The organism is Hylemonella sp. P2_B10 (assembly GCF_056404875.1).
Map to the genome: position 1 here is coordinate 55,972 of NZ_JBFUDE010000007.1, position 115,343 is coordinate 171,314.

The 115,343-nt window shown below is 66.1% G+C and carries 90 protein-coding genes, 5 tRNA genes and 2 pseudogenes (2 of these 97 only partly in view); 28 read left to right on the top strand and 69 right to left on the bottom strand.

The window, feature by feature from the left end:
* The 3 genes from AC1DX2_RS24735 to AC1DX2_RS24745 form a co-directional block, all read right to left on the bottom strand.
* A protein-coding gene (locus AC1DX2_RS24735; protein ID WP_477199103.1) for a serine hydrolase domain-containing protein crosses the window boundary here: on the bottom strand, window positions 1–663 show its beginning. 720 nt of this gene lie to the left of the window's left edge; 663 of the gene's 1,383 nt are visible here — the first part of the coding sequence; its start codon is at window positions 661–663; its stop codon lies off the left edge, out of view.
* Window positions 663–2,012: a hypothetical protein gene (locus tag AC1DX2_RS24740; RefSeq protein ID WP_477199104.1), complete on the bottom strand. Its 1,350-nt coding sequence runs from the start codon at window positions 2,010–2,012 to the stop codon at window positions 663–665. Before AC1DX2_RS24740 ends, AC1DX2_RS24735 begins: the two co-directional genes overlap by 1 nt.
* A gap of 146 nt (window positions 2,013–2,158) precedes the next feature.
* On the bottom strand, window positions 2,159–3,457 hold the full coding sequence (locus tag AC1DX2_RS24745) for an MFS transporter (protein WP_477199105.1): 1,299 nt from the start codon (window positions 3,455–3,457) through the stop codon (window positions 2,159–2,161).
* Window positions 3,458–3,636: 179 nt separating this feature from the next.
* Here AC1DX2_RS24745 and AC1DX2_RS24750 point away from each other — a divergent pair, with 179 nt between their 5' ends.
* The 5 genes from AC1DX2_RS24750 to AC1DX2_RS24770 all read left to right on the top strand — a co-directional run bounded on the left by AC1DX2_RS24750 (window position 3,637) and on the right by AC1DX2_RS24770 (window position 12,117).
* On the top strand, window positions 3,637–4,515 hold the full coding sequence (locus tag AC1DX2_RS24750; RefSeq protein WP_477199106.1) for an N-acetylmuramic acid 6-phosphate etherase: 879 nt from the start codon (window positions 3,637–3,639) through the stop codon (window positions 4,513–4,515).
* Between the two features lie 62 nt (window positions 4,516–4,577).
* On the top strand, window positions 4,578–5,741 hold the full coding sequence (locus tag AC1DX2_RS24755) for an acyltransferase family protein (RefSeq protein ID WP_477199107.1): 1,164 nt from the start codon (window positions 4,578–4,580) through the stop codon (window positions 5,739–5,741).
* Complete coding sequence (locus tag AC1DX2_RS24760) at window positions 5,738–7,399, top strand: glycoside hydrolase family 10-like protein (protein ID WP_477199108.1); 1,662 nt, start codon at window positions 5,738–5,740, stop codon at window positions 7,397–7,399. The genes AC1DX2_RS24755 and AC1DX2_RS24760 overlap by 4 nt, the downstream gene beginning before the upstream one ends.
* Window positions 7,400–7,904: 505 nt before the next feature.
* Window positions 7,905–10,757 (top strand): TonB-dependent receptor domain-containing protein, encoded by a 2,853-nt coding sequence (locus AC1DX2_RS24765; RefSeq protein ID WP_477199109.1) that lies wholly within the window; start codon window positions 7,905–7,907, stop codon window positions 10,755–10,757.
* Between the two features lie 160 nt (window positions 10,758–10,917).
* Window positions 10,918–12,117, top strand: a complete 1,200-nt coding sequence (locus AC1DX2_RS24770; protein ID WP_477199110.1) for a glycosyltransferase family 9 protein — start codon at window positions 10,918–10,920, stop codon at window positions 12,115–12,117.
* Here the strand turns inward: AC1DX2_RS24770 and AC1DX2_RS24775 are convergent.
* The 5 genes from AC1DX2_RS24775 to AC1DX2_RS24795 are packed head-to-tail and all read right to left on the bottom strand — an operon-like array spanning window position 12,099 to window position 17,793.
* A complete protein-coding gene (locus AC1DX2_RS24775; RefSeq protein ID WP_477199111.1) occupies window positions 12,099–12,701 on the bottom strand; it encodes a M15 family metallopeptidase in 603 nt (200 codons plus the stop codon). The two genes, AC1DX2_RS24770 and AC1DX2_RS24775, sit on opposite strands and share 19 nt — an antisense overlap.
* 46 nt (window positions 12,702–12,747) lie before the next feature.
* Window positions 12,748–13,644 carry a LysR family transcriptional regulator gene (locus tag AC1DX2_RS24780; RefSeq protein WP_477199112.1) on the bottom strand — a complete coding sequence of 299 codons (897 nt, stop codon included), beginning with the start codon at window positions 13,642–13,644 and terminating at the stop codon, window positions 12,748–12,750.
* 37 nt (window positions 13,645–13,681) lie between these two features.
* Window positions 13,682–15,286, bottom strand: a complete 1,605-nt coding sequence (locus AC1DX2_RS24785; RefSeq protein WP_477199113.1) for an ABC transporter substrate-binding protein — start codon at window positions 15,284–15,286, stop codon at window positions 13,682–13,684.
* A gap of 30 nt (window positions 15,287–15,316) precedes the next feature.
* A complete protein-coding gene (locus AC1DX2_RS24790; protein WP_477199114.1) occupies window positions 15,317–16,561 on the bottom strand; it encodes a serine hydrolase in 1,245 nt (414 codons plus the stop codon).
* Complete coding sequence (locus tag AC1DX2_RS24795; protein WP_477199115.1) at window positions 16,549–17,793, bottom strand: D-amino acid dehydrogenase; 1,245 nt, start codon at window positions 17,791–17,793, stop codon at window positions 16,549–16,551. Before AC1DX2_RS24795 ends, AC1DX2_RS24790 begins: the two co-directional genes overlap by 13 nt.
* A 233-nt stretch (window positions 17,794–18,026) precedes the next feature.
* On the opposite strand from AC1DX2_RS24795, the gene dacB reads away from it, so the two are divergent.
* Window positions 18,027–19,511 (top strand): D-alanyl-D-alanine carboxypeptidase/D-alanyl-D-alanine endopeptidase, encoded by a 1,485-nt coding sequence (dacB, locus tag AC1DX2_RS24800; RefSeq protein WP_477199116.1) that lies wholly within the window; start codon window positions 18,027–18,029, stop codon window positions 19,509–19,511.
* Window positions 19,512–19,518: 7 nt separating this feature from the next.
* On the opposite strand, the gene AC1DX2_RS24805 is transcribed toward dacB, so the two are convergent.
* From AC1DX2_RS24805 to AC1DX2_RS24870, 14 genes are all read right to left on the bottom strand, one after another.
* On the bottom strand, window positions 19,519–20,517 hold the full coding sequence (locus AC1DX2_RS24805) for a glycoside hydrolase family 18 protein (RefSeq protein WP_477199117.1): 999 nt from the start codon (window positions 20,515–20,517) through the stop codon (window positions 19,519–19,521).
* Window positions 20,518–20,845: 328 nt separating this feature from the next.
* Window positions 20,846–21,841: a cupin-like domain-containing protein gene (locus tag AC1DX2_RS24810; protein WP_477199118.1), complete on the bottom strand. Its 996-nt coding sequence runs from the start codon at window positions 21,839–21,841 to the stop codon at window positions 20,846–20,848.
* Between the two features lie 145 nt (window positions 21,842–21,986).
* Entirely contained in the window at window positions 21,987–24,572 is a 2,586-nt protein-coding gene (locus AC1DX2_RS24815; RefSeq protein WP_477199119.1) for a TonB-dependent receptor, read from the bottom strand.
* A 480-nt stretch (window positions 24,573–25,052) separates the two neighbouring features.
* Window positions 25,053–25,970, bottom strand: coding sequence for a glycoside hydrolase family 16 protein (locus AC1DX2_RS24820; protein WP_477199120.1), 918 nt, complete (start codon window positions 25,968–25,970; stop codon window positions 25,053–25,055).
* 27 nt (window positions 25,971–25,997) lie between these two features.
* Window positions 25,998–27,317, bottom strand: coding sequence for an MFS transporter (locus AC1DX2_RS24825; RefSeq protein ID WP_477199121.1), 1,320 nt, complete (start codon window positions 27,315–27,317; stop codon window positions 25,998–26,000).
* Between the two features lie 70 nt (window positions 27,318–27,387).
* Complete coding sequence (nagZ, locus tag AC1DX2_RS24830; protein WP_477199122.1) at window positions 27,388–28,893, bottom strand: beta-N-acetylhexosaminidase; 1,506 nt, start codon at window positions 28,891–28,893, stop codon at window positions 27,388–27,390.
* 47 nt (window positions 28,894–28,940) lie between these two features.
* A complete protein-coding gene (locus tag AC1DX2_RS24835) occupies window positions 28,941–29,951 on the bottom strand; it encodes an SIS domain-containing protein (RefSeq protein WP_477199123.1) in 1,011 nt (336 codons plus the stop codon).
* Window positions 29,941–31,074: an N-acetylglucosamine-6-phosphate deacetylase gene (nagA, locus tag AC1DX2_RS24840; protein WP_477199124.1), complete on the bottom strand. Its 1,134-nt coding sequence runs from the start codon at window positions 31,072–31,074 to the stop codon at window positions 29,941–29,943. Before nagA ends, AC1DX2_RS24835 begins: the two co-directional genes overlap by 11 nt.
* Window positions 31,071–31,799 carry a GntR family transcriptional regulator gene (locus AC1DX2_RS24845; protein WP_477199125.1) on the bottom strand — a complete coding sequence of 243 codons (729 nt, stop codon included), beginning with the start codon at window positions 31,797–31,799 and terminating at the stop codon, window positions 31,071–31,073. The genes nagA and AC1DX2_RS24845 overlap by 4 nt, the downstream gene beginning before the upstream one ends.
* A gap of 11 nt (window positions 31,800–31,810) precedes the next feature.
* Window positions 31,811–32,731, bottom strand: a complete 921-nt coding sequence (locus AC1DX2_RS24850) for a glucosamine kinase nucleotide-binding domain-containing protein (RefSeq protein ID WP_477199126.1) — start codon at window positions 32,729–32,731, stop codon at window positions 31,811–31,813.
* 131 nt (window positions 32,732–32,862) lie between these two features.
* Window positions 32,863–33,864 (bottom strand): dipeptide ABC transporter ATP-binding protein, encoded by a 1,002-nt coding sequence (locus tag AC1DX2_RS24855; protein WP_477199127.1) that lies wholly within the window; start codon window positions 33,862–33,864, stop codon window positions 32,863–32,865.
* Window positions 33,861–34,826, bottom strand: coding sequence for an ABC transporter ATP-binding protein (locus AC1DX2_RS24860; RefSeq protein WP_477199128.1), 966 nt, complete (start codon window positions 34,824–34,826; stop codon window positions 33,861–33,863). Before AC1DX2_RS24860 ends, AC1DX2_RS24855 begins: the two co-directional genes overlap by 4 nt.
* A gap of 7 nt (window positions 34,827–34,833) precedes the next feature.
* Window positions 34,834–35,754 (bottom strand): ABC transporter permease subunit, encoded by a 921-nt coding sequence (locus AC1DX2_RS24865; RefSeq protein ID WP_477199129.1) that lies wholly within the window; start codon window positions 35,752–35,754, stop codon window positions 34,834–34,836.
* Window positions 35,755–35,770: 16 nt separating this feature from the next.
* Window positions 35,771–36,781 carry an ABC transporter permease subunit gene (locus AC1DX2_RS24870; RefSeq protein WP_477199130.1) on the bottom strand — a complete coding sequence of 337 codons (1,011 nt, stop codon included), beginning with the start codon at window positions 36,779–36,781 and terminating at the stop codon, window positions 35,771–35,773.
* Between the two features lie 255 nt (window positions 36,782–37,036).
* Between AC1DX2_RS24870 and AC1DX2_RS24875 the strand changes: the two are divergent.
* Both AC1DX2_RS24875 and AC1DX2_RS24880 read left to right on the top strand, forming a co-directional pair.
* Window positions 37,037–38,782, top strand: a pseudogene (locus tag AC1DX2_RS24875) (tannase/feruloyl esterase family alpha/beta hydrolase); the annotation flags it as partial.
* Between the two features lie 33 nt (window positions 38,783–38,815).
* A pseudogene (locus AC1DX2_RS24880) lies at window positions 38,816–40,447 on the top strand (carboxylesterase/lipase family protein); the annotation flags it as partial.
* Window positions 40,448–40,522: 75 nt separating this feature from the next.
* Here the strand turns inward: AC1DX2_RS24880 and AC1DX2_RS24885 are convergent.
* Window positions 40,523–42,475 carry a helix-turn-helix domain-containing protein gene (locus tag AC1DX2_RS24885; protein WP_477199131.1) on the bottom strand — a complete coding sequence of 651 codons (1,953 nt, stop codon included), beginning with the start codon at window positions 42,473–42,475 and terminating at the stop codon, window positions 40,523–40,525.
* A gap of 242 nt (window positions 42,476–42,717) precedes the next feature.
* Between AC1DX2_RS24885 and AC1DX2_RS24890 the strand changes: the two genes are divergently transcribed.
* Together AC1DX2_RS24890 and kce are read left to right on the top strand one after the other, a co-directional pair.
* Window positions 42,718–43,509: an SDR family oxidoreductase gene (locus AC1DX2_RS24890; RefSeq protein ID WP_477199132.1), complete on the top strand. Its 792-nt coding sequence runs from the start codon at window positions 42,718–42,720 to the stop codon at window positions 43,507–43,509.
* Between the two features lie 4 nt (window positions 43,510–43,513).
* Window positions 43,514–44,455 carry a 3,5-dioxohexanoate:acetyl-CoA acetone transferase gene (kce, locus tag AC1DX2_RS24895; protein ID WP_477199133.1) on the top strand — a complete coding sequence of 314 codons (942 nt, stop codon included), beginning with the start codon at window positions 43,514–43,516 and terminating at the stop codon, window positions 44,453–44,455.
* A gap of 22 nt (window positions 44,456–44,477) precedes the next feature.
* Here kce and AC1DX2_RS24900 read toward each other — a convergent pair whose 3' ends face one another.
* Complete coding sequence (locus AC1DX2_RS24900) at window positions 44,478–45,263, bottom strand: class I SAM-dependent methyltransferase (protein ID WP_477199134.1); 786 nt, start codon at window positions 45,261–45,263, stop codon at window positions 44,478–44,480.
* 219 nt (window positions 45,264–45,482) lie between these two features.
* On the opposite strand from AC1DX2_RS24900, the gene AC1DX2_RS24905 reads away from it, so the two are divergent.
* Window positions 45,483–46,679, top strand: a complete 1,197-nt coding sequence (locus AC1DX2_RS24905) for a beta propeller repeat protein (RefSeq protein WP_477199135.1) — start codon at window positions 45,483–45,485, stop codon at window positions 46,677–46,679.
* A 37-nt stretch (window positions 46,680–46,716) separates the two neighbouring features.
* Here AC1DX2_RS24905 and AC1DX2_RS24910 read toward each other — a convergent pair whose 3' ends face one another.
* Genes AC1DX2_RS24910 through AC1DX2_RS24920 form a run of 3 tightly spaced genes read right to left on the bottom strand, consistent with a single transcriptional unit; the run spans window position 46,717 to window position 49,912 of the window.
* Window positions 46,717–47,058 carry a 2Fe-2S iron-sulfur cluster-binding protein gene (locus AC1DX2_RS24910; protein WP_477199136.1) on the bottom strand — a complete coding sequence of 114 codons (342 nt, stop codon included), beginning with the start codon at window positions 47,056–47,058 and terminating at the stop codon, window positions 46,717–46,719.
* Entirely contained in the window at window positions 47,055–48,533 is a 1,479-nt protein-coding gene (locus AC1DX2_RS24915) for a glutamine synthetase family protein (protein ID WP_477199137.1), read from the bottom strand. The genes AC1DX2_RS24910 and AC1DX2_RS24915 overlap by 4 nt, the downstream gene beginning before the upstream one ends.
* A complete protein-coding gene (locus AC1DX2_RS24920) occupies window positions 48,530–49,912 on the bottom strand; it encodes a Rieske 2Fe-2S domain-containing protein (protein ID WP_477199138.1) in 1,383 nt (460 codons plus the stop codon). Before AC1DX2_RS24920 ends, AC1DX2_RS24915 begins: the two co-directional genes overlap by 4 nt.
* A gap of 54 nt (window positions 49,913–49,966) precedes the next feature.
* Between AC1DX2_RS24920 and AC1DX2_RS24925 the strand changes: the two genes are divergently transcribed.
* From AC1DX2_RS24925 to AC1DX2_RS24950, 6 genes are read left to right on the top strand one after another with little or no spacing between them, the layout of a single operon-like run.
* Window positions 49,967–50,689: a GntR family transcriptional regulator gene (locus AC1DX2_RS24925; RefSeq protein WP_477199139.1), complete on the top strand. Its 723-nt coding sequence runs from the start codon at window positions 49,967–49,969 to the stop codon at window positions 50,687–50,689.
* 13 nt (window positions 50,690–50,702) lie between these two features.
* Window positions 50,703–51,509, top strand: a complete 807-nt coding sequence (locus tag AC1DX2_RS24930; protein ID WP_477199140.1) for an ABC transporter ATP-binding protein — start codon at window positions 50,703–50,705, stop codon at window positions 51,507–51,509.
* Complete coding sequence (locus AC1DX2_RS24935; RefSeq protein WP_477199141.1) at window positions 51,506–52,288, top strand: ABC transporter permease; 783 nt, start codon at window positions 51,506–51,508, stop codon at window positions 52,286–52,288. Before AC1DX2_RS24930 ends, AC1DX2_RS24935 begins: the two co-directional genes overlap by 4 nt.
* Before the next feature lie 46 nt (window positions 52,289–52,334).
* Window positions 52,335–53,312 (top strand): ABC transporter substrate-binding protein, encoded by a 978-nt coding sequence (locus AC1DX2_RS24940; protein WP_477199142.1) that lies wholly within the window; start codon window positions 52,335–52,337, stop codon window positions 53,310–53,312.
* 7 nt (window positions 53,313–53,319) lie between these two features.
* Complete coding sequence (locus AC1DX2_RS24945) at window positions 53,320–54,936, top strand: amidohydrolase (RefSeq protein WP_477199143.1); 1,617 nt, start codon at window positions 53,320–53,322, stop codon at window positions 54,934–54,936.
* Between the two features lie 3 nt (window positions 54,937–54,939).
* Window positions 54,940–55,701 carry an ABC transporter permease gene (locus tag AC1DX2_RS24950; RefSeq protein WP_477199144.1) on the top strand — a complete coding sequence of 254 codons (762 nt, stop codon included), beginning with the start codon at window positions 54,940–54,942 and terminating at the stop codon, window positions 55,699–55,701.
* 108 nt (window positions 55,702–55,809) lie between these two features.
* Here the strand turns inward: AC1DX2_RS24950 and AC1DX2_RS24955 are convergent.
* The 25 genes from AC1DX2_RS24955 to AC1DX2_RS25075 form a co-directional block, all read right to left on the bottom strand.
* Window positions 55,810–55,885: transfer RNA gene (locus AC1DX2_RS24955), tRNA-Phe, on the bottom strand.
* A gap of 76 nt (window positions 55,886–55,961) precedes the next feature.
* Window positions 55,962–56,636: a response regulator gene (locus tag AC1DX2_RS24960; protein ID WP_477199145.1), complete on the bottom strand. Its 675-nt coding sequence runs from the start codon at window positions 56,634–56,636 to the stop codon at window positions 55,962–55,964.
* Between the two features lie 61 nt (window positions 56,637–56,697).
* The gene (locus AC1DX2_RS24965; protein ID WP_477199146.1) at window positions 56,698–58,986 is read right to left on the bottom strand and encodes a sensor histidine kinase; all 2,289 of its coding nucleotides are present in this window, start codon (window positions 58,984–58,986) and stop codon (window positions 56,698–56,700) included.
* Window positions 58,983–59,609, bottom strand: coding sequence for a DUF4390 domain-containing protein (locus tag AC1DX2_RS24970; protein ID WP_477199147.1), 627 nt, complete (start codon window positions 59,607–59,609; stop codon window positions 58,983–58,985). Before AC1DX2_RS24970 ends, AC1DX2_RS24965 begins: the two co-directional genes overlap by 4 nt.
* Window positions 59,566–60,912, bottom strand: a complete 1,347-nt coding sequence (rsmB, locus tag AC1DX2_RS24975; RefSeq protein WP_477199148.1) for a 16S rRNA (cytosine(967)-C(5))-methyltransferase RsmB — start codon at window positions 60,910–60,912, stop codon at window positions 59,566–59,568. Before rsmB ends, AC1DX2_RS24970 begins: the two co-directional genes overlap by 44 nt.
* 5 nt (window positions 60,913–60,917) lie before the next feature.
* Complete coding sequence (locus AC1DX2_RS24980; RefSeq protein WP_477199149.1) at window positions 60,918–61,469, bottom strand: LemA family protein; 552 nt, start codon at window positions 61,467–61,469, stop codon at window positions 60,918–60,920.
* 88 nt (window positions 61,470–61,557) lie between these two features.
* Entirely contained in the window at window positions 61,558–65,778 is a 4,221-nt protein-coding gene (rpoC, locus tag AC1DX2_RS24985; RefSeq protein ID WP_477199150.1) for a DNA-directed RNA polymerase subunit beta', read from the bottom strand.
* A 32-nt stretch (window positions 65,779–65,810) separates the two neighbouring features.
* On the bottom strand, window positions 65,811–69,923 hold the full coding sequence (rpoB, locus tag AC1DX2_RS24990) for a DNA-directed RNA polymerase subunit beta (RefSeq protein ID WP_477199151.1): 4,113 nt from the start codon (window positions 69,921–69,923) through the stop codon (window positions 65,811–65,813).
* 264 nt (window positions 69,924–70,187) lie between these two features.
* Window positions 70,188–70,562: a 50S ribosomal protein L7/L12 gene (rplL, locus tag AC1DX2_RS24995; RefSeq protein WP_477199152.1), complete on the bottom strand. Its 375-nt coding sequence runs from the start codon at window positions 70,560–70,562 to the stop codon at window positions 70,188–70,190.
* Between the two features lie 90 nt (window positions 70,563–70,652).
* Complete coding sequence (gene rplJ, locus AC1DX2_RS25000; RefSeq protein ID WP_477199153.1) at window positions 70,653–71,174, bottom strand: 50S ribosomal protein L10; 522 nt, start codon at window positions 71,172–71,174, stop codon at window positions 70,653–70,655.
* A 270-nt stretch (window positions 71,175–71,444) separates the two neighbouring features.
* Entirely contained in the window at window positions 71,445–72,140 is a 696-nt protein-coding gene (rplA, locus tag AC1DX2_RS25005; RefSeq protein WP_477199154.1) for a 50S ribosomal protein L1, read from the bottom strand.
* Window position 72,141: 1 nt separating this feature from the next.
* Entirely contained in the window at window positions 72,142–72,573 is a 432-nt protein-coding gene (gene rplK / locus AC1DX2_RS25010; protein WP_340280453.1) for a 50S ribosomal protein L11, read from the bottom strand.
* Window positions 72,574–72,716: 143 nt separating this feature from the next.
* Window positions 72,717–73,310 (bottom strand): transcription termination/antitermination protein NusG, encoded by a 594-nt coding sequence (gene nusG / locus AC1DX2_RS25015; protein ID WP_477199155.1) that lies wholly within the window; start codon window positions 73,308–73,310, stop codon window positions 72,717–72,719.
* A complete protein-coding gene (gene secE / locus AC1DX2_RS25020; protein ID WP_477199156.1) occupies window positions 73,310–73,693 on the bottom strand; it encodes a preprotein translocase subunit SecE in 384 nt (127 codons plus the stop codon). The genes nusG and secE overlap by 1 nt, the downstream gene beginning before the upstream one ends.
* 107 nt (window positions 73,694–73,800) lie before the next feature.
* Window positions 73,801–73,876: transfer RNA gene (locus tag AC1DX2_RS25025), tRNA-Trp, on the bottom strand.
* A 45-nt stretch (window positions 73,877–73,921) separates the two neighbouring features.
* On the bottom strand, window positions 73,922–75,112 hold the full coding sequence (gene tuf / locus AC1DX2_RS25030; protein ID WP_477199157.1) for an elongation factor Tu: 1,191 nt from the start codon (window positions 75,110–75,112) through the stop codon (window positions 73,922–73,924).
* Between the two features lie 88 nt (window positions 75,113–75,200).
* A tRNA-Thr gene (locus tag AC1DX2_RS25035) sits at window positions 75,201–75,275 on the bottom strand.
* Between the two features lie 44 nt (window positions 75,276–75,319).
* A tRNA-Gly gene (locus AC1DX2_RS25040) sits at window positions 75,320–75,393 on the bottom strand.
* 34 nt (window positions 75,394–75,427) lie between these two features.
* Window positions 75,428–75,513, bottom strand: a tRNA-Tyr gene (locus AC1DX2_RS25045).
* 64 nt (window positions 75,514–75,577) lie between these two features.
* Window positions 75,578–76,354: a uracil-DNA glycosylase gene (locus tag AC1DX2_RS25050; RefSeq protein WP_477199248.1), complete on the bottom strand. Its 777-nt coding sequence runs from the start codon at window positions 76,352–76,354 to the stop codon at window positions 75,578–75,580.
* A gap of 137 nt (window positions 76,355–76,491) precedes the next feature.
* Window positions 76,492–77,280 (bottom strand): indole-3-glycerol phosphate synthase TrpC, encoded by a 789-nt coding sequence (gene trpC / locus AC1DX2_RS25055; protein WP_477199158.1) that lies wholly within the window; start codon window positions 77,278–77,280, stop codon window positions 76,492–76,494.
* A 28-nt stretch (window positions 77,281–77,308) separates the two neighbouring features.
* Window positions 77,309–78,355 (bottom strand): anthranilate phosphoribosyltransferase, encoded by a 1,047-nt coding sequence (trpD, locus tag AC1DX2_RS25060; protein WP_477199159.1) that lies wholly within the window; start codon window positions 78,353–78,355, stop codon window positions 77,309–77,311.
* Window positions 78,356–78,378: 23 nt separating this feature from the next.
* Entirely contained in the window at window positions 78,379–79,431 is a 1,053-nt protein-coding gene (ltaE, locus tag AC1DX2_RS25065) for a low-specificity L-threonine aldolase (RefSeq protein WP_477199160.1), read from the bottom strand.
* A gap of 13 nt (window positions 79,432–79,444) precedes the next feature.
* On the bottom strand, window positions 79,445–80,032 hold the full coding sequence (locus AC1DX2_RS25070; protein WP_477199249.1) for an aminodeoxychorismate/anthranilate synthase component II: 588 nt from the start codon (window positions 80,030–80,032) through the stop codon (window positions 79,445–79,447).
* Window positions 80,033–80,052: 20 nt separating this feature from the next.
* Entirely contained in the window at window positions 80,053–81,591 is a 1,539-nt protein-coding gene (locus tag AC1DX2_RS25075; protein ID WP_477199161.1) for an anthranilate synthase component I family protein, read from the bottom strand.
* Between the two features lie 448 nt (window positions 81,592–82,039).
* Here AC1DX2_RS25075 and AC1DX2_RS25080 point away from each other — a divergent pair, with 448 nt between their 5' ends.
* Entirely contained in the window at window positions 82,040–82,642 is a 603-nt protein-coding gene (locus AC1DX2_RS25080; RefSeq protein ID WP_477199162.1) for a chalcone isomerase family protein, read from the top strand.
* Between the two features lie 200 nt (window positions 82,643–82,842).
* Window positions 82,843–84,423, top strand: a complete 1,581-nt coding sequence (locus AC1DX2_RS25085) for a methyl-accepting chemotaxis protein (protein WP_477199163.1) — start codon at window positions 82,843–82,845, stop codon at window positions 84,421–84,423.
* Between the two features lie 4 nt (window positions 84,424–84,427).
* Here AC1DX2_RS25085 and AC1DX2_RS25090 read toward each other — a convergent pair whose 3' ends face one another.
* The 6 genes from AC1DX2_RS25090 to AC1DX2_RS25115 form a co-directional block, all read right to left on the bottom strand.
* Window positions 84,428–85,114, bottom strand: coding sequence for a phosphoglycolate phosphatase (locus AC1DX2_RS25090; protein ID WP_477199164.1), 687 nt, complete (start codon window positions 85,112–85,114; stop codon window positions 84,428–84,430).
* Window positions 85,115–85,170: 56 nt separating this feature from the next.
* Window positions 85,171–86,739, bottom strand: a complete 1,569-nt coding sequence (locus AC1DX2_RS25095) for a poly(ethylene terephthalate) hydrolase family protein (protein WP_477199165.1) — start codon at window positions 86,737–86,739, stop codon at window positions 85,171–85,173.
* A gap of 183 nt (window positions 86,740–86,922) precedes the next feature.
* Complete coding sequence (locus tag AC1DX2_RS25100; protein ID WP_477199166.1) at window positions 86,923–88,398, bottom strand: efflux transporter outer membrane subunit; 1,476 nt, start codon at window positions 88,396–88,398, stop codon at window positions 86,923–86,925.
* A 5-nt stretch (window positions 88,399–88,403) separates the two neighbouring features.
* The gene (locus AC1DX2_RS25105) at window positions 88,404–91,526 is read right to left on the bottom strand and encodes a multidrug efflux RND transporter permease subunit (RefSeq protein WP_477199167.1); all 3,123 of its coding nucleotides are present in this window, start codon (window positions 91,524–91,526) and stop codon (window positions 88,404–88,406) included.
* On the bottom strand, window positions 91,523–94,696 hold the full coding sequence (locus AC1DX2_RS25110) for an MdtB/MuxB family multidrug efflux RND transporter permease subunit (RefSeq protein WP_477199168.1): 3,174 nt from the start codon (window positions 94,694–94,696) through the stop codon (window positions 91,523–91,525). Before AC1DX2_RS25110 ends, AC1DX2_RS25105 begins: the two co-directional genes overlap by 4 nt.
* 102 nt (window positions 94,697–94,798) lie before the next feature.
* Entirely contained in the window at window positions 94,799–96,496 is a 1,698-nt protein-coding gene (locus AC1DX2_RS25115) for an MdtA/MuxA family multidrug efflux RND transporter periplasmic adaptor subunit (protein ID WP_477199169.1), read from the bottom strand.
* A 312-nt stretch (window positions 96,497–96,808) separates the two neighbouring features.
* Here AC1DX2_RS25115 and AC1DX2_RS25120 point away from each other — a divergent pair, with 312 nt between their 5' ends.
* Window positions 96,809–97,282, top strand: coding sequence for an FKBP-type peptidyl-prolyl cis-trans isomerase (locus tag AC1DX2_RS25120; RefSeq protein WP_477199170.1), 474 nt, complete (start codon window positions 96,809–96,811; stop codon window positions 97,280–97,282).
* Window positions 97,283–97,369: 87 nt separating this feature from the next.
* On the opposite strand, the gene AC1DX2_RS25125 is transcribed toward AC1DX2_RS25120, so the two are convergent.
* Both AC1DX2_RS25125 and rpe read right to left on the bottom strand, forming a co-directional pair.
* Window positions 97,370–100,195: a putative bifunctional diguanylate cyclase/phosphodiesterase gene (locus tag AC1DX2_RS25125; RefSeq protein ID WP_477199171.1), complete on the bottom strand. Its 2,826-nt coding sequence runs from the start codon at window positions 100,193–100,195 to the stop codon at window positions 97,370–97,372.
* Between the two features lie 9 nt (window positions 100,196–100,204).
* On the bottom strand, window positions 100,205–100,882 hold the full coding sequence (gene rpe, locus AC1DX2_RS25130; protein WP_477199172.1) for a ribulose-phosphate 3-epimerase: 678 nt from the start codon (window positions 100,880–100,882) through the stop codon (window positions 100,205–100,207).
* A 61-nt stretch (window positions 100,883–100,943) separates the two neighbouring features.
* Between rpe and apaG the strand changes: the two genes are divergently transcribed.
* Window positions 100,944–101,333 carry a Co2+/Mg2+ efflux protein ApaG gene (apaG, locus tag AC1DX2_RS25135; RefSeq protein WP_477199173.1) on the top strand — a complete coding sequence of 130 codons (390 nt, stop codon included), beginning with the start codon at window positions 100,944–100,946 and terminating at the stop codon, window positions 101,331–101,333.
* Window positions 101,334–101,342: 9 nt separating this feature from the next.
* Window positions 101,343–102,329, top strand: coding sequence for a thiamine-phosphate kinase (gene thiL / locus AC1DX2_RS25140; protein ID WP_477199174.1), 987 nt, complete (start codon window positions 101,343–101,345; stop codon window positions 102,327–102,329).
* On the opposite strand, the gene AC1DX2_RS25145 is transcribed toward thiL, so the two are convergent.
* The gene (locus AC1DX2_RS25145) at window positions 102,317–102,739 is read right to left on the bottom strand and encodes a tautomerase family protein (RefSeq protein WP_477199175.1); all 423 of its coding nucleotides are present in this window, start codon (window positions 102,737–102,739) and stop codon (window positions 102,317–102,319) included. The two genes, thiL and AC1DX2_RS25145, sit on opposite strands and share 13 nt — an antisense overlap.
* Before the next feature lie 118 nt (window positions 102,740–102,857).
* Between AC1DX2_RS25145 and AC1DX2_RS25150 the strand changes: the two genes are divergently transcribed.
* The 4 genes from AC1DX2_RS25150 (at window position 102,858) to AC1DX2_RS25165 (ending at window position 105,411) form a co-directional block, all read left to right on the top strand.
* A complete protein-coding gene (locus AC1DX2_RS25150; RefSeq protein WP_477199176.1) occupies window positions 102,858–103,760 on the top strand; it encodes a LysR family transcriptional regulator in 903 nt (300 codons plus the stop codon).
* A gap of 41 nt (window positions 103,761–103,801) precedes the next feature.
* Window positions 103,802–104,353 (top strand): phosphatidylglycerophosphatase A family protein, encoded by a 552-nt coding sequence (locus tag AC1DX2_RS25155; RefSeq protein ID WP_477199250.1) that lies wholly within the window; start codon window positions 103,802–103,804, stop codon window positions 104,351–104,353.
* The gene (locus AC1DX2_RS25160) at window positions 104,350–104,856 is read left to right on the top strand and encodes a CinA family protein (protein ID WP_477199177.1); all 507 of its coding nucleotides are present in this window, start codon (window positions 104,350–104,352) and stop codon (window positions 104,854–104,856) included. Before AC1DX2_RS25155 ends, AC1DX2_RS25160 begins: the two co-directional genes overlap by 4 nt.
* Before the next feature lie 66 nt (window positions 104,857–104,922).
* A complete protein-coding gene (locus AC1DX2_RS25165) occupies window positions 104,923–105,411 on the top strand; it encodes a nuclear transport factor 2 family protein (protein ID WP_477199178.1) in 489 nt (162 codons plus the stop codon).
* Window positions 105,412–105,510: 99 nt separating this feature from the next.
* Here AC1DX2_RS25165 and AC1DX2_RS25170 read toward each other — a convergent pair whose 3' ends face one another.
* Window positions 105,511–106,311: a UPF0149 family protein gene (locus AC1DX2_RS25170; RefSeq protein WP_477199179.1), complete on the bottom strand. Its 801-nt coding sequence runs from the start codon at window positions 106,309–106,311 to the stop codon at window positions 105,511–105,513.
* Between the two features lie 200 nt (window positions 106,312–106,511).
* On the opposite strand from AC1DX2_RS25170, the gene AC1DX2_RS25175 reads away from it, so the two are divergent.
* Window positions 106,512–108,137, top strand: coding sequence for an FMN-binding glutamate synthase family protein (locus AC1DX2_RS25175; protein ID WP_477199180.1), 1,626 nt, complete (start codon window positions 106,512–106,514; stop codon window positions 108,135–108,137).
* Window positions 108,138–108,242: 105 nt separating this feature from the next.
* Here AC1DX2_RS25175 and AC1DX2_RS25180 read toward each other — a convergent pair whose 3' ends face one another.
* Complete coding sequence (locus AC1DX2_RS25180; protein WP_477199181.1) at window positions 108,243–108,638, bottom strand: putative toxin-antitoxin system toxin component, PIN family; 396 nt, start codon at window positions 108,636–108,638, stop codon at window positions 108,243–108,245.
* A gap of 25 nt (window positions 108,639–108,663) precedes the next feature.
* Here AC1DX2_RS25180 and AC1DX2_RS25185 point away from each other — a divergent pair, with 25 nt between their 5' ends.
* Window positions 108,664–109,299: a DUF1345 domain-containing protein gene (locus tag AC1DX2_RS25185; RefSeq protein WP_477199182.1), complete on the top strand. Its 636-nt coding sequence runs from the start codon at window positions 108,664–108,666 to the stop codon at window positions 109,297–109,299.
* A 121-nt stretch (window positions 109,300–109,420) separates the two neighbouring features.
* Here AC1DX2_RS25185 and AC1DX2_RS25190 read toward each other — a convergent pair whose 3' ends face one another.
* The 6 genes from AC1DX2_RS25190 to AC1DX2_RS25215 all read right to left on the bottom strand — a co-directional run.
* Entirely contained in the window at window positions 109,421–110,659 is a 1,239-nt protein-coding gene (locus tag AC1DX2_RS25190; RefSeq protein WP_477199183.1) for a THUMP domain-containing class I SAM-dependent RNA methyltransferase, read from the bottom strand.
* A gap of 21 nt (window positions 110,660–110,680) precedes the next feature.
* Window positions 110,681–112,273 carry an RNA polymerase factor sigma-54 gene (locus AC1DX2_RS25195; RefSeq protein ID WP_477199184.1) on the bottom strand — a complete coding sequence of 531 codons (1,593 nt, stop codon included), beginning with the start codon at window positions 112,271–112,273 and terminating at the stop codon, window positions 110,681–110,683.
* Complete coding sequence (lptB, locus tag AC1DX2_RS25200; protein WP_477199251.1) at window positions 112,273–113,064, bottom strand: LPS export ABC transporter ATP-binding protein; 792 nt, start codon at window positions 113,062–113,064, stop codon at window positions 112,273–112,275. The genes AC1DX2_RS25195 and lptB overlap by 1 nt, the downstream gene beginning before the upstream one ends.
* Window positions 113,065–113,066: 2 nt before the next feature.
* Window positions 113,067–113,627, bottom strand: a complete 561-nt coding sequence (gene lptA, locus AC1DX2_RS25205; protein WP_477199185.1) for a lipopolysaccharide transport periplasmic protein LptA — start codon at window positions 113,625–113,627, stop codon at window positions 113,067–113,069.
* Window positions 113,628–113,843: 216 nt separating this feature from the next.
* Window positions 113,844–114,776: an exopolyphosphatase gene (locus AC1DX2_RS25210; protein WP_477199186.1), complete on the bottom strand. Its 933-nt coding sequence runs from the start codon at window positions 114,774–114,776 to the stop codon at window positions 113,844–113,846.
* Between the two features lie 89 nt (window positions 114,777–114,865).
* Window positions 114,866–115,343 carry the 3' portion of a thiol:disulfide interchange protein DsbA/DsbL gene (locus AC1DX2_RS25215; protein ID WP_477199187.1) on the bottom strand. 173 nt of this gene lie beyond the right edge of the window, so only the last 478 of its 651 coding nucleotides appear in the window; the start codon falls outside the window, past its right edge; it ends in the stop codon at window positions 114,866–114,868.

Genomic DNA, 115,343 nt, shown 5'->3' on the forward strand with positions numbered 1-115,343 from the left:
CCGGTCAAAGCGCTGGCCGCTGGCGGCTTCCATCACCGTGCCCAGCACGCCCCAGTTCAGGTTCACGTACTCGAAATACTTGCCGGGGGCGCGCTCGCCATCCGGGCTGGGCGCGGCCCATTGCTTGCCGCTGCCGTAGCTGGCACCGGCCGGGTCCAGGATGCTTTGCAGGCTGGGGCCCAGCGCGAAGGTGTAGCCACCGCCATCGCGCAGCGACGAGGTGTGCGACAACAGCATGCGGGTGGTGATGGCCACTTCGGGGAAATGCGGGTTGCGTAAGCGGAAGCCCAGGTAACGGCTGATGTCGGCGTCCAGATCCAGCTTGCCCTGCTCCACCAGCCGCATCGCGCCCATGGCCGTCACGACCTTCGAGATGGACGCCACCTTGAACAACGTGGCCGGCGTCACCGGCTGGTTGTTGACGGGGTTCGCGTTGTCGATCACGCGCCAGCCGAACTGGCCTTGATAAACCACCTGGCCGTCACGTATCGCCAACGCCGCCAGGCTGGCCAGCGGCTGGGCCGGGTCGCCCAGCACCGCTTGCAATTCGGTGTCCAGCAGGCGCAGGCTGGTGGGGGTGGGTTGGGCCATGGCAACGGCGCAGGCCAGCGACAGCGCCATCACCAGCAGTCGGCGTGACAGGGTGGCGAGCGGGGTTGTCATCACGGCGCCACCTTGCGCTCCGCCGCGCGCACCGCGTCCACCACGTCGGCCATGACCACCGGGCGTTGCTGATCATCCAGCTCCACCACCAGCACATAGCCCTGGTCCCGGCCGGTCGACGCAAAAGCCTTCAGCAGCGCCAGTTGGTCGCTGTACAGCAGGCTGCCATCGTCTTTGGACCAGTATTCCATCGCGATCATGCAGCCGGCCTGCGGCGGTGCCGGATAGAAGAGCTCACCCTGGTAGTAGGCCGGGTTGATGGCATTGCCGTGCAGCAGGATCTCGTCGCGCCCGGCCTGGCCGGCCAGATACGTCTCCCAGATCGGAAAATAGCCGCGCCACGACGCCGGCAGGAAAGCGGCATAGCGCTCGTCGCTCCATTCGCCAGCCACATCGGCATGCTCGAATTCGGCCACCGAGCCCTCGCGCGGCAGCAGCGACTCCAGGTAAGGCGTGGGGCCAATCCACGGGTTGGTCTGCGCGGTGCCGGTGCCACGCACCGCGAACAGGCCCTGCGGCGTGTTGCCGTTGGTGATGGTGCCGGGCAGGTTGGTGCGCGCCAGCGCCAGCTGGGCGATGCTGAAGTAGCTGCCATCGGCGTTGCGCACAAATCGGCCATCGGCACCGCGCACCAGGGCCAGGCCGGTGCGCTCGCGGTTGGCGCGCTGGAAGCTGTACACCACGGGGTAGCCGGGGCGCAGCGGCGCGGCGAGCAAATCCACCAGCGGTGGACGCTGCGCCAAATCGCCGGCGACACCCACCCACAAGCGCCGCTCCAACGCGCGCAGGCGCGGTTCCATTTGCCAGTCGGGAAAGCTCTTCAACAATTGGTCACGCAACGCCTGGCGCATCTCCACCTGCGGTTCAGCGCGCAGCACCGTGTACGCCGCAATGGCAAATTCGCGCGGCGTGGTCAAGGCTGGCAGCAAGGGTTTGATCAGCGGCGCGGCATCATTCCAGAACAGCGTGTGGGCAAAGCTCAGTACCGAGCGCTGGTAGGCCGGCGGCTTTTGGGCCAGCGCAGGCAGCGCCGCCATCAGTTGCTCGCGCGCCTTGGGCTTTTCCGTGTTGAACAGGGCCACCGCCTCCAGCGCGGCCGGCAGCCTCGCGTCCAGCTCCGGACCGGGCGGCAAGGCCAGCGTGGCGCGCGCAGCCTGCAGTTGCGCCTCGCGCAACGCTTGCTCGCCGGCGGCGGCGTTCTGGGGTGACTGGAAGTCGGCGGTCTTCAGCGCCAGCAGCTCGGGCACCGTGCGTGGGGTGGGCTTGCCGGTCTGCGTGGTTTGCGGCGCCTGCGGCAACTGCATGCAACCGGCAAGGGCGCAAGCGGCCAGGATCAGGACAACACGCATGGATTCTTTCAGGGCAGCCCCATGGCCCATCAGCGGGCCATCGCTCAGTGCGCTGCCGCTGTGCCGGGGGTGGCGGTGATTATAGGTATCACCCCCACGCCACCGGGTCGCGAGGCCAGCACTGCCCCAGGCGTGCGCGCCAGTCGTCATCGCCCCTCCTTGCCGAAGTTGTCGTCCACCTTGATGCACCAGGTGGCCAGGAAACAGGGGATGGCTGCCACGCAGACCCAGATGAAGAAATTGGCGTAACCCAGCTGCGCCTGTATCCAGCCGCTGAACATGCCCGGCAGCATCATGCCCATGGCCATGAAGCCGGCGCAGATGGCGTAGTTGGCGGTCTTGTGTTCGCCGTCGGAGTTCATGATCATGAACAGGATGTAGGCGGTGAAACCAAAGCCATAGCCCACCTGCTCCACCGCCACGGCGAGGGCCACCAGCAGCAGGTCGGTGGGCTGGGCCACGGCCAGCCACACGTAGGCCAGGTGCGGCACGTTGATGGCCAGCGCCATCGGCCACAGCCAACGCTTCAGGCCATCGCGCGCCACCAGCCAGCTGCTCAGCAGGCCGCCCACGGTCAGCGAGACCATGCCCAGCGTGCCATAGATCAACCCCACATTGGCGGTGGACAGGCCCAGGCCGCCTTTGTCCAGGCTGTCCAGCAGGAAGGGCGGCGCCATCTTCACCAGCTGCGACTCGCCAAAGCGGTAGCACAGCAAAAAGGCCAGCAGCAGGCCGATGTGCTTGCGCGCCAGGAACTTGGTGAACACCGCCACAAAGCCCCCCACCAGGCTGCCCTGGCGCGGCACCGCGCGGTCCGAGGCCGGGCGCGGCATGGCCCAGCGGTGGTAGGCGAACAGCAGCGTGAACATGCCCGCCAGCACGAAGAACACCGTGGACCAGGCCAGCTGCACCTTGCCACTGGCTTCCATCAGCTTGCCGGCCAGGAACACCAAGCCGCCTTGCGCGGTGAGCTTGGCCATGCGGAAGAACAGGCTGCGCACGCCGACGAAGGCGGCCTGCTCGTGCTGGGTCAGCGGCAGCATGTAAAAGCCATCGCTGGCGATGTCGTGCGTGGCGGCGGCAAAGGCCAGCAGCCAGAACACCGCCAGGGTGAGCTGGAAATAGCCTGGCATGGGAATGGCCAGCGCCAGCACCGCAAAGGCGGCGGCCAGCAGCGCCTCCAGCACCAGCACCCACAGGCGTTTGGTGCCGAACATGTCCACCAGCGGCGACCACAGCGGCTTGATGACGAAGGGCAGGTACAGCCAGCTGGTGTACAGCGCGATGTCGATGTTGGACACACCCATGTTCTTGTAGAACACCACCGACAACGTCATCACCGCCTCGTACGGCATGCCCTGGGCGAAATACAGCGTCGGTAGCCACCACCACACGCCCTTGCCGGGGGATGTTCGCTGCTCTACTTGCGCTGCGTATGACTGCATGGCCTGTTTATAGGGGATAACCGGCGTCCCCGACCGGGCTTCTCGTGGTGCGGCCAGACGGGGCCCACTCAGGCGCATTCCAGGGGGTTATGGTCTGCGCTCAAGCTTTCATCGCCCAGCGGCCCAGCGGCGCCCATCGGGTAAGCTGTGCCCCGGATCTGGACGCATACTGCTGCACCATGCTGAATACGGAAACCCCCAGTGCCCAACACACCCGGTTGGACGAGTACCCGGCGGACCAACTGGTCCAGGCCTTCATTGACGACCAACTCCACGCCGTGCAGGCCGTGCAGGCCGCCAGCGCGCAGCTTGCCGCCGCCGTGGCCGCTGCCGCGCCGCTGATCGCGCGCGGCGGCCGCCTGATCTACGTCGGCGCCGGCACCTCCGGCCGCCTGGGCCTGCTCGACAGCGTCGAGCTGTACCCCACCTTCTCCTGGCCCAAGGAGCGCGCGCTGGCGCTGCTGGCCGGCGGCCGCCAGGCCATGTTCGAGGCGGTGGAAGGCGCCGAAGACAACCGCGAGCAGGGTGGCGCCGACATCGCCGCGCTGAAGCCCGGCGCGCTGGACGTGGTGCTGCTGCTGGCCGCTTCCGGCGCCACGCCGTATGTGATGGGCGCGCTGCACGAGGCCCGACTGGCCGGCTCGCTGACCGTGGGCTTTGCCAACAACCCACAGGCACCGGTGACGCTGCAGGCCGACCACGGCATCACACTGGACACCGGCACCGAGGTGATCTCGGGCAGCACGCGGCTGAAGGCAGGCACCTCGCAGAAGATCGCGCTGAACACCTTCTCCAGCAGCCTGATGGTGAAGCTGAACAAGGTCTACGGCAACCTGATGGTGGACCTGAAACCCACGAACGCCAAGTTGTTCAAGCGCTGCATCAACCTCACCGTGCATGCCACCGGCGCCAGCGAGGCGGTGGCGCGCCAGACGCTGGAAGCCTGCGGCTACCAGGTCAAGGTGGCCATCGTGGCCATCGCGAAGGACGTCAGCGTGGAGCAGGCGCAACAACTGCTGGCCGCCAGCCAGGGCAGCGTGCGCCAGGCGCTGTCGTGAGACCTTGCGGGACAGACCCAAGCGAAGCGTAGCTCTGTCCTCAACTGATCGTCGGCTGTCGCATGAACAACAACAACACCCCCCAGCGCCTGAGTTCGCTGGACGCCTTTCGCGGCTTCACCATCGCCGCCATGATGCTGGTGAACAACCCCGGCGACTGGGGCCACCTGTACCCCCAGCTGGAGCACGCCAAGTGGAACGGCTGGACGTTCACCGACTGGATCTTCCCCTTCTTCCTGTTCATCAGCGGCATCTCCATGGCGCTGTCACTGGACCGGCTGCTGGGCCAGGGCGCGGACAAGGGCCGGCTGCTGCGCAAGTTGGCGGTGCGCGCGCTGTGGGTGTTCCTGATCGGCTTCGCGCTCAACCTGTTCCCGTACTTCAACTTCGCCACCGTGCGCATTCCCGGCGTGTTGCAGCGCATTGCGGTGTGCACGGCGCTGGCCGCACCCCTTGCCATCTGGTGCAACTGGCGCCAGCAGGCCGCCGCCATCGTGGCGCTGTTCGCGCTGTACAGCGTGCTGATGCTGTGCGTGCCGGTGCCGGATGCGCAGGGCGTGCTGGCCGCCGGTGTGCTGGAGCCTGGGCGCGACGTCGGCGCCTTTGTCGACCGCTGGCTGCTCAGCGGCCACCTGTGGGTGCAGTCCAAGACCTGGGACCCGGAAGGCCTGGTCAGCACACTGCCAGCCATAGGCAGCCTGCTGGCCGGCGTGCTGACCGGCCGTTGGCTGATGGCCGGTGCCGCCAACCGCGCGTCGCAAACGGTGTGGCTGCTGCTGGCCGGCCTGGCCTGCCTGTGGGTGGGCGAGGTGCTGGACAGCCTGCTGATGCCCATCAACAAGAGCCTGTGGACGCCCTCGTACAGCGTGTTCATGACCGGTTGGGGGCTGCTGGTGTTCTCGGCCTTCTACTGGCTGCTGGACGCGGCCGATGCGCCCGCTGTGCGCGCCGGTGCCGCCCGCCTGTTCAAACCGTTTGTCATCTACGGCATGAACGCGCTGTTCCTGTTCGCGTTGTCCGGCGTCATCGCCAAGCTGCTGGGGTTCTTCAAGTTCGTACAGCCCGACGGCAAGCTGCTGTCGCTCAAGGCCGTGCTGTATGCGCCCATCCAGGCGCTGCCACTGGCACCAGTGGACGCCTCGCTGCTGTTTGCCCTTTTGTTCAACGCGCTGATGTTCGCCATCGCCTGGCTGATGTGGCGCAAAAAATGGTTTGTCAAAGTATGAGCACACTGTCCACGTCGCGCCCGTCGTCACGTTACGGCGCCTGGGCCGGCGCCACCGCACTGGCGCTGCTGCTGGCCGCCTGCGGCACCGCGCCCACCGCGCAAGCCCCCGCCGGCACCGCCCCCATGCCTGTGGGCCTGCTGCCCTTCACCGGCAGCCCGCCGCCGGCCGACCCGCACGAGTTCCGCGCCGCCTGGGTGGCCACCGTGGCCAACATCGACTGGCCCAGCAAGCCGGGCCTGACGGTGGCGCAGCAAAAGGCCGAGATCCTGGCCATCCTGGACCGTGCCCAGGCCATGCGGCTCAACGCCATCATCCTGCAGGTGCGCCCGTCGGCCGACGCCATCTACCCGTCCGCGCTGGAACCGTGGACCGAGTACCTCAGCGGCACGCAAGGCCAGGCGCCACAACCGGCCTACGACCCGCTGCAGCTGTGGATCACCGAGGCCCACAAACGCGGCCTGGAGCTGCACGCCTGGCTGAACCCCTACCGCGCCCGCCACAGCAGCGCCAAGTCGCCGATTGCCGACAGCCACATCGCCAAGGCCAACCCCGGCATCGTCAAGACCTACGGCGACATGCTGTGGATGGACCCGGCCGAGCCCGCTGCCGTGAAGCAGACACTGGACGTGGTGGCCGATGTGCTGCGCCGCTACGACGTCGACGGCCTGCACATCGACGACTACTTCTACCCCTACCCCGTCACCGCGCCGGCCGCCGCCAACGCGGCGCCCCCAGCCCCCGGCACGCCCGCTGCGCCACTGCCCGAGGTGGACTTCCCCGACGAGCCGGCCTGGCAGCGCTACCTGGCCCAGGGCGGCAGCGCCAGCCGCGCCGACTGGCGGCGCCAGCAGGTGGATGCACTGGTGCAGCAGATGTATGCGCTGGCGCACCGCGACAAGAAGTGGGTGAAGTTCGGCGTCAGCCCCTTCGGCCTGGGCCGGCCGGACCGGCGCGCACCCGGCATTGCCGGTTTCAGCCAGTACGACAAGCTGTACGCCGACGTCGAACTGTGGCTGAACAAGGGCTGGATGGACTACCTCGCGCCGCAGCTCTACTGGCCGGTGGACCAGGCCGCGCAGTCATTCGCCGTGCTGCTGGACACCTGGGTGCGCGAGAACACCAAGCAACGCCACATCTGGCCCGGCCTGTTCACCAGCCGCATCGACGACAGCGCCCGCTCCTGGCAGCCCGACGAGGTGCTGCGCCAGGTCGCACTGGCGCGCACCCGGCCAGCCGCTAGCGGGCAGATCCATTTCAGCATGGCGGCGCTGTCGCAAAACCGCAAGGGCATCGCCGACCAGCTGGCCCAAGGCCCCTATGCCCAGGCCGCGCTGGTGCCGGCCACGCCCTGGCTGGCGGACCGGCCGGCGCCGGCCGCGCCGGGCCTGGTCAAAGGCGTGCTGCTGAACCAGGGCGCACAGCGCCCGGTGTTGGTGGTGCAGCATCCGCCGCGCGGTGAGCAACTCAGCAGTTACGCCATCTGGCGCCGCCAGGGCGGCCAATGGCGCTTCTCGGTGCAGGCCGCCGGCAAGGGGGAAACCGCGGTCAGCCTGGAGTCCGACGCCCAGCTGGGCAAGACGGATGCTGTGGTGGTGCGCGCGGTGGACCGCTTTGGCCAGCAAAGCGCGCCGACCGCCTTCAACCTGGCGCCCTGACGGCAAAGCGCGCCCACCGCCCGGGCATGTGGCGAAATGCCGACAAGCCGGTACGAATTGTTGTCACCGCAAGCGTAACAAATCCGCCAGTGGTTTTGCCGCGCGCCCGCCTGTCACGACGATTCCCCGAAGCGGTGCGCGACACCGCTTGCTGCGCCAGCAAGGGGCCAGAAACCCCTGGATTATTGACATGCATGCTACTGTTTAGATAGCTTGCAGGCTCAAACCCACACCGGCTTGGCACCCGCTTCAGGCACGCCGAAGGCGCGCGCGCACCACACTGGCCATGCTTAGCCACAGGCCGGCGACAGCTTCATGGCATTTACATTCCGCATGGTTATACATTTGAAACAAAATGTCACTATCCCGCATAGGGGGCCCGCCTTAGTCTTTCGATATCTGCTGACAAAACCAGCCCCCTCCAATAAAGGTTTTGCTGCAGCAAGTTCCGGCAAACAAGCGACCGGGCGTGGGGATTGGCCAAACACTCTGAAAGAGCAACACAGTGAAACTCAACAAAATCGCACAGTGCATCGCACTCATGGGCGCCACCGGCATGGCCCTGGCCCAGACGGCACCGGCACCCAATCTGGAACGCGTGGAAATCACCGGTTCCAGCATCAAGCGTGTGGCGGGCGAAGGCGCCCTGCCGGTGCAAGTCATCACACGGCAAGACCTAGTGCGCCAAGGCATCACCTCTGCCGAGCAGCTGATCAGCGTCATCAACACCAACGGCAACGGCCTGGACAACCTGGCCAGCAATGCCGACGTGGTGTCCGGCGCACAGCGCGGCAACAACGGTTCCACCGGCGCCAACCTGCGTGGCCAGGGCTCCGGCAGCACGCTGGTGCTGCTGAATGGCCGCCGCGTGGCAGCCTCCGGCCTGAACGGCGGCGTGGTCGACCTGAACATCATCCCCTTCTCGGCCATCAAGAGCGTTGAAATCCTGTACGCTGGCGGCTCCGCCGTGTACGGTGCCGATGCGGTGGGCGGCGTGATCAACTTCATCACCCGCAGCGACTACAACGGCCTGGAGGTCGAAGCCTTCACCGACGCCACCCAGCACAAGGGCGGCAACATCAACCGCATCAGCGTCACTGGCGGCACCGGCAACCTGGACACCGACAAGTACAACGTGATGTTCGCCTTCACCCACAAGGGCGCCCAGGCGCTGCGCGGTGACCAGCGCGACTTCGTCAACACCTTCCAGCCCACCCGCGGCTTGTCGGTGGACACCCGCGGCACGCCGATTGCCACGCTGTTCAACCTGAGCACGCTGTACACCGCGCTGTCCAAGGACAACCTGACCACCACCGGCCGCAACACCGGCCCGACGCTGCCTGGCGGCGGTACCCAGACCTACACCGGCATCAACGTGCTGAACCTGCCGGGCGGCGCCGGTTGCAAAACCATAGACGGCATGGACGCCTATGACGCGGTGCTGTGGGCCACCCCCAGCGCCAAGTACGGCTGCGCCTGGGACACCGGCCGCGCTGCCGTGCTGCAGCAACCTGTGGACACCAACGACCTGCTGGTGCGTGGCGCCTTCCGCATTGGCCAGCACCAGTTGACGGCTGAGTACTTCGGCTCGCGCGTGGACTCCGCCAAGACCTTCTCGGCCAACCAGATCTCCACCAGCACCTCCACCGCCAGCTTCTTCTACAACCTGGCCTATCCCAGCACCGGCCCGGCCTACAACGACATCTTCAACCAGCTGGTCAAAACCTTCCCGCAGCTGGAAGCCAACCGCGGCGCACCGCTGGCCTACCGCTGGCGCTGCCTGCCTTGCGGTTCGCGCGAGCTGGACACCAAGGCTGACGACCAGCGCTTCGCGCTGACGGCCGAAGGTCCGGTCGGCGGCGGCTGGGAGTACAAGGCTGGCTGGTCCACCGCCACCGACGACCGCTCCTCGCTGCTGGGCAACGGTTACTTCTACGGCAAGCCGTTTGCCGCGCTGCTCAACAGCGGCGTGCTGAATCCCTTCAGCCTGACGCAAACCCAGGCCGCGATGGACGCATTGAAAGGCGTGTCGGCCAACGGCGTGACGCTGTATGGCGGCAAGACCACGCTGAACCAGTTTGACGCCACCTTCAGCGGCCCGCTGTTCAAGATGGGTGGCGGAGACGCCATGGCCGCCTTCGGCGCAGAGGTGCGCAACGAGAAGTACAAGTTCAACGGCAATGCCACCGACCTGGCCACGCAGCAGGCCATCTTCAACGCGCCATTCGACAGCGTCAACACGCTGGACACGGTGACGCGCGACGTGCGCGCCGTCTACGCCGAAATCCTGCTGCCCATCACCAAGCAACTGGAAGCCAACTTCGCCGTCCGCCACGACAGCTACACCGGCTTTGGCAGCAGCAACAACCCCATGGTGTCGGTGAAGTTCAAGCCGGCGGACAACTTCCTGCTGCGTGGTAACTACTCCACCACCTTCCACGTGCCCAGCTTCAACCAGCTGTTCAACGGCGTGACGATCTCGCCTTACTCGGCCAAGGACCTGGCCGACCCGGGCAAGTGCGCGTCGCTGAAAGTGGACCCCGCCGTTCCCGGTTGCGAATCCATCACCCCCGACATCCTAACCGGCGGCCGCGCCGACCTGGGCCCCGAAAAGGGCAAAGTGGCCGGCGTGGGCTTTGTGTGGGAACCCAGTGCCAACACCAACTTCGGCATGGACTTCTGGAGCATCCGCCGCGAGAACAACATCGTGCTGCCGGCGCTGTCTGACCTGGTCAACAACTACGGCCTGTTCACCAACAACTTCCTGCGCAATGCGGCCGGCAACATCGTTGCCATCGACCAGCGCTGGGTCAATTCCGGCCAAAGCAGCACCAAGGGCGTGGACATCACGGCCGGCGCCAATGGCCGCATGATGGACGGCTCCTGGCGCCTGAACATGAACGGTACCTACCTGTTCGAGCGCAAGACCAAGCTGCTGGCCAATTCCAACTGGGGCCCGAGCGAAATCAGCGCGTTCACACGCTCTGGCGACCTGTACCTGCGTTGGAAGCACTCGCTGGTGGGCAGCTACACGACTGGCAACTGGACCACCACATTGCAGCAGCTGTACCGCAGCAGCTACAAGGATGCCCAGCTGCCCGGCGTGGCCAACGGCAGCATTGTGCCGAGCAACTACAACCCGATGGTGGATGCCTACGCGGTCTACAACCTCAGTGTGAGCTACAACGGCATCAAGAACCTGACGCTGACGGGCGCGATCAAGAACCTGTTTGACCGCATCCCGCCGTTCTCCGCCGCCTACGACGGCAACACCGGCGCCGGCAGCGACTGGGAGCCGCGCGTCGCTGACCCGCGCCTGCGCTCGTTGCAGCTGACGGCCAACTACAAGTTCTTCTGAACCGGGCGGGCCAGCGGCCCGCACCCACCAAGGACTCTCCAAGCTACCCCCTGGGGCAACCCAGGGGGTTTTTTTATTCAGAAACAATCGCTTACGAGGTTTACGCCGGCATCAACCAGGTTTCAAGCTGGCTCCGAATTGGGTAGTGACACTGGTCGGCATGCTCGAAACCGCAACCCCCGGCCCCCTCATTGGCGCAGCCACCCAGCCGGCATCTGGCCTGGCGCGCTGGGCCGCCCAGGGCTTCAACCTGCCCTTTGCCGCCGACATCCCGCATCAACTGGGTGAGGAGTTGTCAGGACTGTCGCCCAACGCGCAGCACAAGCTGGGCTGGCGCATCTGGAAGCGCCATGCCTGGCTGCACCTGTCCGGCCATGCCCGCCATCTGCGCCTGCAGATCCCCACAACCGCTACCAAGCTGCTCTGGATCTACACCTGGACCACGCTGGGCGATGCGGTGATGGACTTGTCCGCGCGCCACCTGTTCCCCGACACGATGGCCGTGGACCTGCACATCGCACCCCAGCTCGCCGGGCTGTTTGAAGCTGACCCGCGCTTTCACCGCGTGCACCACACGGACGACGTGGACCCAAGCTACGACTTCGTCATCCTTCAGGACCTGCATGCGGCATCGCTGCGCCTGAAACACCAGCTGGCTCCACGGGCGCCGTTTGCCAGCATGCTGGGCTACCTGCACGGTGAAATGTTCCACCGCGTGGTCTTTGCCCACCAACGCCTGGCGCAGCTGCTGGGCCAGGCCGACCCGCTGCTGCAGCCGCCGCGGCTGCATGGCATCGCGCCGCAAGGCATCCCGCTTCAGGAACAGGCCTGCGCGCGCATCGCGATCGCGCTGGGCGCGCGCGACGCCCGGCGCCGCTATGCCCACTGGCCATCGGTGTTGCGGCATCTGCTGGGCAACTGGCCGGCGCAGTGGCCGCTGCCCCGCTTCATCCTGCTGGGCAACGGCAACGCGCATGAAGACTTTGCCACGCTGGCCCAGGCCGGGCTGCTGCCGTACTGCGAGCTGCATTTGAGCTGCCCCTCATTGGGCGAGTTGGCGCAGGTCATCGCGTCCTGCGATGCCTTCGTCGGCGCCGACGGGGGGCCTATGCATCTGGCCCTGGCGCTGCAGCGGCCCGGGGTGGCACTGTTCGGACCGGTGCCGGCCCATCTGCGCCTGCTCAGCGGCTCAAGTCTGACGCCCGTCGCCAGTACGCATGGCATCAACCACATTGACCCGGCGCATGTGGCGGGCCTGGCGTTGAGTCAGCTGGTGATCCAGGGCGCCAGCAAGCGCCGCTGGCTGCAGTCCGCGCAGGGCCGTCCGGTGCCCGACAGGCCTCACTCCACCCGCACGTAATTCGCCCGCACCCTGTCGCGGTCGCCAAAATCAAAGTGCCACCACTCGGTGGAAATGCCGTGGAAGCCGGCCTGCGCCATGGCGTCGCGCAAGACTTGCCGGTTGGCCACCTGGGCGGGGGTGATGCTGCCCTCGGCCAGGAAGCGTGCCTCGTACTTGGGGTGGGAGCGGTCGCTCAGGTCGTCAAAGCCGGTGCCCATGTCCAGCTCCTGGCCCTGCGCATCCAGCAGCGTCACGTCCACCGCCATGCCGTAGGAATGGATGGAGCCGCGCGCCGGATCGGCCAGGTACTGGCGCAGGTCCGTGCCGTCCAGAAAATCCCACAGCTCCACCTGCACGCGGTGCGGCCGCAGCGCATCCAGCACCAGCAGCGCGGTGCCGGCCGGCGCGTGGTTGCCCAGCCAGGCAATGGCACGCTCCAGGCCGGCAGCGGCGTCACGGTGCAGCCAGTGGCAGTTCAGCTGGCCATAGAGGTCGCGGCCGACGAAATTGTCGGCACTGGCATAGCGCAGATCCACCCGCAGGCCAGCGATGCTGGCCAGCGGGCGGAAGTCGGGATTGTCGGCAATCAGTTCACAACGCATGACCGGGGCCGGCTCGCTCAAGCACGAGCACGGAGAACAACATCCATCACACCGCCAGGCAGCGCACCGCCTCTTCCCGTATGCACTTGACCAGGTGGCGGGTGGACTGCGACAGTGGCGCCGCATTGGCCGTCAGCAAGAACAGCTCCACCGGGATCTGCGGTGCCAGCAGCCGGCGCAAGGCCTTGGCGGGGTCGATCTGGGCGGCGGTGAAGGGGTCTATCACCGCCACGCCGACGCCGTTTTCCACCAGCGTGCGCGCCAACTGGTAGGTCTGCACCACCGTGTGGGCGTCCAGGCTGTGGCCCTGGGCCTCTGCGGCATTGGTCACCAGGCTGCCCAGCGGGTCGTCCACGGCCAGGCCAATCAGGTTTTGCGGCAGCTCGGTCACCGGCAAGGGCTGTCCGGCGGCGCTTTGCGGCCAGCTGCCCTTGGGCGCGATCACCGTCATGTAGCCCTGGGCCAGCGATTCGGCGCTGATGTTGGGGTTCTTGGGGTCGTGCAGCGACAGCCCCAGGTCGGCCTCGCCCAGCAGCAGCGCCGAGACAATTTCCGGCGTGTGGTGGGTGGAGAGCTTGCAGCGCACATCCGGGTACTTGGCGCGCCAGGTGGTCAGCGCCGAAGGCACCACCGCCATCGCCAGCGTGGGGGTGGAGACCAGCCGCACGGTCTGCGCCGGCCGGTCCTTCAGGCTGCTGGCCATGCGGCGCACCGCCAGCAGCTCGCGGTGCAGGCGGTCCACCTCGACGAACAGCTTTTGCGCCTCGGGCGTGGGGTACAGCTTGCCCTTGATGCGTTCGAACAGCGGCAGGCCCAGCTGCATCTCGCAGTGCTGCAGCACCTTGGTGACGGCGGGCTGCGAAATGAACAGCAGCTGCGCGGCACCGCTGATGGTGCCGGCTTGCATCACTGCATGGAAGACTTCGATATGGCGCAGGCGCATGATGAGGCGATCAAGAATTGGGGTTGCTACTGGCGATCTATTGGCGGTACACGTCTTTGAAATCCACACTGCCATTGGGCGCCATCACGAAACCCTGGATGTCGCGCACCATGGGAATATAAACCGTGGAATGGGCCAGCGTGATCCAGGGACGCTCGCGCTTGAAGATTTGCTGCGCCTGCTCGTACATCTGCTGGCGTCTGGCCACGTCGGTGACGCCGCGCGCCTCATGGATCAGGCGGTCGAACTCGGCGTTGCAGAATTTGACGCCGTTGGAGCTGGAGGCGCAGCTCAGGTTGGGCGTCAGGAACTCATCGGCATCGCCCGACTCGCCGGACCAGCCGCTCATGTAGACGTCGTGCTCGCCGTTCTTGGCCCGCTTCAGGTACTCGCCCCACTCGTAGGTCTTGATGTTGGCCTTGACACCGATCTTGGCCCAGTCCTGCTGGATCATCTGCGCCAGCAACTGGCCATTGGGGTTGGTGGGGCGCTGCACCGGCAGCGCCCACAGGTCCAGGCTGAAGCCGTCGGGGTAACCGGTCTGGGCCAGCAACTGCCTGGCGCGCACCGGGTTGAACTCGTTCTTCAGACTCTTGTCGTAGCCCGGGATGATGGGTGGGAAGGCGCTGACCGCCTGCATGGCGTCACCGCGCGGGAACAGCGCACGGAAGGCGGCGTTGCGGTCGAAGGCAATGTCCAGCGCCTCGCGCACCTCGCGCTTGGTGGTCGGCCCGCGCTTCATGTTGAAGGACAGGTAGGAGATGTTCAGCGCCTGGATCTTCATCACCCTGATGTCCTTGCGACCGGCGAACGAATCCAGGTCGGTGTCGCGTGCCGGGGCGGTGATGTGGCATTCCCCCCCCAGCAGCTGCTGGGCGCGCACGTTGGGATCGCGCGCGATCAGGAAGATCAGCTTGTCGGTGCGTTGCGGCTGGCCCCAGAAGTCGGGGTTGGCCTGCATGCGGACCACGAAATCCTTCTTGTACGACACGAAACGGTAGGGGCCGGTGCCCACCGGGCGGTTGTTGATGCTGGAGGCCTTGCCGGCTTTCAGCAGTTGCTCACCGTATTCGGCCGAATGGATGCCGGCGAACGCGGTGGCGAAAAAGCTGGCGAAGGTGACGTTGGCCTCCTTCAACGTGAAGCGCACGGTGTGGTCGTCCAGCTTCTCCATCTTGTCCACCATCTTGGCCAACCCCAGGTTTTGCGGGTAGATGAACAGCGCCGGAAAGGCGATGTTGAACGGGTGCTTGGCGCTCAGGAAACGCCCGAAGGTGAACAGCACGTCGTCGGCGTTGAAGTCGCGCGTGGGCGTGAAGTAGGGGGTGTGGTGGAAGCGCACACCGGGTCGCAGGTGGAAGGTGAAGGTCTTGGCGTCGGGCGACACCTCCCAGCTGCTGGCCAGCACCGGCACCAGCTCGGTGCCGCCGCGCTTGAAGCCCAGCAGGCCCTGGAACATCTGGTTGACGACCTGGTTGGTGGCCGAAGAGTCCCACAGGCCGGGGTCGAACCCTTCGGGGCTGGCGTCCGAGCAGTAGACGATGGCCTTGGCCTGCGCCCATGGCGCCGCCAGCACCAGCGTGAGTGCCAGCACGGCATGCCACAGGCCATGGGAAAGGCGGGAAATCAGCTTTGCATCCATAACGTTCGTTCAACAGTCCGGCAGGGCCGTTCAGGCCCCATGCGCCTGCAACCAGGCATCCACCGCCGCACCCAACGCCGGCACGCGCCAGTCGGTGGCGCACTGCGGGTTGGATGCATAACGCTGGCCCAGGTTCGACAGCCAGGCGATCAGGTAACGCCGTCCACCGGGCCCGGGCGCCTGCACCCAGCCGGCGTCGGAGACGTAATTTTCAGTGTTGCCGGTCTTGTGGGCGAAATGCAGCGGGCAAGCGGCATTCACGGCCCGCACATCCGGCGGGTAGCGGTAGTCTTCCACCTGCACGCCGCCATCGGCCGTGACCCAGCGCAGCGGCAATTGTGCGGGAATTCCGGCGCGCCAGCCAGGCACCCCTGCCAGCGCGGTGGACGACAACACCGCGTGCAGGCCCTGGTCGCTCAAGGCTTGCCACAGGAACTGCCGGCTGGCCGCCGACAACGGCGCCGGCACGCCGCCCGCCAGCCAGGGCGGCGCTGCCACCTGTTCGCCGCGCAGCAGCCACAGCAGACGCACGGTGTCCCAAGCCGTCATCTGCAAATGCCCCACACCTGAGCCGTCTGCATTGCGCCAGCCCCCGTCAGGCCGCGTATCGGCCAGGCGCAGCGTGGGCAAGCCCCATTGGGTGAACACCGCGTGCAGCGGGTCGTCGCCGCGCGCGCCCGCTCGCAACACGCCAGCCTGGTGCAGCAAGGCCACCATGGCGGAGGTGGCGTCATTGCTGCTGGCCACGACCATGGATTCTGTCCAGTCGGCCACGCTGCGCGTGGCAGCGCCGTGCGCCCACGCCTGCGCCCACTGGGCCTGGCCGGCATCCACCGCCCGGGCCACGCCCACCGCCACCATCAGCTTGACCAGCGAAGCCGGGTAAGGTGCCACGAACGACAGCGGGCCGTCGCCCCACAGCGGCTGCCACGACATGGCGGCCCAATCCGCATCCGGCAGCCAGGCCGCGCTGCGGCCCTGGGCGTCGGTCTGGTCAGCCAGGTAACGGATATTGCGCACCGCGCCGGCGTCCGGGCCGATGTCGGCCACCACGCCTTGCGGGTGTTCACGCGAGAACAGCACATTGGCCCACACCGGCGCACGCCCTTCGGGGAACGCCACCACCGCCAGGTCCAGGCTGGGAAAGTGGCGCAACGGCTGGCCGCCCAGCAGGCTGTCGGGCACCTGGTCAAAGCCCTGCTGGCGCACCGCCTGCAGTAGCGCCTGCGCCAGCCCGGCATGGCCCAGCGGCGCCGCCGGGCTCAGTTGGGCCACGTGAAGCCGTCCAGCGGCAACGGGCTGTGGCCCTGGCCCATCAGGCTGGCCAGGATGCTGCCGGTGCCGCAGGCGAAGGTGAAGCCCAGCGGCCCATGGCCCAGGTTGAACCACAGGCCGGGCACCGAACTGGGGCCGACGATGGGCGCGCCGTCCGGCGTGGCCGGGCGCAGGCCGGCCCAGGGGGTGGCCTGGTTGTAGTCGCCGGCCAGCGGCATGTCCTTGCGGGCGATGCGCAGCAGGCTGTCGACCCGGCTTTGGTCAATGCTGTCGTCTTCGCCCACCATGTCCACCATGGCGGCGATGCGCAGCTTGGCGCCGATGCGGGTGTACAACACTTTCTTTTCGAAATCGGTGATGCTGGTGGCCGGTGCCACATGTTGCGCGTTGATCGGCGCGGTCAGCGTGTAGCCCTTCAGCGGGTACAGCGGCAAGCGCAGGCCCAGCGTGGCGGCCAGGCGCCGGCTGCCAATGCCGGCAGCCAGCACAAAGGCGTCGGCGCCGCGCCTGCCACTGGCAGTGCGCAGCTCCAGCCGGCCGGTCGGCGACATCTGGAAGGCCTGCACCTCGTCAACGATCTGGCCCATGAAATTGGGGTGGCTGGCCAGCTGGGTCATCAAGGAGAGGCAAAACCCCTGGCAGTCGGCCACCGCCTCGTCGGACGTGTACAGGCCGCCGCGCAACTCGGGCTGCAAGGCAGCCAGCGAAGGCTCGCGGGCCACGCATTCCTGTGGCGAGAGCAGTTGCTGCACATCGGGCACCAGCGGGTTGCGGGTGACTCGCTCCCAGATGGAAGGCGTGCGGTACACCACCAGCTTGCCGGACTGCTTCCAGCCGAAATCGGGCAGGCCGTGATCCTGCATCAGCTGCGCCATGCATTCGCGGCTGTAAGCACCCAGGCGGGCCAGGCGGGCGGTGGTTTCGCGGTTGGCACGGCCATGGCAGCGCGCCAGGAAGCGCGCCAGCCACATCCATTGTTCCGGGTCCAGGCTGGGACGAAAGCGCAGCGGCCCATCGGTTTCGGTCAGCCATTTCAAGGCCTTGATGGGCACGCCCTGGTCTGCCAGCGGCGACACATAACGGTAGCTCAGTTGCCCACCGTTCAAATAGCTGGTGCCCGAGCCGACAACTTCTGACTTGTCCAGCAGGCTGACCTTCCAGCCCGCTTGCGCCAAATACCACGCTGTCGTGACGCCGACCACACCGGCCCCCACCACACACACTTCCCGCATCAATCCGCCCTTGCTTGAGGAGTCTTCGTTGAGCACACCGACACAAAAGGTCCTTCCCGCTGCAGGAAGGTTCGGTGCTGACCTACTGTGGCACAGACTGGCGGTGCCCGGCATCCTTCAAGCGATGAATGCTTGGGCGCAGCCCATAACCTGGGGGAATTGTTTTCGGCCAAGCCGTGATGCGGCAAAACACGCGCCGTGGGCAAAATGGGAAAAAGAACCCATCGCAGCCCATGAACACCCAACGCCTCTGGCTCATCGCCACCCTGTGGCTGGCCGTCCTGGCCCCGGCCCAGGCTCAAACACAGGCCCCGCTCCAGCCACCCACTCAGGAAGCGTTGCCCGACAACCTGCTGGCCGAGCTGCAAAAGGCCGGCTTGCCCAGCACCGCCATCAGCGCCCTGGTGCTGCCGGCCAACGGCGGCCCGGCCCGGCTGGCCTGGCTGGACCAGCGCCCGATGACGCCGGCCTCCACCATGAAACTGGTAACCACGATGGTGGCGTTGGACCAATTGGGCGCGACATTTCGCTGGCGCACCCAGCTGCTGACCGACGGCCAGCAACGCGGCAGCCGCTTGACCGGCAAGCTGTACCTGCGCGGCGGCGCCGACCCCAACCTGACGCCTGACAAGCTGCGCGGCATGCTGCGCACCCTGCGCGCCCAAGGTGTGCAGCAGATACGCGGCGAACTGGTGCTGGACCGCGGCCTGTTCCAGCCGCAGCGCCTGGACTTGGGGCCGCCGCCGTTCGACGAGACGCCCTACGCTTACTACAACGTGATTCCCGACCCGCTGATGTTCAACAGCAATGTGCTGGAGTTCACGCTGGAATCCGACGCCCACGCATTGAACGTGGCACGCACGCAGCCACCGCTGCAGGGGCTGAAGCTGGTGAACCACGCCACGCTGGTGGACACGCGCTGCGAGGACTGGGAACCCGAATGGAAGCCCGCCAACCTGCAACCGCAGCGCAACGGCGGCCTGCAGCTGGTGCTGGATGGCAACTACCCGCGCAATTGCAAGACCACCACCAGCCTGAACCTGATGGAACGCAACCAGTACATCCTGCGCTTCCTGCAAGCGGCCTGGAAGGAGCTGGGCGGCAGTTGGGCCGGCGGCAAGAACCCGGTCAGCGATGGCAGCACGCCCACCGGGGCCAGGCTGCTGGCCGAGCGCACGTCGGAGACGCTGGGCGACGTCGTCAAGATCATCAACAAGCCCTCGGACAACATGATGGCGCGCATGACCTTCCTGACGCTGGGCGTGCAGACCGCCAGCCCGGGGCAGGACACGCTGGCGGCATCAGACGCAGCGGTGCGCAAGTGGTTCACATCCCACGGCATTGCCACCGACGGCCTGGTGCTGGAAAACGGCTCTGGCCTGTCGCGCATCGAGCGCATCAGCCCGCGCCAGATGGCCGGCCTGCTGATGGCCGGCGCGCGCGGCCTGTGGTACCCCGAGTTCTCCTCCAGCCTGCCGCTGGTGGGCCTGGACGGCACCATGCGCCGGCGGCTGCGCGACCAGTTGGCGCCCGGCCAGGCGCGCATCAAGACCGGCACGTTGCGCGATGTGGTGGCGATTGCCGGCTATGTGCGCGACCGCGAGCAGCGCGACTGGATCGTCTCGGCCACCATCAACGACGCCCAGGCCAAGAAGGGGCGGCCGGTGCTGGATGCGCTGATCAGCTGGGTGGCGGCCGGCCCTGGCACTGCGCCCTGAACCGCCCTCAGCGCAGGCCGCGTGCGAAGGCTCGCGCAAAAGCCTGCGCCGGCGCCTGGTTCAGGCTGCTGCAGGTAGGCGACACGGCGGTGGCACCTTGCGCGCACGGCTGGTCGCGGTCCAACGACCAGTAGTGCAGCCCGGCCAGCCCGCGTTGCCGCGCGTAGCGGGCCAGCCGGTAGGCATCGTCCGGCGTGAAAACGTTATCGGTCACGTCGTTGACGCCCAGCATGGCGGTGACGGCGATGCGCCCATAGGGCACCGCATGCCGGCGGTGCAGGTTGTCCACCGCCTGGCGGGCAGAAGCTGCCATGTCGCAACGCCCGGCACGCACCACGCAATTGCCCCCGGTGGCCGGGCCGTAATTCATCACCATCAGGTTGATGATGGCCCGCTTGTCCAAGCCGTTGTTGCGCAAGGCCTGCATGACCTGTTGGCCATGGGCATTCAGGCCATGGCCGCTGCCATCGCTGGCCGCCAGCGTGGCCAGCGTGAAGCTCAGGCGCAGGCGTGGCCGTTGTGCCAGCGCCTGTGCGATGGCGTGCACCAGTGCGTCAATCTGCGCCTCGGTCTGGCTGGCTTCGATGTCGAAGTCCAGCCCCAGCAACGCCGGTGAGTCGTAACGGGTGATGAAGGCCTGCATGCCGGCTGCGCTGGCGCAGGTGAACACGCCGCCCTCGCCGCCGGTGGAAATGACGTAGCGCAGGCCTGCGCGTTGCAAGGCACCGATGTTGGCATCAGCCACCTGCTGGCCATCCAGCGCGCCCCAGTGCTCAGCGCCGCATTCACCTGAGGCGAAGGCCAGGGTCAGCACTTGCATGCCAGGTGCGAACTTGGCTGCCTGGGTGTTGATCAAGGGCAGGGGTACGCCGTCTCGCAACACACGGGCAACCGGTTTTGCCGGGTCCACGCCCATGTTGAGGTGTTTGTAGGGGCCAAACACAGGGCCGCCGGCCGGTGTCGCGGCCCGGGCCAGTCCGCCCGCCAACGCCAGTACACCGGCCATGAGCAGCCACCCGGCAGACACCTGCCAACCCCGTCGTGCCACGCGCCTGACCTGCATCCCGCTGCTCCGCTTGGCCATCTGGCCAACAGATGGCAAAAAAAAGCGGGACAAAAGCTGTCCCGCCAAATTTCAGGTCGCTCCCCACCCGGGTTGGCGACCTGTCCCTCTACCCCATGGATAAAACCAATTCAAAGCCAGTATAGCGATATTGGATGCCAGAAGGCTACCAATTTCTTGAAAATCAATGGTAAACCCCTAGAACTGGCAAATCAGAACAACAATTTGATGCCAGTAGAAGGCCAGTGATCGGTGCCGCTGCCGGACCCAGTCAAGCCTTCTCAGGGGGACGCACCCCGGCCAGCACGCCGCGGCGGTGTTCCGGGATGTGCGCACCGGGGTCCTGGCTCGCATCGAACACATAGTGCTGAAACATCGCCTGCCAGGCCGCCCGCTGCTCGGGTGGCAGCTGGCCCAGGTTGCGCATGCTGTGGATCAGGCTCTCGAAGGGGCTGGGGGGCGGGCTGGCCCCCTGTTCGGCTTGCGCGCCGCTGCGCCACCAGTAGTTGACCAGGATGTTGAACACCTCGAGCGACTCCACGTGGTGCCACCACAGCGTGGGGATGTACAAGGCATCGCCCGGCTCCAGCTCGGCCACCTGGGCAGCCGCCAACGCCTGGCGAAAGCGCGGAAAGCGCTGGAAATCCGGCGCGCGGAAATCCACCATACTGATGGGCGTCGGCGTGGGTGCATAGTCCAGCGGGCCGATGTACAGGTTGGCCACCTGCTCGGGCGGAAACAGCGTGAAGCGCCGCCGGCCGCTGACCACGCAGGCCAGGTTGTTGGATTCGTCGAAATGCGCCGGCGTGACGACCTCGTTGCCGATCCAGATGCGTGGCGCGATGGCTGCATCCAGAAAGGGCAGCACGTTGGCCTTGGCAAACCCCGGCAGGCACTCGGCGACCAAGGCACTCTGCACCGCCACCGCTGGCGCCTTGGCGAATTGAGAATAGCGTGCCAGCTGCTCGATCACCTTCGACAGCGGCTGGCTGTTGCGCAGGTAGTTGAAACCGTTCATGTCGGCTTGGTAGAACAGCCGACCACCCTCTTGTGGCGGCATCATCAGCGCGTCCACCGGCTGGCCGTTGTCCAAGGCCATCAGGTACCCGGCGATGGATTCAGGGCCTTCCCGCGCCTTGCTCACCGACGCCCAGTGGCTGACAAAGCCTTTCAACACGGCAGGGCGGTAGCTCGCAAGGATGTCCTGGCGAAAGCACTTCTCGTCCACATCGTGCCATTGCGCAATGGCTGCCAAGGGGGTCGTCATGGACATATGGTAAGCAATTCATGACCTCCGGCGACAGCCAGATCGCCAAAGAAAAAGGGGGGCAATCGCTCGCCCCCCGAACATTCTGATCGCCACCCCATGGGTCGGCGACCAGCCCCTCTAGCAATGAGGTACTGCAACCCGCTTAGAACTTGATGTGTGCATTCAAGTAGTACTGGCGGCCATTCTGGTAGATGGAACGCGGCTGGTCTTCGCTCAGCGCGTAGTACTTCAAAGTCGGGTTGTTCAGGTTCTGCGCATCAAAGGTCACGCTGAACTGCTCGTTGAACTTGTAGCCCAGCGATGCCGACACCACGCCCACGCCAGCCTGGTAGTAGGCAGTGGCGCGATCCAGGCCGCTGTAGAAGCTGGAGCGCTGGGTGTAGCTGATGCGGGCGTTGAAGCGTTCGTCCTCATAGTAGGCGCTGAGGTTGAAGGTGTTCTTCGAAGCACCCACCAGCGGGCCGCCGCCGGTTTCGCTGGCATCGGTGTAGGTGTAGTTGGTGGCGAATCCGAAGTTGGCGTTCAGCGGCTGCTCCCAGGCCAGTTCCACGCCTTGAACCTTGCCGCTGCTGTTGATCGGTACCGTCAGGTCGTACGTGGCGTCAAAGCCCGTCGGGTTGGCCGCGTTGAAGGTCTTGATGACCTGCGTCTTGCGGCCCAGGCCGACGTAGTTGTTCAGGTCCATGTAGAAGAACCCTGCCGACACCAGCGATCGCGGCGCGAAATACCACTCCCAGGTCGCGTCGAAGTTGGTCGAGCGAATCGGCTCCAGGTCGGGGTTGCCGCCGCTGCCGGTACCGCGGGCACCGGGTGCTGCCGGCGGACTGGTCGACACACTGCCTGCCAATGCCGAGTAGTCGGGACGGGTCATGGTCTTGGACAACGCCAGACGCACATCCATGTCCTTGCTCAAGATGAACTTGAAGTTGGCGCTCGGCAGGATGTCGTTGTAGGTGTGGTCAACCGGCACCTTCAGGAAGGGGCCGAACAAGGAAGTCTTGATGGCGCCCGGCGTCTGGTCCGACACGGCGGTGTAGTTCACCACATGCTCCTTGGTCCGCACGAAGCGCAAGCCCACATTACCGTTCCAACCGGCGCCGTCCAGGTTGGCCTGGATGTAGGCAGCGGCATTGTCTTCCTTCAACTCGTATTCCGACGAGAAGTTTTCGCGCGAACCATCCGTGGGGCGGTAGGCGTAGGCATTGGCGAAGGCATTCAACTGCGCCGCCGTGTAGTACCAAACGTTCTGCGGGAAGGTGCCGCCCAGGCCGCTGGCGAAATTGGACGGGTAGTTGGAGAACGTCTTGGGCCAGTTGGCCGAATTGAAGGCCGAGCCGTCCAGCGCCGGGCGCTGGTTCAGGATGCCGGTCAGATTGCGCTCATGGGTGTTCCAGCGGGCGCCAAACTTCAGCTTGTTCACGATGCCGGAGTTCAGGCTGTATTCGCCGTCGATCTGGGCCCACTTCTCCTTGTCGACCACGTCGTAGTTCATGTCGCCAAAGATCCAGTCCAGGCCTGCCATGGCGGACTGGTTGCTGGCGGTGGAATTGCCAAAGGAGAAGCTGGGCGCGCTGCCAGTGCCGTTGAGCTTGTAGCTGGCGCCGGTGCCCACGTGGGTGTCGGCCTCGAACACGTCCTGCACCGGCGTCTTGCCATGGCCCTCGGAGGTGCCGATCTTGGTCTTCAAGGTCAGCGCGTCGCTCAGGCGGAACTTGCCGTCGAAATTGAGGAAGGTGGAACTGGCGCTCTCATTGGGGCGCGAGATCATGTCGTAGATGCCGTACTGGGTGCCAGGCACGGCACTGAAAGTGGCTTGCACCAAGGTGTTGTTGCGCACCACGTAGCCGGCGTCAGGCGCCTGGCCAGGCATGAAGTGCGGTGTCCACAACAGGTAGTTGCGGTTGTAGTTGCTGGCGTTCAGATTGGACTTGAACAGCGTGAAATCCAGATCGACATCCTGGCTGGGCCGCAGTTGCAGGTCGATCAGGCCGCCCGTGCGCTTGCGCTCCTGTTCGAACAGGGCCGCGCCGATATCGTGCGGGTAATACACGCCCAACAGGTCCGGACGGGCCTTGACGGCCGCATCGCCGGCGCCGTACTGGTCATAGCCCAGCACTTCCACGCCATCGCGGCGCAGGTGACGGGTTTCGGAGAAAGCCTGCACCATGATGCCCATGGTCTTGGCGTCATTCTTGAAGTTCAGCAGGGCGCTGAACTGCGGGTCGGTATTGCCCGGCAGCGTGGCCTTGACCACGCCGGCGGACACTTCGGCGGAGAACTGCTTCTTGAAGTCCAGCGGCTTGCGCGTGATGATGTTCACCGTGCCCGCAACACCGCCTTCGACCAGGCTGGCTTCAGAGCTCTTGTGGATGATGACCTGACCCACCAGCTCGGACGGCAGCAACGTGTAGCTGACACTGCGGCCCACGGTGCCGGTCTGGTTCAGCACGAACCAGTCGCCGGAAGCCACGCCGTGGCCGTTGATCATGGTCTGCGTCAGGCTGGGGCTTGTGCCCCGCATGCTGACGCGGTCGTTTTCATCAAAGCCGCCTTCGGTGGCGCCAGCCGAGCTGATGGTCACGCCAGGCACACGCGCCAGGGAGTCGGCCACGTTCTTGTCGGGCATCTTGCCGATGTCTTCGGCCGTCAGCACGTCCACGTGCGAATCTGAATCGCGCTTGACGGTCAGCGACTGCTCAAGGGCTCCGCGCACGCCAGTCACGGTCACGGTGTTGAGTTCGGCCTTTGCCGCTGGTGCAGCAGTCTGTGCCTGAGACGTGGCCACGACGCCCATGAGGGCAAGCGCGACCGCCGAAGCGATGGGGGTGCGAGTGAGCTTCATATCTTCCTTTTCAAATTTTTGACCAATGCGTCGTTACGGCCCGCTGCAAACAGATACCCGCCTCCAACCGCCGTACCGGCCAGCGCGGGAATACCAGTTGACGATGGAAGTCGGCTGCCCAGATACCAGTTCATCAACAAGAAATGCCACTATGCTACCAATTTGAAAAATTGGCAAGATTCTTTAGCAAGAATGCGACAACTTGGGGACCAATGTGTTAAATCGGTAAAAACCGAGGGTTTTCACCAGGCTTTTGGTAGTAGATTTGTTGATAGGTGGTATTTTTATTACCTGGACGACAGTGCTCAAAACGCCAAGCTATGGGTCGGGCAACTGCTGGCTGGCCGAACCAGACCCCTCCAGCACTCAGATGTCGCAGGGGCTGGGCAACGCGGGCGAAGCCGCAGGCACGGTGTCTATGACGCTGGTGTGCGCCGCGCGCAATGCACCCACGGCTTGGTCCACCTGGGCTGGGGACAGTAGCTTGTCCTTGGCGTGGAACACCCAATCCACGTCCTGCTGGTAGATGCGCTGCGCCTGCGTGCCGGTCAACTGGCCGCCTGGCGCGAACCACAGGTTGAAGTTCAGCGACATGGGCACGACGGGGTAATTGCGCCCGCCGTGCTCGGCCACCTGCTGGCCGTCGATGAACAGGCGCGTCTTGCCACCCATGACCTGCATCATCAGCGTGTGCCAGCCGGACATGGAACGAAACTCCTGGTGCGCCGAGTTGTAGGCGTTCCAGGGGTTGAGCTGCACAGTCTGCCAGGCGATGCCATACAGCCGGGTGCGGGTATCGCCCCAGCCACCGTTGGGCAGGTACTCCCAATCGATCTCGCTGAACTGCGGGTCGAAATCAAAGCGCAACGGGCTGACCAGGTAGAAGCTCTGTATCACCACATCGCCGTCCGGCCCCTGCGTGGGTGTGTCGCTGAAACGCAGGCGCACGGCATAGGTGCCCTCCAGGTACTTGCGGGCATGGCACAGCTGGGCCTGGTAGGTGCCGGCGGCGCTGCCGTCGGTGCGCGCTTGCAGGCGCAGCAGGCGGTTGCCGGGCTGCTCAGGGTCGGCCACCAGTTGCACGGTGCCTGGGCCCCACTGAGCGCCCTCAATGCCGGGGTGGCCGGCCTTGCTGCGCAGCGACCAGCCGTGCTGCGTCAGGCTGCCGGTGTCGGTGTGGCTGAAGTCGTCGAAGAACACCTGCTCGCCTGCCACCGGTGGCAGACGCGCGTCACCGCCCGGGCTGCTCGCGCAGGCCGCCAGGGCCAGCGTCGCGGCGGCCACACCGCTTCGTGACGCCCATGTGGCCATTCAAGCCGACTCCGCCAACGCCGCGTCCTTGGCCGGCGGGCTCGCCGTGCCGGCATCCGGCATCTTGACGAAGAACAACGCCGCCAACGCCGGCAGGCCGCAGACCAGCGTCCACAGGAAGAAATGCTGGTAACCCAGCGCCACCTGGATGTCGCCGCTGATGGTCTTGGACAGGATGAAGCCCAGCTGCATCACGCCCGAGCCCAAGGCGTAGTGCGCGGTCTGGAAACGGCCCGGCGCCACTGCCTGCATGATGTACAGAATCATGCCGACGAAGCCGAAGCCGTAGCCGAACATCTCCACCGCCACGCTGACGCCGATGTGCCACATGTCGGTGGGCAGGCTCATGCTGAGGTAATAGAACACCGCATTCGGTACCGCCATGGCGATGATCAGCAGCGGCATGGCGCGCTTCAGGCTCAGCCAGGAGGTGAAATAGCCGCCCAGGATGCTGCCCACCAGGAAGGCCGCCGTGCCCACGGTGCCGTAGATGCCGCCGACCTGCTCGGTGGTCAGGCCCAGGCCGCCCTTGGCGCGCGACTCGATCAGGAACAGCGGCCCTATGGTCTGCACCTGGCCCTCGGCAAAGCGGAACAGCACAATGAACACGATGGCCATCCAGATGCCCGGCTTTTTCAGGAAGTCCCCAATCACCTCGGCCAGCGTGCGCGCCACGCCGGCCACGCTGATGTCCGAATGCGCGGTGTTCAGCGTGCCGGGCAGCGCCCAGGCGTTGTAGCTGGCCAGCAGCGCCAGCAACGCGGCCAACAGCACGAAGATGCCGGACCAGGCGTTGAAGACGCCGAATTGCTTTTCCAGGTGGCCGGCCAGCACCAGCAGGCCGCCCAGCGTCAGAAATTTCGATGCGTTGAAGAAGGCGCCCTGCCAGCCGGCATAGGCGGCCTGCTGCTTGGCGTCCAGCGCCGCCATGTACAGGCCGTCGCAGGCGATGTCGTGCGTGGCCGACGCATAGGCCAGCAGGAACAGCACCGCAATGCTGGCGGCAAAGTACATCGGCAGTTGCAACGCCAGCGCCAGCAGGGCCAGCCCCACGGCACCGGTGAACTGCATGGCCACCACGATCAGCTTCTTGCTGCGCGCCAACTCCAGGAACGGGCTCCACAACGGCTTGAAAGCCCAGGCCAAGCCCAGCACGCCGGTCCAGCGGGCGATCAGGTCATTGGGCACGCCCATGTTCTTGAACATCAGGCCGGCGATCAGCATGACGACGAAAAACTGCATGCCCTGCACGAAATACAGGCTGGGCACCCAGCTCATGGGTGGGCGCGTCTTGCCGGGGGGGCTGCTGGCCTGGCTCATCGTCTGGGCTCCTCGTGTTGTGGAATGTCGTGTTGCGGGCCGGCGCAAGACCAGGGTCGGCAGCCGGCCGTCAGCGCGCGGGTGGCGTCGCCATGGCCAGCGGCACCGGCAACTGCGCCGAGGCCTGCGCCTGGCCCAGCAACCAGGCCCGGGTGGCGGCCAGCGCGCCATCGGCGTGGCCCCAGGGCACCAGCGCCGGGGCGGCGATGTCCAGCACCTGGAACGGGTTCCACAGCAGCACGTGCAAATCCACCGGCGCGCCGGCCGCCGTGGCGGCATAGCGCTTGCGGTGGTTGGACACCAGCACGTTCAGCCGGCCATCGCGCGGCACGTCGCCGGCAGCCAGCTTGCTGAGATCGGGCACCTGCAGGTACTGCACGTCGCTGAAACCTTCAAACAGCGCCACCACCTTGTCGGCAGGCAGGCCGGCCTCGGACACGCCGTCGCTGATGACGCTGCTTTGCGTGATGACGCGCAATGCAGCGCCCTTGGCCGGAGGCTTGGGCTGCCCCACGGCGGCCAGGCCGCGCAGCCAGGCGGCACGCACCAGTGCGTCGTCGGCAGCGCGCTGCGCGGCGCTGTATGGCGTGGCCTGGGCCGGGAAGCGCCGGGCCAGGGCCTGCACACGCTGGCGCGCGCGCAACACGCGCTCAAGCATCAATTCGCCGTTGGCCAGAGCGGCCTCTATGGCCTGCAGGGCGGCCAGCTGCTCTTCGCGCGCCCCCTGGGCCAGCACCAGGTCGGCGCCGGCCTGCAGCGTCAGCACGGCGGCCTTGGCGTGGCCGTAGCGGTCGTGCACGGCCTTCATCATCAGCGCGTCGGTGATGACCACGCCGTCATAACCCATGGCCTCGCGCAGCACGCCGGTCAGCATGCTGTGCGACAGGGTGGCCGGGTGCTCGGGGTCGATCTGCGGGTAGACGATGTGCGCCGTCATCATCGCTGGCGCCTCGCCGGCCAGCGCACGAAACGGCTTCAACTCCAGCGCCTCCAACTCGGCCAGCGACTTGTCCACCGTGGGCAGTGCGTGGTGCGAGTCCACATGGGTGTCACCGTGGCCAGGGAAGTGCTTGACGCAGCAAGCCACGCCCTCGGTCATGGCGCCGCGCATCCAGGCACCGGCCAGACGGGTCACGCGCTCGGCGTCGGCGCCAAAACTGCGCTCGCCAATCACCGGGTTGGCGGGGTTGTTGTTGATGTCCAGCACCGGGGCGAAATTCCAGTTGATACCCAGGCTGCGCAGGCCGCGCGACACCGCCGCCCCGACCTGCTGGGCCAGCGCGGCGTCGTCGGCCGCGCCCAGCGCCATCGCCGCCGGCGCCTGCGGCAGCGAGGTGACGCGGGCCACCGAGCCGCCTTCCTGGTCAATGGCGATCAGCGCATCCGGCCCCATCACCGCGCGCAGGTCGGCGGTCAGCTTGCGCACCTCGTCCTCAGCGCCCAGGTTCTTGCGGAACAGGCAGATGGCGCGCACCTGGTGCTGGCGCAGGAAGTCGGCGGTGGCGGTGTCCAGCGCCGTGCCCTCCATGTCCACCATCACGACATGGCCGGCACGGAAATCGGTAGAAGCGTTCATGGTCTTGCTTGGGTGCTTGTGCGGCCGGCCGGAAGTTGTGCCGCCGTTCAGTGGGTGCGCGTCACCTTGGCCAGGTGACGCGGTTCGTCCGGGTTCAGGCCGCGGGCACGGGCCAGCGCTTCCACCATCGGGTAGAAGCTCTGGATCACCGAGATGGGGTCCAGTTCTATGGAATTGGTCTCCACCAGCGGCAGGTCGGCGTCGGCCACGTTGGCCGGCGCGGCCAGCAGCACCTTGGCGCCGCGCTGGCGCATCTCTTCGGCCAGCGTGATCAGGCCCTCCTGTGCCGGGCCGCGCGGGGCGAACACCAGCAGCGGGTAGCCTTCTTCAATCAGGGCCATGGGCCCGTGCTTGACCTCGGCGCCGGAGAAGGCCTCGGCCTGTATGCCGCAGGTCTCCTTGAACTTCAGCGCCGCCTCCATGGCGATGGGCAGGCCGGTGCCGCGGCCGATGACGAACAGCCGGTCGGCGTCCAGCAGCACCTCCACGGCGGCCGACCAGTCGGTGTTCGCGGCGCGCGACAGCGTGCCGGGCAGACCCGACAGCGCCGACTGCAGCACCAGGTCGTCCTGCCAGGCAGCCACCAGACGGGCGCCGGCCACCAACTGGGTGATATAGCTCTTGGTGGCGGCCACGCTGGTCTCGGCGCCGGCATGCAGCGGGAACACCCACTGCGCGGCCTTGGCCAGCGGCGACTCGGGGTCGTTGACGAAGGCGGCGGTGCGCGCGCCACCTTCGGTGAAGAAGCGCGTGGGCGCCACCAGGTCCGGGCTCTGGCCGGACTGCGAGAAGGCCATGGACACCAGGCCGTCGCAGGCGATCTGCGACTGGTACAGCGTGATCAGCGACATCGGCAGCGACGTCACCAGCCGGCCCAGCCGCGCCATGATCAGGTAGGCCATGAAATGCGCGGCGTGGTCCGAGCTGCCGCGCGCCACCGTCAACACCGAGCCGGGCGGCTGCTGGCGCAGCAGCGCGCCGAAGTCATGGTACTGCTGGTCATTGTTGGCCAATTGCGTGGCCACGGCGTTGGGTGCTTCCCTTGCTTCAAGAAGCATGCGCGTATTCAATTGAATTTCCCTCGACAAAAACATCTTTGAGTTGCAGATCGCGGTCCAGCACCACCACGTCGCCCCAGGCGCCGGCCAGCAGGCGGCCACGGTCGGTGGCGCCCACATAGTCGGCGGCATAGGTGGACACACGGCGCGAGGCGTCGCTGAGCGTCAGGCCCAGCGTGTCCACCAGGTTGCGCAGCGCCTGGTCCATGGTCAGCGTGGAGCCGGCCAGCGTGCCGTCGGCCAGGCGCACGCCGCCCAGGCATTTGGTCACGGTGTGGCTGCCCAGCTTGTAGTCGCCATCAGGCATGCCGGCGGCGGCGGTGGAGTCGGTCACGCAGTACAGGTGCGGGATGGCGCGCAGCGCCACCTTGATGGCGCCCGGGTGCACGTGCACCAGGTCCGGAATGATCTCGGCGTAATTGGCATGCGCCAAGGCCACGCCCACGGCACCCGGCTCGCGGTGGTGCAGCGCGCTCATGGCGTTGAACAGGTGGGTGAAGCCCACCGCGCCCTTGGCCAGCGCCTGCAGACCTTCCTCGTAAGTGGCCAGCGTGTGGCCGACCTGGATGCGGTAGCCGGCCTGCACCAGCGAGTCGATCACGTCCATGTTGCCGGGCACTTCCGGCGCCATCGTGATCAGGCGTATCGGTGCCAGCGCGTTGAGCTTGGCCAGTTCACGTGCATGCACGGGACGCGCGAAGTCGGGCTGGGCGCCCAGCTTGCCGTTGTTGATGTACGGGCCTTCCAGATGCACCCCCAGCACGCGGGCACAGCCGCGGTCGCGTTGCTGGGTGCAGGCGCTGGTCAGGCCGGCGAAGGCGGCCTCCAGGTCGCCCATGGGGGCTGTCATGGTGGTGGCCAGCATGGCGGTGGTGCCGTGGCGCGCATGCTGGGCCGACACCGTGTGCACGGCGTCACCGCCTTCCATGATGTCGCGCCCGCCGCCGCCATGCACGTGCAGGTCGATGAAGCCAGGCAACACCAGCGGTGCACCGGAATCACGCGCCAGTGCCTCGGCGATGGGCTCGCCGCGCACGGCATGCACCCGGCCGGCGGCGTCAAATTCGATCTGGCCCCTGACGAAGCCGGCAGGCGTGAGGATGTTGCCGGAAAGCTGTTTCATCCGTCGCGCCTCATTTCCGCCACGAAGTCGTAGTAGTCGCTGCGGCAGTAGGAATGCGTGAGCTCCACCGCCTGGCCCGAGTCCAGGTAGCCAATGCGGGTGATGAACAGCACCGCCTGGCGCTCGGGCACGCCAAGTTGTTCGGCCAGGCGCGGCTGGGCATTGAGCGCACGGATGTGCTGCAAGGCGCGCACCGGCGCGTTGTGGTTGCTGGCCAGGTATTCGTAGAGTGAGCTCTGCACCGCCATCGGGTCGGGCAGGATGGCTTCGGGCAGCACGCTGACCTCGTAGGCCATCACCACGTCGTCGGCCAGACGCAGGCGTTCCAGCCGCGCCACCTTGGCGCCCGGCGACAGGCCCAGGCTGAGTTGTTCGTCGATCATGGCCACTGCCACGGTGCGCTCCAGCCAGCGCGAGGACGGTTTGTAGCCGCGCTGATGCAGTTCCTCCGAGAAGCTGGTCAGGCGCGACAGCGGCTGCTCGATGCGCGGCGCGATGTAGTTGCCCGAGCCACGCCGGCGGATGATCAGGCCCTGGTCCACCAACTGGTCGATGGCCGAGCGCGCGGTCACACGCGACACGTCCAGCACCTCGGCCAGCACGCGCTCGGAGGGCAGCGCCTCATCAGGCTTGTAGCGGCCGTCGCGGATCGCCTGGCCCAGCTTGCGCGCCAGTTGAAGGTATAGCGGCGAGCTGTCGTGCGGATCGGGTTTGAATTCGAACATGGCGCCTTTTTTCATACCTGCGTCCCCAGGCTGTCTCTTGTCATCAGCAGGGCGCCGCCAGCGGCGTCCTGCTGCGCTTCCACACACCGTTGTTGCACGGCAGCCGGCAGGCGGCTGACCAGCATCTTGCCCACGCTGCCACACACGGCCAGCGGCAGTTCGCCCGCCGGGTCCAGCGCGCCGGCCATGATCTCCAGATCGGCGGCGGCCTGATTCAACAACGCTTCTGCGGCCTCGTCACCGGCCGCCGTGTCAAACACCAGCGGCGCCAACTGCGCGTAGGCAAACTGGCCGGCACGACCGCACCAGGCCTGCAAGGCATCGCGGTCCTGCCCGCATTGTTGCCACACCGCGCGCGCCAGCGGGCCTGCAACGGCGCGGCCGTCCATCGCGCACTGGGCCAGGCGCATGGCGCGCATGCCCAACCAGGCACCACTGGATTCGTCGCCGACCGGAAAACCCCAGCCGCTGACACCCACATGGCTGCCGTCGCGGCGCAAGGCCTCGCCCACACTGCCGGTGCCCACCGCGATCATGGCACCGGGCTGGCCACCGTGCGCGCCCAGCAGCATGGCGTAGCCGTCGGTTTCCAGGGTGATGCGGGCAAAACCAGGGTTGCCGGCTAAAAATTCGTCGCGCCAGGTGGGGTTGTGCACGCCCGACAGGCCGGCACCCAGTGCGCACTGGCTCCAGGAGGGAATTGGCACACCACCGGCTTGAAAGGCAGTGCGCAAGGCCTGTTGGATGGCACTCCAGGCCGGCCCTATGCCCTGACCCAGTGCCGAGGGGCCGGCTTCGCCGCGCCCGACCACGGTGCCGTCGCGGCGCTGCGCCAGCGCGCGCGTCCCGGTACCACCGCCGTCAACCCCCAGCAAAAACTCGATCATGAGATCCTCGTCCAGCAGCCGCGCCTTGCGACTCAGATTGGCCATTTATTGGCACGAACGCCATCATACCAATTTAATACCAATAATACCAGTTTTTCAACTGGTATTGATTATGTGGCTTTTTTTGCGAGTTTTCTGGAAAAAGGTGGCCTCATGGGGCACACCAATTCCGGCGATCAGGGTTGGATGTCTTCCGCCCTGTGGCAGGCGACCATGCGCTGGTCCAGCGGCCGCAACAGCGGCACCTCCACCCGGCAACGCTCCACCGCGTGCGGACAGCGCTTGTGGAAGGTGCAACCCGGCGGCGGCTGCAGGGGGCTGGGCAACTCGCCACCGATTTTGATTTTAAACCGGCGATCCTCTTCGCGTATAGCCGGCGTGGCGCTCATCAACGCCTGGGTGTAGGGGTGCAGCGGCCGCGCGAAGATGCGCGCCTTGTCGCCGTATTCAACACCGGCACCCAGGTACATCACCAGCAGTTCGTCGGCCACATGCTCCACCACGCTGAGGTTGTGCGAGATGAACACGTAGGCGGTGCCCAGCTCGTCCTGCAGGTCCATGAACAGGTTCAGGATCTGCGCCTGTATGGACACATCCAGTGCCGACACCGGCTCGTCGGCCACCAGAATGCCGGGGTTCAGGATCATCGCCCGCGCAATGGCAATGCGCTGGCGCTGGCCACCGGAGAACATGTGCGGGTAACGGCGCGCGTGCTCCGGCCGCAGCCCCACCTTGGCCAGCATGGCGGCCACGCGTTCGCCGCGCTCGGTGTGCGACAGCGCGCTGTTGATGTACAGCGGCTCGTCCAGCGCGGCGGCGACGTTCTTGCGCGGGTTCAGCGAGCCATACGGGTTCTGGAACACCATCTGCACCTTGGTGCGCAGGTCGCGCACGGCCGCAGCGTCCGCATGCGCCACATCCACGCCAGCGATCTCCAAGCGGCCGGAGGTGGGTGGCTCCACCATCGTCAGCTGGCGCGCCAGGGTGGACTTGCCGCAGCCCGATTCACCCACCACCGCCAGCGTGCGCTGCCTGTGCAGGTTGAACGATACCCCATTGAGCGCCTTGACCACCGCCTGCCCCTTGAGGAAGCCCCGGCTGACGCGGTAGTGGCGCGTCAACTCCTGTGCCACCAAGAGTGGGGCCCCCGACTCGCCCACTGCGTGTGGCTCGCTCATGTCGGCACTCCTTGCGCATTCAAGGGCGTGATGCAGCGCACACCATCCAGCAGCGCCGGGCGGGCGGTGCGGCAGGCGTCCTGCACGTATTGGCAGCGCGGCGACAGCAGGCAGCCCTGCGGCCGGTCGTATTGGCCGGGCACGATGCCGGGCAGTGCCGACAGCCGGCGCGCGCCCTTGTTGTGCTCGGGAATGGCAGCCAGCAGGGCTTGCGTGTAGGGATGGCGTGGAGCGTCGAACAACTGCTTGACGATGGCCGCCTCTACCACCTGGCCGGCATACATCACGCAGACGCGCCGGGCCATCTCGGCCACCACCGCCAGGTCATGGGTGATCATGACCAGCGCCATGTCGTGCTCGGCCTGCAGGCGCTTGAGCAGGTCCATCACCTGGGCCTGGATGGTCACGTCCAGCGCGGTGGTGGGCTCGTCGGCGATCAGCAGCTTCGGCTTGCAGGCAATCGCCATCGCGATCATCACCCGCTGCGCCATGCCACCCGACAGCTGGTGCGGGTAGGCGGCCAGGCGCGCCTGGGGGTCAGGTATCTCCACCATCTCCAGCAGCGCCAGCGCGCGCGCGTCGAGTGCGGCACCGCGCAGGCCCAGGTGCAGCTTCAATGCTTCCTTCAGCTGGTAGCCCACGGTGTACGACGGGTTCAGGCTGCTCAAGGCATCCTGGAAGATCATCGCGATGTCCTTGCCGACGATGCGGCGGCGCTGGGCCGGCGTCATGTGCAGCAGGTCCTGGCCGTCGAATGTCAGCGCGTCGGCGCTGACGCGGCCGGGGGCGTCCACCAGGCCCATCAGCGCCATCATGGCCACCGACTTGCCGGAGCCCGATTCGCCCACGATGCCCACCAGTTCACCGCGGTCGATCTCAAAATCCAACCCATCCACGGCGGGGAAAGGCAGGGCCGCCGGGCCGAACTCGACCCGCAGGTTCTTGATGGACAGCAGGCTCATGGCAGGCTCACGACAGGCGCTTCAGGCGCGGGTCCAGCGCGTCGCGCAGGCCGTCGCCCATCAGGTTGATGGCCAGCACCGAAATCAGGATCGCCAAGCCCGGCATGGTCACCACCCAGGAGGCCCGGTGGATGTAGTCGCGCGCGGCGCTCAGCATGGTGCCCCACTCGGGCGTGGGCTGCTGCACGCCCAGGCCCAGGAAACCCAGGCCGGCGGTTTCCAGGATGGCCGATGAGAAACCCAGCGTGGCGTTGACGATCAGCGGCGCCATGCAGTTGGGCAGCACGGTGAGGAACATCAGCCGCAAGGTGCCAGCACCGGCCAGTCGGCTGGCGGTGACGTATTCCTTGTTGACCTCGGCCAGCGCAGCAGCGCGGGTCAGGCGCACGTAGCTGGGCAGCGTGCCGATGGCGATGGCCAGCATGGTGTTGACCAGGCCCGGCCCCAGGATGGTGATGACGCAGATGGCCAGCAGCAGCGAGGGCAGGGCCAGCATGACGTCCATCACGCGCATGATCAGCGGGCTCAGGACCTTGCCGTAAAAGGCCGCCAGCAGGCCCAGGCAGACACCGGGGATCAGCGACATCAGCACCGACATGGCGGCGATGAACAGCGAGATGCGCGCGCCGTAGATCAAGCGCGACAGCACGTCGCGCCCGGCCTCGTCGGTGCCCAGCAGGAACTGCGTGCTGCCCTTCGCATGCCAGGCCGGCGGCTGCAGCATATGGCTGCGGAACTGCTCCACCGGGTCGTGCGGTGCCAGCCAGCCGGCAAACAGCGCGCAAAACACCATCAGAACAAACACCGCCAGCGCAACCACCGAGCCGCGTGAGGCCGAAAAGCTGAGCCAGAATTCCTTCAGCGGCGACGGAAAGTCCGCCGGCTTGGCCGTGCCGGGGGCCGGGGAGGCGCTTGCCGTGGTGCTCATGCGCGCGAACCCTTCGTCATTTGCCACCCCGCATGCGCGGGTTGACCACGCCGTACAGCAGGTCCACCAACAGGTTGACGCCGACGAAGATGCAGGCCGAAACCAGGATGCCCGCCTGCACCACCGGGTAGTCACGGCGCGCGATCGAGTCGATCAGCCACTTGCCGATGCCGGGCCAGGAAAAAATCGTCTCGGTCAGCACCGCGCCGGCCAGCAGGCTGCCCACCTGCAGGCCGATGACGGTGATGACCGGGATCAGCGCGTTGCGCAGCGCATGCACCACCACCACCCGCAGCGGCGCCAGGCCCTTGGCGCGCGCGGTGCGAATGTAGTCCTCGCGCAGCACCTCCAGCATGCTGGAGCGCGTCATGCGCGCGATCACCGCCAGCGGCACTGTGCCCAGCACGATCACCGGCAATATCAAATGCAGCACGGTGGATTTGAACGCCCCTTCCTCGCCCGACAGCAGGCTGTCGATCAGCAGCAGGCCGGTGCGCGGCGCGATGTCGTATTCCACGTTGATGCGGCCGGAGATCGGCGTCCACCCCAGGTCAACCGAGAAGAACATGATCATGATCAGGCCCCACCAGAAAATGGGCATGGAGTAGCCGGTCATGGCCACCCCCATCACGCCATGGTCCACCGGCGAGCCGCGCTTCAGCCCGGCGATGATGCCCACCGGCAGGCCCAGCAGCAGCGCGAACAGCAGCGCCGCCAGCGTCAGCTCCACGGTGGCGGGAAACAGCGCCATGAACTCGCTGGCCACCGGCTCACGCGTCACCAGCGACGTGCCCAGGTCGCCATGCGCCAGGCCGGTGACGTAATTCAGGTATTGCTGGTACAGCGGCAGGTCCAGCCCCAGACGGTGCGCCAGCGCGGCGTGCGTCTCGGCGTCCAGCGAGCGTTCGCCCACCATCACCTCGATGGGGTCGCCCGGCACCAGACGTATCAGCATGAAAGCCACCAGCGTGATGCCGATGAAGGTCGGTACCACGGTGGCCAGCTTTCTCAGCACGAACGCAAACATGCACACATCCTAAGCGCAGGCGCCCTCGGGTTCTTCTCGCCGCTGCATTATTGATTCGGGATCGGCCATTACAACAGGTTATCGCACCGCGTCGTGGACTTCGATCACACCGTTACGGCACCGCCAATGTGTCGTCACCACATTGAGATGCGCCGTCCAGCAACGAATACTGCGAAAGCCGGGCAAGCACCCGGCCGCCCGTCCTGCCGCACGCCCGTGCGCAGCCGGCAGCGACATAACGACCTAGGAGACACCATGACAGAGTTGAGAACAGCATGTTCGCTGGCGTCCGCCATTCTCGTGGCGACGGTCCTCACGGCCTGTGGCGGCGGCAGTGGCGGCGGCGGCGACACCCCGACCACGCCCACCACACCAACCACGCCCACCACGCCGGCTGCACCCCAACCGTTGGCTTGTGCTGCGTTGGCCGGCATGACCATTCCAGCGGCATCGATAGGCCTGCCCAGTTCGGGGGGGGTGGTCACCACCGCAGCGGTGGTGGCGGCCAGCGGCACCGGCGCGCGCGCGCTGCCGGAATACTGCCTGGTCAACGGCAGCATCGCGCCGGTGGACAAGGCGGCGCCCAACATCCTGTTCCGCCTGACCCTGCCCACCACGGCCTGGAACTCCAAGGTGGTGATGTTTGGCGGCGGCGGCTTTGACGGCAGCATCCCCAGCGTCGTCGGCAACGTGCCGCTGGGCCCGACCGACCAGTTGTTCCCGCTGGGCCGCGGCTACGCCACCTTCGCCAGCGACTCGGGCCACCAGGCCGGTGCGCTGGGCTCGCAAGACGGCAGCTTCGGCCTGAACGACGAAGCCACACGCAACTTCAGTGGCGACGCGCTGAAGAAGACGCGCGACGCCTCCATTTTCCTGATCAAGGCGCGCTACGCGGTGGACAAGGTGCAAAAGGCCTACTTCATCGGTGGCTCCACCGGTGGGCGCGAAGCCATCGAGTCCATCACCCGCTGGCCGGAGGATTGGGACGGCGCCATCGCCTGGTACCCGGCCTGGAACCAGACCGCAGCGGTGCTGGGCGGCCACCGCATGAACCGCGCGCTGGCCAAGCCGGGCGCCTACCCCAACACGCCCAAGCGCCTGTTGCTGCTGAACGCCGCCATGGCGGCCTGCGATGGCCTGGACGGCGTGGTGGACGGCCTGATCAGCAACCAGCTGCGCTGCAACGCGGTGTTCGACCCCTCCACCGCCTACTACAACGGCGCGCCGCTGCGCTGCCCGGGCGGCGGTGAAGGTGGCGACACCTGCCTGTCGGACGCACAGATCACGGCGCTGAAGGTCATCAACTCCGACACCCGCTTCAACTACACGCTGGCCAGCGGCGAAACCGGCTACCCGGGCTACAACGTCTGGGGCGCCGACCTGGGCATCACCAGCAACCCGTCACCGTTGCAACCCACCATCACCTTCCTGGCGCTGGGCACCTCGCAGCCCGTGCTGCCCATGCCCACCAGCGCGCCCTACATCAGCGTGATGGCAGACCAGTGGGCCAAGTTCATGGTCACCCGCGACCCGGGTTACGACTCGCTGTCGCTGGACCCGGAAAACCCCGGCCCGTGGGAAGTGCGCATCAGCCAGCTCAGCACCCAATTGGACCAGAAGGTGGACCTGAACGCTTTCGCCGCCAAGGGCGGCAAGCTGATCATGGCGCACGGCACGGTGGACGTGCTGGTCAGCACCCGCGCCACGCAGCAGTACTACCAACGACTGCAGGCCAGGATGAGCCCGACCGAAGTGGACAAGTTCGTCCGCTACTACGAAATCCCCGGCCTGGGGCACGCGGCCAGTTCCATCTTCAACCCCGCCTGGGATTCACTGACCACGCTGGAAAACTGGGTGGAAAAAGGCACCGCGCCTGCCAACCAGGTGGCAGCGGATACGGCCGGCGTGCCCGGCCGCACCCGGCCGCTGTGCGACTTCCCGAAATGGCCGCAGTACAACGGCACCGGTGACGTGAACAGCGCCGCCTCGTTCACCTGCGCCACTTACGACACGCCGCCGCCCACGCAGCGCCAGACCGCCTATGGCTCGGTGATAGGCACCGACCACTCGGCCACCAACGGCACCTACGCCTGGAAGGGCGTGCCCTTTGCCAAGGCGCCGGTGGGTGCGTTGCGCTGGCGCGCGCCGGCCGACCCGGACCCGTGGACCACGCCGAAGGCCACGCAGCAGTTCGGCAACGCCTGCGTGCAGGGCAGCCGCCTGTACGGCCCCGGCCTGAACAACAGGTACGACACCACCATCGGCACGTCGTTGGGCACCACGGTGGGCTCTGAGGACTGCCTGTACCTGAACATCTGGCGCCCGGTGGGTGCGGCCACCAACCTGCCGGTGGTCGTCTGGGTGCACGGTGGCAGCAACATCAGCGGCTACACCGGTGACCCGATGTACGACGGCGCCAACCTGGCCCGCACCGCCAACGCGGTGGTGGTCAGCGTCAATTACCGGCTGGGCATGTTCGGCTTCTTCAACCTGCCGCAGCTCAAGACCGGCAACGCGCTGGACGACTCGGGCAACTTCGCCATGCTGGACATCATCAAGGCGCTGAACTTCGTCAACAAGAACATCGCCAACTTCGGCGGCAACCCCGGCAGCGTGACGCTGATGGGCCAGTCGGCCGGCGCGGTGAACGTCTATGCAGTGATGACCTCGCCGCTGGTGGTCAACGCCAACCCGTCGCTGGTGCACCGGCTGCTGCCCATCAGCGGTGGCATCTCGTTGGCCAACCAGGTGCCGGCCGGCTCCATCGCCACACTGGCGCCGGCCTCGGCTTACCAGGGCCAGGGCCTGGCGCTCGCAGCCTTCCTGGCGGTGGGCGATGGGTTGACCAGTGCCGCCAACGCCAACGCCTATGTGGCCGCGCAGAGCAATGAGACTGTGGCCGCCTACATGCGAAGCAAGAGCGCCGACACCATCCTGACCACGGTGCTCAAATCCCTGGCGCCGCTGGGTGCTTCGGGCTCCGGGCCGATACCCGATGGCACGGTGATCCCCACCGACCCCATCGCCACCATCATGGCCGGCAAGGCGCTGAAGGTGCCGATGCTGGTGGGCAACACGCGCGACGAAGGCAAGCTGTTCCCGACGCTGATCCCGCTGGTGGCCACCGGACTGCCCAGCGCCCGGCTGCTGAACGACGCCACGGTGTTCTCCATCGCCTACAACAACGACCCCAACGCGCCGTCCACCTCGACGCTGGAGCAATGGATACCGGCCGCCTACCTGCCGGTGAACGCGCCCACCACCGGTTTCACCGCCCGGGCAGAGCAGCTGAACCGCATCTTCTTCCTCAACAGCCGCGACAGCGTGCTGGCGGCGCTGAAGACGCAGCAGAACAACATCTGGTACTACCGGTTTGACTGGGACCAGCTGCCCGCGCCCTACAACGACATCTACGGCGCCGCGCACGCGTTCGACCTGCCGTTCTTCTTCGGCAACTTCGGGCCGTCGCTGTTCGCCAACATCTCGTACTCCAATGCCAACCAGCCGGGGCGGCTGGCGCTGTCGGACGCGATGATGCGCACCATCGGCGCCTTCGCCCGCACGGGTGACCCGAACAACTCGGCGCTGGGGCTGACCTGGCCCACCTGGCCCTCCACGCTGCTGTTCAACGCCTCGCAGACAGCCAAGCAGATTTCGGTGCAGTGAGTTAAATCAAGGGCGCGCCGGCTCACCCGCGGCGCGGCCTGTTGCACTGGCCCCGGCAGTTGCCGGGGCTTTTTTTTAGCGCTGCACCGGCGCGCTCAGGCTCCACAACCGCAGCGCGATGTGCAGCTCCAGCGCGCGCGTGGCGCTGCCCCAGTAGCCCAGCAGTTCCTCCACGCTGGCCAGCCGCTGCCGCACCGTGTTGACGTGGATGTTCAGCCGCTGGCTGGTGGTCTTGGCATTCTGATTGCAGTCGAAATAGCTCAGCAGCGTGACGGTCAGCTCCGAGCCGCGTTTGTGGTCGTGCAGGATCAGCGGGCCTATGGTGGCGTCCAGAAAACCCTTCAGGCTGCTCTGATCGTGCGTCTCGAACAAGGTGGAATACAGCGCCATGTCGTTCTGCCCGACGATGTGCCCGCCCACGCCGATGCGGCCCAGGATGGGCAGCGCGCGCCTGAGCGTGGCGTACAGGGCCGGCACTTCCGCCGGGCCGGCCACCGGGCGCGACAGCACGCCGCGAAAGGCGCCGCCAAACTCGGCCCTGGCCTGGGCACAGAGGGCATCGCGCAGGTCGTCGGCCCGGGTGGCTGCGCACAGGACCGCCAGCAGGCCATCGATCTCGTCGAACAGCACATTGGGCACGGTGGCACCCAGCCCCAGGCGGCGCGCCGCATAGCCTGGCTTCACGTCGCCCATCTCCAGCAGCAGCAGGGACACCGGCTTGGCCAGGTCCAGGCCCAGCCGCTCGGCCCGGTTGGCCAGCAAAGCGGCCTCGTCCTGGCGGGCCGAGACGATGGAGCGCAGCAGCGTGGAGCCACTGCGGCTGCGGGCCGCCTCCATGCGCTCCTGCGACAGCAGCACGATGCCGATGACGCTGGCGCTGCGCTCGAAGGTGCGTATCGACAGCTCATCCAGATCCTGCCCTCGAAACAGCAGGATGGAGCCCAGCACGTCGTCGCCGCCGATCACGGCCACCAGCCGGCACAGCTCGCCATCGGCCTCATAGGCCAGCACCGAGCGGCCCACCTGGCGGCTTTGGCGCAGCGCCTGCGCCAGCTGCGCGCTGTGCTGGTGGCCAAACGGTGAATAGGCCTGCGCGCCGGGACCGGCATAGCCAGTGGCACAACCCCGGCTCAGCACCTGGGCGGCCTCGTCCAGCACCAGCACGCTGCCGCCCAGCAGCTCGGCAATGGTCTGGCACAGCGCGGACAGCGAGGCGCCGCGCGCCAGTTGCGAGGTCATCTGCTCATGCGCCTCGGCGGCGGCCTGCACATTGCGCGCGTGGCGCTCCAGCTCGGTGCGCGCCACCTCCACCTTGTGCAGCGCCGCGCGTGCCTGCTCGAAAGCACGCGCATTTTTGATCGCCACGGCGCCGTGGATGGCCAGCGTGCACAGGACAGAGACGTTCAGCGCGGTGTGCGCCCGGTGGTAGCGGTCGGCGACGAACAGCAGGCCGATGACCTCGTTGTCCCAGATCAGCGGCGCACCCACCAGTGCGGCGATGCCCTCGTCGCGGAAGGTGGCGTCCAGCTTGGCGTCGTGCGGGAAGCGCTTGTCGTGCAGGTAGTCCGGGGTGGTGAATGGCAGCCGGGTGGACATCACGATGCTGGCCACACCCAGATCGCGCCGCGCCACCATGCCTGCCGGGCCCTTGGACAGGGCGCCGTCGGCCACCATCACATGGAACTCGTCCTTGTCGCTGTCGTAGGTGGACAGCCAGGCCACCTGTGAGCCCAGCAGGTGGCGGGCACGCGACACGATGGCCTGCAGCAGCCCGGTCAGGTCCAGCCGGCCCGACAGATCCTGCGCCGATTCGATCACGGCCAGCATCCCGCGCTCGCGCTGCTGCTGCAGCTCCAGCCGGTTGCGCACCCCCATCGCCATGCGCACCAGCTCCACTTGCGCGGACTTGCCCGGTGTGTCATCGGCCAACTGGTCCAGCTGCGCCAGGCGGCTGGCGAACTCGTCGGCATGGGCTCCCAGGTGCAGCAAGCTGATCAACTCGGAGGCGACGTCTTTGGCGTCATCCAACAGAACAGCCTTCTTCACACTGATGCTCCTCATCGCTGATTGGAAATTGGGACGGCCGAGCGCGATCATCGTGCAATACAGGCAGCCGGCTTTGGCCGAAATGTCCGATCACATAGGATGGCGCCGCCCGGTGTGGGCCCACGACATTGGATTTTGCACCCGCAGCGGCGAGACTGCCTGCAGCAGGCCGGTTGGGTCTGCGCCACGGCCCGTCAGGGAGCAGCCGCGTCACACACCTCCGCATGAACATACTGGAATCACTACGTCCGCCGCAGGGTCTGCGGGTGCTCGTCACCGCCGGCGCCGGCGGCATAGGCGCCACCGTGGCCCGGGCCTTTCACGAAGCGGGCGCCCGGGTGCATGTGTGCGACATCGACCGCACCGCGCTGGACCGCATGAACACCGACACGCCGGGCATCACCTCCAGCACGGCCGATGCCTCGGTGGCCGACGACGTGGACCGCGTGTTTGACGATGTGCACGGCACCCTGGGCGGGCTGGACGTGCTGGTCAACAACGCCGGCATCGCCGGCCCCACCGGGCCGATAGAAAGCATAGACGCCAGCGGCTGGGAGCGCACCATCGCCGTCAACCTGAACAGCCAGTACTACTTCGCCCGCCGCGCCGTGCCGCTGCTGAAGGCCTCGGGCGCCAACCCCTGCCTGATCGCCATGAGCTCGGTGGCGGGCCGCCTGGGCTATGGCTCGCGCACGCCGTATGCGTCCACCAAGTGGGCCATCATCGGCCTGATGAAGTCGCTGGCCATCGAGCTAGGCCCGCAGGGCGTGCGCGTCAACGCCATCCTGCCGGGCACGGTGGAGGGCGAGCGCATGAACGCGGTGATCGCCGCGCGCGCCATTGCCATGGGCGTGAGCGCGCAGGCCATGCGCGAGGAATACATGCGCAAGATCTCGCTGCGCCGCATGGTCACGGCTGAGGATGTGGCGGCGATGGCGCTGTTCCTCAGCTCGCCGGCGGCGCGCAACCTGACCGGCCAGGCCATCAGCGTGGACGGCAACATCGAGTACCTGTGACACCATGGCCACCGAACGCGACAAAGTCATCATCTCCTGCGCCGTCACCGGCTCGGTGCACACGCCCAGCATGTCCCCCTACCTGGCGTTGACGCCGGGCCAGATCGCCGAGCAGGCGATCGAGGCAGCCCAAGCGGGCGCGGCCATCCTGCACCTGCACGCGCGCGACCCGCAGGACGGCCGGCCCAGTGCCGACCCCAAGGTGTTCGACCAGTTCGTGCCGCAAATCGCCGCGGCCACCGACGCCGTCATCAACATCACCACCGGCGGCAGCACCCGCATGACGCTGGCCGAACGCCTCGCCTACCCGCTGCAGGCGCAGCCGGAAATGTGCTCGCTGAACATGGGCTCGATGAACTTTTCCATCCACCCGGCGGCGCGCAAGATCACACATTGGCAGCACGACTGGGAGAAGCCACACGTGGAGGGCATGGAGGACGTGATCTTCCGCAACACCTTTCGCGACATCAAGCACATCCTGAAGGTGTTGGGCGAGGACTGCGGCACGCGTTTCGAGTTTGAATGCTACGACGTCGGGCACCTGTACAACCTGGCGCATTTTGTCGACGAAGGTCTGGTCAGCGGCCCGCTGTTCATCCAGAGCATCTACGGCATCCTGGGCGGCCTGGGTCCGGACCCGGAGAACCTGGTGGTGATGCGCACCACCGCCGACCGGCTGTTCGGCCGCAACAACTACCGCTTTTCCATCCTCGGCGCCGGCCGCCACCAGATGCCGCTGTTGACCATGGGCGCGGTGATGGGCGGCAACGTGCGCGTGGGGCTGGAAGACAGCCTCTACCTGGGCCGGGGGCAGCTGGCCAAGTCCTGCGCCGAGCAGGTGCAAAAGATTCGCCGCATCCTGGAAGAGTTGTCGCTGGAGATTGCCACGCCCAACGAGGCGCGCGCGATGCTGGGGCTGAAGGGCAAAGACCGGGTGGCGTTCTAGCGCGCCCGCCCCACGTCACCCTTCAAGGCTTGGTGCCGCTGACCGCGTTGGCGCGCGCGCTCAGTGTCAGCGGCCCGCCATCGTCCCGCACCCGGGCACGCACGTTGGCTTGCAGCGTGGCCAGTTCGTCGGCCGGCATGGTTTCGAACATGCTGCGCAACGTGTTGCTGGATGCGGCGCTGTTCCAGTAGTCGTCAAAACTGTCGAAACGGCGCTGCACGGTGAATTGCGTGCTCCGCACCTGTTGCAGCCCCGCCCCTTTCCACAGGGCCTCGGAAGCCTCCAGCGTGGAAGCTTGCACGCTGGGCGGCAGGCGTGGTGGAATGCCCAGCTTCATGGCCTCGGCGCCGATGTCGGCCAGCGGGAAGCCGCCGGCCAGGATGTCCCAGTGGTAGGCCGCCACCACACCACCGGAGCGCACCGCGCGGCACATCTCGGCCACGCCCACCGCGGGCTCGGGCACGAAGAACAACACCAGCGCCATCACGGCGGCGTCAGCGCTGGCATCACCCACCGCCGGCTTCATGGCATCGCCCTCGGCCCAGGTCACCGGCGCGCCGGCAGGCAGACGGGTGCGCGCATAGGCCAGCTGGCCGGGTGAGGGGTCGAAAGCCTGCACGTGTGCAGGCGCACAGCGCTCGACGATCTGCACGGTGAAGGCACCGTTGCCGCAGCCCACGTCCAGCCAGCGCGCGCCCGCGGGCACGGCGATCCAGTCCAGGAAGCGCTCGCCCACCAGCGCGCTCCAGCGTCCCATCATGTTTTCATAGGCGGCGCCATCGTCAAAGCGAATGGGTTGGTCTGTCATGCGATCACTTCCTGCAATGAATGCGTCGCGATGATAGCGCGCAAGCCGTACGCCGTACGTCATCGCAGGCACTGATGACGGCGATCGCCCACGCGTGTGATGGCAATCACGCACACCTGCAGGTGAGTTGCCGCGCAAGCGCCAAGCCGTTCCTAGAATGCGACCGCCGTGCACGGCATCTTCACTTTCACTCTTGTTTGTCATCTCGCTCTATTCACCATGTTTCGACCATTTCATTTCTTCGCCGCAGCGTGCGCGCTGCTGGCACTGTGCTTAAGCGCCTGCGGCGGCGGCAACGACAGCCCCACCACCACCACCCATGCCGACCTGCTGATGAGCTCCGAGCGCGGCATGGAGGGCATCACCATTGACAGCAAGGCGGCCTACATCCCGCTGTACACCGCCAAGGCGCTGGGCTCGGGCGTGCTGCGCGCCACCGGCACCTTGGGTGCCGGCACGTCCTGGCAGCCGGTCAACCTGGGCGGCTGCGCCCTGGGTGCGTATGGCGACAGCGGTTTCGCGCGCGCGGCGCGCCTGCGGTCCGCGCTGGGCGCGCTGTACCTGATGCAGTCCACCGGCTTCAACAGCGCCACCAACCCCGAGCATTCCCAGTGCGTGTTGGACGAGGCGACGCTGACCTTCAAGGTACAGGACCAGGGCCTGCATTCCTGCTACGGCACGTATTGCGACGTCATGTGGGCCGACGATTTGAAGGCGGTGGGCACGCGGTTGTATTCCAACGCCGGCGCCGACCTGAACCTGCTGGCGTCCGATGACAAGGGCGTCACCTGGCGCGCACTGCTGGGCCGGATGGAGGCGGGCATCTGCACCCACCAGGCCTTCCACGTGATGGGCAACAAGGTGCTGGTCGGCGGCGAGTGCCCGCTGGATGCTGCCTTCATCCGCGCCTACACGCTGAGCGCTGACGGCAAGGCCGTCACCCCCGCCACCACACCGTTGACCTTGCCCGAGCTGGACAACCGCAACGTGCAGTTCATCACCTCGGTGGCCAATGGCAACAACCCGCAGCGCGTGTTCATCGGTGTGGAAGGCGGCCTGCTGCGCAGCGACGATGGCGGCCAGGCTTTCAAGTTCGTCATCAAGAAGGTACAGGCCGACAACAGCTACCCCTACATCACCGCCTTCCTGTCGCCCGCCAACCAGCCCAACCGCGTCGTGGTGGCTGGCTTCGACAAGGCCACCGGCAAGCCCTACCTGGCCTGGTCCGACAACGCGGGTGACAGCTGGACCGACATCTCGTCGCTGCTACCGGGCTACCAGCGCGCGGCGAACAGCGAAGCGACGTCGCAGGTAACCGGGCTGGCCGAAGATGCGCAAGGGCGTATTTTGCTGACCGTCAATGAAGATCTGGGCAGCAAGGGGCGATTGATGCTGCTGACGCTGGGCACCCGCTGAGCGCGACTGAAATCGGAACATCTGTCGGCGGCCGCTTCTAGTGTTGGCTTGCGGGCAACTCTATGGTGAGGCCATCGAGCGCATCGGTCAACCCGATCTGGCACGACAGGCGGCTGTTGGCCCGGCGCGGCGCAGCGGTGAATTCCAGCATCGCCATCTCGTCTGGGGCGGGTGCGGGCAGCAAGCCGGCGTACGGCTCGCGCACGTACACGTGGCAGGTGCCACACGTCAGCAGGCCGCCGCAGTCGGCTTCGATGCCCGCCACGTTGGCGTCGACTGCGGCCTGCATGAGGCTCTGGCCCGTCTGACCTATGAACTGACCTGCGACGATCTCCCGGGCATCGGATATCGCTATGATTTTGATAGTGATTGACGTCATATGCGGGAAAAATACTCACGGCGCTGGAATTCGTCCTTGTCGTCGGCTTGCTCGTGGCGCAGCAGCTCCGACCGCTTGATGCGCGTGAAGTAGTTGATGAATGCCTCCCCAAAAGCGGCGTTGAGCGCGGCGTCGCTCTGCAGTGCTTCCAGCGCCTCACCCAGGCTGGTGGGCAGGCGGGCATCGCTGGAGGCATAGGGCGCGTCGGTGGCCGGCGCGGCCTTGAGCCGGCGCTCGATGCCGTCCAGCCCGGCGTGGATCTGCGAAGCCAGGTAGAGGTAGGGATTGGCCGCGGGTTCGCCGATGCGGTTTTCGATACGCGTGGCGGGGTCGCCGCATTCGCCGATCACCCGCAGCATGGCGCCGCGGTTGTCGCGGCCCCACAGCACCGACTGCGGCGCCAGCGCGTTGGGCCGGAAGCGTCCGAAGCCGTTGATGGTGGGCGTGCAGAACACGGTCATCGCGCGTGCATGCGCCAGCAGTCCGGCCAGGTAATGCTCGCCCGTGGCGGAGAGCGTGTGCTGCGCGTCGGCGGGCGTGCTCTGCGCGGCCGGCGACTCACGCTGCAACACGTTGCGGCCGTTGTCCTTGTCCACCAGCGACTGGTGCAGATGCCAGCCGCTGGACATGATGCTGGGAAAGGGCGGGCGGCACATGAACGTGGCGTGGTAGCCTGCGCGGCGCAAGGCCTGCTTCACGCCGTTGCGGAACAGCACCATGTTGTCGGCGGCCGTCATGGCGTCGGTCACGTCGAACACCGCTTCCACCTGGCTGGGGCCGAATTCGATCTCCAGCGACAGCAGCGGCAGGCCCAGCGCCTGCGCCGTGTGCTGCACGATGCGCATCGGTTCCTCGGCCATGTCGAACCAGCCTTCGGTCAGGAGGTTGTAGCCGGGGTGGACCAGGCTCACGGCGGGCGGTGGTCCCGGCCAGTCGGCCTGCATGGGATCGAGCTGCGCGGCGCTGTCCCTGATCCTGTAGATGTGGAACTCGACTTCCAGGCCGCATTGCATCGCGAAGCCGGCCTGCTTCAGCCGTGCCAGCGCGCGCTCGAGCACGCGGCGTGTGTCCAGCTCCACCGGCGTGCCATCCTGGAACCACGGCTGGGCGCGCACCCAGCCGGTCTTGTCCGTCCAGGGCAATTGCTTGAAGCTGGCGGGGTCGGCCAGCAGCAACAGGTTGTTGGCGAAGCCAAAGCCGCGCAGATCCGCCGTGCCTCCGGGCTCGAACACCTTGAACGCGGTGCGGTCCGAGGTGTCCTTGAGCATCAGGGTGCTGACCATGCCGACGCCGCCACGCATCGCCTCGGCTGCGGCGGACGCGACCAGCGTCTTGCCGCGCGTCACGCCGTGCACATCGCACCACGCGAAGCGCACCAGCTCCAGCCCGGCCGCGTCGATCAGGCCTGCCGTCTGCTGCAGCGCCCGCTCGCGCGCGGCATCGTGGATGCCGCAACGCTGGGCAAAGCTGTTCATGCGGTCACCGGCTCTGACGGTGACTTTTCGATCCAGGGCGCGCCGTCGCGCTTGGCCTTCACGCGCTCGCGCCACCAGGTGGGCCAGGCACCGGCTGGCGCAATGCCGTCCACCGTGTCGGGACCGCGCATCGCCGTCGCCTGCGCCGCATCTGCGGCGCCCGGCGCCGTGCCGCCAGCCTGCACCGCTTCGATCGCCTTGAGCAGCGTCCGGCGGTTGGCCATGATGACTTTGTCGCTGGTGCCCAGGTGCTCGCGCGTGCGGTCCTGGATCGCGCCCATACTCTCCACCGCCCACTGGTCGTGCACGTTGATGTCGTCCTCGCCCATGCCCAGATAGGTCTGGGTGCGCTGCTCGCTGGCGTTGAAACCCCAGTTGTTGTGGCGGCCCGACTTAGGTGTGTAATCCGGCAGGCTGATGTACTGCAGCCGCTGGTTGCGCATGGCCTCTTTGTCAACCGGGCCGGCGAAACTGGTGAAGACCGAGTACCAGTAGGTGTGCGTGTCGTCGACCGGCACGTGCATCTGCGTGATGGTCAGCGTCTCCGACAGGGGGATCACAAACGTGTGGGGAAAGATAGCCTGCGTGACGCGCACATGCGTCAGCTCCGGCGTCATCTGCCGCACAGCCGTCAGCTGCAGGCCCCAGGGTTGCGCCTCGTGACTGATGTCGGGCTGGTGAAACTCCCGCATGATCCGCGTCATCGGCCAGCGTTCGCCATCGACTTCACCGGCACTGGCGCTGCGGAACTGTTTGCCCGCCGCGTTGTCGCCGACCTGTTCCAGCGCCTCATCGTTGAGGAAGCGGTGCAGGAAGGACGGGTGCGCCGGGTCGATGCCCACCTCGAAGCACTGCAGCCAATTGGCGTTCCACAGTCCCTTGAACGCGAAGGTGTGCGTGCCAGGCGCGGCGAAGCAGTCGAATTCGGGAAAGGGCGGCGCCTTGCCCGGCTCGCCGAACCAGCCGAAGAGGATGCCGCTGCGCTCCAGCACCGGGTAGCTGCGCTGCTGCACGCGCTCGCACAGCTTGCTGCCGGTGGGCTCGGCTGGCGTTTCCAGACACCGGCCGGTGACGTCGAATTTCCACCCGTGGAATGGGCAGCGCAGGCCGTCGCCCTCGGCGCGGCCGAACGACAGGTCAGCTCCGCGGTGTGGGCAATCGCGGTCCAGCAGGCCCCAGGCGCCGGCCGCATCCCTGAACAGCACCAGGTCTTGGCCCATGACCCGCAGCGCCTTGACCGGACGCTGTGCCATGCGCGTGTCCAGCGCCGGGTTGAACTCGTCCACCAGGGCGACCGGCTGCCAGTAGCTGCGCAGCAAGGCGCCGCAGGCCGTGCCCGGACCGGTGCGTGTGAGCAATTCGTTTTGTTCGGCTCTCATGCTTGGCTCCTTAAAACGGTATCCCGAAATTAAAAATCAGTGTACATTAGTCTGATGAACTTGCAAGAGACAGTATTGATGCAGCTGCGCGACCTGATCCTGCGTGGCGAGTTCGCGCCCGGGCACAAGCTCGCCGAGCAGCAGCTGGCCGAGCGGCTGGGGGCGTCGCGCACGCCCGTGCGTGCCGCGCTCGTCACGCTCGAGCAGGAAGGTCTGGTCGAGGCCAATGAAACCGGAAAGTACCTGGTGCGCCAGTTCACGCCGCTGGAAGTGGCCGACGCGATCGCCGTGCGCGGCCACCTCGAAGGCATGGCCGCGCGGCTGGTGGCTGAGCACGGCCTGCCGCGCCAGCTGCAGCTGGAGTTGCAGGACTGCCTTGACGAAGGCGACCGGCTGCTGCTGGACAATCCACTGGGCTACGAGAGCTATGCCGCCTACGCGGTGATGAACGACCGCTTCCACGCCCTGGTGCTGGCCGGCAGCGGCAACAGGGCACTGCAGCGCGCCGTGGCGCTCAACAACAAGCTCCCGTTCGCCCCGGCGTCCGCCATGTTGCCGATGCAAGGCAGCGTGGCACTGGACCGCGACTGGATGCTGTACGCGCACCGTCAGCACCACATGCTGTTCGACGCGCTCAAACGCGGCGAAGGTGCGCGCGCGCAAGCGCTCGCGGTGGAGCACACCGAGGTCGCGCAGGTGAACATGCGCCTCGCGCTGGAGCGGCGCACCGAAGCCGAACAGTTGCTGCCGGCGATCCGTCTGGTGGTGGGCCGCTAAAGCGCCACCTGCAATGGCCATGCGCGACGAACAGAGCATGAACAGCCCCGCTTGCCTGTCCCTGTCCGGGGTCGGCAAAACCTTCGGCGTCGGCGCAGCCCAGACCGAGGCCCTGGGAGATATCGAGCTGGCAGTCCGCGAAGGCGAGTTCCTCGCCATCGTCGGGCCCTCCGGTTGCGGCAAGTCCACGCTGCTGCAGATCGCGGCCGGGCTGATGCAGGCAACCCGGGGCGTGGTGCAGCTCCATGGCCAAGCCGTCACCGCACCGCCGCCTGGCATCGTCTACCTGTTCCAGCAATACGGAAAGTCGCTGTTTCCCTGGCGCACCGTGATCGACAACGTGGCGTTCGCGGTCGAACATCGCCCCGGCATGAGCCGCGCCAAGGCGCGCGCCAGCAGCCGCCACTACCTCGACATGGTGGGGCTGGGCGATTTCGCCGGGCACTACCCCGCGCAGTTGTCGGGCGGCATGCAGCAGCGGGTGACCATCGCGCGTGCCCTCGCTGCGCAGCCACGGGTGCTGTTGATGGACGAGCCCTTCAGTTCCGTCGATGCGCTCACGCGGCTGGAACTGCACGCCATCGTGCAGGACCTCTGGCAAAAGCACGGCTTCACCGCGGTGCTCGTCACGCACGATGCCGACGAAGCCATCTTCCTCGCCGACCGCATCGCGGTTCTCTCGGCCCGGCCCGCGCGCGTGGTCCGCGTGCTGGAGACCGGATTGCCGCGGCCGCGCGACCGCCTTGAGACGCCGCAGACGCCGCGCTACCTGGAGCTGCGGCACGAGTTGCTCGCGATGCTTCTGGGGAAAGCGCCATGAGCGCGGCGATGCCACCCCGCAAACGGCTGCAATCCTGGCTGGGACCGGGCGTCCTGCTGGTGCTCGTGCTGCTGCTGGAGCTTGCCACGCGCACCAGCTGGATCGACCCCGTGCTGGTTCCGCCGCCAACCGCCGTGGCGCAACGCCTGTTCGCGGTGGTGACAGCCGGCAGCATCTTCGAACCACTGGGCCGCACGATGTACCTGCTGGTGCTCGCCTACACCATGGGCTGCATGCTGGCGATCGTCCTGGGTGTGCTGATGGGCCGGTTTCGCCCGGTGCATGGGCTGCTGGAACCGCTGGTCGAAGTCCTTCGCCCGCTGCCCAAGCCCGCCCTGCTGCCCCCGCTGATGCTGTTCCTGGGCCTTGGCGACACCATGAAGATCACCGCCGTCGCGCTGGGCGTGTTCTTCCCGGTGTTGATCAACACCATCCAGGGCGTGCGCGGCGTCGATCCCGTGATGGTGGACACGGCGCGCACCTTCCAGCACTCGCGCGCGGCGCTGCTGTGGAAGGTGGTGCTGCCGTCAGCCATGCCCCTGGTCCTGTCCGGGATGCGCATCGCCCTGGGCATCGCGCTGGTGCTCGTGGTGATCGCCGAGATGATGGCCGGCACCGGTGGCATCGGCTACCTGATCATCGACCTCCAGCGCTCATTCCGCATTGTCGACATGTACGCGTGGGTCGTGATCCTCGCGGTGCTGGGCTACGCGCTGAACGAAGTTTTTGTGCGCATCGAGCGGCGTGTCATCCACTGGTCCGGCACGCGCGCCGGCTGAAACGGTCCGAATTTCCCTTGTACCCACCCCACCAGGAGAAGACGTGATGAACAACCTCCCTCTGCGCCGGCGAACAGCCGCCGCCGCCATTGCAGCAACCGCCCTCGGCTTGGCCACACCGCTGGTTCGCGCCCAGACGACCAAGGTGCGGGTCAGCATCATCCCGATCATCGACATTGCCCCGCTGCAGGTCGCGGTCGCCAAGGGCTATTTCGCCGCCGAGGGCATCGAAGTGGACACGACCCCGACTCAGGGGGGCGCCGCCGGCATTCCCGCGCTTGCCGCAGGGCAGGTGCAGATTGTCTTCAGCAACGTGGTGTCGATCATCCAGGCCGCAAAACAGGGATTGGGTGTCGAGATCATCGCGCCGGGCAGCACCACAGGTGACGCGCCGCCAGACCAAGCCGCGCTGATTGCAAAAAAGGGCACGAACTACAAAACAGGCAAGGACCTGGAAGGCAAGCGGATCGCGGTGAACACGCGCAACAACATCATCTGGCTCTATGCGCGCGCCTGGGTTCGCGCAACGGGCGGCAACCCGGATGCCGTGACCTACCTCGAAGTGCCGTTCCCGCAGATGGTGGACGCGGTGCGCGGAGACCGCGTTGATGCGGCATTCGCCGTCGAACCCTTCGTGTCGGGGGCCGTCGCCGCCGACATGCAGGTGATCGCCTACCCCTACACCACGGTGCAAAAGCACATGCCCGTGGCGCAGTACGTGGCGAGCAAGGCTTACATCCAGCAGAATCCGCAGCTGATAGAACGCTGGGTACGCGCCTACCACAAGGGCGTCGATTGGATGAACCAGAACCTCAAGTCCGAGGAGCTTCACAAGATCATCTCCGGCTACACGCGCATGCCCACGGAAGTGATCGCCAAGCTTCCGTCCGCGCCATCCGAGAAGGTGATAGACCCCGCCGCCCTGGAGCCAGTGGTGGACCAGATGCGGCGCAACGGCCTGCTGGAGGGACCGTTCGACCCGAAATCCATCCTCCACCGCACGGCCACCCAGGCCTCGCGCTGAGGTGCCCATGGCGACGCAGGAACAGGTGCTGGTGACCGGGAACATCGTGACGATGGATCCGGCCCGGCCGCACGCGCAGGCCCTGGCGGCCCAGGGTGGCCGTATCGTGGCCGTCGGCACACTGGACGAAGCCCGCGCTGCGCTGGGCCCGACACCGCGAGAGGTGCACTACGGCGAAGGCACAGTGGTGCCCGGCCTGATCGACACCCACAACCACATGCAGTGGACCGCCATCCAGACGCGGTTGGTGGACCTGGCACCGGCCCGTTCGATTGCCGACGTGCAGGACGCGATCCGGGCCTATGCCCAGCGCAACCCGGACAGGCCCTGGATCACCAGCGGCAGCGGCTGGCATGTCGCGAGCCTGCGCGAGGGTCGCTACCCCACGCGACAGGAGCTGGATGCGGCGTGTGCGGACCGACCCGTCTACCTGCCCCGTGTAGGGCATGTGGGGGTGGCCAACACGCTGGCCCTGCGGATGGCCGGTATCGGCGCCGAAACGCCCGATCCTCCCGGGGGGCGCTTCGAGCGCGACGCCGATGGCCATCCCACCGGCTTGCTGCTCGAGCCGCCGGCGTTCGAGCAGGTGGCGCGTCTCGTTCCACCGAGTTCCGTGCAGGAGCAGGCCGATGCACTGCGCGGAATGCAGCGCGAGTACCATGCCGCAGGCCTGACCGGCATCATGGATCCGGGCGTCACGCCGGAGATGATGCGCCTGTACCAGATGCTGTGGCAGCGTGGCGATCTGACGATGCGCTGCGTGATGATGCCCCTGTCGGATTCCAGCTTGCCGTTGCAGCAGAACCTGGACCGCATCGCGCATGCGGGCTTAAGCGCGGGGTTCGGCGATGCGCGTTTGAAGCTGGGCGGGGTGAAGCTGTTTCTGGACGGCGGCGCGTCACTGGGCACTGCACTGATGCGCGAGCCCTATCCCGACGAGCGATGCAACTGCGGCATCCAGGTCACGCCCACGGAGTCGTTCCGGCAGATCGCGTGGGCGTGCGCCCGCGCCGGCTCATCGCTCGGCGTGCACGTGGTGGGCGGCAAGGCCATCGACATCGCGCTGGAGGTTTTCGCCGAGATCGACAAGGAAATCCCGCTGCGCCCGCTGCGTTTCAGCCTGATCCACGCCTATCTGTGGCCGGAGGAACGCAACATTCGCGAAGCGGCGCGGATGGGGATCACGGTGGCGACGCAGTGTTCGATGCAGTACACATTCGGGCCGCTGCTGGTGAAACGCTTCGGCACCTCGCTGATGGCGATCGCCACGCCCGTGCGCAGCTGGCTCGATGCGGGCGTCGTGGTGGGCGGTGGCTCCGACTCCCCCGTCACGCCCTACCAGCCGCTGCTTGGGCTGTGGCAGGCGCGCACGCGCCACATCGCGGGGACGGACGAGCCCGTGGGCCGCCTGCAGGCCGTGAGCGGTGAGGAAGCCCTGGCGCTTTACACGCGCGATGCGGCCTACGTGAGCTTCAGCGAACACGAGCGCGGCATGCTGCGGCCCGGCCTGCTGGCTGACTGGACGGTGCTGTCGGTCGACCCCGTCAGGTGCGATCCCGAGGCCTTGCGCAGCGCGCGTGTGCTGGCGACCGCAGTCGACGGGCGCTTGGTGTACGAGGCCTGACGCGTGCGCACCCGCTCGTACCGGCTCTGGGGTGTGCTGCTGCTGGTGCTCTTGCTGGTGCTTTGGCAGGTGTCCGCGCTGTGCTGCGTATCGAGCACCAACTGGCCGCCGGTGACTGACATCCTGCGCGCGCTCGCGACCGGGCTGGGTAGCGGTGAGCTGGCCCAGGTGTTCGCATCCACGCTGTGGCGGATGGCGGCCGGCTTCACCATCGGATCGGTCCTGGGGGTGCTGCTCGGCATCGCAATGGCGACATTCCCGCTCGTGAACGCCGCGCTGCGCTCCCTGGTGGAGCTGCTGCGCCCCATACCCATGCCGGCCATCGTGCCGCCGCTTATCCTGCTGCTGGGCATCGATCACGCGATGAAGGTGTTCGTGGTGTCGTTCGCCTGCTTCTTCCCGGTGCTGGTCAACACCATTGGCGGCGTGCGTGCGGTGGACCCGACCGCCCTGGACGTCGCGCGCACGTTCCAGGTGGGGCGCCTGCGCACGTTGGCGCAGGTGGTGTTGCCGGCCGGCCTGCCGTTCATCCTGGCGGGACTGCGCACCAGTTTGGCACTGGCGCTCATCGTGAGCGTCGTCGCCGAGATGATCGCCGGCTCCGAGGGCATCGGCTACTACATCATGACCATGCAATATGCCATGCGACCGAACGACATGTACGCCGCCATCTTCCTGCTTGCGGCAGTGGGCTATGGCATGAACCTCGCGCTGCTCGCGGTCGAGCGCCGGCTGCTGCACTGGTGGCAGCGAGGGGAAGGCTGAGTGTGTAACGACTTGGGATTCAACGACACCGCTTGAGCCGCTCTTTCGAGCTAAGTCCTTGATGCACAAGGACTTTGAACTAACTTGGGGTCGTTTGAGAAAGAAAGATGGTGGCCTGGGGCGGAATCGAACCACCGACACAAGGATTTTCAATCCTCTGCTCTACCGACTGAGCTACCGGGCCTGAGCCTTCAATTATAACCAGAAAAAAGCCGCCTTCCGGCGGCGCGCGTCAGCGGCCAAAAAAGGGCCGCCGCCCCTCACCCCGCGCGCTTGCCGCGCGTCAGGTCCACGCCCAATTGCTTCAGCTTGCGGTACAGGTGGGTGCGCTCCAGGCCGGTCTTTTCGGCCACCCGGGTCATGGAGCCGTTTTCCTTCGCCAGGTGGTACTCGAAGTAGGCTTTTTCGAACTCGTCGCGCGCCTCGCGCAGCGGCTTGTCCAGCGTGAAGTTCTGGCGCGACTGCGGGCCGCTGTCCATGTTGGCCACCAGCATGGGGCTGGTGGTGGTGGCCACGCTCACCGCGTGCTCCATGGCATGCGGCAGCGGCGGCGGCACGGGCTTGCGCGTGTTGCCGCGCGCCAGGCCCTGCTCCACCGCCTTCAGCAGCTTTTGCAGCGTGATGGGTTTTTCCAGAAAGGCCAGCGCGCCGATCTTGGTGGCTTCCACCGCGGTGTCTATGGTGGCGTGGCCGCTCATCATGATGACCGGCATGGTCAGCGCGCCGGTGGTGGACCATTCCTTCAACAGCGTCACGCCGTCGGTGTCGGGCATCCAGATGTCCAGCAGCACCAGGTCGGGCCTGTCGCGCAGGCGGGCGGCGCGCGCCTGCGCGGCGTTCTCGGCCACTTCCACGTTATGGCCTTCGTCATTCAGGATTTCCCACAGCAAATCGCGAATGCCCAGTTCGTCGTCCACTACCAGAATATTTGCCATGATGTGATGCGCGCTGTCCCTTGGTGACTAAGGCAAAGCCGGCGGCCCGCTGTTGTTGAATTCAGGCGGGCGCGGTTTCGTCAATAGCGAATGATAACGATACTTGGGCGCCCCGGAGCTCGCCGTCCACCACCCGGTTGACGATATCTACCCGGGTGCCATGGTCGTCGGCAATTTTCTTCACCACCGCCAGCCCCAGGCCGGTGCCTTTGGCCTTGGTGGTGACGTAGGGCTCAAAGGCCCGTTTCAGGATGCTGTCGGGGAAGCCGGTGCCATTGTCGACCACGCTCAGGCGCACCCGTTTCAGGGTTTCCAGCCACTGCGTCTTGATGGTGACGCTGTGCTCGCCCTCGCGGGCGGCAGTTTCGGTGGCGTCCTGGGCATTTTGTAACAGGTTGTGAACCACCTGGCGCAGCTGGTGCGAATCGCCCAGGATCAGCGGGCAGCGGCTGTCCAGTTCCAGCCGCAGCGGCACCGTGTCGCCGCCGCCATAGAGCTGCATCACCTCGGCCACCAGCAGGTTCAGGTCCAGCGGTTTCAGCTCGGCCGCCGGCAGGCGGGCGTAGTCGCGGAATTCGTTGACCAGGCGCTTCATGGCGTCCACCTGGTCGATGATGGTCTTGACGGACTTGGTCAGCAGCGCCTGCTCGGTGCCCCCCAGCTTGCCGGTCAGCTTCAGCTCCAGCCGTTCGGCCGACAGTTGGATGGGGGTCAGCGGGTTCTTGATCTCGTGCGCCAGCCGACGCGCCACCTCGCCCCAGGCCTGCACGCGCTGGGCCGAGACGATTTCGGAGATGTCGTCAAACACCAGCAACCGGTTGGCACCCGGTAACTCGGCGCCGCGCGCCACCAGCGTGATGGCGCCGCTCGAGGGGCCGGGCGTCTGGCGCGGCGCGGCGGCATCCAGTTCGAAGGACTGCTGCCAGTGGTCCAGCCCGTGCTCATGGTGGGTGCCCAGGAAGATGTTGAAGTGCGACTGCACGCTGCGCGCGAACTCCTGCAGGCCGTCAATGTCGGCCAGGTTTTTGCCCTCGCTGGCGGCCATGGGCACGCGCAGGATGCGGGTGGCGCCGGGGTTGGACGACTGGATCACGCCCTGCGCGTCCAGCACGATCACGCCGGCCGTCAGGTTATCCAGGATGGTCTGCAGGTTGGCCCGGGCAGCGCTGACCTGCTCCATGCTGGTCTCCACCGCGCGGCGCGCGTCGGCCAGTTGGCTGGTCATGTTGGCGAAGGCGCGCGTCAGCCCACCCAGCTCATCCTTGCCCTGCAGCGCGGCCTTGGGCGTCAGATCGCCGGCGGCCACCTGGCTGACGCCATCGGCCAGCAACAGCAGTGGTCGGGCGATCTGGTTGCCCAACAGCACGGCCAGCAGCACGGCGCCGAACACCGCCAGGAACAGGCACAACGTCAACGTGCCCAGGTACATGCGCTTGAGGCCTTCGCGCGCCAGTTGCCGCTCGCTGTAGCCGACCAGCGCCTGGCGCACCGCCAGTTCGTTGGTCACCAGCGTGGCCGACAGCGACTGCGTCACCAGCACAAAGCGCGATTCGCCCAGCTGGCCTATGCCCACATTGGGCACCAGCACCAGCGCCTTGATGCGGCCGTTGTCCGGGTTGTCCGGGCGCGCGGTGTCGTCAAACCCCTCGGCCCAGGTGTCGTACCGATTGACGCGGGCGGCGCGAAAGCGGCTGGCGCTGGGGTGTTCGGCATTGAGCAGCTGGAACTGCGACTGCCCCGCCACCGCCAGCACCTGGCCCGAGGAGCCGAACAGCGTGACGTCGCGCACGCCCAACTGATCCCGCAAGCGCTCCAGCGCCAGCCCGGCGGTGAGGCTGGGCGCATCGCCCAGTTGCACGGCGGCGGCGCGCGTGCGGTTGGCCAGGTCGGTCTGCAAGGTTTCCAGCGTCACCTGGCCCAGCCGCAGGCTGGCATCCAGCGCACCTTCCACCTTGACGTCGAACCAGCTGTCGATCGAGCGCGAGACGAAGTTGTACGACACCACGTACACCACCATGACGGGCGCGAAGCCCGCCAGCGCGAAGATGGCCGCCAGCTTGACCAGCAGCCGGCTGCCAAAGCGCCCCTGACGGAAGCGCACCGCCAGGCGCACGCCTATCCAGCCGGTGGAGATCAGCAAGACCACCAGAGCGGCAACATTCAGACCCAGCAGCCATTTGTAGTTGCTGACGTAGGTCTGGTGGTTGTCGGTGGCCTGCGTCAGCAGCAGCAACAGCACCAGCGACATGCCCACCATGCTGGCCGCCCCCAGGCCCACCGTCCAGCGCAGTGCGCGCGAATTCTGCAACGAGAACCAACTCAGCGGCCGGCCAGGGTCGGCGACGCTCATTTGCCGCCCTCAGGCAGCAGGCGCTGGGTGGCGGTGGCGGAAATGTTCCAGTCCGACTGGCCCAGCACCCCGATCTGGAAGGGCAGGGCCAGTTGCGACTGGTCGAGGTAGAACTTGAACTCCACCCGGTGCTTCTGCTCCGGGTCCAGCTCGGACACGTCGCCAATGCGCCAGCGCGAAAACCGCTGCACCGCGGCCATGGCCTCGGCCAGGCTGTCAAACCCACGCGAATTGCCCAGGCCGTTGCCGATGATGGGGCCGTCGGACACGCGCAGCCCCCAGCGCCGGGTGGTGGGGTTGTAGGTCAGCCGGAAGTGCCGCTGGGCCGAGATCACGGTCTTGTCGGTCCAGTACCAACGCTCGCGCTGCACCTGGGCCTCGGCGACGAAGAACAGCGTGGCGCCGCTGTTCAGCGCGCTTTCCAGCGCATTGCGCAACTCGAACTTGGCGAAGCCGCTCAAATACACGCCGTCGGGTGAACGCTCGACGCGAAACTGCTCGATCTCTACCGGTTCAGCCCGCGCCAAGGCCGGCCACAGCGCGGCCATCAGGCAGGCGCACAGCAGCCATACAGCCCGTTCAAACTGTATTTTTCTCCAGCAGCGCGTAAAAGAAACCGTCATGATCACTGCTTGGATTGTCCGGGACTGCGCCAGAGTTCAAGGTTGAAATAGGCAATAAATGCCCTGGCGACGCCAGCAAAGATGCCCCAGTGTTGTGCGCAACAAACGTTTGCACTTGCTGCTCGCCCTCGGCACGGAACACCGAGCATGTGCAGTACAAAAGCCGCCCGCCAGGCTTCAACAGCGGCCACAGCGCGGCCAGCATCCGGGCCTGCAAAACGGCCAGCTGCGCGATATCGGATTCGCGCCGCAGCCAACGAACATCCGGATGGCGCCGAACGATGCCCGAAGCCGTGCAGGGTGCGTCCAGCAGGATGGCGTCGAACAAGCGGCCGTCCCACCAGCCGGCCGGCTCGGCGGCATCGGCCACGCAGACCTGGGCCTTCAGGTTCAGCCGCTGCAGGGTCTGGCGCAGGCGCTCGGCGCGCTGGGCGTCCACCTCGAGCGCGGTGACGTCATGGTCGCCCAGCTCCAGCAAGTGGGCGGTCTTGCCGCCCGGGGCGGCGCAGGCGTCCAGCACGCGCAGTGGTGCCCTGTTTGCCACGTCATCTGCCAGGCCATCCAGCAGCAAGGGGGCGGCCAGCTGGGCCGCGGCATCCTGCACCGACACCATGCCTTGGGCAAAGCCCGGCAGCGCCGTCACCGGCACCGCCTGCGCCAGCGTGATGCCGTAGGCGCCATTGGCCACGCCGGACAAACCCACGTCGGCCAGGCGGGTCAGGTAGCCGGCCACGCTGGACTGGCGAACATTGACGCGCAGCGTCATCGGTGCGCGCCGGTTGTTGGCCTGCACGATCTGCTGCCACTGGGCCGGGTGGTCGGCCTTCAGCCGCTTGATCCACCACTCCGGGTGGTTCCAGCGCGCCACCGGGTTGTCGTCGGTGGCCTGCACCTGCGCGTCGCGCTCACGCAGGAACCGGCGCAGGCAGGCGTTGATGAAGCCGGATTGGGCCCGCAGCGCCGGCGTGCGTTTGGCCGCCTCCACCGCCTGGTCCACCAGGGTGAAGGGCTCATACGGCGCATCCTCGGGCTGCCAGGCCAGCGCCAGTGCGCTGCACAGCAGGGCGTCGGGCAAGGGCGCCGGTGCGCGCGGCGCCAGCCGCTTGCGCAAGGCCTCGGCCCGGCCCAGCGTGCGCAACACCTGGAACAGCAGCGCCTGCACGCCGGCTCGCAACTCGGCGGGCACCGGCTCCAGCGCGGTGCTGCTGGAGCTGCCAGCTCGCACCGCCGCCACCGCCTGCGCCACCTGTTGCAACTGCCGCCATAGTGGCGGCCCGCTGGCGGGGGCGGTGGGCGCGTTCATCGCGCTCATTTCGGCAGGGGGCCCACAGGGCGGGCCGGTTTGAAGGAAAACAGCCAGGCCAGCAGCACGGCCGGAAACTGGGCCACCGCCTCGTTGTAGGCGGTCACCTTGTCGTCAAATTCGCGCATGGCCGGCACCAGCTGTGCGTCGATGGCCTCCCACTGCGCCAGCAGCGTCTGCGGCAGCAGCTCGCCCGCCAGGTCGGGCGCGGCCGCCTGCATGCGCTGCCAACTCTGGCGCAGCGTGTGCAGGGCGGTGTGCAACGGCTCCATGGCGCTGGCGTCCAGCGGTCGGGTGCGCAGCAGGTTCAGCGAGGCCTCGAACTGCTGGCTGGCGCCGCCCAGGCCCAGCCACAGTTGGTGGGTGGCCGGCGCACCGCCTTGCAAAGCCTCGGGCAGTTGCGCCTGCACCAGGGCAATGCAGCGCTGCAACTGCAGGTCCATGGGCGCGAAGGCGCCAATGGCCTGCGAGCGCATCTTCACCAGCCGGTTGTAGGCACCCAGCGCCCAGAACACCAGCACGGCCAGGCCGCCCCAGATCAAAAAAGAAGTCTTCATGGCATGTGCTCAAGCGCGCGCGCCAAAAAAAACGCCCCCGCCCTGGAGACCAGGAGCAAGGGCGTTTTTTGGGGTTCGCGCAATGCGCTTACTCGCCGGTGGCTCCCGCGTCGACGGCGTCGGCAGAGACCTCGCCGCCTGCCAGTTCAGCCGCTTCGGCGTCAGCAATGGCGCGGCGCTCGGCGTCGTCCATGCTCTCGCGCACCTTGCGTGCCTGGTGGTAGGCCAGGCCGGTGCCCGCCGGAATCAGGCGGCCGACGATGACGTTTTCCTTCAGGCCACGCAGCTCATCGCGCTTGCCCATGATGGCGGCTTCGGTCAGCACGCGCGTGGTCTCCTGGAAGGAGGCGGCGCTGATGAAGCTGTCGGTGGACAACGAGGCCTTGGTGATACCCAGCAGCAGGTTGCTGAAGGTGGCCGGCGTCTTGCCGTCGGCGCGCAGCGCGTCGTTGGTGTTGAGCATCTCGGAACGCTCCACCTGTTCACCGGCGATGTAGTTGGAGTCACCCACGTTCTCCACCACCACGCGGCGCAGCATCTGGCGCACGATCACTTCAATGTGCTTGTCGTTGATCTTCACGCCCTGCAAGCGGTACACGTCCTGCACCTCGTCGACGATGTAGCGGGCCAGCTCTTCCATGCCCAGCAGGCGCAGGATGTCCTGCGGGTCGGCCGGGCCGTCCACCACGCTTTCGCCCTTGTTGACCACCTGGCCTTCGTGCACCAGGATGTTCTTTTCCTTCGGGATCAGGTCTTCCCAGACCTTGCCTTCCGGATCGGTGATCTGCATGCGAATCTTGCCCTTGGTTTCCTTGCCGAAGGACACCGTGCCGGTCATTTCGGCCAGCACGCCCTTGTCCTTGGGCGAACGGGCTTCGAACAGCTCGGCCACTCGCGGCAGACCGCCGGTGATGTCGCGCGTCTTCTGGCCTTCGACCGGGATACGGGCCAGCACTTCGCCGGGGCCCACGTCCTGACCGTCGCGCACCTGAATCAGCGCGCCGATGGAGAAGCCAATCGTCACCGAGTGGTCGGTGCCGGGGATCTTCACCTCGTTGCCGGAGGCATCGATCAGCTTCACCTGCGGGCGCACCACCTTGGCGGAGCCGCGGCGTTTCGGGTCGATCACCACCAGCGTGGACAGGCCGGTCACTTCGTCGACCTGCTTGGCCACCGTCAGGCCCTCTTCCACGTTCTCGAACTGCGTCTTGCCGGCGAATTCGGTGATGATGGGGCGCGTCAGCGGATCCCAGTTGGCCAGGATGGTGCCGGCCTTGACCTGCTGGTCGGGCTTGACCGTCAACACGGCGCCGTACGGCACCTTGTGGCGCTCGCGCTCGCGGCCGTGCTCGTCGTGGATGATGATTTCGCCGGAGCGGGCGATCACCACCAGTTCCTTCTTGCTGCTGGTCACATAGCGCATCGTGGCGTTGAAGCCGATGATGCCGTTGGACTTGGCTTCCACGCTGGAGGCGATGGCGGCGCGCGAGGCGGCACCACCGATGTGGAAGGTACGCATGGTCAGCTGCGTGCCGGGTTCACCGATGGACTGCGCGGCAATCACGCCCACAGCCTCACCGCCGTTGACCAGGCCGCCACGGCCCAGGTCACGGCCATAGCACTTGGCGCAGATGCCGAAGCGGGTGGCGCAGGTCAGCGCCGTGCGCACCTTGACCTCGTCCACGCCTTGCGCTTCCATCATCTCGATGACGTCTTCGTCCAGCATGTCGCCGGCCTTGGCCAGCACCGAGCGGTTTTCCGGGTGCACCACGTCCTCAGCCGCAACACGGCCCAGCACGCGGTCAGCCAGCGACTCGATCACTTCGCCGCCCTCGACGATGGCGCGCATCAGCGAACCGTCCGAGGTGCCGCAATCTTCTTCCGTCACCACCAGATCCTGCGTCACGTCCACCAGACGGCGCGTCAGGTAACCGGAGTTGGCCGTCTTCAGCGCGGTATCGGCCAAGCCTTTACGCGCACCGTGGGTGGAGATGAAGTACTGCAGCACGTTCAGCCCTTCGCGGAAATTCGCGGTGATGGGCGTCTCGATGATGGAGCCGTCAGGCTTGGCCATCAGGCCGCGCATACCGGCCAGCTGGCGGATCTGCGCTGCGGAACCGCGGGCGCCGGAGTCGGCCATCATGTAGATGGAGTTGAAAGACTCCTGGTCCACTTCATTGCCGTGACGGTCGATGGTCTTTTCCTTGGCCAGCTGGGCCATCATGACCTTGGACACTTCGTCGCCGGCCTTGCCCCAGATGTCCACCACCTTGTTGTAGCGCTCACCGGCGGTCACCAGACCCGAGGTGTACTGCTGGCCGATTTCCTTCACTTCCTTCTCGGCGCGCTCGATGATGCCGTGCTTTTCCTTCGGCACTAGCATGTCGTCGATACAGATCGAGATGCCGGCCTTGGTCGCCAGGCGGAAGCCGTTTTGCAACAGCTTGTCGGCGAACACCACGGTCTCTTTCAAGCCGCACTTGCGGAACGAGGCGTTGATCAGCTTGGAGATTTCCTTCTTCTTCAGCGCCTTGTTGATGTTGCTGAAAGGCAGGCCCTTGGGCAGGATTTCCGACAGCAGTGCGCGGCCGGCCGTGGTTTGCACCAGCTTGGTGGCCGACTCGAACTCGCCGGTTTCCTTGTTCTTGGTGTACTCGGTCAGGCGCACGTTGATCTTGGCGGTCAACTCCACCTCGCCGGCGTCCAGCGCGCGCTGCACTTCACCGGTGTCGGAGAAGATCAGGCCTTCGCCCTTGCCGTTGATGCGCTCGCGGGTCGTGTAGTACAGGCCCAGCACCACGTCCTGCGAAGGCACGATGGAGGGGTCGCCGTTGGAGGGGAACAGCACGTTGTTGGAGGCCAGCATCAGCGTGCGGGCTTCCATCTGCGCTTCCACCGACAACGGCACGTGCACGGCCATCTGGTCGCCGTCGAAGTCGGCGTTGAAGGCGGCGCACACCAGCGGGTGCAGCTGGATGGCCTTGCCTTCGATCAGGATGGGCTCGAACGCCTGGATGCCCAAACGGTGCAGCGTGGGCGCACGGTTCAGCATCACCGGGTGTTCCTTGATGACCTCTTCCAGGATGTCCCACACCACCGGCGTGCCGGATTCGACTTCCTTCTTCGCCGCCTTGATGGTGGTGGCGATGCCCATGGCTTCCAGGCGGGCGAAGATGAAGGGCTTGAACAGCTCCAGGGCCATCAGCTTGGGCAGGCCGCACTGGTGCAGCTTCAGCGTCGGGCCCACCACGATGACCGAACGGCCCGAGTAGTCGACGCGCTTGCCCAGCAAGTTCTGGCGGAAGCGGCCGCTCTTGCCCTTGATCATGTCGGCCAGGGATTTGAGCGCGCGCTTGTTGGCGCCCGTCATGGCCTTGCCACGGCGGCCGTTGTCCAGCAGCGAATCGACAGCTTCTTGCAGCATGCGCTTTTCGTTGCGGGCGATGATTTCCGGTGCCTTCAGTTCCAGCAGACGGCGCAGGCGGCTGTTGCGGTTGATGACGCGGCGGTACAGGTCGTTCAGGTCCGAGGTGGCGAAGCGGCCGCCGTCCAGCGGCACCAGCGGACGCAGATCCGGCGGCAGCACGGGCAGCACGTCCAGCACCATCCACTCGGGCTTGATGCCGGATTTCTTGAAGGCTTCCAGCACCTTCAGGCGCTTGGCGTTCTTCTTGATCTTCAGCTCGGAGCCGGTCAGGTCATTGCGCAGCTTCTCGATGGAGCCGTCGATGTCAATGGCTTGCAGCAGGTCCTTGATGCCTTCGGCGCCCATCTTGGCGACGAACTCGTCGCCGTATTCCTTGATCTTGGCGTCGTAGTCGTCCTCGGACATGATGCTGAACTTCTTCAGCGGCGTCATGCCGGGGTCGGTCACCACATAGGCTTCGAAGTACAGCACGCGTTCGATGTCACGCAGCGTCATGTCCAGCACCAGGCCCAAGCGCGACGGCAGGGACTTCAGGAACCAGATGTGCGCGCAGGGCGCGGCCAGGTCGATGTGACCCATGCGCTCGCGGCGCACCTTGGTCTGGGTGACTTCAACGCCGCACTTCTCGCAGATCACGCCACGGTGCTTCAGGCGCTTGTACTTGCCGCACAGGCACTCGTAGTCCTTGATGGGGCCGAAGATCTTGGCGCAGAACAGGCCGTCACGCTCGGGCTTGAAGGTCCGGTAGTTGATGGTCTCGGGCTTCTTCACTTCGCCGAACGACCAAGAACGGATTTTCTCGGGCGACGCCATGCCGATGCGAATGGCATCGAAGTGCTCGTCCGGCGTGAACTGCTTGAACAGGTCGAGTAATGATTTCATTTGATTTCCTTAATCGGTTTCACGCTGACTGATTAGCTGCGCTCGAGTTCAATGTCGATGCCCAAGGAGCGGATTTCCTTGACCAGCACATTGAACGATTCCGGCATGCCGGCTTCGATCGAGTGTTCGCCCTTGACGATGTTCTCGTAGACCTTGGTGCGGCCTTGCACGTCGTCGGACTTCACCGTCAGCATTTCCTGCAGCGTGTAGGAAGCGCCGTAGGCTTCCAGCGCCCACACTTCCATCTCGCCGAAACGCTGGCCGCCGAACTGTGCCTTGCCGCCCAGGGGCTGCTGCGTCACCAGGCTGTACGGGCCGGTGGAGCGTGCGTGCATCTTGTCGTCCACCAAGTGGTGCAGCTTCAGCACGTGCATGTAGCCAATCGTGGTCGGGCGCTCGAAAGCGTCGCCACTGCGGCCGTCAAACAGGTTGGCCTGGGTGCGCGTCGCCGTCAGGCCCTTGGCCTTGGCGATGTCATCCGGGTAGGCCAGCTTCAGCATGCCGCGGATTTCTTCTTCCGAAGCGCCGTCAAACACCGGTGTGGCGAAGGTGGCACCCTTGGCCACGTTGGCGGCCATTTCCAGCACCTCGTCGTCGCTGAGCTTGGACAGGTCTTCCTTGCGGCCCGAGCCGTTGTACAGCTGGTCCATGAACTTGCGCAGCTCGGCCACCTTGGCTTCGGCTTGCAGCATGTCGCCAATGCGCAGGCCAATGCCCTTGCCGGCCCAGCCCAAGTGCACTTCCAGCACCTGGCCCACGTTCATGCGCGAAGGCACGCCCAGCGGGTTCAGCACGATGTCGCACGGCGTGCCGTCGGCCATGTAGGGCATGTCTTCGACCGGAACGATCTTGGACACCACACCCTTGTTGCCGTGGCGGCCGGCCATCTTGTCGCCGGGTTGCAGGCGGCGCTTGACGGCCAGGTAGACCTTGACCATCTTCAACACGCCAGCCGGCAGCTCGTCGCCCTGCGTCAGCTTCTTGCGCTTTTCTTCAAACGCCAGGTCGAAGCTGTGGCGCGTCTGCTCCAGCGAGTTCTTGATGCTTTCCAGTTGCGAGGCCACTTCCTCGTCGGCCGGGCGGATGTCGAACCAGTGGAATTTCTCCACCGAGGCCAGGTAGGCCTTGTCGATCTTGCTGCCCTTGGCCAGCTTTTGCGGGCCGCCGTTGGCGGTCTTGCCGGTCAGCAGCTTCTCGATACGGTCGAAAGCGTCGGCTTCGACGATGCGCAGCTGGTCGTTCAGGTCCAGGCGGAAGCGCTTCAGTTCATCGTCGATGATCTGCTGGGCGCGGCGGTCACGCTGGATGCCTTCGCGGGTGAACACCTGCACGTCGATGACGGTGCCTTGCGAGCCCTGGTCAACACGCAGCGAGGTGTCCTTCACGTCGCTGGCCTTTTCGCCGAAGATGGCGCGCAGCAACTTTTCTTCCGGCGTCAGCGTGGTCTCGCCCTTGGGCGTGACCTTGCCCACCAGCGTGTCGCCGGGCATGACTTCGGCACCCACGTAGATGATGCCAGACTCGTCCAGGCGGTTCAGCTGCTGTTCGCTCAGGTTGGGGATGTCGCGGGTGATTTCTTCCGCGCCCAGCTTGGTGTCGCGCGCCATCACCACCAGTTCCTCGATGTGGATGGAGGTGTAGCGGTCATCGGCCACCACGCGCTCGCTGATCAGGATCGAGTCTTCGAAGTTGTAGCCGTTCCAGGGCATGAAAGCCACCAGCATGTTCTGGCCCAGCGCCAGCTCACCCAGGTCGGTGGAGGCGCCATCGGCGATCACGTCACCCTTGGCCAGCACATCGCCCTTCTTGACGATGGGGCGCTGGTGGATGTTGGTGTTCTGGTTGGAACGCTGGTACTTGATCAGGTTGTAGATGTCCACACCCACTTCACCGGCCACGGCCTCGGCGTCGTGCACGCGGATCACGATGCGGGTTGCGTCCACATAGTCCACCACGCCGCCACGGGTGGCGGTGACCACGGTGCCGGAGTCGACCGCGGAAACGCGCTCGATGCCGGTGCCGACGAAGGCCTTTTCCGGGCGCAGCACAGGCACGGCCTGGCGCTGCATGTTGGCGCCCATCAAGGCGCGGTTGGCGTCATCGTGCTCCAGGAACGGCACCAGGGACGCCGCCACCGACACGATCTGCGCCGGCGACACGTCCATGTACTGCACGCGCTCGGCGCCCACCAGGATGGATTCACCCTTTTCGCGCGCCGACACCAGGTCGCCGGTCAGCTTGTTGTCCTTGTCCAGCAGCGCATTGGCCTGCGCGATCACGTACTTGCCTTCCTCGATGGCGGACAGGTAGTCGATCTCGTTGGTGACCTTGCTGTCTGCCACGCGGCGGTACGGCGTCTCGATGAAGCCGTATTCGTTCAGGCGCGCATACAGGGCCAACGAGTTGATCAGGCCGATGTTCGGGCCTTCCGGCGTCTCGATCGGGCACACGCGGCCGTAGTGGGTGACGTGCACGTCGCGCACTTCAAAGCCGGCACGCTCACGCGTCAAACCGCCCGGGCCAAGGGCCGACACGCGGCGCTTGTGGGTGATTTCGGACAGCGGGTTGGTCTGGTCCATGAACTGCGACAGCTGCGAGGCGCCGAAGAACTCTTTCAACGCCGCCGAGATCGGCTTGCTGTTGATCAGGTCGTGCGGCATCAGCGGCTCTTGCTCGGCCTGGCCCAGACGCTCCTTGACGGCCTTCTCAATCCGCGCCAGACCGGCACGGTACTGGTTCTCGGCCAGTTCACCGACGCAACGCACGCGGCGGTTGCCCAGGTGGTCGATGTCGTCGACTTCGCCGCGGCCGTTGCGCAGGTCCACCAGGATCTTGACCACGGACAGGATGTCCTCATTGGTCAGCACCATCGGGCCGGTGGCCTCGTTGCGGCCCATCTTGGCGTTGAACTTCATGCGGCCAACGCGCGACAGGTCATACGTGTCGGGGTTGTAGAACAGGCGCTGGAACAGCGCTTGCACGGCGTCTTCGGTCGGCGGCTCGCCGGGGCGCATCATGCGGTAGATGGCCACGCGGGCGGCGAATTCGTCCACCGTTTCGTCGCTGCGCAGGGTCTGCGAGATGTAGGCGCCCTGGTCCAGCTCGTTGGTGTAGATGCACTGCAGCTCTTGCACACCGGCCGTGCGCAGCTTCTTCAGCAGCGCTTCGGTCAGCTCGTCGTTGGCCTTGGCGATGATCTCGCCGGTGTCGGCGTCGACGATGTTGCGTGCCACCACGCGGCCGACCAGGAAGTCTTCCGGCACGCTGATGTGGGTGGTTTGCGTCTGCTCCAGGTCACGCGTGTGACGGGCGGTGACGCGCTTGTCCTTGGCGACGATGACCTTGCCGCTCTTGTCGGTGATGTCAAAGCGGGCCACTTCGCCACGCAGGCGCTCGGCGACGAATTCCATCTGCGCGCCGCTGTCCATCAGGCGGAAATTGTCGTTGACGAAGAAGTTCGCCAGGATGGACTCGGGGTTCAGGCCGATGGCCTTCAGCAGGATGGTGACCGGCATCTTGCGACGGCGGTCGACGCGGAAGTACAGGATGTCCTTGGGGTCGAACTCGAAGTCCAGCCAGGAGCCGCGGTAGGGGATGATGCGGGCCGAGAACAGCAGTTTGCCCGAGCTGTGGGTCTTGCCCTTGTCGTGCTCGAAAAACACGCCCGGCGAGCGGTGCAGCTGCGAGACGATGACGCGCTCGGTGCCGTTGATGATGAACGAGCCCTTGGTGGTCATCAGGGGCACTTCGCCCATGTAGACTTCCTGCTCCTTCACTTCCTTGACCACCTTGTTTTGCGACGTGGAGGACTCACGGTCGTAAATGATCAGTTGCACCTTGGCGCGCACGGCCGAGGCGAAAGTCAGGCCGCGGGTCTGGCACTCGCGCACATCGAAGGCGGGCTTGGCCAGGTTGTACTCGAGGTACTTCATCTCGACAAAACCATTGTGCGAGACGATGGGGAAAGCGGCGTCGAACGCGGCCTGCAGACCCTCGGTGGTGCGTTTCTTCGGAGCTACGTCGGCTTGCAGGAACGCCGTGTAGGCGTCTTTTTGCATCTGCAGCAGGTAGGGGATTTCGAGCACGCTGTCGCGGTTGCCGAAACTTTTGCGAATGCGTTTGCGTTCGGTGTATGAGTAAGCCATGAGGTCTCCGGGCAAAGGCTAAGGAATCCTGGGGGGTCCTAGGCGACTGACGTGTTGAGCCACACTCAACAGGCTTGGTGGTTGGCCACTACCAACCATTGGCGGACGATTGCGCGTTGCACGCAATCCGTACCAAGTCGTCTTCTGCAGTCGAGTCAGAAGACACTAAAAAAACACGTCGCTGACGGGGCTTTTTAGTGCGCTCTTACAAGCGCCAAAGGCTGGGGGCCCTTTCGAGCACCCCAGCCTTGGACAAAGGGGAACTTACTTGAGTTCGACCTTGGCGCCGGCTTCTTCCAGCTTCTTCTTGGCGGCGTCGGCGTCAGCCTTGGCCAGACCTTCCTTGACGTTCTTCGGAGCGCCGTCCACCAGGTCCTTGGCTTCTTTCAAGCCCAGGCCGGTGATTTCTCGCACGGCCTTGATGACCTGCACCTTGTTGGCGCCGGCTTCCAGCAGCACAACGTTGAATTCGGTCTTCTCTTCCGCAGCAGCGGCAACAGCGCCACCAGCAGCAGCGGGGGCGGCCATGGCGGCAGCGCTCACGCCAAACTTCTCTTCAATGGCCTTCACCAGGTCATTGAGTTCCAGGACCGTCATGCTGTCCAGAGCGGTCAAAAATGCGTCTTTATCGAATGCCATTTTGAATTTCCTTCAATCAGTTGGGGGCGGTTCGTCGAATTACGAAGCCTGTCCCGCCAGGTTTTGTCTTACAAGTGCGCTGCTGCCAGATCAGGCGGCAACGGCTTCTTCGGTCACGGCTGCGCCAGCGCCCTTTTTGTCCGCCAGTGCGGCCAGCACACGTGCTGTACGCGAAATGGGGGACTGCATCAGGCCCAGCAATTGCGCCAGCAACACTTCCTTGGAAGGAATGTTGGCCAATTGCTTCACACCGGCGACGTCCAGGGCTTTGCCACCGAAGGCGCCGCCGCGAATCACCAACTTGTCGTTGGTCTTCGCGAAATCGGCCACCACCTTGGCGGCGGCCACAGCGTCAACGGAGAAGCCATAGATCAGCGGGCCGGTCATCTGGTCAGCTGCCACTTCAAACGCGCTGCCAGCAACCGCGCGACGAGCCAGGGTGTTCTTCAGAACACTCAGGTTCACGCCTTGCGCGCGGGCGTTGGAACGCAGCTTGGTCATGTCAGCCACCGTGATGCCGCGGTACTCCGCCATCACCAGCGTTTGAGCTTTTGCGGCGAGGCTGGTCACGTCGGTGATGACCGCTTCTTTCTCACTGCGATTCAGACTCAAGGTCTACTCCTTTTGAATGTGCCTTCGGGCCAAAGCCCTCAGACACGCCACATTGCAGCGACCAACTGTTTTCAGGAAACTCTCACATTCCATCTGCAGCGGGATCGCCATCTGCGTTGGCCTGGCGCCGGGGATTTTTCAACCCCCATTGCCGTCGATTAAGCGCCTTGCGGCACACCAACGGTCTTGGATGGCCCACCGGAATCTTGCAACCCCGGCGGCCCACCACATCGGGCCACCCTTGCGAGGCGGCCCAAATCACTCACGCGATCACGCCGAGATGGATTGGACGTCCACACGGACACCCACACCCATCGTGGACGAAACCGCCACTTTCCTCAGGTACACACCCTTGCTGGAGGCCGGCTTGGCCTTGGTCAAGGCTTCCATCAACGCAGCCAGGTTGCCCTTGAGCTTGTCGGCGTCGAACGAACGGCGACCGATCGTGCCGTGCACGATACCGGCCTTGTCGACGCGGAACTGCACCTGGCCAGCCTTGGCGTTCTTGACGGCGGTTGCCACGTCCGGCGTGACCGTGCCCACCTTGGGGTTGGGCATCAAACCGCGCGGGCCCAGGATCTGGCCCAGCGTACCCACCACACGCATGGCGTCCGGCGCGGCAATCACGACGTCGAAAGGCATGTCACCGGCCTTGACCATCGCGGCCAGGTCGTCCATGCCCACGATGTCGGCGCCAGCGGCCTTGGCTTCTTCAGCCTTGGCGCCTTGGGCGAACACCGCCACGCGCTTGGTCTTGCCGGTGCCATGGGGCAGCACCACGGCGCCACGCACCACCTGGTCCGACTTCTTGGCGTCGATGCCCAGTTGTACGGCCACGTCGATGGACTCATCGAACTTGGCGGTGGCGTATTCCTTGACGATGCTCAGGGCATCAGCCAGCGGGTACAGCTTGTTGCTGTCGATCTTGCCCTGTTGGGTCTTTTGTTTTTTGGTCAGCTGGGTCATGTCACACGCCCTCCACAGTCACACCCATGGAACGGGCGGAACCGGCAATGGTACGAACGGCGGCGTCCAGATCGGCAGCCGTCATGTCCTTCATCTTGGTCTTGGCGATTTCTTCCAGCTGCGCGCGCGTGATCTTGCCGACCTTGTCGCTGTGCGGCTTGGCCGAACCCTTGTCCAGCTTGATGGACTTCTTGATCAAGGTGGTCGCCGGGGGCGTCTTGATGATGAAGGTGAAGCTCTTGTCCGCATAGGCGGTGATCACCACCGGCAGCGGCAGACCCGGCTCAACGCCTTGCGTCTGGGCGTTGAACGCCTTGCAGAACTCCATGATGTTCAAACCGCGCTGACCCAATGCGGGGCCAATCGGCGGCGACGGATTGGCTTTACCAGCTGGCACTTGCAGCTTGACAAAACCGACGATTTTTTTCGCCATGCTTTTTCTCCTTACGGGTGATAGCGCTGCGGCCTAGGCCAGAGCTCCCCGAGGGTTGACGACTCTTTTTAACCAAACATCCGCGCCGAGTCGGGAAAAGCGCGGAATCACAAAACTTGCAAGCTCCCGGTGGAGCCAGACCATCAGGTCTTTTCGATCTGGGAGAACTCCAGCTCGACAGGGGTGGAGCGGCCAAAAATGGTCACAGCCACACGCACCTTGCTCTTTTCGTAGTTGACCTCTTCCACCGAACCATTGAAGTCGGTGAACGGGCCGTCCTTGACGCGCACATACTCGCCCACCTCGAACTCCACCTTGTGGCGCGGCTTTTCGGTGCCTTCCTGCATCTGGTTGACGATCTTCATCACCTCGGCCTCGGAAATCGGGGCCGGGCGGTTCTTGGCGCCGCCCACGAAGCCGGTCACCTTGTTGGTGTGTTTCACCAGGTGCCAGGTGTCGTCTTCCATCACCATTTCCACCAGCACATAGCCGGGGAAGAACTTGCGCTCGGTGGTGCGCTTCTGGCCGTTCTTGATTTCCACCACTTCTTCGGTGGGCACCAGGATGCGGCCGAACTTGCCTTCCATGCCCGAGCGGTTGATGCGCTCGCGCAGGTTGCGCTCCACAGCCTTTTCCATGCCGGAATAGGCATGCACCACATACCAGTGCAGGTTGGGGTTGACGGGGGCCGCTGCGGCCGGGACGTCACCTTCAGGGGTTTCGACGGTATCGGTCATTATTTCTTCCACCCCAAAATCAAGTCGTAGAACAGCCATTCCAGCGTCTTGTCCGAGGCCCACAGGAACAGCGCCATCAACACGACGAAGCCGAACACATACAGCGTCATCTGTATGGCTTCTTTGCGCGCCGGCCACACGACCTTGCGCACCTCGCGCCAGGAGTCACGGCCAAAGGCGAACAACTCCTTGCCCGGCTCGGAGGTGAAAAACACCACCACGGCAACCACCAGGGCCGCCAGCAGGGCACCCCACTGCGCCAGTTGGCCCTGCTTGCTCAGCAGGTAAAACGCCGCCAGACCGGCAACGACCAAAGCCGCCGCCAGGGCGAGCTTGGCTTTGTCAGCGCCGGTGCTGACGGTTTGAACTTGCGACGTGGCCATGTGTTACTACAATCTCGCGCTTTTTTGATGCTTACCAACACACCACCCTTGAGACGCTGAAGCCCGCCGGTTGCGCGGCGGGCTTTTTGTGGGCTCAGCGCCTCAGGTGGCAGGGGCAGTAGGAATCGAACCTACAACCTTCGGTTTTGGAGACCGACGCTCTGCCAATTGAGCTATACCCCTACTAAACCAAAATACCTCTAATCAGCCGGGGGAAAACCAATCGCCTTACGCGATGATCTTGGCCACCACACCGGCGCCCACGGTCTTGCCGCCTTCGCGGATGGCGAAGCGCAGGCCTTCTTCCATGGCGATGGGGTTGATCAGCTTGACCGTGATGGTCACGTTGTCACCAGGCATGACCATTTCCTTGCCTTCGGGCARCTCGATGGCACCGGTCACGTCCGTSGTGCGGAAGTAGAACTGCGGGCGGTAGTTGTTGAAGAAGGGCGTGTGGCGACCGCCTTCGTCCTTGCTCAACACGTAGATTTCGCTGGTGAAGTGCGTGTGCGGCTTGATGGAGCCGGGCTTGCACAGCACTTGGCCGCGCTCGACTTCTTCACGCTTGGTGCCGCGCAGCAAGATGCCGACGTTGTCGCCAGCCTGGCCYTGGTCCAGCAGCTTGCGGAACATTTCCACGCCGGTGCAGGTGGTCTTGGCGGTGGCCTTGATGCCGACGATTTCGATTTCTTCGCCGACTTTGATGATGCCGCGCTCAACCCGACCGGTCACGACGGTGCCGCGCCCAGAGATGGAGAACACGTCTTCGACGGGCATCAGGAAGGCACCGTCCACTGCGCGCTCGGGCAGGGGGATGTAGCTGTCCAGTGCTTCGGCCAGCTTCAGGATGGCGCCTTCGCCCAGGTCACCCTTGTCGCCTTCCATGGCGAGTTTGGCGGAGCCGTGGATGATGGGGGTCTTGTCGCCGGGGAAGTCGTACTTGTCCAGCAGTTCGCGCACTTCCATTTCGACCAGCTCGAGCAGTTCGGCGTCGTCGACCATGTCGCACTTGTTCAGGAACACGATGATGTAGGGCACGCCGACCTGACGGGCCAGCAGGATGTGCTCGCGGGTCTGGGGCATGGGGCCGTCGGCGGCGGAGACAACCAGCACGGCGCCGTCCATCTGGGCGGCACCGGTGATCATGTTTTTCACATAGTCAGCGTGGCCGGGGCAGTCGACGTGGGCGTAGTGACGGTTGGCCGTCTCATACTCGACGTGGGCGGTGTTGATCGTGATGCCGCGGGCTTTTTCTTCCGGGGCGGCGTCGATCTGGTCGTAGGCCTTGGCTTGGCCGCCGAACTTGGCTGCCAGCACGGTGGTGATGGCTGCGGTCAGCGTGGTCTTGCCGTGGTCAACGTGACCGATGGTGCCGACGTTGACGTGCGGCTTGGTCCGCTCGAATTTCTCTTTACCCATTTCAATTCTCCAACAGGATGCGAAAAGACTCTATGCACTACAACCCGATTCGCGGGGTGCCGGGGCTACTGCCCAGCACACCCGGAATTGGTGCCCATTGCGGGAATCGGACCCGCGACCTCTCCCTTACCAAGGGAGTGCTCTACCACTGAGCCAAATGGGCTATTAACCTAACTGTCTACCGATAACCAAGCGCCAACTGATTTGTGGAGCGGGAGACGGGAATCGAACCCGCGTCATTAGCTTGGAAGGCTAGGGTTCTACCATTGAACTACTCCCGCAGTTCACCTTCGCTCTACAAATCAACCTCCGCGTTGGTGGAGAGGGCTGGATTCGAACCAGCGTACTCGTAAGAGGGCAGATTTACAGTCTGCTGCCATTAACCACTCGGCCACCTCTCCTTCGGAGAACCACGGATTATGCCATGGTTTTATGACCTTGGACAAATCTTGCGAGAACAGGATGCTACCAGCGAACCAATTCCCCTCCTGCCGACTGTAAAAAGCGGTTGGCTTCGACGAAGTGGTCACAGCCAATGAAGGGCATGGGCGGGCGCAGCGCCGACAACGGCGACGGGTGGTTGGCGATCAGCACCAGGTGTTGCTTGCCGGCACCGGATTCGGCAATCGCGTCGCGCCGCTGCTGCGCGTGCGAACCCCATAACATGAACACCACCGGCTGCTCAGATTCAGCCACGGCACCGATTACTTTCATAGTAAGCGCTTCCCAACCTTGATTGGCATGGCTGTTGGGCTGGCCTTGCTCCACTGTCAGACAGCTGTTGAGCAGCAGCACACCCTGCTTTGCCCAGCATAGCAAGGAACCGCGTTCAGCCCGGGCGTCCGGCGCGGCCGGCATGTATTCAGGATGTTGTTGGCGCGACCGGGTGATTTCCTGAAAAATGTTGCGCAGCGAGGGCGGCAGCATCTGGCTGGGCGGCACCGAAAACGACAACCCCTCGGCCTGGCCCGGCCCATGGTAGGGGTCTTGTCCGATGATGACCACGCGTACCTGGTGCAAAGGCGTCAATGCCAACGCGCGCAATGGCAGTGGCGGATACACCACCGCGCCCTGGTCCAAGCGCGATTGCACGAAATGCCCCAGGCGTTGCGCGGCGGGACTGGCAAGAAAGCGGTCGACCAGCGGTTGCCAGTCGGGTGCCACGGGCCAGTGCGCCGGGTCCCAGGCCCGCAGTTGCGTGTCTGGCTTGTCGCCGGTCGGCTCATGCTCCACGGCCTGCAACGGCAGCACAGAAGCAACGGGGCCTTTCTGGACGGCTGGCGCAGCTGCTTCGACCTGCGCCGGGGTGTCAAACGGCAGCCCCAGTTGCGCGCCAGGCACCTTGCTCTTGCGCGTCGCCATCGCCGCCGCCCGTGTGTTCAACCGAACAGGGTGGCCAGCGCTTCGCCCGGCTCCTTGGCGCGCATGAAAGCCTCGCCAACCAGGAAGGCGTTCACCCCGGCGTCGCGCATCAGCTTCACGTCAGCGGGCGCCAGGATGCCGCTCTCGGTCACCAGCAGGCGGTTGGCCGGCACGTCCTTCATCAGCGCCAGCGTGGTCTGCAGGGACACCTCGAACGTCTTCAGGTTGCGGTTGTTGATGCCCACGAGCGGCGTCTTCAGCTTCAGCGCGCGCGCCAGCTCGGTGCTGTCATGCACCTCCACCAGCACCGCCATGTCCATGCTGCGGGCGATGGCCTCGAACTCGGCCATCTGCGCATCGTCGAGGATGGCGGCAATCAGCAGGATGCAATCCGCCCCCATCACCCGCGATTCATACACCTGGTAAGGGTCGATCAGGAAGTCCTTGCGCAGCACCGGCAACTGGCAGGATGCACGCGCCTGTTTCAGGTAGTCCACGCTGCCCTGGAAAAACTGCTGGTCCGTCAGCACCGACAGGCAGGCGGCGCCGAACTCCGCATAGCTTTGCGCGATGTCGGCAGCGAAAAATTCCTCGCGCAGCACGCCCTTGGACGGACTGGCCTTCTTCACCTCGGCAATCACCGCCGGCTGGCCGGCCGCGATCTTGGCCTGCAGCGCGCCCACAAAATCACGCGTCAGCACGCGCGACTCGGCGTCGGCACGCACCGCCTCCAGCGATTTGCGCTTGATGGCGGCAGCCACCTCCTGCCGCTTGACGGCAACAATCTTGTCCAGGATATCGCTCACATGCTCTCCTTGTCAGCAGCCAGGCACATCACGCTGCCTTCAGTTTTTGCGACAGGGCGGCCAACTCTGTCAGCTTGGCCTTGGCCGCGCCGGATTCTATGGTGCGCCGCGCCAATTGGATGCCGGCGACCATGCTGTCGACCACATTGGCGGCGTACAAGGCCACGCCGGCGTTCAGCACCACGATCTCCTTGGCCGCGCCGGCCTCGTTGTCCAACACGCCAGCCAGCATGGTCTTGGACTGCTCGGGCGTTTCCACCCGCAGCGCGCGGCTGCCGGCCATGGTGAAGCCAAAGTCCTCGGGGTGGATTTCGTACTCGGAAATCTCGCCGTTTTTCAGCTCGCCCACCATGGTGGCCGCGCCCAGGCTGACCTCGTCCATGCCGTCCTTGCCATAGACCACGATGGCGTGCTCGGCACCCAGCCGCTGCAAGGCCCGCACCTGTATGCCCACCAGATCCGGGTGGAACACGCCCATCAGGATGTTGGGCGCCGAGGCCGGGTTGGTCAGCGGGCCCAGGATGTTGAAGATGGTCTTGATGCCCAGCTCCTTGCGCACCGGTGCCACGTTCTTCATGGCCGGGTGGTGATTGGGCGCGAACATGAAGCCCACGCCGACCTGCTCTATGCACTGGGCGATGGCCGCCGGTGGCAGGTTGATGTTGATGCCAAATGCCTCCAGCACGTCGGCGCTGCCGCTCTTGCTGCTGACGCTGCGCCCGCCGTGCTTGCTGACCTTGGCGCCAGCGGCGGCGGCCACGAACATGGAACAGGTGGAAATGTTGAAGGTGTGCGAGCCGTCGCCACCTGTGCCCACGATGTCCACCAGGTGGGTCTTGTCGGCCACAACGACCTTGGTGGAAAACTCGCGCATCACCTGCGCGGCGGCGGTGATCTCGCCGATGGTTTCCTTCTTCACCCGCAGGCCGGTGATCAGCGCGGCCATCATCACCGGCGACATCTCGCCGCTCATGATCATGCGCATCACGTGCAGCATCTCGTCGTGGAAGATTTCGCGGTGCTCTATGGTGCGCTGCAAGGCCTCTTGCGGCGTGATCTTGACGGCTTGAATCATGGTGCGAACTCCTCGTGCAGCGCTTATTTGTTGTTGAAAAAGCCGCGGATGGCGGCAATGGCGTGGTCCACGCCGGCCGCGTCCACATCCAGGTGGGTGACGAAGCGCAGCTTGTACAGGCCCGTGGCCAGCACACCGCGCTCTTTCAGGTACGGCATCAGCTCGGCGGCTCGCGCCTTGGCCGGCCCCACCAGGTCCACGAACACGATGTTGGTGTGCGGCGCCTCCACCTGCACGCCGTCCAGCCCGGCCAGGCCTTCAGCCAGCCGCCGGGCCAGCGCGTGGTCGTCCGCCAGACGCAGCACATGGTGCTCCAACGCATGCGCAGCCGCAGAGGCCAGCACACCGGCCTGGCGCATGCCGCCACCAGCCATCTTGCGCACCCGGTGCGCCTTGGCAATCAACTCGCGGCTGCCGCACAAGGCAGAGCCCACCGGCGCGCCCAGCCCCTTGCTGAAGCATACCGACACACTGTCAAAGCACTGGGCAATGCGGCGCGCCTCGGCATAGGCATCGCCACCGGTCTGCGCGGCTTGCGCCACGGCGGCGTTGAACAGGCGCGCGCCATCCAGATGGCGGGCCAGGCCCTTGGCTTTGGCCAGCGCGGTGGCCTGCTCTATGTAGGCCATGGGGATCAGCTTGCCGCCCAGCGTGTTTTCCAGCGCCAACAGCCTCGTGCGGGCGTAGTGCGCGTCGTCGGGCTTGATGGCGGCCTCGATGTCGGCCAGCGCCAGCGTGCCGTCGCTCTGGTGCTCCAGCGGCTGCGGCTGGATGCTGCCAAACACCGCGCCGCCGCCGCCTTCCCAGCGGTAGCAATGCTGGAACTGGCCGGCGATGTACTCGTCACCGCGCTGGCAATGGCTGAGCAGCGCGCACAGGTTGCTCTGCGTGCCGGTGGCCATGAACAGCGCCGCCTCGAAGCCCAGCATCTCCGCAATCTGCTGCTGCAGCGCGTTGACGCTGGGGTCGTCGCCAAACACGTCGTCGCCCAGCGGCGCGTTGTGCATGGCGTCGCGCATGGCCGCCGTGGGGCGGGTGACGGTGTCGCTGCGCAAATCCACAATGCTGCTGCTCATGGCCGGGGCCTCCTCATTGCAAAAAGTTCTTCAGCATGGCGTGGCCATGCTCGGTCAGTATGGATTCGGGGTGGAACTGTACGCCCTCCAGCCGCACCGCATGCGCCAGGCCGCTGTGGCGCACGCCCATGATCTCGCCGTCGTCCGTCCAGGCGGTCAACTCCAGCTCAGGCGGGCAGCTGGCGCGCTCTATCGCCAGCGAGTGGTAGCGGTTGACGGTGAACCGCTGCGGCAAGCCGGCAAACACCCCCTGCTGCGTGGTGGTGATGACCGAGGTCTTGCCATGCATCAGCACTTGAGCCCGCACGATCTTGCCGCCCAGCGCCGCGCCTATGCTCTGGTGGCCCAGGCACACGCCCAAAATAGGCAGCTTGCCCATGAAGGCCTGTATCGCCGCCACCGAAATGCCGGCCTCGGCCGGCGAGCAGGGGCCGGGCGACACCACCAGCCGGTCCATCTGGCCGGCGGCCAGGCGCTGGCCCAGTTCGTCCACGCTGATCTCGTCGTTGCGGAACACGTCCACCTGGGCGCCCAATTCGCCAAAGTACTGGACGATGTTGTAGGTGAAGCTGTCGTAGTTGTCGATCATGACCAGGCGCAGCGCTGGTTGGGTGGTCGTGCTCATTCCAGGCCCTCCTCGACCAGCTCGCTGGCGCGCAGCAGCGCGCGCGCCTTGGCTTCGGTCTCTTTCCACTCCAGCTCGGGCACCGAGTCAGCCACCACACCGGCCGCCGCCTGCACATACAGCGTCTGATCCTTGATGATGCCAGTGCGTATGGCAATGGCGAGGTCCATGTCGCCGGCGTAGCTGAGGTAACCGCAGGCGCCGCCATACAAGCCGCGCTTGCTGGGCTCCAGCTGGTCTATCAATTCCATCGCATGCACCTTGGGCGCGCCAGTCAGCGTGCCGGCGGGGAAGGTGGCCTTGAGCACATCCATGCTGCCCAGCGTGGCGCCTTCCTTCTGCGTCAAGATGCCTTCCACATTGCTGACGATGTGCATCACATGGCTGTACCGTTCGACGCAGAAGGCGTCGCTGACCTTGACGCTGCCGATTTCCGCAATGCGGCCGATGTCGTTGCGCGCCAGGTCGATCAGCATCACGTGCTCGGCCCGTTCCTTGGGGTCGGTCACCAGTTCCTGCTCGGCGGCCTGGTCCAGCTCGGGGTTGGCGCCACGCGGGCGGGTGCCGGCCAATGGACGTATGGTGATTTTTTGCGCCGATCTGTCGTCCACGACCACCTGTTCCTGGCGCACCAGGATTTCCGGCGAGGCACCCACCACATGGAAGTCGCCGCCGCTGCCGTCGGCGCCGCTGAAGTTGTAGTAGTACATGTAGGGCGACGGGTTCAGCGAACGCAGCGCGCGGTACAGGCTGAGCGGGGACTCGGTGTAGCGTTTCTTCAGCCGCTGGCCCACCTGCACCTGCATGAAGTCGCCGGCGGCGATCAGCTCCTTGGCGCGCACCACCGCGGCCAGGTAGTCGGCCTTGGCAAACTCGCGCTCCACCGGGTAGGACTGGCTGGGCTTGACCACCGGCGCGCTGACGGAATAGCGCAGCTTCTCCTTCAGCTCGCGCAAGCGCTTCTTGGCATTGGCGAAGGCCTCGGGCTTGGCCGGGTCGGCATAGACGATCAGATACAGCTTGCCCGACAGGTTGTCGATGACGGCCAGTTCCTCGCATTGCAGCAGCAGCACGTCAGGGCAACCCAGGGTGTCGCTGGGGCAGGTGGCGGCCAGCTTCTTCTCGATGTGGCGCACCGTGTCGTAGCCGAAGTAGCCGGCCAGGCCGCCGCAAAAGCGCGGCAGGCCGGGGCGCAGCGCCACCTTGAAGCGCCGGTGGTAATCGGCGATGAAGTCCAGCGGGTTGTCGGTGGAGGTTTCCACCACCTGGCCATCGGTCACCACCTCGGTGCGCCGCTGTGCTCCAAAGCCGCTGGCACGCAGCAGGGTGCGCGCCGGCAGGCCGATGAAGCTGTAGCGGCCAAAGCGCTCGCCGCCCACCACGGATTCCAGCAGGAAACTGTTGGCGCCGCCGCTTTGCGTCAGCTTCAGGTACAGCGACAGGGGCGTTTCCAGGTCGGCAAAGGCCTCCAGGATCAGCGGGATGCGGTTGTACCCCTGGTCGCTGAGGCTTTTGAATTCAAGTTCGGTCATCACGGCATGTGGCCTTTCGTTCCGCACCCCGCGCCATGTGGGCGGCTGGCGGGGCGTTGCGCGCACCGCAACCGGTGCAGCGCGCATTCACTCAGGGAGTGCCATGGCGGCGTCACATGGCGGGCGGAATGGGGAATGTGGGCGGACACAGGTCCGGGGCATGCGACGCAGTCGCCTCACCACCCACCGGCCGCCCTGGGTCTCAAGCCTCAGGCGCGAACGCGGGCGGCCACGCAGGGCCAGGCTCGCCAGGGCCAGGCTCCCCGGTCGCTACAACCCGTGATGCTGATGCGGTGAATGAACATGATGAGACCCCAGTGTAACAAAGAAGACCGGCGCACCCGCTTGCCCTTGTAAACCCTGTTGCGCCCGGCGCATGACGGGGCAACAATGGACGCCCGTTCCCAACACAAGGGCCGCGGCGCACACCGGCGCGGCATCAAGCACACCGATGACATCACGCAGCATCCGCACCCTGCTGGCCCTGGCGGCCAGCCTGGCTTTCAGCACCGGCAGCGCCTGGGCCGCCACGCAGACCATCAACGGCGTCAAGGTAGAAGACAGCGCCGACGTCGGCGGCACCAAGCTTCAGCTCAACGGCGCCGGTACGCGCTACAAGTTCGTCGTCAAGGTGTACGTCGCCGGTTTGTACCTGACCAAGAAGGCCAGTAGCCTGGACGAAGTGGTGGCCGCGCCCGGCCCCAAGCGTGTGCTGGTGACCATGGTCCGCGACATCGACTCCGCCGAACTGGGCAAGCTGCTGACCCGCGGCATGGAAGACAACATGGGCAAGGCCGAGATGTCCAAGATGATTCCCGGCCTGCTGCGCATGGGCGAGATGTTTGCGGCGCACAAGAAACTGGTGGCCGGCGACACCTTCTCGCTGGACTGGGTACCCGGCAAGGGCAGCGTGGTCACCGTCAAGGGCCAGGTGCAGGGTGAGCCGTTCAAGGAACCCGAATTCTTCAAGGCGCTGCTGTCCATCTGGCTGGGCTCTTCGCCGGCAGACTACCAGTTGAAAGAGGCCATGCTGGGCTCGCCCGCCACCCGCTGAACACTGCGCCAACCGCAGCCCTGCAGCAACCGCCGCGCGCCACCTGGATGCGCGGCGGTTTTCCTTGATCGCTCCCCTTTTGCTAGCAGCCGGGCGGGATGACAAGCCGCCGGAAAAGGACTACATTGGTTGCAGGCACTCCCGGGGTTGACAGTGCCGCCGGGGATTTGTTGCCTGCAATCACCAAGAGGACGCGGTTCATGAAACTCAGTCTCAAACTCCCGCTGGCCTTCGCGGCCGCCATAGGCCTGTTGCTGCTGGGCGGCCTGTTCGGCATCCTGCAGCTCACCAGCTCGGTCAACTTCTACCAATACACGGTGATGAACGCGGTGGCCGCTGACCGCACCGCGGCAGACGTGGACTCGCACTTTTCCACCGCCATCCAGGAATGGAAAAACGTGCTGCTGCGCGGCAAGGACCCCAAAGACCAGGAGAAGTACTGGGCGTCGCACCTGAAGGAAATCGGCGAGGTGGAGAAGCAGATGCGCGCACTGGACAAGCTGCTCTCACCCGGCCCGGCCAAGGAAACCCTGAAGAAACTCGACCCGGCGCTGAAATCGGCTTCTGAACGCTACAAGAAGGCCTTTGAAGCCTTCAAGGCCGCCGACGCCGACCCGGCGACGGGGGACAAATCGGCCCGCGGCGCCGATCGGGACGCTGCCGCGTTGCTGGAAGACCTGAGGAAGGTGCTGGCCAAGGATGCAGAGGACGGCTCACAACAAGCCTCCACCAGTGGTCAGCGGGCCAGCAGCATCGCGCTGACGGTGATGGTGCTGGCCGCCATCGGCGGGCTGGTGGGCAGCATCGTGTTGAGCCGGGTGCTGGTGCGGCCGATTGCCGACGCCGCCCGGCTGGCCGGCAGCGTGGCCCACGGCAACCTGAACAACGCCATCCACATCGGCAGCAAGGACGAGGTGGGCGAACTGCTAACGGCCTTGAAGGACATGCAAAGTAGCCTGGCCAAGGTGGTGGCCCAGGTGCGCCAGGGCTCGGAAAACGTAGCCTCGGCCAGCTCCGAGATCGCCCAGGGCAACCACGACCTGTCGGCACGCACCGAACAACAGGCCAGCGCACTGGAGGAAACCGCCGCCAGCATGGAAGAGCTCAGCTCCACCGTGCGGCAAAACGCCGACAACGCGGCCCAGGCCAACCAGCTGGCGCAGCTGGCCAGCAGCGTGGCCGTCAAAGGTGGCGACGTGGTGGGCCAGGTGGTGCTGACCATGAAGGGCATCAGCGACTCGTCCAAGAAGATTGCCGACATCATCAGCGTCATCGACGGCATCGCCTTCCAGACCAACATCCTGGCGCTGAACGCGGCCGTGGAAGCCGCCCGGGCCGGTGAACAGGGCCGGGGCTTTGCCGTGGTGGCCAGCGAGGTGCGCAGCCTGGCCGGGCGCAGCGCCGAAGCCGCCAAGGAGATCAAGACCCTGATCAACACCAGCGTCGAGCGCGTGGACCAGGGCACCACGCTGGTGGACCAGGCCGGCAGCACCATGAGCGAGGTGGTGGCCAGCATACGTCGGGTGACCGACATCATGGGCGAGATCAGCGCCGCCAGCAGCGAGCAGTCGCAAGGCGTCAGCCAGGTGGGCGACGCGGTGACCGAAATGGACCAGACCACGCAGCAAAATGCCGCGCTGGTCGAGCAAATGGCGGCCGCCGCCAGCAGCTTGAAGGGCCAGGCACGCGATCTGGTGCAGGCCGTGGCGGTGTTCCGCCTGGGGCATGAGACCCATGGGCTGGGCCATGGGCCGGCGTTGCCGGCGCTCGGCGCCAGCTAACGGGTCAGGACACCAGTCGGGACAGTTCGTCCAGGCTGTCCAGCCAGCCGTCCGCATCCACCGCGCGCACCGGCTCGCCATGGTTGTAGCCATAGGTGACCAGCACCACCGGGCAACCGGCGGCGCGCGCCGCCTGGGCATCGTTGCTGGAATCGCCCAGCATCAGCGTGCGCGCAGGCAACGTGCCCAACGCGTCGCAGGTTTTCAGCAGCGGCATGGGGTCGGGCTTCTTGCGCGGGAAGGCATCGCCACCAAACACCACTTGGAAATACCCGGCCAGTCCCTTGGCTTGCAACAGGCCTTGCGCGAACTCGGTCGGCTTGTTGGTCAGGCAGGCCAGCTTCAGGCCACGCGCATGCAGCCATTGCACACCCGCCAGGGCACCGGGATAGACCTCGGAATGCCGGCCGTTGATGTGGCGGTAGTGGTCCTGGTAAGCCTGCCAAGCTCGCGCGTAGCCATCCGGCGCGTCCATGCGCGCCTCGGACCAGCCGGCCAGCGCCAGCACGCCTCGTATCAGGTGCTCCGAGCCCTTGCCCACCAGGCGTTCCACCGTGACGCGGTCCACCGGCGGCAGGGCCAGGTCAGCCAGCATCAGATTCAGCGTGGCGGCGAAATCGCCCAGGGTGTCGACCAGCGTGCCGTCGAGGTCGATGACGGCGGCTTGCAACGCGTCAAGACGCAAGGCCATGGTGTTCAAAAAGGGAGCGCATCGTGTTACTCCAGTCTAGCGCAGCCCCAAGCGGACTATTTTTGTGTTGCCAGCTGCTCAAGCTGCTCCACCGCGTTGGTATTTCTGGGGTTCAACTCCAGCGACTTCTTGTAGTTCTGGACGGCCAGGGCGGTCTCCTTGTTCGTCGCATAGCCCTCCGCCAGGCTGTCGTAGACATTGAAGCTGGCGGGATACAAGGCCACATTGACTTTGAAGACTTCGATGGCCGCCTTCACCTGGCCCGCCTGCAGCAGGTTGTAGGCCCAGCGGTTGAGTTCGTTCTCCGGCAACTGGAATTTGGGCTCCAGTTTTCTGTAGCTGTCCAGCACCTGCTGGGCGTTGGAAAAGCCCTGGCTGTACAGCTGTGCCGCGAAGGACTCCAGCGTCGGCGGCGCCCCTTTTGCGCGAATCACCTCCACCGTGCTCATGTGGGGCGGCGCGCCATTCACTGTGGGCGCATTGCTGAAAAACACTTCTCCGCTGGCGTCACCCTTGAGGCGGGCGTTGAGAAAATTCAGCACGTAGCGCGCCATCCAACTGTGCGCTGCGGACACCTCGTCCAGCGAATACTCCTTGAAACGCGCCGGATTCTGGGTATGCAGACCGCTGGAAGCAAAGTCACCATGCTCCATGGGCCACATGGTGACGCGATAGACGTCCGAGTACTTCATGGCATTCATGAAATTGAAGCTCAGGTCATATTGGCCTTGCATGACCTCCATCGATTTGGGCCGCGCCGCCATGTACAGCAACGGCACCGCCACGCGCGCGGGGGTGACGTAGGGCGCGGCCTCCTTGCCGGAGTCGACCAACTGTGGGAAGTACCGCACCGAGCCATCCAGGCTCACCAGCGCCTTGATGCGGTTGTCCTTGGCCGCCGCCATCACATTGGCCAAACCACCCCAGCTGAAGCCCATGACCGCGCTTTTGCCGAGATCGACTTGAGCGAGGGTGTGGGCGTGCGCCATGGCAAACCCAATGTCGCTCACCTGCGCTTCCAGCCCTTCCAGGTCTGTGGACTGCCCATGGCTGTGCGTTCCCATGCTGGGAATGGCGATGACAACATAGCCGTGGCTGGCCAGATACTCGCACAAATCCACATTTTCCGATGCCGTGCTGCTGAAGCTGGCAGCATAGACCACCAACGGAAATTTGCCCGCCGCGGCGGGCGCATCGCGCACTGCGCGCATGGGGCGGGCCAGCTCCTGGCTGGCCAAAGCCGCACTGCCCTTGGAAGCGACAATCCGCTTGACCCTACCCTGGTACACGCGCTCAATCTCGTCTTCCTTCAGCGCGATGTCGTCCTCCGTGCCGTCCAGGCGGATGTAGTCGCCATAGCTGACGGCTTTGCCGGCTTTGCTCGCGGGGTACCACACCAGCATTTGCATGGGCCTGGCCCGCTCACCGGTATTGGCCAGGCCGGTGTTGATGTCCAGCACGGGCTTGAAGGCGCGCGTGTAGTCGTACTTCTGCACAGCCTTGAGGCCCACCGCGTACGGGCCGGGCGGGCCGGAAAACTCAAAGCTGCCGGCAGCATGGGCACCCAAGGCCACGGCTGAAAAAACAACGGCCACAGCAAAGCGCGAGAAGACTGAATCTGTCATGTGGGTCGGATCGCCATCGAAAGTTAACGGAGACCCACTTTAACCAGCAGGGTCGCTGCAAGCGAGCCAGGCGCGATGGGTTGCAGATTCAGGTGCACAGGATGCGTGCGCGTCCACCGCAAGCACCCCGGCATTCAACGCAGCGCGATGGCGCGCGAAAGCAGCGCCGCACAGCGCGGCCCCTCACTGGGCAGGCTGGTCTTGCCAGCGCCCGGCAATGTTCTTCAACAGCGTGTTCAGCGCCGCCAGCTCCCGGTTGCGCACCGACAGCAGGCTGAGCTCGCTGCTGAGTTCGGCCGTCTGCGCTGCCGCCACGTTCAAGTAGCTGACGGTGCCCTGGCGGTACTGCTCCATCACGATGGCCAGGTTGTCCTGCGACAGTTTCAGTGCTTCGCGCTGCAGCTGCGCCTCGGCGCGCAATTGCTCGGCCAGCACCAGGTTGTCTTCCACTTCTTGAAAAGCGGTCAACACGGTCTGGCGGTAGGTGGCGGTGGCCTGGTCGGCGTTGGCGCGCGCCTGGGCGGTGGCCGCGCGGCGGGCGCCGCCGTCAAAAATGCCCTCGGCCAGCGCCGGGCCTATGGACCAGAAGCGGTTGGGCGCGCTGATCAGGTCACTCAGGCTGGTGCTGCGGTAGCCGGCGCTGGCCGACAGCGTCAGCGTCGGGAAATACGCCGCCTTGGCGACGCCAATCTGCGCATAGGCAGCGGCCACCCGGCGCTCGGCAGCGGCGATGTCGGGGCGGCGTTGCAACAGCGTGCTGGGCAACAGCGTCGGAATGGCGGGCGAGGCCGGCACGCCGGCCGTACGCGGCAGGCTGAAGCCCGACGGCGGCAGGCCCAGCAGCACCGCCAGCGCGTGCTCCAGCTGGGCGCGCTGCGCCTTGGCCTCGGCCAGCTGGGCCTGGGCAGATTTCAACTGCGTCTGCGCCTGCAGCACGTCGGTGCGGCCGACCACGCCGGCGTCGTAGCGTGCCTGCGTCAGTGATGCCGAGCGGCTGTAGGCCTCCAGGTTGCGCTCATACAGCGCCTGCTGGGCCTCGAAGGTGCGCAGCGAAAAATAGGTCTGCACCAGCAGCGCCTGGGCCGACAGGCGGGCCGCCGCCAGGTCGTCCACGCTGGCCTGGTAACGCGCCTCGCTGGCGCTGGTGGCCTGCGACAGGCGGCCCCACAGGTCCACTTCCCAGCTGGCGCTCAGGCCCAACTGCACGCTGTTGCTGGGGCCGTTACTGCGCGCCACCGTGGGGTCGGTGACGGCGGCCGCCGCGCCGGTGGGGCTTTGGCTGCGCGTGCCGCTCAAGCCCACCCCCAGCGTGGGGTATTGGGCGGCACGCGTGCTGTCCAGGCTGGCGCGCGCCAGCGCCACCTGGGCCAGTGCGCCTTTCAGGTTTTCGTTGCCGATGACCAGCTTGCCCTGCAAGTCATTGAGCACCGGGTCGCTGAACAGCGTCCACCAGTCGTCCGGCACGGTGGCCTGGCTGGTTTGTGCCTGCTGCCACAGCCCGGTTTCCTTGAACTGCGCCGGCGCTGCGGTGGGGGCCGGCGGCGACTCGGCGGTGACGGCGCAGCCGGCCAGCAGCAAGGCCAGGGCCAACGGCGCCAGGCGTGTGGGCACAGCGCGAAATGGGGTGACGGTGGAAAGGAACAGGGCAGGCATGGTCATTCAGCTCAGGCAGGGTGGGCGGCGGTGGCTGGCACGCTGGCGGCCTTGGCCGCCTTGCGCTTGCCGCGCCGGCGCAGCCTGTCCATGCAAACAAACACCACCGGCGTGGTGTACAGGGTCAGCAACTGGCTCAGCACCAGGCCGCCGACGATGGCAATGCCCAGCGGCTGGCGCAGCTCGGCGCCGTCACCGGTGCCCAGCGCCAGCGGGATGGCGCCAAAGATGGCGGCGGCGGTGGTCATCAGGATGGGCCGCACGCGCAGCTGGCAGGCGCGGTAGATGGCGGCGCCAGCACTCACCTCGTTGCCCAGTTCGCGCGTGCGGGTCTGCCGGGCGATGGCGAAGTCGATCATCATGATGGCGTTCTTCTTCACGATGCCGATCAGCAGCACCACGCCGATGAAGGCAATCACGGTGAACTGGGTGCCGAACATCATCAGCGCCAGCAGCGCGCCGACGCCGGCCGACGGCAGTGTGGACAGGATGGTGATGGGGTGGATCAGGCTCTCATACAGGATGCCCAGCACCAGGTAGATGGCCACGATGGCCGCCAGGATCAGCATCGGCTGGCTGGAGAGCGACGCCTGGAAGGCGTTGGCCGCGCCCTGGAAGCGGCCGCGCACCGACACCGGCACGCCGACGCTCAGCATGGCGCTGTCCACCGCCGCAGTCGCCTGCGACAACGACACGTTTTCCGGCAGGTTGAAGCTGACGGTGGAGGCCGGCGTGCCACTCTGGTGGTTGACGGCCAGCGGCGTGAAGGTGGTTTCCACCTTGGCGATGGACGCCAGCGGAATCTGCGCGCCGCTGCTGGACGTGAACAGCAGGTTCTTCAGCGCATCGGGGCTTTGCAGGTACTCGGGTGCCAACTCCATCACCACGCGGTACTGGTTCAGCGGGTTGTAGATCACCCCCACCTGGCGCTGGCCGAAGGCGTTGTTCAGCGTGTTGTCGATGGTGCTCATGTTGAGGCCCAGGCGGGCGGCGGCGTCACGGTCGATGTTCAGCGAGGTCTGCACACCCCGGTCCTGCTGGTCGCTGTTGACGTCCACCAGCTCGGGCAACTGCGACAAGGCCTGGCGGATCTTGGGCTCCCAGGCGCGCAGGTCGGTCAGCTCATCGGCTTGCAGTGTGTACTGGTACTGGGCATTCGACTGGCGCCCGCCGATGCGGATGTCCTGCACGGGGGTGAGGAACAGGTTGGCACCGGGCTCGTGGCTGAGCTTGGCGCGCAGCCGCGCCACGATGGCGTCAGCCGACAGGTTGCGCTCGCTCAAGGGCTTGAGTGAAATGAACATGTTGGCGCTGTTGCGCTGGCCGCCACCGGTGAAGCCGGTGACGCTCTCCACCGCCGGGTCGGCCTGCACGATACCCATGAAGGTGTCCAGCTTCTTCTGCATGGCCTGGAAGGAAATGCCCTGGTCAGCCTGCACGCCGCCGACCAGCCGGCCGGTATCCTGCTGCGGGAAGAAGCCCTTGGGGATGATGGTGTACAGGTAGACGTTGACGCCCACCACCGCGGCCAGCGCCAGCAGCGCCACCGGCTGGTGCCGTAGCGTCCAGCGCAGGCTGGCACGATAGCCGCGCTGCACCGCGTTCTGCACGCGCGTGGCGGCACGGGCAAAGCGGCTGGGGGTGAGGTTCTTCTGCCGCGGCTTCAGCAGCAGCGCGGCCATCATGGGCGTGGTGGTCAACGACACCACCATGGACACCAGGATGGCCACCGACAGCACGACCGCGAATTCGCGGAACAGCCGCCCGATGATGCCGCCCATGAACAGGATGGGGATGAAGGCAGCGATCAGCGACAGGCTGATGGACACCACGGTGAAGCCGATCTCTCGCGCGCCGGCCAGCGCTGCCTCGCGCGGCGACTTGCCGTGCTCCATGTGGCGGGTGATGTTCTCCAGCACCACGATGGCGTCGTCGACCACGAAGCCGGTGGCCACCGTCATCGCCATCAGCGACAGGTTGTCCACGCTGTAGCCCACCAGGTACATCACGCCGAAGGTGCCGGCCAGGGAGAGCGGCACCGCCACACTGGGCAGCAGCGCCGCGCGCACGCTGCGCAAAAAGGCATACACCACCACGATGACCAGGCCAAAGGCGATCACCATGGCCCGCTCCACCTCGTTGATGGAGGCGCGTATGGTGGGGCTGCGGTCCACCACCACCGCGGTGTTGATGGCTGCCGGAATCGACGCCTTGAGCTGCGGCAACAGCGCGCGCACCCGGTCCACCGCCTCGATGATGTTGGCGCCCGGCGCCTTGTTCAGGATCAGCAGCACCGCCGGCTTGCCGTTGGAGGCGCCGTAGTTGCGCACGTCCTGCACCGAGTCGATGACCTCGGCGACGTCGCGCAGGCGCACCGCCGCACCGTTGCGAAAGCTCACCACCAACGGCGCAAAGTCGGCCGCCGTGCGGGCCTGGTCATTGGCACCGACCTGCCAGTAGTTGGTGTCGTCCTCCACCGAGCCCTTGGGTCGGTTGGCGTTGGTGGCCGTCACCGCCACGCGCACCGTGTCCAGCGAGATGCCGTTGGCCGACAGGCGGTTCGGGTCCAGCTCGATGCGCACCGCCGGCAGCGCGCCGCCGCCTATCGACACCTGGCCTATGCCGTCCACCTGCGACAGCCGCTGCGCCAGCACGGTGCTGGCGGCGTCATACATCTGACCGCGCGTCAGCGTCTCCGACGTCAGCGCGATGATCATGATGGGCGCATCGGCCGGGTTGACCTTGCGGTAGGTCGGGTTGCTGGGCATGCCGCTGGGCAGCATGGAGCGTGACGCGTTGATGGCAGCCTGCACGTCGCGGGCGGCGCCGTCGATGTCGCGGTTGAGATCAAACTGCAGCGTGATGCGTGAGCTGCCCAGCGACGACGACGACGTGATCTCGTTGACGCCGGCAATGCTGCCCAAGGCGCGCTCCAGCGGCGTGGCCACGGTGGCGGCCATGGTGTCGGGGCTGGCACCGGGTAGCGAGGCGGACACCGAGATGGTGGGAAAGTCCACCTGCGGCAGTGGCGCGATCGGCAGCAGCTTGAAGGCAATCGCGCCGGCCATGGCCAGCCCCAGCGACAGCAGCGTGGTCGCCACCGGCCGGTTGATGAAGGGCGCGGACAGGTTCATGCCTTGTCGCCCGTCTTGGCGGGTTCCGGTTCCGTCGGCGTGGCCATGCCCTCGGGCGACAGCGGGTCGCCGAAGCGCCGGCGCAGCTTGTCCGACAGTGCGTCAAAGCCCAGGTAGATCACCGGCGTGGTGAACAGTGTCAGCAACTGGCTGACGATCAGCCCGCCCACCATCACCACCCCCAGTGGATGGCGCAGCTCGCTGCCCATGCCGCCACCCAGCATCAGCGGCAGCGCGCCGAACAAGGCCGCCAGCGTGGTCATCAAAATCGGCCGGAAGCGCAGCAGACAGGCCTGGTGGATGGCGTCGCGCGGCTTCATGCCGTGCTCGCGCTGGGCCTCCAGCGCGAAGTCGATCATCATGATGGCGTTCTTCTTCACGATGCCGATCAGCAGCACGATGCCGATGATGGCGATGATGCCCAAATCGAGCCGGAAAATCAGCAGCGCCAGCAGCGCGCCCAGGCCGGCCGACGGCAGCGTGGACAGGATGGTCAGCGGGTGGATGTAGCTCTCGTACAGCACGCCCAGCACGATGTACATGGTGATCACCGCCGCCACGATCAGCAACAGCGTGTTGGTCAGCGAGGCCTGGAAGGCCAGCGCCGCGCCCTGGAAGCTGGTCTCCACGCTGGCCGGCAGCTGTGCCTCTTTCTCGGCCGCCTTGATGGCCGAGACCGCCTCGCCCAGCGACACACCCGGCGGCAGGTTGAACGAGATGGTGGCGGATGGGAACTGCGCCACGTGGTTGACTGCCAGCGGCGCGGAGCGCTCGGTCAGTGTGGCCACCGAGGTCAAGGGCACCTGCACGCTGATGTTGCCCGTGCCGTTCGGGTTCGGCGCGCTGCCCGCCACGTACAGGCCGTTGAGCCCCTGCATGCCGCGCCGGAACTCGGGCGACACCTCCAGCACCACGCGGTATTGGTTGGACTGGGTGAAGATGGTGGAGATCAGCCGTTGGCCGAAGGCGTTGTACAACGCCGAGTCGATGGCCGCCACGGTGACGCCAAAACGCCCAGCCGCATCGCGGTCGATGTTCACATAGGCCTGCAGGCCTTCGTCCTGCACGTCGCTGGCCACGTCCACCAAAGAGGGGAGCGTGCGCAGCTTTTCCTGCAGCCGCAAGGTGGCCTTGGTCAGCTCGGCCTGGTCGGGCGAGCTCAACGTGAACTGGTACTGCGTCTTGGACACCCGGTCTTCAATCGTCAAGTCCTGCACCGGCTGCATGTACAGCGAGATGCCCGGCACGTTGGCGGTGGCCTGGTTCAGCCGGCGTATCACGTCGCTGGCACCTATGCGGCGCTGGTCCAGCGGTTTGAGGCTGATCAGCATGCGCCCGGCATTCAACGTGGCGTTGGCGCCATCCACACCGATGAAGGACGACAGCGACTCCACCGCCGGGTCTTTCAGGATAATCTCGGCCAGCGCCTGCTGGTGCGTGGCCATGGCCGCGAACGAGGTGGATTGCGAAGCCTCGGTGATGGCCTGGATCTGCCCGGTGTCCTGGATGGGGAAAAAGCCCTTGGGCACCACCACGTACAGCAGCGCCGTCAGCGCCAGCGTGATCCCGAACACCAGCAACGTCCAGACCTGGCGGTCCAGCACCCAGTTCAGCAGACGGCCGTATTCGTGGATGGTCTTGTCGAACGCCCGGCCCACCCACTGGTACAGCTTGCCATGGCTTTCCTCGGGCGTGTGCTTCAGCAGGCGCGCGCACATCATGGGGGTCAGCGTCAGCGACACGAAGGCCGAGATCAGGATGGACACCGCCAGCGTGATGGCGAACTCGTGGAACAGCCGGCCCACCACGTCGCCCATGAACAGCAGCGGGATCAGCACCGCGATCAGCGAAATCGTCAGCGAGATGATGGTGAAGCCGATCTGCTTGGAGCCGGTGAAGGCGGCCTGCAAGGGCGACTCGCCCTCTTCCACGTAGCGCGCGATGTTCTCGATCATCACGATGGCGTCGTCCACCACGAAACCGGTGGAGATGGTCAGCGCCATCAGGGTCAGGTTGTTGATGGAAAAGCCCATCAGGTACATGACGCCGAAGGTCCCCACCAGGGACAGGGGCACCGCCACCGCCGGGATGATGGTGGCCGACACGCTGCGCAGGAAGACGAAGATCACCATCACCACCAGCGCGATGGACAGCATCAGCTCGAACTCCACGTCGTCCACCGAGGCGCGTATGGTCACCGTGCGGTCGCTCAGCACCTTGACGTCGATGGACGCCGGCAACGTGGCCTGCAACTGCGGCAGCAGCGCCTTGACGCGGTTCACCGTCTCGATCACGTTGGCGCCGGGCTGGCGCTGCACGTTCAGGATCACGCCGGCGGTGGTGTCGGCCCAGGCCGCCAGGCGCAGGTTCTCGGCGTCGTCGACGATGGTGGCGATGTCCTTCAGCCGGATCGGGTTGCCGTTCTTGTAGGCGATCACCAGGTTGATGTAGTCGTTGGCGGTCTTCAGCTGGTCATTGGCGTCGATGGTGGAGGCGCGCGTGGCGCCATCGAAACTGCCCTTGGCCTGGTTGACGTTGGAACTGGCGATGACGGTGCGCACATCGTCCAGCGACAGGCCCAGGCTGGCCAGCGCCTTCGGATTGGCCTGGATGCGCACGGCCGGCCGGCGACCGCCGGCGATCGCCACCAGGCCCACACCCGACACCTGCGAGATTTTTTGCGCCAGGCGGCTTTCGACCAGGTCATGCACCTTGATGACCGGCAGCGACGGTGAGGTGATGGCAATCGTCATCACCGGCGCGTCGGCCGGATTGACCTTGCTGTAGGTCGGCGGCATCGGCATGTCGCTGGGCAGCAGGTTGCCACCGGCATTGATGGCGGCCTGCACCTCCTGCTCGGCCACGTCCAGCGACAGCGTCAGCGAAAAGCGCAGCGTGATGACCGAGGCGCCACCCGAGCTGCTGGACGACATCTGCGCCAGCCCCGGCATCTGGCCAAACTGGCGTTCCAGCGGCGCGGTGATGCTGGAGGCGATCACGTCCGGGCTGGCGCCCGGGTACAGCGCCGTGACCTGGATGGTCGGGTAGTCCACTTCCGGCAACGCCGACAGCGGCAGCAGCCGGTAGGCCAGCAGGCCAGCCAGCAGGATGGCCACCATCATCAGCGAGGTGGCGACCGGGCGTTCAATGAAGATGCGTGACGGGTTCATGTACGTGTGAGAGGAGGTGAATCGCCGCCGGGCCGCCCCAAGGCGATTGCGGCCCCCTCGGGGGGCAGCGAGTACACGCAGTGACGAGCGTGGGGGCCATGTTTACTGGTTACCTTGCTGGCGCTGGCGCTCCTCGCGGCGCTTCTGTATCCAGGCTTCCCGCTCCTGCGGGCTCATGGCCTTGAACTTTTCCTGCATCTCGGGTGGCAGGCGGCTGAACCAGGGCGGCATGTCGCCACCGCCGGCATTGGCGCCAGGGGGCGGGCCGTCGCCGCGTTGCGGCGGTGGGCCATCGCCACGCGGTGGCGGACCCTCACCCGGGCGGCCGCCGGGACCACCGGGTCGACCCTCTCCACCGGGCCCACCGGGTCGACCCTCCCCACCCGGCCGACCTTGGCCGGCCTCAGCACCGGCCGGCGAACGGCGCGTACCGCCTTCGCCAGCAACTGGTCCCGCGCCCGGGCCAGCGTCCGCGCCCGCAGCCGCCGGACCACCGGCACCGCGGCCACCAAAATTGCCGCCGCCAGACGCACCGCTGGCACCCCCTGCTGGCGCACTGGCACCATCGCGGCGGCGCCCGCCAAAGCCGCCGCTCGGGGCCAGCGGCACCACCACCTCCACCTGGGCACCTTCGCGCAGGCGGTCAGCGCCATCGGTCACCACCTTGTCACCCGGCTTCAGGTCAGCCTGGATGCTGACCCAGTCGCCGTCATTGGCGCCCACGCGTATGCGGCGCACGCTCACCGTCTTGTCGGCATTCACCAGGTACACATAGGTGCCTTGCGTGCCGCGCAGCACGGCCGCGCTGGGCACCGCCAGCGTGTCGGAAATGTTGTCCACCTGCAGCCGCACGTTGACAAACTGGTTGGGGAACAGCTCGTCCTTGGCGTTGGCGAACTGCGCCTTCAGCTTGATGGTGCCGGTGGTGCTGTCAATGCTGTTGTCGGTGCTGGCCAGCACGCCGTCGGCCAGTTTGTTCTTCTGGTCGCGGTCCCACGCTTCCACAGCCATGGGCTTGGCGGCCTTCATCTGCTTCTGAATCTGTGGCAACTGGGTGTCGGGCACGGAGAACACCACGTTCACCGGATGCGTCTGCGCGATGCTCAGTACGCCGTTGGCGTCACTGGTCTGCACGGTGTTGCCCACGTCCACCTGCTTCAAGCCGGCCAGGCCGGAGATCGGCGCCGTCACACGGGTGTAGGACAGTTGCAGCTTGGCGTTGTCCACCTGCGCCTGGTCGGTCATCACCGTGCCCTCCAGCTGAGCCACCAGGGCCTGCTGGGTGTCGAGCTGCTGCTTGGGCGCGGCGTCCTTGGCGATCAGGTCCTTGTAACGGGCCAGGTCCAGCCTGGCATTGGCCAGCTGCGCCTGGTCACGCACCAGCGTGCCCTGGGCCTGGGCCAGTGCGATGCGGAAAGGTTGCGGGTCGATTTCGGCCACCACCGAGCCCGCCTTCACCAGCTGCCCTTCCCTGAAATAAATCGCCTTCAACTCACCGCTGACCTTGGCGCGCACCACGGCCGTGTTGGCCGCCGCAATGCTGCCGATGGCGTTGACCGTCACGCGCACGTCCTGGCGCCGCACCGTGCCCACGCTGACCGGCTGGATGCGGTTGGCGCCGCCAAAGCGGCCACCGCCCCCTGGGCCACCGGATCCACCGCCGGGGCCACCCGCCCGGCTGGCGCTGCCGGCCGGCACACTGGCCGCGCCCGCAGGCCCGGCGCCACTGGCGCTACCGCGCGACGACCAGTACCACCAACCGCCAGCGGCCAGCAGCAGCGCCACCACGATGCCAGCCACCAGTGCTGGCTTGGCCGCGCCGGATTGCCCTTGGTGGCGGATAAAAACAGAAGCCGTTCTTGCAGAAATGTGTTTTTTCATAGGACTGCGTTATTTATTGTTCTGGCCAGGGCAGCTTGACGCCGAGCGATCCACATCGCCGCACCCCATCGCGATGATACGGCGCATGGTGAATCGCAATGTGCGCGGGACCACAGTCCCTCCCTTGCCTCACCGCTATTAGACAAGCTCGGCATGCCATCTCTGTTGGCCGTGCGTGAAGCCTTTGTAAAGTAAAGTTCGCGCCCAGGCACCATAATCCGCCAACCCGTCATGCTTGGCAAAGGATTTCCCGTGAAAAAAGCTGTCTGCACCCTCGCCCTCGCCTTCGTACAAGCCAGCCTGGGGCTGGCCCACGCCCAGGTCGCCCGCACCGACCCCGCGCTGGTGGCCGCTGCCGCGGAGCCGGGCGCGGTGGTCAGCGCCACCGGTGTGGTGTACCGCGCGCTGGTGGAAGGCAAGGGCCCCAGCCCGATGGCGGTCGACCGCGTGCGGGTGCACTACCGCGGCACGCTGCCCAACGGCAAGGAGTTCGACAGCTCCTACAAGAACGGCGCACCGGCCGAGTTTCCGCTGAACCGGGTCATCAAGTGCTGGACCGAGGGCGTGCAACACATGAAGGTGGGTGGCAAGGCCAAGCTGACCTGCCCCGGCGCGCTGGCCTACGGCCCGAATGGCGTGCCCGGAGAAATTCCCCCGAACGCCACGTTGATCTTTGAGGTCGAGCTGCTGGCCGTCCTGCGCTAGCGGGATAAATCCCCGCCGGGCCGCCCCAAGGGGATTTGCGGCCCCCTCGGGGGGCAGGGAGCTACACGAAGTGAGCGACCGTGGGGGCTAGCGCGTACGCGCCACTATCCAGGCTGTCATGTCAGCGGCCTCCATGGGCTTGCTGTACAGGTAGCCCTGGCCACGGTCGCAGCCCAGTTGCAGCATCAGCGCCGCCTGCTGCGGCGTCTCTATGCCTTCGGCCACGGTGCTCAGGCCCAGCGTCTGCGCCATGCGCATGGTGGCTTCGATCAGCACCCGGTGGTAGGCGCTGCTCTCGGCCTGGCTGACGAACGAGCGGTCAATCTTCACCGTGTCCACCGGCAACTCGTGCAGGCATGACAGCGACGAGTAGCCGGTGCCGAAATCGTCCAGCGACAGCGTCACGCCCAGCGCCTTGATCTGGCGCAGCACTTCCTTGACGGCATCGTCCTGCGCCGCCAGGCTCTCGGTCACCTCCAGCTGCAGTTGGCTGGGCGCCACGCCGCTGCTGCGCAGCACGTCCAGCACCTCAGAGGGAAAACCGTCCTGGCGCAGCTGGGCACGCGACACATTGACCGCCATCTTGGGCGGCGCGCGCCGGCCCAGCTCAGCCTGCATCTGCGCCAGCTCGCGGCAGGCGGTCTCCAGCACGAAGCGGCCCAGCGGCGCGATCAGCCCACTGGCCTCGGCCACGGCGATGAACTCCACCGGCGACACCAGGCCGCGCTCGGGATGGCGCCAGCGCGCCAGCGCCTCCATGCCTGCCAGGGTGCCGGTAGTCAAATCGATGAACGGCTGGTAGACCACGAACAGCTCGCCGCGCTCCAGCGCCAGGCGCAGGTCGTTTTGCACCGTGACGTCGTCGCGCACGCGCTTGCGCATGCTGGGGTCGAACATCTCGTAGCGGCCGCGCCCGGCGCGCTTGGCCTCGTACATGGCGATGTCGGCGTCGCGCAGCACGCTGTCGGCGTCGGCGGCGGCGTGCGCCGTGGTGACGATGCCTATGCTGACGCTGGAGTTGACGCGATGCGACCCGATGTCGTAGGGCTCGGCCAGCACGTCCAGCAGCCGCCCGGCCACCACCTGGGCATCGAGGTCGCCGCGGATGTCGTCCAGCACCACCACGAACTCGTCGCCGCCTATGCGCGCGGCGGTCTGGCCGAAGTCGCTGGTGCGCACAAACGAATCCCCCGGGCGCAGGCTGTGTTGCAAGCGCTGCGCAATCTGGCGCAGCAGCTCATCACCCACGCTGTGGCCCAGCGTGTCGTTGACCTGTTTGAAGCGGTCGAAATCCATGAACAGCACAGCGAAGTTGTAACCCGGCGAGGCAGCGCCGCGTGCCAATGCCGTGCGTATCAGCTCCAGCACCACACTGCGGTTGGGCAACTGGGTCAGGTTGTCGGTGCTGGCTGCGGTGCGCAGCTGGCTTTCCAGCGCCTTGTTGGCATTCACATCCAGCCCCACGCCGGCCATGCGCAGCGGTGCGCCGGCCGGGCTGCGCATCACCACGGCGCCGGACAGCAGCAGCCAGTTCCAGGTGCCGGCGGGCGTGCGCATGCGCACCTCCATGCGCAGCGGGTGTCGCGGGTTCACCAGGTGCTCGCGCACCGATGCGCGCCAAGCCGGCGCGTCTTCGGGGTGCATCAACCAATTCCAGGTCTTGGCGGCCATGTCCAGCTGGCCACGCTGGTAGCCCATCATGGCCAGCATGCGGTCGTTGGCCGTCATGTCGCTGGTGACGATGTCCCACTGCCAGATCCCCAGCCCGGCGCCGTCCACCGCCAGCGTCAGCAGCTGCTGCTGGGCGCGCAACTCGGTCAGGTCGCTGTTGACAATCACCCAGCCCGCCAGCGCACCCTGGGCGTCGTGCAGCGGCTGCACGTCGGACTCCACCCAGCGCAGCTGGCCGTCCTTGGTCAGGATGCGGGCATCGGCGCTAATGCCCTGCCCACCGCGCATGGCGTGGGCGAAGCGCTTTTGCATCACCGGGTCGGACGCCTCGCCGCGCAGCAGGTCGATCAGCCGCTGGCCCACCGCTTCCTGTGCGCTGTAGCCATTCATGCGCTCGAAGGCCCGGTTGACCCAGACCACGCGCTGCGAAGCATCGGTGACCAGCACCGCGTTCGACGTGCGCTGCGCCACCATGGCCAGGCGGCGCAGCTCGCCGGCCTGGGCATCCAGCGCCCGGTATTGGCGGTTGACCGCGCGCGCCGTGGGTTCGGCAATGACCAGGGCCAGCAACAGCAGCAAGCCCAGCGCCACCAGCGTCCACAGCAACGCGGCCTGGGTGCTGCGCCGGCTGCGCTGTTGCGCCGCCTGGCGCACGCTGTCTTCCAGTTCGCGCGTGATCTGCAGGTTCTTCTCCACCTCGACCTGCACCGCGGCGACGCTGTCCAGCAGGCCAGCAGCGCCAGGGCGCTCGCTGTGCGCCAGCAGGGCCTGCACCTGCTGCCACAGGCGTTCGCGCCCTTGCTGCCAGGCCGCCAGCGCCTGCTCCAACGCGGGGTTGTCGTCGTCGCCCTGCAAAGCCGCCTGGGATCTCAGCAGCCCTTCAAAGCCCAGCGCCTGGGCCTGTGCAACATTGACCCCATCGCCCAGCGCCTGGCGCTGCTCTTCCACGCGGCCGCTGGGCAGGCCCAGCAGCGCGGCCGTTGTGCCCAGGCGCTGCGTCAGCGTGCTCTGGCGCGCGGCGGACTGGATGATTTCGGCGTCGGTCTTGCGCACCGCCTCAAACTGGTCAGCCTGCCAGGCCTGGACGGCGAACACCGCGCCCACCAGCAACAGCATGCCGTACATGGACAGCCGCACCCGCAGGTGCGCTGGCAGCTCACCCAATGCGACGGCACGCCAACGGGCCAGCCACCACGCGCGCAGGGCCTGCGTCAGGGAACGACGGGAAAATGCGGGGGGCATCTGCGCGTGTCAGGCCGCGAGGGCCGCGCGCATGGCGTCTATCTGCACCTTGTAGTCCGCCTTGCCAAAAATGGCGCTGCCCGCCACGAAGGTGTCGGCGCCGGCATCGGCCGCGCGCCGGATGTTGTCGGCCTTGATGCCGCCGTCCACCTCCAGCCGTATGTCCTTGCCGCAGGCGGTGATGCGGCTGCGTACCGCCTGGATCTTGCGCAGCGCGGAGTCGATGAAGCTCTGGCCGCCAAAGCCCGGGTTCACGCTCATGATCAGCACCAGGTCGATGTCATCAATCACCCAGTCCAGCACATCCAGCGAGCTGGCGGGGTTGAACACCAGGCCCACTTGGCAGCCCTTGGCCTTGATGCCCTGGATGCTGCGGTGCACATGGGTGCTGGCATCGGGGTGGAAGCTGATCAGGTCGGCGCCGGCATCGGCAAAGGCACCCGCCAGCGCATCCACCGGTTGCACCATCATGTGCACGTCCAGTGGCACCGCCCTTCCGTCAGCGGTCTTGGCATGGGGTTTCAGCGCCTGGCAGATCATGGGGCCGAAGGTCAGGTTGGGCACGTAGTGGTTGTCCATGACGTCAAAGTGGATCCAGTCGGCGCCAGCGGCGATGACGTTCTTCACCTCTTCCCCCAGGCGGGTGAAGTCGGCGGACAGGATGGAGGGAGCGATGCGGTAAGTCATGAGAGTGGTGATTTTGGCCCAGCTTGGACTGGGCGTATTTTCGCAGGTAGCATGGCGGGCTATGCCCAAGTTGCAATTTCACGTGGAAGTGCGTCCCCGCTACCTGCCCGAGCAGTCCCGCCCGGGGCAGGGCATGTATGCCTTTGCCTACACCGTCATCATCACCAATGTGGGTGAGGTCACCGCCCAGGTGATCTCGCGCACCTGGAACGTCAACGACGCCAACGGCCACACCGAGCGCGTGCGCGGCCTGGGCGTGGTGGGGCAGCAACCGCTGCTGCGACCGGGCGAAGCCTTCGAATACACCAGTGGCACGCGCCTGGGCACGCCCACCGGCACCATGCACGGCAGTCTGTTTTGCGTCAGCGAAGAGGGTGACAAGTTCGACGCCGACATCCCGATGTTCGTGCTGGATGCCTTGAGCGCCGGCGACAGCCGCACCTTGCATTGACGCGATGTCATGGGTGAATTCGACCTGATCGCGCGCTATTTCCAGCGCCCGCCGCGCCAGGCCGCCGTGGGCGTGGGTGACGATTGCGCGTTGTGGCCGCAGCGTGCCGGCATGCAGCTGGCGGTGTCCAGCGACATGCTGGTGGAGGGGCGCCACTTCCTGTCCACCGTGGACCCATTCCGTTTGGGTCACAAGGCGCTGGCGGTGAACCTCAGCGACCTGGCCGCCTGCGGCGCCCGGCCACTGGCCTTCACGCTGGCTCTGGCCATGCCACGCGCCGACGAAGCCTGGCTGCAAGGGTTCTCAGCCGGCCTGTGGGCGCTGGCCGATGCGCACGGCTGCGAACTGATCGGCGGCGACACCACCCAGGGCCCGCTGAACATCTGCATCACCGTGCTGGGCGAAGTGCCGGTGCTGGACGGGCGCAGCCAGGCGCTGCTGCGCTCGGGCGCGCAGCTGGGCGACGACATCTACGTCAGTGGCCACCTGGGCGACGCCCGCCTGGCGCTGGAGCAGTTTCGCGGCCGGCACAGCCTGCCGGCCAAGGTCTTCGAACTGGCGCGCGCACGCATGGAAACCCCCACGCCCCGGGTGGCGTTGGGGCAGGCGCTGCGCGGCATCGCCACCGCTGCGATCGATATCAGCGACGGCTTCCTGGGCGACCTGGGCCATGTGCTGAAGGCTTCACAACTGGGCGCGGTGATCGAGGCCGAGCTGGCCCGGCCACTGCTGGCCAGTGCCGCGCTGCAAGACCCGCCGTGGGCGCTGGCGCCCGAACTGCAACTGGAGTACGTGCTGGCCGGCGGCGACGACTACGAGCTGACCTTCACCGCCCCGCCCGCATTGCGCGCCCAGGTGGTGGCGGCCGCACAGGCCAGCGCGACCCCCGTCACGCGTGTGGGCCGCACCACCGAAAAAGGCCAGGGCCTGCACGTGCTGGGGGTGGATGGCCAGCGGGTCAGCGGCCGCTTCGCCTCCTTCGATCACTTCGCCTGATCAGCGTGTGCCTGCGCGATGCGCGCCAGCCGGCGCGCCTGTTGCGTCTGGCCGCCATACCCCCAATCGGTGGCGGGCAGCTCATGCACGGCGATGTAGCTGGCCTCGGCCAGCGGCTTGCCACTGCCAATCTGCTGCTGCATTTCGGCGTACACCGCTGCGATGAACTCTGCCTTCTCGACCTCGGTATTGGTGCCTGCGGTGACGCTGATGTCCAAAAAGAAAGTGGCAGCCTGCGGTGGCTGGCCGCCAATGTACCAATGGCCGGTGGGCAACGCCTGGATTTCCACTGCCGTGACATCAAACCGCTTGCCCAGGTGCCAGGCGGTCAGCCGGCTGAGCGACTCCGCCAGGTGGGCGTAGGTTTCGGCATGTTGCGGGGGCGAGACTTTCAATTGCAGGATGGGCATGGGGTGCTCCGGGCTGGTGAATGATGTTCATCACTTTATTGATATAAGCAGCAGAGCGAAATAGCTTTCAGCAGCAATTGGTATTGCAAATTTTGCAATACCAACCCACAATCCCGCCATGCAACTGCAGTTAGACGACGCCGCGCTGTTCGTGCGCATCACCGAGCTGGGCACGCTGTCGGCGGCTGCGCGCGAGCGCGATGTGCCGGTCAGCCAGGTGACCCGGGCGCTGGCGCGGCTGGAGGCCGGCTGCGGTGTGCGCTTGCTGCACCGCACCACCCATGGCCTGAGCCTGACCGATGAAGGCGACACTTTTCTGGCCTACTGCCGCCGCATGCTGGAGCTGAGTGCCGAACTGAGCAGCGAACTGACCGGCAAGCTCGCTGGTCCCCGTGGCTGGGTGCGGGTCGGTGCCAGCCAAGTGCTGGCCAGCCATGTGCTGGCACCCAGCCTGAACGGCCTGTACGAGCGCCACCCCGAGTTGCACATCGAACTAGCCGCGGACGACCGCCTGGCCGACATGGCGCGCGATGGCCTGGACATCGCGATCCGTACTGGCGATATCGGCAGCGACACGCTGGTGGCGCGCCGCATTGGCGCCTACCAGCGCAGCTTGTACGCAGCGCCAAATTACCTGGCACGCCATGGCACACCGCAACATCCGGACGACCTGAAAGCGCACCGCCTGCTGGCCAACAGCGCCAGCCCGGTATTGAACCAATGGGGCCTGACGCCCAAGCCGGCTGGCCCCGGCGGCAGCCTGCAGGTGGCGGGCCACACGCGCGCCGACAGCACGGCGCTGCTGCTGGCGCTGGTGCTGGGCGGGGTGGGCATAGGCCGGCTGGTGGACCTGGTGGCGCGGCCGCTGGTGCATACTGGGCAGCTGGTGCCGCTGCTGCAGGCGCATTTCTCCGACCCGCAAGTGCCCATCCACGCGGTGATGCTGAGGGAACGCCAGCGCCTGCCCAAGATTCGCGCCTGCATAGACTACTGGGAGCAATGGCTGAACCCCGCCGGCTGAGGCGCATGAACGAACCACACGATTTTTCCGACCCCGCCCGCATGGTGCAGGCCATGCAGCAAGGTGCTGCCGCGCCGCAAGTGGCCACGGCGCGCTTCATGCTCGCGCACCCGGCACACCTGCTGGCGCTGGGCGGCGGCTCGGGCCTGAGCCCGGTGGCCCCGGGCACCGCCGGCACGTTGTGGGGCTGGCTGGCTTACCTGGTGCTGTCGCACTGGCTGAGCCCGGCGCAGTGGGGCGGGCTGATCGCCATCTCGCTGTTGCTGGGCTGGTGGGCCAGCAGCACCACCGCACGCCACCTGGGCGTGCAAGACCCCAGCAGCGTGGTGTGGGACGAGGTGGTGGCCTTCTGGCTGGTGCTGTGGCTGCTGATGCCGGCCGGCCTGGTGGCCCAGGCCATCGCCTTCGGCCTGTTCCGCTTCTTCGACGCCGTCAAACCCGGCCCGGTGGGCTGGGCCGACCAGCTGTTCCACGGCGTGGACCCGGCCACCGACCCCCATGCCTGGCACAAGGCCGGCCTGGGCATCATGCTGGACGACCTGGTGGCCGCCTTCTGTGTGTTGCTGGTGTTCAGTTTCTGGAGACTGTTGTGAGCCCATCCCCCGCAGCTTCCCCCGCACCGTCCACCGCCGAGCTGGTCGAACAGCTGGCCCACCTGCTGCTGCACAAGGGCCACAAGCTGGCCTGCGCCGAGAGCTGCACCGGCGGCCTGATCGCTGGCGCCTGCACTGAGCTGGCTGGTTCCAGCAACTGGCTGGAGCGCGGCTTCGTCACCTATTCCAACGAGGCCAAGACCGAGATGCTGGGCGTGGAGGCAGCCATGATCAGGCGCCACGGTGCCGTCAGCGAGCAGGTGGCGCGCGCCATGGCGCGCGGCGCGCTGGCGCATTCGCATGCCCAGGTGGCAGTGGCGGTCACGGGCGTGGCTGGCCCCACGGGCGGCAGCGCCGCCAAGCCGGTGGGCACGGTGTGGTTCGGCTTTGCCGCGCCGGGCTGGCTGCTGAGCGAGACCATGCTGTTCCCCGGCGACCGCGCCGCCGTGCGCCAGGCCACGGTGCAGCATGCGCTGGCCGGCCTGATCAAACTGCTGGGCTGACCACCACGCCGCAGTGCACCAGTGGTACGCTGAGCACCCTCGCGCATCAAAAAAACCAGGACGCCCATGAACACCCACGAACAAAGCCTGACCCGGTTCTACACCGCCTTTGCCGCGCTGGACGCCGCCACCATGGCACAGGCCTATGCCGACAACGTGGAATTCGACGACGAGGCGTTCTCGCTGCGCGGCAAGCAGCAGGTGGTGGGCATGTGGACCATGCTGTGCGAGGCCACCAAGGCCAAGGGCGCTGACGTGTGGAAGCTGGAATACAGCGGCATTCAAGCCAGCGGCAACACCGGCAAGGCCCACTGGGAAGCGGACTACCGCTTCAGCGCCACCGGCCGCATGGTGCACAACATTATCGACAGTGCCTTCACCTTCAACGACCAGGGGCTGATCGTCAAGCAGCTCGACCGTTTCAACTTCTGGCGCTGGTCCAGCCAGGCGCTGGGCGCGCCGGGCATGCTGCTGGGCTGGTCATCGATGCTGCGCAACAAGGTGCGGGCCACGGCGGCGGGCAACCTGGCGAAGTTCTTGCAACGGCAGGGCTGACTTCCGAACCAGGGCGTTTGGTTTGGGGATCAGGCCGACGCGGCGCTCGGCATCAACAAACTCGTCATCCCGGCGGCGTCGGCCGGGAGAAGCCCCAGATCACCCGGCTCCGTGGCACTTCTTGTATTTCTTGCCGCTGCCACAATGGCACAGGTCATTGCGCCCCGGCGTGGCTTCCTTGCGCACGGTCTCCACACGCGGGCCGAAGCTGAGCCACAGTTCACGCAGGTCGTACACCGCCCAGATGGCCTCGCCAAAGGCGTTCAGCCGCTGCTGGCTGACGCTGGGCGGGCCGTCCTCGCTGAACACGCTGAGCGTGGGCTTGCCGGTGTCGTCCTCGGTGATGGCCACGATGGCCTCCAGCGCGGCGTTCAGGATGCCGGCGGCTTCCTTGTCGCGCGGCGCGGCCCATTCTTCGGGCCAGCTCTCCACGGCGAACATGAAGCCCAGCGCCCACACCTGGGCGAAATAGGGCAGCACCTCGGACGCCATCTCGGCCCGCTCGGCCTCGTCCAAGGCGGCCACCGAACCGCGCACGTCCAGCACCTCGGGGTGGTAGGCCTGGTCGTCCTCCAGGTTGCGCACGTCGGCATCCAGCGCGGCCACCACCTCCTGCCAGCGGCGCTGCCACAGGTCCATGAAGCGCTGCTGCTGTGCAGCATCGCTGAACGAGCCTTCGTTGTCACCTGACGTGCAGCCCACGTCCAGCAGCACCGGCAAGTATTCCTCGGCAGCGATGGGGCGCCGGCAGCAGACCAGTGCAGCCATGAAGCCTTCGCAAAACTCCCACTGCGGCGTTTCGTCGTAGCGGGTGCGCAGGTCGTCCAGGATGCTGTCCAGCTCATCGAACGCTTCTGGTGGCAGGGGCTCGGCGGCGGTGGGGGTGACGGGGGTGTTCATGGCGGAGGAAGGGATGCTTGGGGCCGTGTCAGGCCGGGCAAGGGGTGCGACCGGCTGGCAGCTTTGACCAGGGTCGTGCAGTTTACCGCGCCTGCCCGCTTGAGCGGCTAGGGAAAAGGGCGTCGCGCAAAGCGCGGCTTTCTGGCACAGTGCGGAGCACGCCCAGCCGCCTTGCCCCAGCGCCCAACAGGTAACCGCCCATGCTCGACTACTTGAACACCCTGTTCCCGATCCGCTACACCGTCATGGGCCTGTGCGTGTTCGCGCTGCTGCTGTGCGGCTTCAGCCTGGCGGTGTTCGGTGTGGGGCTGCCATTGGCGCTGCTGTTCGGGCTGCTGGTGGGCGTGGGCCTGTACGACCTGAGCCAGAAGCACCGTTCCATCCTGCGCAACTACCCCATCATCGGCCACCTGCGCTTCATGCTGGAGTTCATCCGGCCCGAGATACGCCAGTACTTCCTGGAGGCCGAGAACGACGCCACGCCGTTTTCGCGCGCACAGCGCTCGCTGGTCTACCAGCGCGCCAAGGGCGACCCGGACAAACGCCCCTTTGGCACCCAACTGGATGTGCATGCCGAGGGCTACGAATGGATCAACCATTCGGTGGTGCCCACCCGGTTGAAGTCGCATGACTTCCGCATCCTGATTGGCCCCGACCGCGCCCAGCCTTACAGTTGCAGCGTGTTCAACATCTCGGCCATGAGCTTTGGTGCTTTGAGCGCCAATGCCATCCTCGCGCTGAATGCCGGCGCCAAGCGCGGCGGCTTCGCGCACGACACCGGCGAAGGCTCGATCTCGGTGCACCACCGCGTGCATGGCGGTGACCTGATCTGGGAAGTGGCCTCGGGCTACTTCGGCTGCCGCAATGACGACGGCAGCTTCAGCGCGGAAAAATTCACCGCCAACGCGCGCGATCCACAGGTGAAGATGATTGAGCTCAAGCTCAGCCAGGGCGCCAAACCTGGCCATGGCGGCATGCTGCCCGGCCCCAAGGTGACGCTGGAGATCGCCGCCGCGCGCGGTGTGCCCATGGGGGTGGACTGCGTGTCGCCGGCCTCGCACAGCGCCTTCTCCACGCCGGTGGAGATGATGCAGTTCATCGACCGCCTGCGTGAGCTGTCCGGCGGCAAGCCCACCGGCTTCAAGCTGTGCATTGGGCATCCATGGGAATGGTTTGCCATGGTCAAGGCCATGCTGGCCACCGGCATCACACCGGACTTCATCGTGGTAGACGGCGCCGAGGGCGGCACCGGCGCGGCGCCGCTGGAGTTCACCGACCATGTGGGCTCACCGGTGCAGGAGGGCCTGCTGCTGGTGGACGCCACGCTGCGCGGTGCCGGCCTGCGCGACAAAATCAAGATCGGCTGCGGCGGCAAGGTGGTCAGCGCCTTCGACATCGCCCGTTTCATGGCGCTGGGCGCCGACTGGTGCAACAGCGCGCGCGGTTTCATGTTCTCGCTTGGCTGCCTGCAGGCGCAGACCTGCCACACCGGCCACTGCCCCACCGGCGTCACCACGCAGGACCCGTTGCGGCAGAAGTCGCTGGTGGTGGCCGACAAGGCACAGCGCGTGTTCAACTTCCACCAGCAAACCCTGCACGCGCTGCAAGAGCTGGTGCAAGCCGCCGGTGTGGACCACCCCCAGGACATCACGGCGCACCACATCGTGCGCCGCGCCGCCGACGACAAGGTCAAGCCGCTGGCCCAACTGATGCTGACGCAGTTTCCCGAGGGCGCGCTGCTGCAGGACGATCTGAGCAAGCTGCCACTGATTTTTCAGCAGACCTGGCCCTACGCCAGCGCCAACAGCTTCAAGCTGCAATCCTGATACCTTGCGGGACAGACCGGAGCAAAGCGGAGCTCTGTCCTCAACACTTTGTCGGATGCCGGCTGCTCCTTGCGGGGCAGACCTCAGCGCAGCGCAGCCCTGTCCTCACCCGAGGGTCGGTTGCACGCGCACGCCGGCTGTCAGCAGCCGCTTGGCCAGGCGCAACACCATCTGGTCCTTGCTCAACAACAGGGCCTGGTGCGCAACCGCCAGGTCGATGAACTGCTGGTCGTCCGAATCCTTGCACACAAAGGCGGTCCTCGGCGCCGCGTCCACCAGTTGCGACCACTGGTCAAACCCCGCCAACACCTGTTCGGGCGCCAAGTGGTAGAAGCCCAGGCGCGGGGCGATTTGCGGATAGCCCAGCACCCGCTGCAGCTCAACCCGCATGGCGCTGGTGGCCAGCCATTGCAGGCTGCCGCTTTGCAAAGCCTGAAGCAAAGGCTGGCTGGCCGGATCCCCGAACACCAGCAAGTCCAGCACAATGTTGGTGTCGATCACGACCACCCCAGGAGACCTACCGGTCATGAACACCCCCGCTCAAAGCATCCGCCGCATCATACGGCGCCCCCGGCTGCTGACCTCGTCCAGCGTAGGCCTGGTGACCTTCTTGCTGCTGTTGCCGTCCATGAGCGTGGGTCGGGCGTTGCTGATTGGTTTTGACATTGGCGCCGCGCTGTTCCTGGCGCTGATGGCGGCGCTGATCACCGGCGTCACCCCCGACTCCATGCCGGAGCGCGCGCGCGTGCAGGACGATGGCAAGTGGACCGTGCTGCTGATCAGCATGGGCATTGCCGCAGTGGTGCTGGCGGCGCTGTCGCATGAGCTGCACGGCGTGCGGGACAAATCCCCAACCGACATCGCGCTGGCCATAGGCACCCTGCTGTTGTCCTGGCTGTACGTGGCCGCCATCTTTTCGCAGCACTATGCCCACGCCTACTACCTGAAGCCCGACCAGCTGGTGTTCCCTGGCACGCCGGAGCCGGATTATTGGGATTTCGTCTACTTCGCCACCGTGCTCAGCATGTGCTGCCAGACCTCGGACGTGGCCGTCACTTCCGGCGAGATGCGCAAGCTGGTGACGCTGCAAAGTCTGGTGTCGTTCTTCTTCAACGTCATCATCATTGCGATCACGGTCAACGTGGTGGCGGGCGTGTTGTAGCCAGTGGCACCAGACAGCCCGTCTGCGCCCTGCCGACGCCGCTGGTGCGCGCGGGACAGCCGCGGAGCGGGGTGCCGTGGCGGCCTGATCCCGCAAACCACTCTCGTGGTTCGGTCCGCGATCAGGTTTCGGCGGCAGGTTTAGCGCGTGCCGAGCCCTTGACGAGATCAAACTTGAACAGCCGGCATTCGATCGGCCCGTTCCACATCGGCACGCGGCGCGATTCCTTCAGCCGCATCTTGCTGGGCAGCTTCAGGTCCGGCGTCAGCATCCAGGCGGTCCAGCCGCTGTAGTTCTTTTTCCAGTGCGTGGCCAACTGGCCGAAGAACTCGCCGCCGTCTTCGGTGTAGGCGCTTTCGCGGGCGCGCGCGCCTGCCACCCCGCCGGCCTCGATGCGCTCGCCGTAGGGTGGGTTCAGCAGCATCAGCGCTGGGGCCTCGCACGGCGGCATGCGCTGCAAGGCGTCGCCGCCACGGAACTCGATGACATCGGCCACGCCGGCGCGCTCGGCATTGCGCTGCGCAAAGTCCACCATGCGGTGGGCCACGTCGCTGCCGAAGATGATGGGCTCCACATCATGCGGGCGCACCACCTCGGCGTCGGCGGCATCTTGCCGGATGGCCTCCCACACGTGCGCCTGGAACGGCAGGTACTTCTCGAACGCGAAGCGCCGGCGTGAGCCAGGCGCCACGCGGCAGGCAATCTGCGCTGCCTCGATAGCGATAGTGCCGCTGCCGCAGCAGGGGTCGTACAACGGCGTGAGGTCACCCTCGCCGTCGGCCCAGCCGCTGGCGGCAATCATGGCGGCGGCCAGCGTCTCTTTCAACGGCGCCTCACCCTTGTCTTCGCGCCAGCCGCGCTTGAACAGCGGCTCGCCCGAGGTGTCGATGTACAGCGACAGCGTGTCGGTGGTCAGGTGCGCGTAGATGCGCACGTCGGGCCAGGTGGTGTTGACGTCGGGCCGCACGCCGCCGGCCTTGGCGCGGAAGCGGTCGCACACCGCGTCCTTGATCTTCAAGGCGGCGAAATTCAGGCTGGTCAGCGGGCTGTGCTGGGCTGTCACCTCGACCTTGATGCTTTGCTTGGGCGTGAACCAGATCTCCCAGGCCACCTGGCTGGCGGCCTCGTAGAGGTCGTTCTCGTTGCGGTAGGGCGTGTGGGACAACTGCACCAGCACGCGCTGGGTAAGACGGCTGTGCAGATTCAACAGCAGGGCGTCACGCCAGGAAGCGTTCAGCGACACACCGCCGCGCCGCTTGTCCAGCGCCTCGGCGGGCAGGCCAGTGATGAAGCCGGCCTCGGCCAGCAGGTAGTCCTCGACGCCAGCGGCGCAAGGCAGAAACAATTGCAACTGGTTCACGGGGAGATCCCTTGGCGGCGCTTACAGCGCCTTGCGCAAGTTGGTAGGCGCTATGCGCAGGCTTTCGCGGTACTTGGCCACGGTGCGGCGCGCGCACTCGATGCCCTGCTCCTTCAGCATGTCGGACAGCTGGCTGTCGCTCAGCGGCTTCTTCGGGCTTTCGGCCGCCACAAATTGCTTGATCAGCGCGCGCACCGCAGTGCTGGAGGCATTGCCACCCGATTCGGTGCCCAGCGCCGAGCCGAAGAAGAACTTCAGCTCGAAGGTGCCGAACGGTGTGGCCATGTATTTGGCGGTGGTGACGCGGCTGATGGTGGATTCGTGCAGCCCCAACTCATCCGCGATCTCGCGCAACACCAGCGGGCGCATGGCCAGTTCGCCATGGGTGAAGAAGTTCTTCTGCCGTTCCACGATGGCGGTGCTGACGCGCAGGATGGTGTCGAAGCGCTGCTGGATGTTCTTGATGAACCAGCGCGCCTCCTGCAGGCGCTGCTGCAAGGCGGCGTAGTTGGAGGCTTCCCGGCCGCCGCCCTTGTGCTGCTTCAGGGCATTGGCATAGATGTCGTGCACGCGCAGCTTGGGCATCACGTCGGGGTTCAGCAGCACGCGAAAGCGCGCCTGCGCGCCATTGCTGATCTTGGTGACCAACACATCGGGCACCACCACGTTGCGCTCCACATCGATGAAGCGGCGGCCCGGCTTGGGCTCCAGGCGGGCGATCAGCGCGATGGCGTCGCGCACGGCGGCGTCGTTGCAACCGCACAGCTGCACCAGGCGCTTGACGTCGCGGCGCGCCAGCAGGTCGATGGGTTGCTCGCAGACGCGCAGGGCCAGCGCCACCGCCATGGCGGTGGGCACGTCCAGGCGAATGTTGCGCTGCATGGCGTGCAATTGCAGGCTCAGGCACTCGGCCAGGCTGCGCGCGCCCACGCCGGCCGGCTCCAGGTTGTGCAGCAGGCTCAAGGCCATGGTGAAGCTGTGCACCAGGTTTTCCACCTGTTCCTCGTCGCCACCGGCCAGGCCGCGTGCCAGGTCTTCCAGCGGGTCTTCCAGGTAGCCGTCGTCGTTCAGCGACTCGATCAGGAAGCGCAGCGCGGCACTGTCGGCCTCGCTCAGGCGCAGCGCCAAGGCCTGGCGGTGCAAATGTGTTTGCAGCGACTCCTGGCTGCGCGCCAGCTCACCGGCATCGGCGTCTTCGTCGCCGTTCAGGTTGTTGCCGTGGGCCTTGGCGTCGCCGCCCCACTCGCCGTCGTCGGGCGACATGTCCAGCGTGCCGTCGCCCTCCCAATCCTGGCCGTCGTCGGCGGTCAGCGGCGTCGCTTCGTCATTGGTCGTGGTGGAGGTGGAACTGTCGGTGTACTCTGTCGCGGCGCCGCTGGCGGCGAACTCGGCGTCGCGGTCGTCCTCACGCACGGGCGTGTCGACCTGGGCGATGCCGAAGTCGCTGCCCGGCGCCTCGTCATGCGCCAGCTCCAGGAAGGGGTTGTCGTCCAGCATCTGGTCGACTTCCTGGCTCAGCTCCAGCGTCGACAACTGCAGCAGCCTGATGGACTGCTGCAGCTGTGGCGTCAACGCCAGGTGCTGCGATATCTTGAGCGAGAGACCGGGTTTCATCACATTTTGAAGTGTTCGCCCAGATACACACGCCTGACATCGGCGTTGTCCACGATCTCGGAGGGTGTGCCCTGGGCCAGCACATGGCCGTCGCTGATGATGTAGGCGTGGTCGCAGATGCCCAGCGTCTCGCGCACATTGTGGTCGGTGATCAGCACGCCAATGCCGCGCCCCTTGAGGAAGCTGATGATGCGCTGGATCTCGATGACGGCGATCGGGTCGATGCCGGCAAACGGCTCGTCCAGCAAGATGAAACGCGGCTGCGTGGCCAGCGCACGGGCGATCTCCACGCGGCGGCGCTCGCCGCCGGACAGCGCCAGCGCCGGCGAATCGCGCAGGTGCTCCACCCGCAGTTCCTGCAGCAGGCTGGTCAAGCGGTGCTCGATCTCGGGCTTCTTCAATGGCTCGCCGGCCTCGTCGCGCTGCAGCTCCAGCACCGCGCGCACGTTGTCTTCCACATTGAGCTTGCGGAAGATAGAGGCCTCTTGCGGCAGGTAGCTCAGGCCCATGCGCGAACGCCGGTGTATGGGCATGTGCTCCACCGACTGGCCGTCGATGCGGATGTCGCCCGAGGTGGCACGCAGCAACCCCACGATCATGTAGAACGAGGTGGTCTTGCCGGCACCGTTGGGGCCCAGCAGGCCGACGACCTCGCCCTTGCCCACGGCCAGCGACACGTCCTTCACCACCTCGCGGCTGCCGTAAAACTTCTTCAGGTTGCGGGCTTCAAGGCGGCTGCCAGCGGCGCCCGCATCCACAGTGCCGCCCGTTGCGGGCACAGGAGAAGCCACCGTCACTGCTTGTCCCCGCTCAGCGAGGGGCTCGGCCGCAGCCGGACGCCGGAAGCGGCCGGCAGGGTGGGGGCTGCCGGCGTGGCTGGCGAACCGGGCGCCTGCCCGCTGGCGGCTTCGCCCTTGGGCGTCATCATCACACGCACGCGGCCACCGGGCTGCGGGACGCCGTTCTTCACCGTGGTGCCGTCGATGTTGAAACTGTCCTTGACGTTGTCCAACAGGATCACGGCGCCGGTCATCTCGTCGTTCAACTGGGCCCCCTTGAGGCGACGCATGATGGCCTTGGTGACGAACTTGACCGTGTCAGCGCGGCCGTCGTAAATGATGGTCTCGGCCTCGCCCTCGATGAACTCGTCCACCCCATCGCGCTTTTGCCGGAAGAAGGCCAGCTTGCCCGGCTCGGCGATGACGGTGCCGTATTGGTAGCCCTGCGCGTCCTCGCGGTAGGTCAGCTGGGCGCCGCGTATTAGCAGCGTGCCCTTGCTCAGCACCACATTGCCGTTGAACACCGTGGTCTGCTTCAGATCGTCCGCCACACCCGTGTCCGCCTCGATGTTCATCGGTTTGCTGCGGTCGGCTTTTTCTGCTTGTGCAGTGCAACAAAATCCTGCCAACAGCAGGGCGAGCAGAGGGGTGATGGGATGTGGCGTCATAGGCGGCATGAATCTTGCATCACATTGTAAGCGCGTGACGCGTTCCTGCGGTCCGTGCCGCTGCAAATAGGGGATTTTTTTGCCAACAGAAGGGGAAACATCCCCCCTTTGGCCACGCCCGGCTCAGCCGTCGTTGTTGATCTGGGTGATCAATTCCTGCAGCACCGTGGTGGCCTTGTTGTTGTCCACCTGGCAGGTGCCGGCGTTTTCATGGCCGCCACCACCGTAGTAGAGCATCAGCCGGCCGATGTTGGTCTTGGAGCTGCGGTTGATGATGGACTTGCCGGTGGCAAACACGGTGTTTTGCTTTTGCATGCCCCACATCACGTGGATGGAGATGTTGGTCTGCGGGTACATCGCGTAGATCATGAAGCGATTCACCGCGAAGATGACCTCCTCGTCGCGCAGGTCCAGCACCGCCAAGTTGGCAATCACCGAGGTGCAGCGTGCAATCTGCTCCTTGGCCTTGGCCGCATGCTCGTTGTACAGTTCCACGCGCTCCACCACATCGGGCAGGGCCAGGATCTGCGCAATGCTGTGGTCCTTGCAGTACTTGATCAGATCCATCATCAACTGGTAGTTGCTGACGCGGAACTCGCGGAAACGGCCCAGGCCGGTGCGCGAGTCCATCAGGTAGTTCAGCAGCACCCAGTCGGTGGGGTTGAGGATTTCTTCGCGGGTGAACTGCGCCGAATCGGCCTTGTCCACCGCCGCCATCATGTCGGCCCAGGCCGCCGGAAAACGCGCCGTGCCGCCGTAGTGCTCGAACACCACGCGCGCCGCCGACGGCATGTCGGGCAGGATGATGTGGTTGGGCCGGTCGCCGGTGTTGCGCATGGTCTCCGACAGGTGGTGGTCGAAGGCCAGGTGCACGCCCGGCACATAGGGCAGGTTGGTGGTGATGTCGCGGTCGGAAATCTCTACCTTGCCGTCCTGCATGTCCTTGGGGTGGACGAACTTGATGTCGTCTATGAGCTCCAGCTCATTGAGCAAGACGGCACAGACCAGCCCATCAAAATCACTGCGGGTGACCAGGCGAAATTTCTCGGCGGACATGTAGTTCTCCACAACGGTGCAATTTGCAAAGCATTCTATGCCACGCCCGCAGCGCGGCGCAGCGCTTGCGCGCGCTTTTTGCAGCAGTCCTACAGCCGACCGGCGCGCAACTCGCCAATCAGGTAATCGCCCACGGCCAGCACTTGCGGCATGCCGCCGGCCATGCCGCCGTCGGTGATGTAGCGCCCGCCGAAGGCCATGGTGGGCACCCCTTCCAGCCGGAAGCTGTTTTGCAGCTGCGCCGCCCGGCTGGCCTTGGTGGAGGCGCTGAAGGACTTGTACTGGTCCATGAACTTGGCGCGGTCCACGCCCTGCTTGGCCACCCAGTCGGCGATCTGGTCCGGTGTGGTCATGGGCACGCGCTCGCTGTGGTAGGCCAGGAACACCTTGGTGTGCAGCTTCTCCAGCAGACCCATAGCCTCCAGCGCGTAGTAAAAACGCTGCAGCAGGCCAGCCTCGTCAGCGAAAGACACTGGCACGCGCTTGAACGCCACGTCCTTGGGCAGCTTGGCCACCCAGGGCGCCAGGATAGGCTCGAACGAGGCGCAGTGCGGGCAGCTGTAGCGG

Excerpts from the sequence above, each read along its gene's own strand:
- AC1DX2_RS24740 (WP_477199104.1), bottom strand. The coding sequence starts at position 2,012 with ATGCGTGTTGTCCTGATCCTGGCCGCTTGCGCCCTTGCCGGTTGCATG.
- AC1DX2_RS24745 (WP_477199105.1), bottom strand. The coding sequence starts at position 3,457 with ATGCAGTCATACGCAGCGCAAGTAGAGCAGCGAACATCCCCCGGCAAG.
- AC1DX2_RS24750 (WP_477199106.1), top strand. The coding sequence starts at position 3,637 with ATGCTGAATACGGAAACCCCCAGTGCCCAACACACCCGGTTGGACGAG.
- AC1DX2_RS24755 (WP_477199107.1), top strand. The coding sequence starts at position 4,578 with ATGAACAACAACAACACCCCCCAGCGCCTGAGTTCGCTGGACGCCTTT.
- AC1DX2_RS24760 (WP_477199108.1), top strand. The coding sequence starts at position 5,738 with ATGAGCACACTGTCCACGTCGCGCCCGTCGTCACGTTACGGCGCCTGG.
- AC1DX2_RS24770 (WP_477199110.1), top strand. The coding sequence starts at position 10,918 with ATGCTCGAAACCGCAACCCCCGGCCCCCTCATTGGCGCAGCCACCCAG.
- AC1DX2_RS24775 (WP_477199111.1), bottom strand. The coding sequence starts at position 12,701 with ATGCGTTGTGAACTGATTGCCGACAATCCCGACTTCCGCCCGCTGGCC.
- AC1DX2_RS24780 (WP_477199112.1), bottom strand. The coding sequence starts at position 13,644 with ATGCGCCTGCGCCATATCGAAGTCTTCCATGCAGTGATGCAAGCCGGC.
- AC1DX2_RS24785 (WP_477199113.1), bottom strand. The coding sequence starts at position 15,286 with ATGGATGCAAAGCTGATTTCCCGCCTTTCCCATGGCCTGTGGCATGCC.
- AC1DX2_RS24795 (WP_477199115.1), bottom strand. The coding sequence starts at position 17,793 with ATGCGGGAAGTGTGTGTGGTGGGGGCCGGTGTGGTCGGCGTCACGACA.
- dacB (WP_477199116.1), top strand. The coding sequence starts at position 18,027 with ATGAACACCCAACGCCTCTGGCTCATCGCCACCCTGTGGCTGGCCGTC.
- AC1DX2_RS24805 (WP_477199117.1), bottom strand. The coding sequence starts at position 20,517 with ATGGCCGGTGTACTGGCGTTGGCGGGCGGACTGGCCCGGGCCGCGACA.
- AC1DX2_RS24810 (WP_477199118.1), bottom strand. The coding sequence starts at position 21,841 with ATGACGACCCCCTTGGCAGCCATTGCGCAATGGCACGATGTGGACGAG.
- AC1DX2_RS24825 (WP_477199121.1), bottom strand. The coding sequence starts at position 27,317 with ATGAGCCAGGCCAGCAGCCCCCCCGGCAAGACGCGCCCACCCATGAGC.
- nagZ (WP_477199122.1), bottom strand. The coding sequence starts at position 28,893 with ATGAACGCTTCTACCGATTTCCGTGCCGGCCATGTCGTGATGGTGGAC.
- AC1DX2_RS24835 (WP_477199123.1), bottom strand. The coding sequence starts at position 29,951 with ATGCTTCTTGAAGCAAGGGAAGCACCCAACGCCGTGGCCACGCAATTG.
- nagA (WP_477199124.1), bottom strand. The coding sequence starts at position 31,074 with ATGAAACAGCTTTCCGGCAACATCCTCACGCCTGCCGGCTTCGTCAGG.
- AC1DX2_RS24845 (WP_477199125.1), bottom strand. The coding sequence starts at position 31,799 with ATGTTCGAATTCAAACCCGATCCGCACGACAGCTCGCCGCTATACCTT.
- AC1DX2_RS24850 (WP_477199126.1), bottom strand. The coding sequence starts at position 32,731 with ATGGCCAATCTGAGTCGCAAGGCGCGGCTGCTGGACGAGGATCTCATG.
- AC1DX2_RS24855 (WP_477199127.1), bottom strand. The coding sequence starts at position 33,864 with ATGAGCGAGCCACACGCAGTGGGCGAGTCGGGGGCCCCACTCTTGGTG.
- AC1DX2_RS24860 (WP_477199128.1), bottom strand. The coding sequence starts at position 34,826 with ATGAGCCTGCTGTCCATCAAGAACCTGCGGGTCGAGTTCGGCCCGGCG.
- AC1DX2_RS24865 (WP_477199129.1), bottom strand. The coding sequence starts at position 35,754 with ATGAGCACCACGGCAAGCGCCTCCCCGGCCCCCGGCACGGCCAAGCCG.
- AC1DX2_RS24870 (WP_477199130.1), bottom strand. The coding sequence starts at position 36,781 with ATGTTTGCGTTCGTGCTGAGAAAGCTGGCCACCGTGGTACCGACCTTC.
- AC1DX2_RS24890 (WP_477199132.1), top strand. The coding sequence starts at position 42,718 with ATGAACATACTGGAATCACTACGTCCGCCGCAGGGTCTGCGGGTGCTC.
- kce (WP_477199133.1), top strand. The coding sequence starts at position 43,514 with ATGGCCACCGAACGCGACAAAGTCATCATCTCCTGCGCCGTCACCGGC.
- AC1DX2_RS24900 (WP_477199134.1), bottom strand. The coding sequence starts at position 45,263 with ATGACAGACCAACCCATTCGCTTTGACGATGGCGCCGCCTATGAAAAC.
- AC1DX2_RS24905 (WP_477199135.1), top strand. The coding sequence starts at position 45,483 with ATGTTTCGACCATTTCATTTCTTCGCCGCAGCGTGCGCGCTGCTGGCA.
- AC1DX2_RS24910 (WP_477199136.1), bottom strand. The coding sequence starts at position 47,058 with ATGACGTCAATCACTATCAAAATCATAGCGATATCCGATGCCCGGGAG.
- AC1DX2_RS24915 (WP_477199137.1), bottom strand. The coding sequence starts at position 48,533 with ATGAACAGCTTTGCCCAGCGTTGCGGCATCCACGATGCCGCGCGCGAG.
- AC1DX2_RS24920 (WP_477199138.1), bottom strand. The coding sequence starts at position 49,912 with ATGAGAGCCGAACAAAACGAATTGCTCACACGCACCGGTCCGGGCACG.
- AC1DX2_RS24925 (WP_477199139.1), top strand. The coding sequence starts at position 49,967 with ATGAACTTGCAAGAGACAGTATTGATGCAGCTGCGCGACCTGATCCTG.
- AC1DX2_RS24930 (WP_477199140.1), top strand. The coding sequence starts at position 50,703 with ATGGCCATGCGCGACGAACAGAGCATGAACAGCCCCGCTTGCCTGTCC.
- AC1DX2_RS24935 (WP_477199141.1), top strand. The coding sequence starts at position 51,506 with ATGAGCGCGGCGATGCCACCCCGCAAACGGCTGCAATCCTGGCTGGGA.
- AC1DX2_RS24940 (WP_477199142.1), top strand. The coding sequence starts at position 52,335 with ATGAACAACCTCCCTCTGCGCCGGCGAACAGCCGCCGCCGCCATTGCA.
- AC1DX2_RS24945 (WP_477199143.1), top strand. The coding sequence starts at position 53,320 with ATGGCGACGCAGGAACAGGTGCTGGTGACCGGGAACATCGTGACGATG.
- AC1DX2_RS24960 (WP_477199145.1), bottom strand. The coding sequence starts at position 56,636 with ATGGCAAATATTCTGGTAGTGGACGACGAACTGGGCATTCGCGATTTG.
- AC1DX2_RS24965 (WP_477199146.1), bottom strand. The coding sequence starts at position 58,986 with ATGAGCGTCGCCGACCCTGGCCGGCCGCTGAGTTGGTTCTCGTTGCAG.
- AC1DX2_RS24970 (WP_477199147.1), bottom strand. The coding sequence starts at position 59,609 with ATGACGGTTTCTTTTACGCGCTGCTGGAGAAAAATACAGTTTGAACGG.
- rsmB (WP_477199148.1), bottom strand. The coding sequence starts at position 60,912 with ATGAACGCGCCCACCGCCCCCGCCAGCGGGCCGCCACTATGGCGGCAG.
- AC1DX2_RS24980 (WP_477199149.1), bottom strand. The coding sequence starts at position 61,469 with ATGAAGACTTCTTTTTTGATCTGGGGCGGCCTGGCCGTGCTGGTGTTC.
- rpoC (WP_477199150.1), bottom strand. The coding sequence starts at position 65,778 with ATGAAATCATTACTCGACCTGTTCAAGCAGTTCACGCCGGACGAGCAC.
- rpoB (WP_477199151.1), bottom strand. The coding sequence starts at position 69,923 with ATGGCTTACTCATACACCGAACGCAAACGCATTCGCAAAAGTTTCGGC.
- rplL (WP_477199152.1), bottom strand. The coding sequence starts at position 70,562 with ATGGCATTCGATAAAGACGCATTTTTGACCGCTCTGGACAGCATGACG.
- rplA (WP_477199154.1), bottom strand. The coding sequence starts at position 72,140 with ATGACCCAGCTGACCAAAAAACAAAAGACCCAACAGGGCAAGATCGAC.
- rplK (WP_340280453.1), bottom strand. The coding sequence starts at position 72,573 with ATGGCGAAAAAAATCGTCGGTTTTGTCAAGCTGCAAGTGCCAGCTGGT.
- nusG (WP_477199155.1), bottom strand. The coding sequence starts at position 73,310 with ATGACCGATACCGTCGAAACCCCTGAAGGTGACGTCCCGGCCGCAGCG.
- secE (WP_477199156.1), bottom strand. The coding sequence starts at position 73,693 with ATGGCCACGTCGCAAGTTCAAACCGTCAGCACCGGCGCTGACAAAGCC.
- trpD (WP_477199159.1), bottom strand. The coding sequence starts at position 78,355 with ATGATTCAAGCCGTCAAGATCACGCCGCAAGAGGCCTTGCAGCGCACC.
- ltaE (WP_477199160.1), bottom strand. The coding sequence starts at position 79,431 with ATGAGCAGCAGCATTGTGGATTTGCGCAGCGACACCGTCACCCGCCCC.
- AC1DX2_RS25080 (WP_477199162.1), top strand. The coding sequence starts at position 82,040 with ATGACATCACGCAGCATCCGCACCCTGCTGGCCCTGGCGGCCAGCCTG.
- AC1DX2_RS25085 (WP_477199163.1), top strand. The coding sequence starts at position 82,843 with ATGAAACTCAGTCTCAAACTCCCGCTGGCCTTCGCGGCCGCCATAGGC.
- AC1DX2_RS25090 (WP_477199164.1), bottom strand. The coding sequence starts at position 85,114 with ATGGCCTTGCGTCTTGACGCGTTGCAAGCCGCCGTCATCGACCTCGAC.
- AC1DX2_RS25095 (WP_477199165.1), bottom strand. The coding sequence starts at position 86,739 with ATGACAGATTCAGTCTTCTCGCGCTTTGCTGTGGCCGTTGTTTTTTCA.
- AC1DX2_RS25100 (WP_477199166.1), bottom strand. The coding sequence starts at position 88,398 with ATGACCATGCCTGCCCTGTTCCTTTCCACCGTCACCCCATTTCGCGCT.
- AC1DX2_RS25105 (WP_477199167.1), bottom strand. The coding sequence starts at position 91,526 with ATGAACCTGTCCGCGCCCTTCATCAACCGGCCGGTGGCGACCACGCTG.
- AC1DX2_RS25110 (WP_477199168.1), bottom strand. The coding sequence starts at position 94,696 with ATGAACCCGTCACGCATCTTCATTGAACGCCCGGTCGCCACCTCGCTG.
- AC1DX2_RS25120 (WP_477199170.1), top strand. The coding sequence starts at position 96,809 with ATGCTTGGCAAAGGATTTCCCGTGAAAAAAGCTGTCTGCACCCTCGCC.
- AC1DX2_RS25125 (WP_477199171.1), bottom strand. The coding sequence starts at position 100,195 with ATGCCCCCCGCATTTTCCCGTCGTTCCCTGACGCAGGCCCTGCGCGCG.
- rpe (WP_477199172.1), bottom strand. The coding sequence starts at position 100,882 with ATGACTTACCGCATCGCTCCCTCCATCCTGTCCGCCGACTTCACCCGC.
- apaG (WP_477199173.1), top strand. The coding sequence starts at position 100,944 with ATGCCCAAGTTGCAATTTCACGTGGAAGTGCGTCCCCGCTACCTGCCC.
- thiL (WP_477199174.1), top strand. The coding sequence starts at position 101,343 with ATGGGTGAATTCGACCTGATCGCGCGCTATTTCCAGCGCCCGCCGCGC.
- AC1DX2_RS25145 (WP_477199175.1), bottom strand. The coding sequence starts at position 102,739 with ATGCCCATCCTGCAATTGAAAGTCTCGCCCCCGCAACATGCCGAAACC.
- AC1DX2_RS25150 (WP_477199176.1), top strand. The coding sequence starts at position 102,858 with ATGCAACTGCAGTTAGACGACGCCGCGCTGTTCGTGCGCATCACCGAG.
- AC1DX2_RS25155 (WP_477199250.1), top strand. The coding sequence starts at position 103,802 with ATGGTGCAGGCCATGCAGCAAGGTGCTGCCGCGCCGCAAGTGGCCACG.
- AC1DX2_RS25165 (WP_477199178.1), top strand. The coding sequence starts at position 104,923 with ATGAACACCCACGAACAAAGCCTGACCCGGTTCTACACCGCCTTTGCC.
- AC1DX2_RS25170 (WP_477199179.1), bottom strand. The coding sequence starts at position 106,311 with ATGAACACCCCCGTCACCCCCACCGCCGCCGAGCCCCTGCCACCAGAA.
- AC1DX2_RS25175 (WP_477199180.1), top strand. The coding sequence starts at position 106,512 with ATGCTCGACTACTTGAACACCCTGTTCCCGATCCGCTACACCGTCATG.
- AC1DX2_RS25185 (WP_477199182.1), top strand. The coding sequence starts at position 108,664 with ATGAACACCCCCGCTCAAAGCATCCGCCGCATCATACGGCGCCCCCGG.
- AC1DX2_RS25195 (WP_477199184.1), bottom strand. The coding sequence starts at position 112,273 with ATGAAACCCGGTCTCTCGCTCAAGATATCGCAGCACCTGGCGTTGACG.
- lptA (WP_477199185.1), bottom strand. The coding sequence starts at position 113,627 with ATGAACATCGAGGCGGACACGGGTGTGGCGGACGATCTGAAGCAGACC.
- AC1DX2_RS25210 (WP_477199186.1), bottom strand. The coding sequence starts at position 114,776 with ATGTCCGCCGAGAAATTTCGCCTGGTCACCCGCAGTGATTTTGATGGG.